Source organism: Rhizobium sp. BK313, assembly GCF_014193655.1.
Classification (GTDB): Bacteria; Pseudomonadota; Alphaproteobacteria; order Rhizobiales; family Rhizobiaceae; genus Rhizobium.
Genome location: NZ_JACHZQ010000009.1, coordinates 226560 through 313352 on the forward strand (window position 1 = coordinate 226560; position 86793 = coordinate 313352).

69 protein-coding genes and 2 pseudogenes (1 of these 71 cut by a window edge) are annotated in these 86793 nt (G+C 58.2%); 35 read left to right on the forward strand and 36 right to left on the reverse strand.

What is annotated here, in order from left to right; all coding sequences use genetic code 11:
• The 13 genes from FHT86_RS33450 to FHT86_RS33510 form a co-directional block, all read left to right on the forward strand.
• Window positions 1-895, forward strand: partial view of a D-ribose ABC transporter substrate-binding protein gene (locus tag FHT86_RS33450; protein ID WP_133711215.1) — the 3' portion only. The gene continues 47 nt to the left of window position 1, outside the view; only the last 895 of its 942 coding nucleotides appear in the window; its start codon lies off the left edge, out of view; it ends in the stop codon at window positions 893-895.
• Window positions 896-970: 75 nt separating this feature from the next.
• Entirely contained in the window at window positions 971-1615 is a 645-nt protein-coding gene (locus FHT86_RS33455) for a DUF2291 family protein (protein WP_133711216.1), read from the forward strand.
• Complete coding sequence (locus FHT86_RS33460) at window positions 1612-3165, forward strand: sugar ABC transporter ATP-binding protein (protein ID WP_133711217.1); 1554 nt, start codon at window positions 1612-1614, stop codon at window positions 3163-3165. Before FHT86_RS33455 ends, FHT86_RS33460 begins: the two co-directional genes overlap by 4 nt.
• On the forward strand, window positions 3162-4226 hold the full coding sequence (locus tag FHT86_RS33465; RefSeq protein WP_133711218.1) for an ABC transporter permease: 1065 nt from the start codon (window positions 3162-3164) through the stop codon (window positions 4224-4226). The genes FHT86_RS33460 and FHT86_RS33465 overlap by 4 nt, the downstream gene beginning before the upstream one ends.
• A gap of 2 nt (window positions 4227-4228) precedes the next feature.
• The gene (locus FHT86_RS33470) at window positions 4229-5263 is read left to right on the forward strand and encodes a Gfo/Idh/MocA family protein (RefSeq protein WP_133711219.1); all 1035 of its coding nucleotides are present in this window, start codon (window positions 4229-4231) and stop codon (window positions 5261-5263) included.
• Window positions 5260-7143, forward strand: coding sequence for a hypothetical protein (locus FHT86_RS33475; RefSeq protein WP_133711220.1), 1884 nt, complete (start codon window positions 5260-5262; stop codon window positions 7141-7143). Before FHT86_RS33470 ends, FHT86_RS33475 begins: the two co-directional genes overlap by 4 nt.
• A 58-nt stretch (window positions 7144-7201) precedes the next feature.
• Window positions 7202-8221, forward strand: a complete 1020-nt coding sequence (locus tag FHT86_RS33480) for a dihydroxyacetone kinase subunit DhaK (RefSeq protein ID WP_133711221.1) — start codon at window positions 7202-7204, stop codon at window positions 8219-8221.
• Window positions 8218-8862: a dihydroxyacetone kinase subunit DhaL gene (gene dhaL / locus FHT86_RS33485; RefSeq protein ID WP_133711222.1), complete on the forward strand. Its 645-nt coding sequence runs from the start codon at window positions 8218-8220 to the stop codon at window positions 8860-8862. The genes FHT86_RS33480 and dhaL overlap by 4 nt, the downstream gene beginning before the upstream one ends.
• A gap of 83 nt (window positions 8863-8945) precedes the next feature.
• Window positions 8946-10199 (forward strand): ABC transporter substrate-binding protein, encoded by a 1254-nt coding sequence (locus tag FHT86_RS33490; protein ID WP_133711223.1) that lies wholly within the window; start codon window positions 8946-8948, stop codon window positions 10197-10199.
• A 102-nt stretch (window positions 10200-10301) separates the two neighbouring features.
• Entirely contained in the window at window positions 10302-11201 is a 900-nt protein-coding gene (locus FHT86_RS33495) for a carbohydrate ABC transporter permease (RefSeq protein ID WP_133711224.1), read from the forward strand.
• On the forward strand, window positions 11198-12085 hold the full coding sequence (locus tag FHT86_RS33500) for a carbohydrate ABC transporter permease (protein WP_133711225.1): 888 nt from the start codon (window positions 11198-11200) through the stop codon (window positions 12083-12085). The genes FHT86_RS33495 and FHT86_RS33500 overlap by 4 nt, the downstream gene beginning before the upstream one ends.
• A gap of 38 nt (window positions 12086-12123) precedes the next feature.
• Window positions 12124-13638, forward strand: coding sequence for a DUF5060 domain-containing protein (locus FHT86_RS33505; protein ID WP_133711226.1), 1515 nt, complete (start codon window positions 12124-12126; stop codon window positions 13636-13638).
• A 23-nt stretch (window positions 13639-13661) separates the two neighbouring features.
• A complete protein-coding gene (locus FHT86_RS33510; RefSeq protein ID WP_133711227.1) occupies window positions 13662-14726 on the forward strand; it encodes an ABC transporter ATP-binding protein in 1065 nt (354 codons plus the stop codon).
• Between the two features lie 316 nt (window positions 14727-15042).
• Here the strand turns inward: FHT86_RS33510 and FHT86_RS33515 are convergent, their stop codons facing one another.
• Complete coding sequence (locus tag FHT86_RS33515) at window positions 15043-15477, reverse strand: MarR family winged helix-turn-helix transcriptional regulator (RefSeq protein WP_133711228.1); 435 nt, start codon at window positions 15475-15477, stop codon at window positions 15043-15045.
• Between the two features lie 91 nt (window positions 15478-15568).
• Between FHT86_RS33515 and FHT86_RS33520 the strand changes: the two genes are divergently transcribed.
• Window positions 15569-16045, forward strand: a complete 477-nt coding sequence (locus FHT86_RS33520; RefSeq protein ID WP_133711229.1) for a cupin domain-containing protein — start codon at window positions 15569-15571, stop codon at window positions 16043-16045.
• Between the two features lie 202 nt (window positions 16046-16247).
• The gene (locus FHT86_RS33525; protein ID WP_133711230.1) at window positions 16248-17228 is read left to right on the forward strand and encodes a mannonate dehydratase; all 981 of its coding nucleotides are present in this window, start codon (window positions 16248-16250) and stop codon (window positions 17226-17228) included.
• Window positions 17229-17297: 69 nt separating this feature from the next.
• On the opposite strand, the gene FHT86_RS33530 is transcribed toward FHT86_RS33525, so the two are convergent.
• Window positions 17298-18023: a 3-keto-5-aminohexanoate cleavage protein gene (locus FHT86_RS33530; protein WP_133711231.1), complete on the reverse strand. Its 726-nt coding sequence runs from the start codon at window positions 18021-18023 to the stop codon at window positions 17298-17300.
• Between the two features lie 142 nt (window positions 18024-18165).
• Between FHT86_RS33530 and FHT86_RS33535 the strand changes: the two genes are divergently transcribed.
• Window positions 18166-18690 (forward strand): GNAT family N-acetyltransferase, encoded by a 525-nt coding sequence (locus FHT86_RS33535; protein ID WP_133711232.1) that lies wholly within the window; start codon window positions 18166-18168, stop codon window positions 18688-18690.
• 212 nt (window positions 18691-18902) lie between these two features.
• Here the strand turns inward: FHT86_RS33535 and FHT86_RS33540 are convergent, their stop codons facing one another.
• Window positions 18903-19814: a LysR family transcriptional regulator gene (locus tag FHT86_RS33540; RefSeq protein WP_133711233.1), complete on the reverse strand. Its 912-nt coding sequence runs from the start codon at window positions 19812-19814 to the stop codon at window positions 18903-18905.
• 96 nt (window positions 19815-19910) lie between these two features.
• On the opposite strand from FHT86_RS33540, the gene FHT86_RS33545 reads away from it, so the two are divergent.
• Window positions 19911-20786 carry an aldo/keto reductase family oxidoreductase gene (locus FHT86_RS33545; protein ID WP_133711234.1) on the forward strand — a complete coding sequence of 292 codons (876 nt, stop codon included), beginning with the start codon at window positions 19911-19913 and terminating at the stop codon, window positions 20784-20786.
• Window positions 20787-21017: 231 nt separating this feature from the next.
• Here FHT86_RS33545 and FHT86_RS33550 read toward each other — a convergent pair whose 3' ends face one another.
• Together FHT86_RS33550 and FHT86_RS33555 are read right to left on the reverse strand one after the other, a co-directional pair.
• Window positions 21018-21518, reverse strand: a complete 501-nt coding sequence (locus FHT86_RS33550) for a hypothetical protein (protein WP_133711235.1) — start codon at window positions 21516-21518, stop codon at window positions 21018-21020.
• A gap of 383 nt (window positions 21519-21901) precedes the next feature.
• Window positions 21902-22924: a LacI family DNA-binding transcriptional regulator gene (locus FHT86_RS33555; protein ID WP_133711236.1), complete on the reverse strand. Its 1023-nt coding sequence runs from the start codon at window positions 22922-22924 to the stop codon at window positions 21902-21904.
• A gap of 94 nt (window positions 22925-23018) precedes the next feature.
• Between FHT86_RS33555 and FHT86_RS33560 the strand changes: the two genes are divergently transcribed.
• Both FHT86_RS33560 and FHT86_RS33565 read left to right on the forward strand, forming a co-directional pair.
• Window positions 23019-24212 (forward strand): phytanoyl-CoA dioxygenase family protein, encoded by a 1194-nt coding sequence (locus FHT86_RS33560; RefSeq protein ID WP_133711237.1) that lies wholly within the window; start codon window positions 23019-23021, stop codon window positions 24210-24212.
• 98 nt (window positions 24213-24310) lie between these two features.
• The gene (locus FHT86_RS33565) at window positions 24311-25132 is read left to right on the forward strand and encodes an SDR family oxidoreductase (protein ID WP_133711238.1); all 822 of its coding nucleotides are present in this window, start codon (window positions 24311-24313) and stop codon (window positions 25130-25132) included.
• Window positions 25133-25195: 63 nt separating this feature from the next.
• On the opposite strand, the gene FHT86_RS33570 is transcribed toward FHT86_RS33565, so the two are convergent.
• The gene (locus FHT86_RS33570; RefSeq protein ID WP_281413750.1) at window positions 25196-25432 is read right to left on the reverse strand and encodes a hypothetical protein; all 237 of its coding nucleotides are present in this window, start codon (window positions 25430-25432) and stop codon (window positions 25196-25198) included.
• Window positions 25433-25611: 179 nt separating this feature from the next.
• Here FHT86_RS33570 and FHT86_RS33575 point away from each other — a divergent pair, with 179 nt between their 5' ends.
• Window positions 25612-26706 carry a lactonase family protein gene (locus tag FHT86_RS33575; protein ID WP_133711239.1) on the forward strand — a complete coding sequence of 365 codons (1095 nt, stop codon included), beginning with the start codon at window positions 25612-25614 and terminating at the stop codon, window positions 26704-26706.
• 195 nt (window positions 26707-26901) lie between these two features.
• Window positions 26902-28113 (forward strand): ROK family transcriptional regulator, encoded by a 1212-nt coding sequence (locus FHT86_RS33580; RefSeq protein WP_133711240.1) that lies wholly within the window; start codon window positions 26902-26904, stop codon window positions 28111-28113.
• Between the two features lie 6 nt (window positions 28114-28119).
• On the opposite strand, the gene FHT86_RS33585 is transcribed toward FHT86_RS33580, so the two are convergent.
• The 5 genes from FHT86_RS33585 to FHT86_RS33605 form a co-directional block, all read right to left on the reverse strand.
• Window positions 28120-29127: an SIS domain-containing protein gene (locus FHT86_RS33585; RefSeq protein ID WP_133711241.1), complete on the reverse strand. Its 1008-nt coding sequence runs from the start codon at window positions 29125-29127 to the stop codon at window positions 28120-28122.
• A 75-nt stretch (window positions 29128-29202) separates the two neighbouring features.
• A complete protein-coding gene (locus tag FHT86_RS33590; protein WP_133711242.1) occupies window positions 29203-30096 on the reverse strand; it encodes an ABC transporter substrate-binding protein in 894 nt (297 codons plus the stop codon).
• A gap of 66 nt (window positions 30097-30162) precedes the next feature.
• Window positions 30163-30948, reverse strand: a complete 786-nt coding sequence (locus tag FHT86_RS33595; RefSeq protein ID WP_133711243.1) for an amino acid ABC transporter ATP-binding protein — start codon at window positions 30946-30948, stop codon at window positions 30163-30165.
• Entirely contained in the window at window positions 30945-31811 is an 867-nt protein-coding gene (locus FHT86_RS33600; protein ID WP_133711244.1) for an amino acid ABC transporter permease, read from the reverse strand. Before FHT86_RS33600 ends, FHT86_RS33595 begins: the two co-directional genes overlap by 4 nt.
• Window positions 31808-32764 (reverse strand): N-acetylglucosamine kinase, encoded by a 957-nt coding sequence (locus tag FHT86_RS33605; protein WP_133711245.1) that lies wholly within the window; start codon window positions 32762-32764, stop codon window positions 31808-31810. The genes FHT86_RS33600 and FHT86_RS33605 overlap by 4 nt, the downstream gene beginning before the upstream one ends.
• Before the next feature lie 162 nt (window positions 32765-32926).
• Between FHT86_RS33605 and FHT86_RS33610 the strand changes: the two genes are divergently transcribed.
• Genes FHT86_RS33610 through glgB form a run of 3 tightly spaced genes read left to right on the forward strand, consistent with a single transcriptional unit; the run spans window position 32927 to window position 41643 of the window.
• Window positions 32927-36157: a maltotransferase domain-containing protein gene (locus tag FHT86_RS33610; protein WP_133711246.1), complete on the forward strand. Its 3231-nt coding sequence runs from the start codon at window positions 32927-32929 to the stop codon at window positions 36155-36157.
• A complete protein-coding gene (gene treS, locus FHT86_RS33615) occupies window positions 36158-39436 on the forward strand; it encodes a maltose alpha-D-glucosyltransferase (protein WP_133711247.1) in 3279 nt (1092 codons plus the stop codon).
• Entirely contained in the window at window positions 39436-41643 is a 2208-nt protein-coding gene (gene glgB / locus FHT86_RS33620) for a 1,4-alpha-glucan branching protein GlgB (protein ID WP_133711248.1), read from the forward strand. The genes treS and glgB overlap by 1 nt, the downstream gene beginning before the upstream one ends.
• A 102-nt stretch (window positions 41644-41745) precedes the next feature.
• Here the strand turns inward: glgB and treZ are convergent, their stop codons facing one another.
• Window positions 41746-43527: a malto-oligosyltrehalose trehalohydrolase gene (treZ, locus tag FHT86_RS33625; protein ID WP_133711291.1), complete on the reverse strand. Its 1782-nt coding sequence runs from the start codon at window positions 43525-43527 to the stop codon at window positions 41746-41748.
• Window positions 43528-43657: 130 nt separating this feature from the next.
• Between treZ and treY the strand changes: the two genes are divergently transcribed.
• Both treY and glgX read left to right on the forward strand, forming a co-directional pair.
• Window positions 43658-46165, forward strand: coding sequence for a malto-oligosyltrehalose synthase (treY, locus tag FHT86_RS33630; protein WP_133711249.1), 2508 nt, complete (start codon window positions 43658-43660; stop codon window positions 46163-46165).
• A gap of 80 nt (window positions 46166-46245) precedes the next feature.
• The gene (glgX, locus tag FHT86_RS33635; protein ID WP_246779782.1) at window positions 46246-48321 is read left to right on the forward strand and encodes a glycogen debranching protein GlgX; all 2076 of its coding nucleotides are present in this window, start codon (window positions 46246-46248) and stop codon (window positions 48319-48321) included.
• 167 nt (window positions 48322-48488) lie between these two features.
• On the opposite strand, the gene FHT86_RS33640 is transcribed toward glgX, so the two are convergent.
• Window positions 48489-49175: a glutathione S-transferase family protein gene (locus FHT86_RS33640; RefSeq protein WP_133711250.1), complete on the reverse strand. Its 687-nt coding sequence runs from the start codon at window positions 49173-49175 to the stop codon at window positions 48489-48491.
• A 107-nt stretch (window positions 49176-49282) separates the two neighbouring features.
• On the opposite strand from FHT86_RS33640, the gene FHT86_RS33645 reads away from it, so the two are divergent.
• Together FHT86_RS33645 and FHT86_RS33650 are read left to right on the forward strand one after the other, a co-directional pair.
• Window positions 49283-49855, forward strand: a complete 573-nt coding sequence (locus FHT86_RS33645; protein ID WP_133711251.1) for a TetR/AcrR family transcriptional regulator — start codon at window positions 49283-49285, stop codon at window positions 49853-49855.
• A gap of 349 nt (window positions 49856-50204) precedes the next feature.
• The gene (locus FHT86_RS33650; RefSeq protein WP_210298134.1) at window positions 50205-52382 is read left to right on the forward strand and encodes a CHASE2 domain-containing protein; all 2178 of its coding nucleotides are present in this window, start codon (window positions 50205-50207) and stop codon (window positions 52380-52382) included.
• A 113-nt stretch (window positions 52383-52495) separates the two neighbouring features.
• Here FHT86_RS33650 and FHT86_RS33655 read toward each other — a convergent pair whose 3' ends face one another.
• The 4 genes from FHT86_RS33655 to queC form a co-directional block, all read right to left on the reverse strand.
• The gene (locus FHT86_RS33655; RefSeq protein WP_133711252.1) at window positions 52496-53584 is read right to left on the reverse strand and encodes a FecR domain-containing protein; all 1089 of its coding nucleotides are present in this window, start codon (window positions 53582-53584) and stop codon (window positions 52496-52498) included.
• Window positions 53585-53840: 256 nt separating this feature from the next.
• Entirely contained in the window at window positions 53841-54578 is a 738-nt protein-coding gene (queE, locus tag FHT86_RS33660; protein ID WP_133711253.1) for a 7-carboxy-7-deazaguanine synthase QueE, read from the reverse strand.
• Entirely contained in the window at window positions 54575-54931 is a 357-nt protein-coding gene (gene queD / locus FHT86_RS33665; RefSeq protein WP_133711254.1) for a 6-carboxytetrahydropterin synthase QueD, read from the reverse strand. The genes queE and queD overlap by 4 nt, the downstream gene beginning before the upstream one ends.
• Window positions 54931-55641, reverse strand: a complete 711-nt coding sequence (queC, locus tag FHT86_RS33670; RefSeq protein WP_133711255.1) for a 7-cyano-7-deazaguanine synthase QueC — start codon at window positions 55639-55641, stop codon at window positions 54931-54933. The genes queD and queC overlap by 1 nt, the downstream gene beginning before the upstream one ends.
• Window positions 55642-55995: 354 nt before the next feature.
• On the opposite strand from queC, the gene FHT86_RS33675 reads away from it, so the two are divergent.
• Window positions 55996-56397: a hypothetical protein gene (locus FHT86_RS33675; RefSeq protein WP_133711256.1), complete on the forward strand. Its 402-nt coding sequence runs from the start codon at window positions 55996-55998 to the stop codon at window positions 56395-56397.
• A 63-nt stretch (window positions 56398-56460) separates the two neighbouring features.
• Here the strand turns inward: FHT86_RS33675 and FHT86_RS33680 are convergent, their stop codons facing one another.
• The 6 genes from FHT86_RS33680 to FHT86_RS33705 all read right to left on the reverse strand — a co-directional run bounded on the left by FHT86_RS33680 (window position 56461) and on the right by FHT86_RS33705 (window position 62477).
• The gene (locus FHT86_RS33680; protein ID WP_133711257.1) at window positions 56461-56754 is read right to left on the reverse strand and encodes a curli assembly protein CsgF; all 294 of its coding nucleotides are present in this window, start codon (window positions 56752-56754) and stop codon (window positions 56461-56463) included.
• Between the two features lie 30 nt (window positions 56755-56784).
• Window positions 56785-57420 (reverse strand): hypothetical protein, encoded by a 636-nt coding sequence (locus FHT86_RS33685; protein WP_133711258.1) that lies wholly within the window; start codon window positions 57418-57420, stop codon window positions 56785-56787.
• A gap of 31 nt (window positions 57421-57451) precedes the next feature.
• The gene (csgH, locus tag FHT86_RS33690) at window positions 57452-57874 is read right to left on the reverse strand and encodes a curli-like amyloid fiber formation chaperone CsgH (protein ID WP_133711259.1); all 423 of its coding nucleotides are present in this window, start codon (window positions 57872-57874) and stop codon (window positions 57452-57454) included.
• 54 nt (window positions 57875-57928) lie between these two features.
• Window positions 57929-60595 carry a beta strand repeat-containing protein gene (locus tag FHT86_RS33695; protein ID WP_133711260.1) on the reverse strand — a complete coding sequence of 889 codons (2667 nt, stop codon included), beginning with the start codon at window positions 60593-60595 and terminating at the stop codon, window positions 57929-57931.
• Window positions 60596-60945: 350 nt separating this feature from the next.
• The gene (locus tag FHT86_RS33700; protein ID WP_133711261.1) at window positions 60946-61794 is read right to left on the reverse strand and encodes a CsgG/HfaB family protein; all 849 of its coding nucleotides are present in this window, start codon (window positions 61792-61794) and stop codon (window positions 60946-60948) included.
• A gap of 344 nt (window positions 61795-62138) precedes the next feature.
• On the reverse strand, window positions 62139-62477 hold the full coding sequence (locus tag FHT86_RS33705) for a hypothetical protein (RefSeq protein ID WP_133711262.1): 339 nt from the start codon (window positions 62475-62477) through the stop codon (window positions 62139-62141).
• A gap of 140 nt (window positions 62478-62617) precedes the next feature.
• Here FHT86_RS33705 and FHT86_RS33710 point away from each other — a divergent pair, with 140 nt between their 5' ends.
• On the forward strand, window positions 62618-63316 hold the full coding sequence (locus FHT86_RS33710; RefSeq protein WP_166657007.1) for an invasion associated locus B family protein: 699 nt from the start codon (window positions 62618-62620) through the stop codon (window positions 63314-63316).
• A gap of 216 nt (window positions 63317-63532) precedes the next feature.
• Window positions 63533-64444 (forward strand): hypothetical protein, encoded by a 912-nt coding sequence (locus FHT86_RS33715; RefSeq protein ID WP_246779783.1) that lies wholly within the window; start codon window positions 63533-63535, stop codon window positions 64442-64444.
• A gap of 139 nt (window positions 64445-64583) precedes the next feature.
• Here the strand turns inward: FHT86_RS33715 and FHT86_RS33720 are convergent, their stop codons facing one another.
• Window positions 64584-64754 (reverse strand): hypothetical protein, encoded by a 171-nt coding sequence (locus FHT86_RS33720; protein ID WP_166657008.1) that lies wholly within the window; start codon window positions 64752-64754, stop codon window positions 64584-64586.
• A gap of 511 nt (window positions 64755-65265) precedes the next feature.
• On the opposite strand from FHT86_RS33720, the gene FHT86_RS33725 reads away from it, so the two are divergent.
• Entirely contained in the window at window positions 65266-66129 is an 864-nt protein-coding gene (locus FHT86_RS33725) for a glycerophosphodiester phosphodiesterase family protein (RefSeq protein ID WP_133711294.1), read from the forward strand.
• 360 nt (window positions 66130-66489) lie between these two features.
• Here FHT86_RS33725 and FHT86_RS33730 read toward each other — a convergent pair whose 3' ends face one another.
• The 6 genes from FHT86_RS33730 to FHT86_RS33755 all read right to left on the reverse strand — a co-directional run bounded on the left by FHT86_RS33730 (window position 66490) and on the right by FHT86_RS33755 (window position 73381).
• The gene (locus FHT86_RS33730) at window positions 66490-67560 is read right to left on the reverse strand and encodes an endonuclease/exonuclease/phosphatase family protein (RefSeq protein WP_133711264.1); all 1071 of its coding nucleotides are present in this window, start codon (window positions 67558-67560) and stop codon (window positions 66490-66492) included.
• Entirely contained in the window at window positions 67557-68666 is a 1110-nt protein-coding gene (locus FHT86_RS33735) for an ABC transporter ATP-binding protein (protein WP_133711265.1), read from the reverse strand. The genes FHT86_RS33730 and FHT86_RS33735 overlap by 4 nt, the downstream gene beginning before the upstream one ends.
• Window positions 68667-68674: 8 nt before the next feature.
• Window positions 68675-69499 carry an ABC transporter permease subunit gene (locus FHT86_RS33740; RefSeq protein WP_166657009.1) on the reverse strand — a complete coding sequence of 275 codons (825 nt, stop codon included), beginning with the start codon at window positions 69497-69499 and terminating at the stop codon, window positions 68675-68677.
• Entirely contained in the window at window positions 69496-70395 is a 900-nt protein-coding gene (locus FHT86_RS33745; protein WP_133711266.1) for an ABC transporter permease, read from the reverse strand. The genes FHT86_RS33740 and FHT86_RS33745 overlap by 4 nt, the downstream gene beginning before the upstream one ends.
• Entirely contained in the window at window positions 70395-71555 is a 1161-nt protein-coding gene (locus tag FHT86_RS33750; RefSeq protein WP_133711267.1) for an extracellular solute-binding protein, read from the reverse strand. The genes FHT86_RS33745 and FHT86_RS33750 overlap by 1 nt, the downstream gene beginning before the upstream one ends.
• 539 nt (window positions 71556-72094) lie before the next feature.
• The gene (locus tag FHT86_RS33755; protein WP_133711268.1) at window positions 72095-73381 is read right to left on the reverse strand and encodes a trypsin-like peptidase domain-containing protein; all 1287 of its coding nucleotides are present in this window, start codon (window positions 73379-73381) and stop codon (window positions 72095-72097) included.
• Window positions 73382-74416: 1035 nt separating this feature from the next.
• Here FHT86_RS33755 and FHT86_RS33760 point away from each other — a divergent pair.
• Window positions 74417-74908, forward strand: coding sequence for a GNAT family N-acetyltransferase (locus FHT86_RS33760; protein WP_133711269.1), 492 nt, complete (start codon window positions 74417-74419; stop codon window positions 74906-74908).
• Window positions 74909-75115: 207 nt separating this feature from the next.
• Here the strand turns inward: FHT86_RS33760 and ilvD are convergent, their stop codons facing one another.
• Window positions 75116-76789 carry a dihydroxy-acid dehydratase gene (ilvD, locus tag FHT86_RS33765; protein ID WP_133711296.1) on the reverse strand — a complete coding sequence of 558 codons (1674 nt, stop codon included), beginning with the start codon at window positions 76787-76789 and terminating at the stop codon, window positions 75116-75118.
• Window positions 76790-77625: 836 nt separating this feature from the next.
• On the opposite strand from ilvD, the gene FHT86_RS33770 reads away from it, so the two are divergent.
• On the forward strand, window positions 77626-79119 hold the full coding sequence (locus tag FHT86_RS33770) for a murein L,D-transpeptidase (protein ID WP_133711270.1): 1494 nt from the start codon (window positions 77626-77628) through the stop codon (window positions 79117-79119).
• A gap of 232 nt (window positions 79120-79351) precedes the next feature.
• Here FHT86_RS33770 and FHT86_RS33775 read toward each other — a convergent pair whose 3' ends face one another.
• The 5 genes and pseudogenes from FHT86_RS33775 to FHT86_RS33795 form a co-directional block, all read right to left on the reverse strand.
• A complete protein-coding gene (locus FHT86_RS33775) occupies window positions 79352-79681 on the reverse strand; it encodes a hypothetical protein (RefSeq protein ID WP_133711271.1) in 330 nt (109 codons plus the stop codon).
• A gap of 16 nt (window positions 79682-79697) precedes the next feature.
• Entirely contained in the window at window positions 79698-82892 is a 3195-nt protein-coding gene (locus FHT86_RS33780) for a CHAT domain-containing protein (protein ID WP_133711272.1), read from the reverse strand.
• 141 nt (window positions 82893-83033) lie between these two features.
• Window positions 83034-83648: pseudogene (locus FHT86_RS33785) on the reverse strand (ATP-dependent DNA ligase); the annotation flags it as partial.
• A gap of 955 nt (window positions 83649-84603) precedes the next feature.
• Window positions 84604-84864 (reverse strand): DUF982 domain-containing protein, encoded by a 261-nt coding sequence (locus tag FHT86_RS33790; RefSeq protein WP_133711273.1) that lies wholly within the window; start codon window positions 84862-84864, stop codon window positions 84604-84606.
• A 317-nt stretch (window positions 84865-85181) separates the two neighbouring features.
• Window positions 85182-85817, reverse strand: a complete 636-nt coding sequence (locus tag FHT86_RS33795) for a glutathione S-transferase family protein (protein ID WP_133711274.1) — start codon at window positions 85815-85817, stop codon at window positions 85182-85184.
• Between the two features lie 611 nt (window positions 85818-86428).
• On the opposite strand from FHT86_RS33795, the pseudogene FHT86_RS33800 reads away from it, so the two are divergent.
• Window positions 86429-86793: pseudogene (locus FHT86_RS33800) on the forward strand (hypothetical protein); the annotation flags it as partial.

Sequence of the window (86793 nt, forward strand, 5' to 3'; positions counted from 1 at the left end):
TGGATTGGGCACCGCAATGCCTGCTTTCTCAGCAGATCTGATCGCCATCATCACGCCCGCGCATGACAATCCGTTCTTCAAGGCCGAAGCCGTCGGCGCCGAAGCCAAGGCGAAGGAATTGGGCTACGAAGCGCTCGTCATGACGCATGACGATGACGCCAACAAGCAGTCGGAAGTGATCGACACGGCGATCGGCCGCGGCGCCAAGGCCATCATCCTCGACAATGCCGGCGCCGACGCGACGGTCGCCGCGGTCAAGAAGGCCAAGGATGCCGGCATCCCCTCCTTCCTCATCGACCGCGAAATCAACGCCACCGGCGTCGCCGTCGCCCAGATCGTTTCCAACAACTATCAGGGCGCGCAGCTCGGCGCGCAGGAATTCGTCAAGCAGATGGGCGAAAAGGGCAATTATGTCGAGCTCGTAGGCAAGGAGTCCGACACCAATGCCGGCATCCGCTCGCAGGGCTATCACGACGTCATCGATGACTACCCGGATCTGAAACTGGTTGCCAAGCAATCGGCGAACTGGAGCCAGACGGAAGCCTATGCGAAGATGGAAACCATCTTGCAGGCGAACCCGGACATCAAGGGCGTGATTTCGGGTAACGACACTATGGCGATGGGCGCGATTGCCGCTCTTCAGGCCGCCGGCCGCAAGGATGTGATCGTCGTCGGCTTCGATGGCTCCAACGATGTGCGGGACTCGATCAAAGCCAGCGGCATCAAGGCGACCGTGCTGCAGCCTGCTTACGCGCAAGCCCAGATGGCGGTTCAGCAAGCCGATGCGTACATCAAGAATAAGACGGCCCCGAAGGAAGAGAAGCAGCTCATGGATTGCGTTCTCATCACGGCGGACAATGCCGACAAGCTTGAGACCTTCGCGCTAAAGAATTGACGGCGAACTGAGCACCGCGGAGGGCGTGGCGAAACCGCGCTCTCCAGACTTTTTCTATAGGATGAGGTGCATTGCATGTTGAGGATCAGAGGCGCTGTTGTGGCCGTCATACTGGCCGCAGCACTGCCCGGCTGCAAGATCATCAAGACGCCGACGGCCGAGGAAAAGGCCGCGCAGGCGGCAAAAAGCGCCTTCGATCCTGCTGCCAAGGTCGATGCGATCTGGCAGTCGCAGGCGGTACCCGACCTTGAAAAGCGCGCTGGCGATCTCAAAACGGTGATGCGGGCTGTGGCATCGAACCCCGACGAGGCGGGCGCAAAATTCGGCAATCCGCGTAAGCAGAGCACGTCGCCCTGGACCTATGCCGTAAAGCTTACCGGCAAGGTCGTCGCCGCCGACACGGCAACCCGCGCCGCAACGCTCGACGTCGATGTAGATGGCGACGGCAAGGCCGATGCGAAGGTTCAGATCGGTCCTGCGATCCGCGGCACGGCGCTACGCGACGCGTTGGATTTCGTGGACTTCAACGAATTCAAGAACCAGATCGAATGGGCGCAATTCGGCAAGGCTTTCAATGAGAAGGCGAACACGTCCTTTCTCGCCGCTTTGCCAAGGGATGGCCTGACCGGGAAGACGGTCGATGTAACCGGCGCGTTTCCGCTGCCCACATCCGGCCAATTGCCGCTGATCACCCCTTCGGCCCTGACGTTGGGACAATGACCATGAACGATACGACCCAGGAAGACATCATCCTTCGTCTCGAGGACGTGTCCAAAGTGTATTCGGGCATCGTCGCTGTCAAACGCGCCAATCTCGAACTGCGGCGCGGTGCAGTCAACGTGCTGGTTGGGGAAAATGGAGCCGGCAAATCGACGCTGATGAAGATCATCGCCGGGGTCGAACGTCCGACAGCCGGCCGTATCCTCCTGGAGGGTGAACCCGTTCATTTCGACAGTCCCGCCGACGCGCAGGCACGCGGCATCGGCATGATCTTCCAGGAGCTTAATCTCTTCGCCAACATGACGGTCGCCGAAAACATTTTTGCGACGCGCGAAATCACGCGCGGCGTTTTCGGCATCGATCACAGGGGGCAGATAGCTCGGGCCAACGGATTTCTGAAGAAGCTGGATGCGGCCATCAATGCCGAGACCATGGTCGAAGATCTGCCGATCGGGCAGCAACAGCTTGTCGAAATCGCCAAGGCAATTTCGCTGAATGCCCGCATCCTGATCATGGACGAGCCGACATCGGCGCTTTCGCCAGCGGAGGTCGACATCCTTTTCAAGGTGATCGCCGAGTTGAAGGCGCAAGGTGTGGCGATTGTCTATATTTCGCACCGGCTGGAGGAGCTGATGCGGATCGGCGATTACATCACCGTGCTGCGCGACGGGCAGATCACCGGTCAGGCGATGGTTCGCGACATCGATACGAAATGGATCGTCCGATCGATGATCGGATCGGATGCCAAGGATTTCGCCAAGGACGGCGGCCATACGATCGGCAAGGAAGCCTTCCGCGCCGAGGACATCAGCCTGCCGAGGCCAACCGGAGGCCTGGCCGTCGATCACGTCTCGCTCTCCGTTCGCGCCGGCGAGATTCTCGGTATCTATGGGTTGATGGGCGCGGGCCGCAGCGAGTTCTTCGAATGCGTGATGGGCAGGCACATGCATTCGACCGGTAAGATCTTCATCGACGGCGTCGAGGTTCGCGAACGCGACACCACCCGGCGGATTCGGCGCGGCCTGGCCCTAATCCCGGAGGATCGGCAGCGCGAGGGACTAGTGCAGGTGCTCTCGATCGCCAGCAACCTAACGCTTGCAAGCCTCGGACGTTTTGCACGCTTCTTTTTTCATATCGATGCCGGTGCCGAAAAGAAGGCCACTCGCGACATGATCCACGATCTTTCGATCAAGGCGCCCAACCCCGATTTCGAGGTGACATCGATGTCAGGCGGCAATCAGCAGAAGGTCGTTATCGGCAAAGCGCTGATGACAGATCCCAAAGTTCTTCTGATGGACGAGCCGAGCCGGGGCATCGACGTCGGAGCCAAGGCCGACGTCTTCCGCACCATGCGCAAGCTTGCCGGCAAGGGCCTCGCAATCCTGTTTTCTACCTCGGACCTCGAAGAGGTCATGGCGCTTTCCGACCGCATCGCCGTCTTGAGCAACGGCCAGTTGGTCGCCGTCTTCGACAGAAATGAGGCGACGGAAGAGGCCATCGTCGCAGCATCGGCCAAGGGACACGGACATACAAGGAAACTCGCGTCATGACCGCGGACACATCTTCTTCTTTTGCCGCCAAGCGATCGAACGGCTCTGTACTCCTGACGTTGATGAAACTCAGGACCTTCATTGCGCTCTTTGCCGTGATCATCTTCTTCGCCATCTTCGCACCGAACTTCACATCGACCGCAAACATGATCCTGATGTCGAAACACGTTGCGCTCAACGCCTTCCTGGCGATGGGCATGACCTTCGTCATCATCACCGGCGGCATCGACCTTTCGGTCGGCTCGATCGTTGGCCTCTGCGGAATGGTCACCGGCGCGCTTATCCTCAACGGCGTCGAATTGCCGATCGGATATACGGTATACTTCAACCTCTATGAGATCGTCGTCATCACCCTTGCCGTCGGTATCGGGATCGGTCTGATCAACGGATTGCTTATCACCAAACTCAACGTCGCGCCCTTCATTGCGACGCTTGGAACGCTTTACATTGCGCGCGGCATGGCATTGCTGTCTTCCGACGGCCAGACCTTTCCGAACCTGGTCGGCAGGCCGGAGTTCGACACGACCGGTTTCGATGTCTTCGGCGCCGGAAGGCTGCTCGGACTCCCCGTTTCCATCTGGATTCTCATCGTTCTTGCGCTGATCGCCGCTTATGTCGCCCGCTCAACGCCGATCGGCCGCCATATCTTCGCCGTCGGCGGCAATGAGCGCGCGGCGCGCATGTCGGGCATTCGTGTCGATCTCGTGAAGATCTTCGTCTACATGTTCTCCGGGCTGTGCGCAGCCATCGTCGGCATCGTCATTTCGTCGGAGTTGATGGCCTCGCATCCGGCGACTGGTGAAAGCTTCGAGCTCAACGCCATCGCCGCAGCCGTCCTCGGCGGTACTTCGATGTCCGGTGGACGCGGTACGATCGGGGGCACGATCATCGGCGCTTTCGTCATCGGCATCCTGTCCGACGGACTGGTGATGATGGGGGTTTCCTCCTTCTGGCAGATGGTCATCAAAGGATTGGTCATCATCATCGCTGTTGTTGTCGATCAGGCGCAGCGCCGTCTCCAGCAGCGCGTTACACTCATGCAAATGGCAAAGGCAGGTTGAGAATGACGGAACTCAAGGGTGCGCTCATCGGCTGCGGTTTCTTCGCGGTCAATCAGATGCATGCGTGGAAGGACGTCGATGGCGCGCAGATTATCGCGATCTGCGATCGCGATCCCGAGCGGTTGAAGATTGTCGGCGATCAGTTCGGCATCGAGCGGCGTTACAGCGACGCGGCGGCACTTTTTGCCGATGGCGGGTTCGATTTCGTCGATATCGCGACAACCGTTCAAAGCCACCGTGCGCTGGTGGAAATGGCAGCGGCTCACAAAATCCCGGCCATCTGCCAAAAGCCTTTTGCAAAGACATTGAGCGACGCCAAGGCGATGGTGAGAGCCTGTGCCGACGCCGGAATCCCTCTGATGGTTCACGAGAATTTCCGTTGGCAGACGCCGATACAGGCGGTGAAGACCGTCCTGCAATCGGGGGCGATCGGCGAACCATTCTGGGGCCGCTTTTCTTTCCGTTCCGGCTACGACGTTTTTTCGGGCCAACCCTACCTTGCCGAAGGCGAGCGCTTCATCATCGAAGATCTCGGTATCCATACGCTCGATATCGCACGCTTCATTCTCGGCGACGTCAAGACGCTCACGGCACGCACCAAACGGGTCAATCCGAAGATCAAGGGCGAGGACGTCGCAACGATCATGCTCGACCATCAAAATGGTGCGACATCGATCGTTGATGTCAGCTACGCGACCAAGCTTGGAACAGAGCCCTTTCCCGAAACGCTGATCGAGATCGATGGAACGCTGGGAACGATCCGGCTCTCGCAGGGCTATCGTCTCGAGGTCAACAGCGCAGAGGGCACGACGGTTTCGAACGCCTCGCCCAAACTTCTCTCCTGGGCTTCGCGTCCATGGCACAATATCCAGGAAAGCGTCCTCGCCATCCAGCAGCACTGGGCAGACCGCCTTACAGCAGGCGGCGAAACGTCCACGTCAGGCGCGGACAATCTGAAGACCTTCGCGCTTGTCGAAGCAGCCTATGACAGCGCCGCTCATGGGAGGACAGTCGATATTGAGGCAATGCTGCGATGACCGCTGAAATCGACCCATTTCAACTCTATGGGACGCGTGAGACCGAAGTACGGCCCAAGCGGCTCACCGCCGGCAGGCTTGCTGTCGACTTCAAGGACGGCAATCTCCGCACGATCACCTACGATGGAACCGAGGTGCTCCGCGCCGTCTCCTATCTGGTCCGCGACCGCGATTGGGGCACATATGCCCCACGGATATCGGACCTTAAGATCGATCAGGGTGACGATGCATTTTCCGTGGGTTACCTTGCGCATTGCACCGGCCCCGACGATACGGACCTTGAAATCCGTGTGCATATCTCCGCCAAGGCCGGAGGCGCCGTGATCTTCGAAGCGGAAGCGATGTCCAAAACCGGCTTCGAGACGAACCGTTGCGGCTTCTGCATCCTCCATCCGATCGTCGGCGTTGCCGGTACACCGGTCTCGGTGGAACATGTTGACGGTCGTAGCGAGGACACGCGCTTTCCCGATCTCATCGAGCCCTGGCAGCCCTTCAAGGATATGCGTGCTATCACGCATACCGTCATGCCGCATGTCACGGCGGAATGCCGCATGGAAGGCGATACCTTCGAGATGGAAGACCAGCGAAACTGGTCGGATGCCTCCTATAAGACCTATGTTCGCCCTCTTGCCCTGCCCTGGCCCTATCGGATAGCAGCCGGCCAATCTGTCAGACAGCGCATCGTTCTCAGCATCGCCGACAAGCGGGAGACGTTGACCACCCCCGCATCTGTCTCGCCCGACGGCCGGGTAGTCACGATCACGAAGGGGACCAAGCGCGGTACGATGCCGTCGATCGGGCTGATTATCACACCGGAAGAGGCGAAGACGACGTTTGAAGCCCGTGCCGTTCTAGCGGAGATCGGGCCGCAGGAGTTGCTCTTTCATTTCGATCCGAATGCCGGTCATGACGCGGCCGCCTTCGAGGCGTTTAGCGCTATCACCCGGCTTCATGCTGGCACGTCGACTCTCGAAATCGCATTGCCGTGCCGGCAGTCGCCGCTGGCCGAAGCACAGGAGATCGCAGCTTGGATGCATGCGGCGGGTTTCAAACCGGACGCGATCATCATATCCCCTTCCGTCGACAGACAATCGACCCCTCCGGGCAGTCAATGGCCAGCATGCCCGCCGCTTGAAGAGGTCTATGCGGCGGCCCGTTCCGCTTTTCCAGGCATCCGGCTCGGTGGCGGCATGCTGAGCTATTTCACCGAACTCAATCGCAAGCGCGTTCCTTCCGGGCCGCTCGATTTTATCACCCATTGCACCAACCCGATCGTGCATGCGGCCGACGATCTCAGCGTTATGCAGACGCTGGAAGCACTGCCGTTTATCACGCGCTCGGTGCGCGCCATCTACGGCGACAAGCCCTATCGCATCGGCCCCTCCACTATTCCGATGCGCCAGAACCCCTATGGCAGCCGGACGATGGACAATCCCGCAGGTCTCCGCATTCCGATGGCAAACGTCGATCCGCGGCACAATGGCCGTTTCGCGGAGGCTTTCGCGCTTGGCTACGCGGCCAACGTAATCGACGCCGGATTGGAATGCCTGACGCTTTCAGCGCTGACGGGGCCGTTCGGCGTGATCGCCGGCAAGAATGAACCGTCCCCAACCGGCGGCAGACGCCCGATCTTCAACACGGTCGCTACGCTAGCCCGCCTCGCCGGCAGCCAATGGCAGGAATGCGCATCATCCGATCCGACCGCAGTCCTTTCTTTCGTTACTGTGCCGGCTAAGGGAGCACCGCAGTTGCTGCTGGCAAACGTGACGCACACAGCACAACAGGTCGAACTTGGATCCTTCCATCCCGCCGAAAAACTCAAGGGCGGGGTCCTCACTCTCGAGCCCTACATGGCCCGCTCGATCGCGCTGATGGATTGACCTAACATCCGAGAAGCGCAACTTAGTCTTCCGAATCGAGACGACCGGGAGGATTGGCGTGAAGACAAAGAAGCTTATCAATGACGGCGCGGCGGCGGTGGACGAAATGCTGGCGGGCATTCTTGCCGCCCATCCCCGCCACCTTCGTGCCGTGGAGGGATCGCCGCGATCGATCATTGCAAATGAGGGACCGAGGCCCGGCAAGGTCGGCCTAATTATCGGCGGCGGCTCAGGGCATGAGCCGACATTCCTCGGCTTTGTCGGCAAGGGGCTTGCCGATGCGGCGGCAATCGGAAATGTCTTTGCCTCTCCGCCACCGGACCCGATCATAGAATGCGCCAAGGCGGTCGACGGCGGCGCCGGCGTCCTGTTCATGTATGGCAATTATGCGGGCGATGTCATGAATTTCGACATGGCAGCCGAGATGCTTGCCATGGACGACATCGAAGCCCGCACCGTGCTGACGACGGACGATGTCGCCTCCGCACCCATCGATCAACGGGAACGCCGGCGCGGTGTTGCCGGCAATGTTTTCATCTTCAAGGCGGCAGGTGCGGCCTGCGATCTAATGTACAGTCTGGATGAGGTGGAACGGGTCGCGCGATGGGCGAATGACCGGACCTACACGATGGGCGTTGCGCTATCGCCCTGCTCCCTGCCCCAGACGCTCAGGCCGAATTTTCAACTTGGCGACGACGAAATGGAAATCGGCATGGGTATTCACGGCGAGCCGGGCATTGCTCGCGGTCCATTGAGATCAGCCGATGAGGTCACTGCCGAACTTCTCGACCGGATACTTGGCGAGATGAAGCCAAAGCGGGGTGACCATGTGGCCGTGCTTGTCAACTCGCTCGGCTCGACACCTCTGATGGAACTCTACATCATGATGCGGAAGGTCAAGATGACGCTCGATGCCTCGGGCATAGAAATCCATTTGTCGCTGGTTGGAAATTACTGCACGTCGCTGGAAATGGCCGGCGCCTCGATCACGCTGATGCATTTGGACGACGAATTGCAGCGATTGATCGACCATCCCTGCGATTGCGCAATGTTCCGTTCGGGTGAAGTGCTCCGATGACAAAGACAATAACCGTCGACGATCTGAAATCCCTTCTAAACGTCATCGCGGAGGCGATGACGCGCGAAAGGGACCGATTGTGTGAGCTCGACGGCGTGATTGGCGATGCCGATCATGGCATCGCCATGGAGCTTGGTTTTTCGGCGGCTGCCAAGGCGGTTGCTGCACTGGATTCGGCGACATCAGACCCAACACTGATCTTCAATACGGCCGCAAAGGCTTTTCTAAACGCCGTCGGTGCCTCCTCCGGTCCGCTCTACGCAACAGCCTTGATGCGCGCAGGCGCCGCGGCAAAAGGTAAGTCATTTCTAACTGAAGATGATATGGTCGACGTGTTCGTTGCGCTTGCCAGAGGGTTTCAGGACCGTGGCAAGGCCGAGATCGGGGAAAAGACGATGGTCGATGCCTGGGCGCCCGCTGCCGCTGCCTGCCGGGCTGCGCGGGAAAAAGGAATGTCGCTCGAGGCTTGTCTTTCGGAAGCTCTGGCGGCTGCGGAAGCCGGGACGGAAGCAACAAAGGATATGGTGGCCACAAAGGGGCGTTCTTCCAGACTTGGCGAACGCGCAATAGGGCACATCGATCCGGGAGCGGCCTCGGCAACCGTCGTCGTCTCGTGCTTCAAAGCGCTCTTCTTGTCTTAATGATGATGACCTCATCATACCAGTTGACATGTGTCCGTTGATTTGCCAAAACCGCCTCAGTATTGTTCAGAGGAGGACGGGAAATGCGTATCAACTCCAAATATGCGAGCCGGTTTGGCGCGATTGCGATTGCCGCAGCGGCGTTTGCGGCGACGGGTGTCCAGGCGCAAGACCTGACACTGTGGACGCTCAATTTCGACAACGACGCCGCAAACACCGCGCTCAAGAAAGTGGCGACGGATTTCGAAGCTGCTAATCCCGGCACCCACATCGAAATCGTGCAGCGCGCGGTCGATGAGCACAAGACCGCTCTTCGCGTGGCGGCCGGCTCCAGCAAGGGACCCGATATCTATTTTAGCTGGGCCGGGCTTGGCCTTGGCGGCGAATATGTCAAGGCCGGTCTGTCGCTGCCGCTGGATAAATACTATACGCAGTATAAGTGGAACGACGAACTGCTCCCCTCGGCCGCCGCATTCGCAGACCTCTATCCGGGCGGCAAACATGGCGTTCCCTTCACCTTCAAGGGCGAGGCGGTCTACTACAACAAGAAGCTGTTCCAGCAGGCAGGCATCACCGAAGAGCCGAAAACCTATGAGGATCTCCTGGCGGATGCCGAAAAGCTGAAAACCGCAGGAATTCCGGCCTTCACCTTCGGTGGCTCCGTCAACTGGCACGTCATGCGCCTGATGGACGTGATCCTTGAGACCAAGTGCGGTGCGGACAAGCACGATGCGCTGATGGCGATGAAGTCCGACTGGACGAAGGAGCCCTGTGCGACGGATGCCTTCACCGAGTTCGCCAAGTGGACGAAGGACTACACGCTGCAGCCGTTCATGGGGATCGATAACAAGCAGTCCTACAGCCTGTTCACAGCCGGTCGCGCCGCGATGATGCTGGAGGGAGATTGGCTTGTCAGCCAGTTGGATGGCAGCGGCGCCAACCTCGACGACTACGGAATTTTCCCGTTTCCGACGAATACCAACCGCCTCTACGGGTTCGCTGAATACAACTACGTGAGCACGAAGAGCAAAGATCCCGATCTGGCTGCGAAATTTCTGGACTATTTCCTGTCGACCAAGGTTCAGCAGGACCTCGTTGGCCAGATCAGTTCGATTTCGGTCAACAAGAATGTCCAGTATACCAATCAGAAACCGCTTGAGGCGGAGTGGCTGGATATCTTCAAGACCTACAGCAAGGTCTACATGAACGGCGACCAGGCGTTTCCGCTTGATGTGACGACCGAATATTTCCGCGTCATCAATGACGTTGCGGCCGGAAATATCGAGCCGGCGGATGCCGCCAAGCAGCTGCAGGCCTTCATCGCAGGTCGTACCTAAGTCCTCCCTGGACGCCGGCCGGTCCCGGTTGCAAATCGGGGCTGGCTGTTGCTCGACCCAAATGCCCACGCGCTTGCCGCCGGCCGCCCGGAGCAGATGAGAATGTCATTGCGAAACCGAACACATGATCCTCGCGTGCAGGCATTCCTGCTGCTCGCCCCGGCTATGGCAATTTACGCGATCTTTGCGCTCTATCCGATGCTGAATGTCGCAATACTGAGCTTTCAGAAGTGGAACGGGCTCGATCCTCAGCGTCCCTTCGTCGGTCTTGCGAATTATCAATATATCTTCACGCACGATCCCGTCTTCTGGGTCGCCTTCAGGAACACGGTCATCTGGACCATCATGTGCCTGGTGTTCCCGCCGATGGTGGGACTTCTCCTGGCGTTGAGCCTCAATCAGAAGATCTTCGGTCGCAATACGTTCCGCGCCATTTTCTATCTGCCAGTCATCATCGCGCCCATCGCCGTCGCGACGATGTGGAAATGGATGTACGACCCGTTCTTCGGCCTCTTCAACGAGATGCTGACGTCCATGGGCCTCCAGCGCTGGATCAAGGACTGGCTGGGCGACCGCAATATTGCGCTTTATTCGGTCTTCGTCGCCTATCTCTGGCAGTCGGTCGGCTTCTCCATGGTTCTCTTCCTGGCTGGGCTGCAGAATGTCTCGCAGTCGCTGGTCGAAGCCGCCCGCATCGATGGCGCCGGGCGCTGGGCCGTCTTCAAGCACGTCACTTTTCCTGCACTGCGCACGACGATCACGATCGTGCTGGTGCTATCCATCATCTCGTCGCTCAAGGCCTTCGATATCGTCTACGGCTTGACCGGCGGCGGGCCGGCTCAATCGACGCAGATGCTTGCGCTCTGGGCCTTCACGCAGGCGATGCAGATCTTCGATTTTGGTCGTGGCGCCGCAATCTCGGTTGTGCTGCTGCTGATCACCATCGCCATCGTCGTTCCCTACCTGCGATGGACCCAGAAGCATGAGGAGGCCGAGCAATGACCGTCACGCCAGCCGAATCCATTGCCGTCACCTTCGATACGGCTGCCGCCGGAAAACCCAAACGAGATCCGATCCTGATTGCCTTGTGGATCTCGCTGATCGTTGTCGCGTTGATCTGGGTCGCGCCCTTCGTGTTCATCGTCTTTACATCGTTGAAGACGAAAGCCGCGGTGACGAGCACCGGCGCCTTCATGCCACCGGTTCATTTTGCCTTTGAGAATTACGGCAACGCCTGGAGCCGAGGAAATTTCGCCAGCGCCTTCTTCAACAGCGTGATCATCACCGTCATCAAGGTTCCGCTGGGACTGGCGCTGTCGGCCATGGCGGCCTACGCGATCGCCAAGATACCGCTGAAGAGCGGCAAGGCATTACTGCTTCTCGTGGTGTTCGGCACGATGATCCCGTTCCAGGTCATGCTGGCGCCGCTGTTCACGCTGGTCAATTCGCTGGGCCTCATCGATACCTATCCTGGCGTCATCCTACCCTATATCGCCTTCGGCGTTCCCTATCAGGTCTTCATCCTGCACGGCTTCTTCAAAGGCATTCCGAAGGAGTTGTCGGAGGCTGCGCTGATCGACGGTGCGAGCCATTTCACTATCTTTCGCCGGATATTCCTGCCGGTTTGCCTGCCGGTGCTTGCCGCCCTGCTGATCCTTGATTTCGTATCGACCTGGAATGAATTCGCGATGGCGCTCGTACTTCTTCAGGACCAGCACATGTGGACGCTACCGCTTGGATTGATGTCCTTCCAAGGGCAATTTTCCAGCGACTACGGGCAGCTCAATGCCGCGATCGTCATGACCGTGCTGCCGGCAACGCTCGTCTACCTCATCTTTCAGCGATACTTCGTCTCCGGCCTCACCTCCGGCGCCGTCAAAGGCTGATCCACCACCTAATCGGCAAGTCTTTCGAGGAGAATATCATGTCCAGTGCAACCGTCGAAAAATGGGGCGTCTTCGAGGCGGCTTTTGATGGCCCTTCAGGCGGCAATCCCTATCTCGACGTGGCATTCGATGCCGTGTTCAGCCAGAACAGCCGCGAAATCCGTGTGCCCGGTTTCTACGACGGCGACGGCGTCTATCGCGTGCGCTTCATGCCTGACAATGAGGGCGAATGGTCCTTCAGGACGCGTTCAAAAACCCCGGAGCTCGACGGCAAGACCGGCTCGCTGACCGCCAGCAAACCCTCGGAAGGCAATCACGGTCCGGTGCGGGTGCGCAACAAGTTTCATTTTGCCTATGCTGATGGTAAGCCGTTCCTCTCATTCGGAACGACCTGCTACGCCTGGACGCACCAGCCGATCGAGATGCAGTCGCAGACGCTCGAGACGCTGAAGAAAGCGCGCTTCAACAAGATCCGCATGGGCGTGTTTCCCAAGGACTATCCTTATAACGTCAACGAACCTCTTTACGCTTGCTTCGAGAAGGGTGCAGACGGCAAAGAGGATTTCGATCGGCCGAACCCGGTCCTGTTCCGGCATTTCGAAAACCAGGTTGCCGCACTTTGCGAGCTCGGCATCGAGGCCGACATCATCATGTTCCATCCCTACGATCGCTGGGGATATGCCGACATGTCGGCCGAACAGGATTTCCGCTATGTCGCCTATCTTGCGGCGCGGCTCGCCGCCTACCGGAATGTCTGGTGGGCGCTGGCCAACGAATATGACTTCCTCCTCGACACCAAGCCGATGACCCAGTGGGATCGCTATTTCCACATTCTCGAGGAGAACGATCCCTATGGCCACCTCAAATCGATCCATAACGGCGAAGCGACGATGAACTTCGACCATCGCAAGCCTTGGGTGACGCATACCTGCATTCAGAACTGGGACGTCAAGCGAACGCAGGAATGGCGGGACGCCTATGGCAAGCCGGTCGTCAACGATGAGCCGGAATATGAAGGTAACATCATCCAGTCCTGGGGTAACCTGACGGCGCAGGAGCTGGTCCATCGCTTCTGGATCACGGTGACGCGTGGCGGTTACGCGGGTCACGGCGAAACATATTCGCACCCCGACGACCTCATCTGGTGGGCGAAAGGCGGAGAACTGCGCGGCGAAGCATGGAAGCGTATCGGCTTCCTGCGCGACCTGCTGGAGCAGGATGTCGTCAACGGCCTTGAGCCGATGGCATCTTTCGGCGAATGGCCTTGGACGCGCGTTTCCGGCGCTCACGATGGCGATCTCCGCTATATCTATCTTGGCGAACATCAGCCCGTCATTTGGTCGACCGGCCTGCCCAAGGACGGCACGGACTATGATCTCGACATCATCGACACTTGGGAGATGACGATCACCCCCGCAAAGAAAGTGGAAGCCCCGATCCCGCACCCCACCCGGCACGGCGCAATCGTGCGCGGCGGCAAGGCGGATGCGGCCTTTGGCGTCGAACTGCCGGGTAAACCATACCAGGCCCTTCGCATCCGCAAGAAGAACTGATCGGCGCTCACAGGAGGAATTTCATGTCCGGATTGACCATCAAGAACGTCAGGAAATCCTACGGAGCGGTGGATATCATCCATGGCGTCGACGTTGATATATCGGACGGCGAATTCGTCATTCTCGTTGGGCCATCCGGCTGCGGCAAGTCGACCCTTCTCCGGATGATCGCAGGATTGGAAGAAATCACCGGCGGCGAAATCTCGATCGGCGGGCGCGTGGTCAACAACCTGCCGCCGAAGGATCGTGACATTGCGATGGTCTTCCAGAACTACGCGCTCTATCCGCAAATGACGGTTGCTCAGAACATGGGCTTTGCGCTGGAGCTTGCCGGCGCGAAGCGTCCCGAGATCGACCGAAAAGTCGGTGAGGCGGCGCAGATCCTCGGACTTCAGCCATTGCTCGGCCGCAAGCCTGCGCAGCTTTCCGGCGGCCAGCGCCAACGCGTCGCCATGGGACGCGCCATCGTGCGCGATCCGAAGGTCTTCCTCTTCGACGAACCGCTGTCCAACCTCGACGCCAAATTGCGCGTCAAGATGCGGGCCGAGATCAAGGCGCTGCATCAGCGGCTGAAGACGACGATCGTCTATGTCACGCACGACCAGATCGAAGCGATGACAATGGCCGACAAGATCGTCGTGTTGCAGGGCGGGAAAGTCGAGCAGATCGGAACGCCGCTCGAGCTTTACGATCGGCCAAGAAACGTCTTTGTCGCGGGCTTCCTCGGATCGCCCGCGATGAATTTCCTGGAAGGCAGGCTCACAGGCGGCTCGAATCCGAGGCTCCGTCTGCCGAGCGGCACTTCAATCGAACTCCTGACGGCCCCGGCTCAGTCGGACGATAGGGACGTCATCATCGGCATTCGCCCCGAAGACATATCCTTTGCGACCGACGACGGAGTGCCTGCAATCGTCACCGTGGTCGAGCCCACCGGATCCGAAACCCACGTAGCACTGGAGCTGGAGGGCCGAGAACTGACGTGGGTGATGAGAGAACGCGCCGAGTTGACGCCGAACCAAACGGTGAAGCTCTCGCTTAAATCGCCGAATGTTCACTTCTTCGACAAGGCTACCCAGCAACGCTTGTAAATGACATTTGGGCACTGACAACAAAAACATCCGCATCGGTTCGCTGTCGGATGCATTGATGAAATGCACATGTCACGAAATAAGTCCCGGCGCCCTTAACATCGGTACAAGTCTGGCACCGATGGATGCCGTACGGGTGTGCATAGGCAAAGATGCGGACGCGCCTGTCTAGTGTGTGTGCTCAAAAATCGCGACAGTTCGGCAATCTACGAGTGATTCCGCTTAGTCCCTCTAAACGTCGGACGAGCGGACATTTCGCTATAGAGGCGTGGGGACATAGACGGACTTTTGTGGCCGGTCTCCCAAATGACTCTGCCTAGCGCACCAACGGACTGTCCCAGACGGCGAACAGCAGTTCCTTGAGTTGGGCGAAGCGCTCCGACCCGAGCTCGGCGCGCCATTCATCCTCGATGTCGCGCAATAGGTCGACCATCTTCCCGAATGCGGCGTGTCCGCGTTCCGTGAACCGGACAATGCGCGCTCTGCCTTCATCCGGAACATCGGAGCGGACAATGTAGCCGAAACCCTCGAGGCTGCGGAGCAACTGGTTGATGGCTTGTTTGCTCATGCCGGCGCGCTCGGCGATCGTGCCCGGCCGAGCCCCGTCCGGCCCTGGAAACTGCAGAACCGCCATATGCGGCAGACGCAGCTCGTCAAAACCGGCGGCGTTGAGCCCCTTGATCAGGCGGCGCTGGATCGCCTGGGCCGGCACGCGCAGCAGCGCGCCGATCAACATGTCCTCGGTTTTCATGGGCAAACTTTCGTGGTTGGTGGCATTGACGGTTCGGTAAATTAAGTTTACTCGTAAGTAGTAAACTTAGTTTACCAAAGGAAATTCCATAATGCCACATGGAACTATCGACCCTCGCGTCAATCCTTCCGACGAAACAATTGGTACCAAGGGGCTCGCGGTTCGCTTTCTGCTGACCGCGGACAACTCGAACGGCAGCATTGCGGCCTTCGAGCTTATGGTCCAGGCCGCGCTGCGACTGCCGGCGCCGGCGCACAGCCACAACCACTACGAGGAAACGATCTACGGCCTCGAGGGGGTGCTGACCTGGACGGTCGACGAAAAGCAGATCGACGTCGGACCGGGGCAGACACTATGCATTCCGCGCGGCGCCGTTCATCGGTTCGACAACAACGGCAGCCAGGACGTGAAGGCGCTCTGCGTGGTCACGCCGGCAGCGATCGGGCCGGAGTATTTCCGCGAGGCTTTCGCGGTGCTCAACGCGGCGGCCGGTGGTCCGCCGGACCGGGCCAAGATGGCGGAAATCATGCGCCGTCACGGTCTTACGCCAGCGGTGCCCCCGACATAGAGGCTGGTGGGCGATATCCGGCAGTCCGGGCGCACGCGCGAGCGTCCGCTTTGGTCAAGATCGGAACCGGAGGCATCGCATCCGATGCGGCTTGAATCATTCGCCTGCTGCAGCCGCGGCGGATTGCCGCGAATGCGTTTTGCGGGGAGGAATCCGCCTGCTCGGTGCTTAACATTCGAGAGATTCGAGGGGAGGATTTCATATGTATATCGGCACCCAGTTCCAGGCTCGGGACGACGATGATTATCGCGTCATGGCACAGTTGGGGATCAAGCACGTCAACGCCGATCCCGCCGGCAATCCGCATGATTGGACGCTGGATATTCTCAAGGCCCACCGCGAACATATCGAGAGTTTCGGCCTCATTCTTGATATGATCCAGCTTCCGCTGAGCTCGCGTGTGATCGAGCAGCAATATAGCCCGGACATCCTGACAGCCGGACCGAGCCGCGATCACCAGATCGACTCTATCTGCCGTCTGATCGAGAACGCCGCTGCCGCTGGCATTCCCTCCGTCAAATACAATCTCAATATTATCGGCATCCCGCGCACCGCGTTGGAAATCGGCCGCGGCGGATCGAGAAACGAGGCATTTCGCTGGGAAAGGGCCGATCACGATGCGCCTCCTTCGATTGCCGGCATCCTCAGCGAGGAGGAGAATTGGGAGCGTATCGATTATTTCCTGTCACGCGTCGTTCCGGTCGCTGAGTCCTGCAAAGTGCGGCTTGCCTGCCATCCGCACGATCCCTACACGCCGCCTGGTTATCGCGGGGTCACGCGCGTTCTCGGCAGCGTCGACGGCCTGAAGAAGTTCGTTCAGATGCATGAGAGCCCCTATCACGGACTGAACTTCTGCCAGGGCACGGTCGGCGAGATGCTCGACAATCCGGCCGAGGAAATTTTCGACGTCATCCGCTGGTTTGGAGAAAGGGGCAAACTCTTCAACGTCCACTTTCGCAATATCCGCGGCCACAAGCTCTCCTTCATGGAGACCTTTCCGGAAGAAGGCGACATGGATATGTGGCGTTCGCTGAAAACCTACGCCGATGTCGGCTACCAATACATGATCATGCCGGATCATGTGCCGCGCGTTTCCGGCCGCGACCCTGAAAACACCGCCTTCGCTTTCACCTATGGCTACATTACCGCCATGTTGCAGGTGCTGGAGAGCGATAAGCGGTAGCGGCCACCAGCCTTGCCGGCGACGATAAAAAGTCCCAAGCGATGGCGCGGATGGTCGCTGGAAAGATGTTCAATAGACTTTCGGCGTGCGGAATATAGCAACAGCGGCAGCCACCATAGCGGCGTTGTCGGATGCTACTGTTCCATCCGGAAGATGCTTGCCGTCCTCCAAGCCAACTCGTGTCGACCATCGCCGCTGACGTGCGAGCTCCGCAAGAGGCCAGACCGTAGCATCAAAACCATGCAGGAGGATGGGGCGCCGCACATTCGCGCGGTTGAGTACCGCGGCAATATCGTCCGCGATCTGACGGGCGACGCCGAGGTTCTGCTCCTCGATCTCAATCAGGATACGGAAAACCCGGCCATGGTCTGGCAGTTTTATAAAGCGCTCCGCATCGGCCACGGAGGCAAGCCCAGCCTCGACACCGATCCCACGCCGATGAAGCAGGGTAATGATTTCCGGGGCGTCCGCTTCCGACAGATTCACCGAGGCATAATCTGGCAATTCGCTCCAGTTGGCGATGGAATGGCAAGTCCGCTCCTCGTCGCTCTCGATCCAAGCTCCTGTCGATACGCCAACGAGCGTGCCAGGGCAGGCGCGGCGAACGGCAAGAATGGTTGCATCGACGGCCGACAGGCTTTCCCGCCCATCCTGCCCGCGGGGGTGAAGGTGCAGTTCGGCTGCTCCGCAATCGACACAGGCCGCGCCATCCAACGCCATCGTTTCCGCCGTCAGCGGAAGTCGTGGATGGAAATCGCGGGGGCGTGCGCCGTTAAGACAGGCTTGAACGATCATATAGTTTCCGGCCCAATTGAAAGACGACCACCTTACATTCGCGGTCTTCTGTAGCAAATGCCACCAGCAATAGAGACATGGACACCTGTTCAGGATATTAGCAAGTGCGTATAAATGTCGGCTTGGCTCAGGAGACATGCGAATGCTGTCGATTTCGAGGGCATGTACTGCCGAGGATTTCACCATTAGTGGCGAATTGTGCAGGTCGTTCGGCGCCTGGGATGCAGAGGCATGCCGCGCCTATGACATCCCGTCGGAGGTGGTAGCGACATTTTTCCATAGTGAGGACAACGAGGCGTTGGCAGCAAAGTACAGTCAGGCGGACGCTCCGCTCCTGTTGGCTCGATGGCATGGCGAACCAGCAGGGTGCATTGCCCTTGCACCGTTCGACGAGGGCGCGGCTGAAATCCACAAATTTTATGTAGACTCAGCCTTTCGAGGGCGCGGAATCGGAAAGGCACTCCTGCAGGCGATCTTGGCCGAAGCCAGCAAGGGGCCGAGATCGATGCTGCTGCTTCATACGACGGTTTATATGAAGAGCGCGGTGTCGCTGTACGAAGCTTTCGGCTTCACACCCTGCCCACCGTTCCGAGACATTCCGGAGGCGATCAAGCACACCGAGGTCTTCATGAAGCGGCCGATCGAACGCCACAGCTTCATCGTGTAGCCTGTTCGCTGCGATTGTTGCTGGTGGCATTCGCTATCGAATTCCGTACATTCGCATCGAAAGACAGTCCAATTGGTTCCGCAGACAAACCTATGACTTCAGCCGGGGACGATCATTGCAGCTTCCGGATCAGATCGAACGTGCCGTAACCGATTCCGTCAACCGGAATTCCACCGTCGATATGATAAGGCATACCGCTCGCCGACAGACAATCAAGCCCGGTGCGCCGATGCCTTGACGAAGTCGATGAATGCCCTCAGCGGCGCAGGCACGAGGCGCCGTCCGGGGTAGTAGAGAAACGGCCCTGAGAAGGGCTGCCACCATGGTTCGAGGATGGGCTCGAGGGCGCCGCTGTCCAGATGCGGGCGCAGCCAGTCCTCAAAGAGGCAGACGATCCCGGTACCGGCGATCGCTGCGTCGACAGCAAGATCAGTCGCTCCGCCCACCCGCACGATCAGTGGCCCGGTGGGATCGACCCGCAACACCTCGCCATCGCGCTCAAACTCCCACGGTGTCGTCATCGTACCACTGGAAAAGCGGCCTAACAGACAGGCATGGCAGAGCAGCTCGCTCGGGTGTTGCGGCCGGCCATGGCGATCGAGGTAGGCCGGGGAGGCTGCGGTGGCAAAGCGCTGGATGCGCGGCCCGATCGGCACCGCGATCATATCCTGCTCCAGCCGCTCGTCATAGCGGATGCCTGCATCGCAGCCGGCAGCGAGCACGTCGACAAAGCTCTCCTCGGTGATCACCTCCAGCCGGATGTCGGGATAGGCAGCGAGGAATGGCGGAACGATGCTGGGCAGCACCAGCCGCGCGGCGCTGACCGGCACATTAAGGCGCAACGTACCTGCCGGGCTGTCGCGAAAACCGTTGACCACGTCGAGGGCAGACTCCACCTCGGTCAGTGCCGGGCCGAGCCGCTCCAGCAAGCCCTTGCCCGCTTCGGTCGGGACGACACTGCGCGTCGTGCGGTTGAACAATCTGACGCCGAGCTGCGTTTCGAGACGGCGGACCGCTTCGCTGAGGAAGGAGGCACTGCTGCCACTTGCTCGGGCGCCCTCGCGAAAGCCGCCTGCACGCGCCACCGCCACGAAGGCGTTGAGATCACCCAGGTCGACTTTCATTGTTCGCTACTCCGCACAGCCTGTACCGGTTGTATCCAATTTTCATACACACCGGCAACGCCTATCTTCGTGTCATCTCTTGAAGGGAGTTAGATCATGTCCATTATCGATCAGTCCGGCACGTTCAACCTCGGCGACCGTAGCGTGAAGCGGCTCGGCTACGGCGCCATGCAGCTCGCGGGACCCGGCGTGTTTGGTCCGCCCAAGGATCATGGCGCGGCGTTGGCTGTGCTGCGGGAGGCAGTCGCGAGTGGCGTAAACCACATCGACACCAGCGACTTCTATGGTCCGCACGTTACCAACCAGATCATCCGTGAAGCGCTCCACCCTTATCGTGACGATCTGGTCATCGTCACCAAGATCGGCGCGCGGCGCGGCACTGATGGCTCATGGAACCCGGCCTTCTCGCGCGAAGAGCTGACAGCGGCAGTGCACGACAATCTCCGCAATATGGGCTTGGATGTGCTGGATGTGGTCAATCTTCGGATCATGTTCGACGTGCATGGCCCTGCCGAAGGGTCGATCGAAGCGCCGCTGACAGTCTTGGCCGATCTCCAGCGGCAGGGCCTCGTGCGTCACGTCGGACTGAGCAACGTCACACCCAAGCAGATCGCCGAAGGCCGCGGGATCACCGAGATCGTCTGCGTGCAAAACCAATACAATGTGGCCTATAGAGCCGACGATGCCCTGATCGACGATCTCGCCCGCGAGGGCATCGCCTATGTGCCATTCTTTCCGCTCGGCGGATTCACCCCGCTGCAGTCATCCACCCTGTCTGATGTCGCCACGCGCCTCGGTGCCACGCCCATGCAGGTGGCGCTCGCCTGGCTGCTGCATCGCGCGCCGAACATCCTGTTGATCCCTGGCACCTCGTCTGTCGGTCACTTGCGGGAGAACCTCGCCGCCGCCGGGCTGGTGCTGCCGGATGACGTTGTTAAAGAGCTGGATCACATGGCGAGTATCGCCTCCTAGCGATATCAAAAAGTTGCGGGAGATCCGATTGCTACGCCAAGTCCTTGCTTGCGGCGTAGCGGAGGCGCCGAATTAAGGGAAAATGGTCGGTAATTGACCGGATGGTCGAGCCATTAAAATTTTGATGCAGTGGACGGAGGCGGGAGGCATTGACCAGCCCCTTTCGCCTCCTTTTTGTTCGGAAAGATTTCCGATTGCCACTGCGTGGAAACGCGGTGGGCATGCAGCCGATTACTTCTTCTGAGCGGCCTGACACTCACGCAATGCCTTGAACGCAGCATCGGTACCAGTGAGGTTCAGTACTATCGGGTCGCGTCCTTTCGCGGTGATCGTCAGCGCTTTCTTCTTGGCAAGACCATAGATGAAATCGAGATTATTGAAGGGAACGACTGCGCCGTCGAACCCCTCCATCTCCTGTCCCGTAGCTACACCCGTAAACTTCTCGCCATCGATGTCGAATACGACCGAGAGCTTTTCACCTGCGGTAACGTTCTTGGGTTTCTTGGAGTAGAGCGCCAGATAGCCGCGCAGGTCGGCAGTCGCATCGATGCCGATCTCCGCCTGTGTACCCGCGGCGGAGTTCTCCTTTGCAATAAGGCAACCCGGACCCATCTTCTCATTGACAAATACGTCCCAACCAGCCGCTGAGCCATATTTCTTGAACATTTCCGCGGCTTCACATGGAACAGTGAGGATTGCAGCTGCTAGGATAGTCTGAACGAATAGTTGCATGATCTTCTCCTGTGCTCTGCTTTGAGTGAAAATGGCGCGACGATATGTCACGCACCAAAACTTTAACATATTTAGGCCAGTACAACCCCTTGTTTGTTGTTGCGGCTCTCTCGAACCGATCCCAGGCCATGCTGACAAGCAGATTGCTGCCATCCCTTTGGACGTTCATCGCGCCCGCCGACTATGTCTTTGTGGCGTGTACGAAGCGATCTGTTTCGGATTCAATGGGCTTTTGGCGTCTTCGGATTAGTGAAGGAGGAGGACGGTTCCAAAGTGGCCTGGAGCGGCCGTTGGGCGATCCGTGTCAATGAAGATCCGGCCGACCTCCTCTGTCACATCGACGAAGTGGAAGGGCCGCGGCAAGTGACGAAAGAGCCGACGAGTCAGTTTCCCGCTGGCATATTATACGGCGTGATAATTTCCACTGCGGACAGCACGGCCGGCGCGACGCGTCCTTTCACCAGACCGCTCATAATTACTCGAAATGCCGAACGCGCGTCTGTTCGCAGGTCGTGATGCAGCACAAAATCGATCTTATTCGCGGCGAGCAGTGCACGATTGTCGGCATCGAGATCATGCGCGACAAAAATGCGGATCTGCCTACCGGCCTCCTCGAAGGCAGCGAGCACGGCTCTGTTTCCGCCGCCAATGGAATAGACCGCGTTGATCGCCGCATCCGCCGCTATGGCGCGAGTGGCAAGGATCCCCGTGGCGGCGTCGGCGCCATGGCCCTCGCTGATCTCGGTCACGCCGATCTGCGGATAGCGCTCGCGAAGGACGCGGCGAAAACCGATCTCCCGTTCCTCCTCGCCGCGGAAGCGGCCGCTCGACAGGGTCACGAGGACCCTGGCCGAGGCACCGTCAAAGCAATTCCCGACAAGATAGGCCGCTGTCTCGCCGGCGGCGCGGTTGTCGGCGCCTGCGTAACCTGCTCGGGAAGAATTCGGAAGGTCCGTCACCAAGGTTACGACAGTGATGCCGGCTTTGGTCGCGCGCTCAACCGCAGCCACGATCTCGGGAATATCAGGAGCCTTCAGCACAATCCCATGCGTGCCTCGCAGCCGGATACGATCGAGCAGCTGCACCAATTCAACGGGCTTCATGACTTCGGCAAAATGAAAACGGCAGCGAAAGACCGTCGGCAGGAAGGTCGCTACTTCTGCTTCGAAGGCGGCACGCACGGCATCGGAAAATCGCTCCGGTGTTTCCATGACGATATCGATTGCAAGCGTACGGCCGCTCACCGCGATACTGGCCTGCTGTTTTTCCAGCTCGGCGATCGCCGCCTTCACCCGCATCTCGGTCTGCCGCCGCACGCCCGCCCGTCCGTTCAGCACCCGGTCGACGGTGGCCGTGCTGAGCCCCGCTTGAAAGGCGATGTCCTTGACGAGAAATGGATGTGACATGCGGTTCGTTCTGATGGTTTTTTGATGGATTTGTGATCTATAGCAGGACAACATCTGCCGTATAGTGCCTTCATCAGAGATGGAGGAGCACCTGATGAAATCAGACAATCTTCAAAAATTGCGGGCTGACCGTGTCTGGTTGACCGAGGATACCTGCGACCTCGGCGATTTCCGGGCGCTGGCCGAGAAGACCACCTCGCTTTCCGACTATCCGACTGCCGATCACATCGAGAAAAATGTCCTGGTCTACGACAGCCGCAAGGTTCTGGCTGATATTGTCGATCCTCAAGGTCGCCGCGCCGTGCTCGCTGAAATCTGTGAAGCCTTCGGGGAAGGCCCAGGCGTCGTCGTCTTCAAACATGCCTACGAGGATCTCTCTGTCATCGACCGCGCCAGCGCGATTTTCGACGACATCATAAACGAGCAGCACCGCACGGCCACCGGCGGCGGAGACCACTTCGCCAAGCCGGGCGCCAATGACCGCATCTGGAATTCGCTGGAAAAACATTGCCTCGCCGATCCCGCAAACTTCGCGGAATATTACGGCAATGGCATTGTCGCGATTGCCAGCGAAGCTTGGCTCGGACCGAACTACCAGATGACGGCGCAGGTGAACCGCGTCAATCCCGGCGGTGCAGCACAATCCGCCCACCGCGACTATCATCTCGGTTTCCAGTCGTCGAAGGTAATCGAGCAGTTTCCGGCCCATGTGCATAGGCTTTCGCCGGTTCTGACCTTGCAGGGCGCGGTTGCCCATTGCGACATGCCGCTCGAAAGCGGCCCGACCCTTTTCCTGCCGCACAGCCAGACTTACGTGCCAGGCTATCTCGCACTGAAGCGCCAGGAATTCCGCGATTACTTTGATCGCAACCATGTTCAGCTTCCGCTCGAAAAAGGCGATGTCGTCTTCTTCAACCCTGCCCTTTTCCATGCGGCCGGCAACAACCGCTCGGCCGATATCAAGCGCGTGGCAAACCTGTTGCAGGTTTCCTCTGCCTTCGGCCGCGCCATGGAAACGGTCAATCGCGAGCGCATTAGCGCCAATCTGTTTCCGGCGCTGAAGGCGTTGAGATCCGCACGCAGGCTCTCCGAGACGGAAGTGTCGAACGCAATCGCCGCCTGCGCCGAAGGCTATTCCTTCCCCACCAACCTCGACCGCGACCCGCCCATCGGCGGCCTTGCCCCGAAGACGCAGGCTCATTTGATGCATGAGGCACTGGAAGGAGGCTGGAGCGACGAAGCTTTCACCAAGGCCCTCGCAGAGCAGGCAGAGAAGAAACTGACCTGACGGCCGCCAGGAGCACCATTCATCTACCAGACCAGAGCCTCTCGCATCGCGAGGGGCTTTCCGCACATCACATAAGACCATTTCCGGGAGGAAACCACATGAGCACAGACCACAGCCGTCTCGACGGCAAGATCGCGATCGTCACCGGCGGTACACAGGGGCTCGGCGCCACCATCGCCCGCCTCTTTGCCGATCGCGGCGCCAAGGGCATCGTCATCTGCGGTCGCAACGAGGCGAAGGGCAAGGCCAAGGCGGAGGAAATCTCGGCCGCCACAGGCACCGAGGTCGTCTACGTCAAAGCCGATCTCGGCAAGGTGGAGGATGCGCGCAATGTCGTGCATGTCTGCGACGAGACCTTCGGTCGCGTCGATGCGCTGGTGAATGCCGCTGCCATCACCGATCGCGGCACCATTCTGGACACCAGCCCCGAGCTTTTCGACGCCATGTTCGCCGTCAATGTCCGGGCGCCGTTCTTCCTAATGCAGGAAACCGTCAAGATCATGCGGCGCGAGAAGATCGAAGGCACCATCGTCAACATCGGCTCGATGTCGGCCAAGGCCGGCCAACCTTTCATCGCTGCCTATTGCGCCTCCAAGGGCGCGCTGGAAACACTGACGAAAAACACCGCCTACGCGTTGCTGCGCAACCGTATCCGCGTCAACGGCCTCAACATCGGCTGGATGGCCTCCGAAGGCGAAGACCGGATCCAGAGGGAATATCACGATGCGCCGGCCGACTGGCTGGAAAAGGCCGCAGCGAGCCAGCCTTTCGGCCGTCTGGTCGACCCGCAAGAGGTGGCCCGCGCCTGCGCCTACCTGTCGTCGGCCGAATCCGGTCTCATGACCGGCTCGGTCATTTGTTTCGACCAGTCGGTCTGGGGCGCTTACGACGGATCGCCGCATCCCATAGCGGCGCTCTGAAAAGTTGCGAAAACGCATCGGTGCGCGAGAATGCGCGCCGATGCGTTTTGAATGTCACGCGCGTCAGATCGTCGTGCGGATATGACGTTCGCGTCCATAGAGTGAGACCAAAACCACAATGATGAAGCCCAGTGCGGCTTGAACGGCAGCGGGCTGCAAGTCGAGCCCGATGAGCAGCGTGTTGATCTCGGTCAGCACCAGCACGCCAGCAATTGTGCCGAGATAGCTGCCGCGGCCGCCAACCAGCGCCGCACCGCCGACGACGACTGCAGCAATCGTCTGGGAACAGATAGGTGCCATCCTCCTCGGCAGACATATCTTCTTAGGTGAATACTCTCTTCACATATGGAATATTTTGGCAAGTAGGATGAAAGACCCTTGGCTTCGCTCTCAGGCCGGCAGTATATCGCTCGGACATCGGTTTGGGCGCTGCTGGAGTGATTGCGCGCAGAGATGTCGGTCGTCATGAGGAGGATGCAGTGGATACCCAATTTCTGGTGTTTGTCGGAACGCTCAATCGCGAAGCACCTTATTTTCAGGGTGCCCGGGGCGAAGGCTTATCAGCCTATCGTTTCGACGAGGAGACTCTTGTGGTCGAGAAGCTCGCGAATGCGCCCGAGATTGAAAATCCGACGTTCCTATCCGTAGCGGCGGGTGGAAACTACATCTATGCGAATTCCGAAGTCTTCGGCTGGAAAGAAGGCCTGGTCACGGCGTTCCGCTTCGACCGCGACGCCGGCACGCTCACCTATATCAATACGCAGCCGACACTCGGCAGCATCACCGCCCACAACGCTGTGACAAGGGACAATCGCAGGCTGCTCCTCGTCAACTATGGCATGGGCTCGGTCGGCCCAGACCAGGCGGTTGTGGTCTACGGGCTTCGCGATGATGGCGGACTGACACCACCGCTCGCGAGCGCCGCTAGAACTGGCACCGGGCCAAACACGGATCGCCAGGAGCGCAGCCACGCCCATAGCGTCACCGAAGTCGCCGACAATATCGTCATCGTCGCCGACCTCGGAACCGACAGCCTCGCCTCCTACCGGCAGATGGGCGAGGGCGCGCTGGAGCCGCTGACAGAGACGAAAACGACGCCGGGCAGCGGCCCGCGCCACGTCGCCCTGCACCCGAACGGACGGTTGCTGTTCGTGATGAACGAGCTCGATTCGACCGTTGCAAGTTATGCCATCAACACCGCGGACGGCGCGCTTACGCCGTGCGATGTTCAGCCGGCCGTTCCCGCGGAAGCTCGGTCGCAGAACCATTGCGCGGATATCCAGATCTCGCCTGATGGGCGCTTCGTTTACGGATCCAATCGCGGCCATGACAGCATCGTCGTTTTTGGAGTCGATCCAGAAAATGGCAAGCTTTCGCTCGTGAACTTTTTCCCCTGTGGTGGCGTCACACCGCGCAATCTCGCACTGACGCCGTCCGGCCGACATCTGTTCTGCGCGAACCAGAATTCCGACCGCATTTCGATCTTTGAGCGTGATATCGTGACCGGCGCGCTTACAGATACCGGTCATGCAATTGAGGTCGGCACGCCAATGTGCGTGCGCATCATCCGCTGAGGCAGATTGGCCGTGCTTCCTTCGGCAGCGCGAGCGAACGAGAAGTATTCATGACGGGGCCGCAAACCCCACGCCCGCCGCCAGTGCCTCTTGAGCGGCAGGTCGATGCCAAGTCTAATTTGGTCGCGGTTTGAGTTTTCGTACGGCCAATGGTAAGGCAGCCTAACGAATAGAATCCGAGCCTCGAGAGTTTTCTTGAATCCTGTCTGGTCCACTGCCGAACCGAGTTCCCCGGCCCTGACGGATAGCGCACGCGCCGTCCTGAAGACCATAGCGGTGAACGGCCCGGCCACCCGTCCCCAGCTCAGCGCCCTGCTGCGCTTTTCCAAACCCACGATGTCGGCCGCCGTCACCGAACTCGAGCGCTACGGGTTGCTGGCGCCGACGGGCGTGAACCGCGGACAGGTGGGCCGAACCTCGGTTTCCTATGGCCTTGGCCCCAATGCCGGCTATGTGATCGGCATCGATTGCGGCACCACACAAGTGCATGCGATCGCCCGTGGGCTGGACGGTTCAAAACTCGCGGAAGTCGCCCATCCCCTGGATGACAGATCCGGAAAAGACCGTTTCCGGACCATCGAAACCGTGATCGCCGAGCTCCTTCCGGATTGTGCGGGAAAGGCAACGCCCCTGCGAGCGATCGCAATTGCCTTGCCGAATATAATTTCGCCTTCGATCGAGCGGCTTCCCGGTCGGGACACGTTCATAGCTGTCCTTGAGCGGCTGAAGGATAACTATGGCGTTCCCGTCCTGCTCGAGAACAACGTCAACTGTGCTGCCCTCGCGGAATATCACGAGGGGGCTGCAAAACAGCACTCCTTCGCCATCTATATGCAGATCGGCGTTAAAGTGGGTGTTGGCATCGTACTTGAAGGCAAACTCTTCCGTGGCTTCAGAGGCGCGGCGGGCGAAGTCGGGCATCTGCCATTTCCCTGGTCCGAACGGGAGCAGCCAAGATGGCAGCATGTCGAAACATATCTCGGCTCGGCAGCATTGCTTGAGCGTGCGGCGCAGGATTGGCCGGCGCACGAAGGAAATCCGCCGGCAAGCGCCAGTGAACTGTTCGCGCTTGTCGAGCGCTCGGCAACGGCGCGCACGATCGTCGAGAAACATGCAGGCGATATCGGAAATCTGGCCGCTGCCTGCGTCAGCATCCTCGATCCGCAACTGATCGTGCTGGGCGGGGGCGTGGGCCAGAATGCCATTCTGCTGCCTGGTGTGGAGAAGGCCATCCGTGATTTATGCTGGCCCGTCGAGGTGGTCGTCAGCCAGTTGTCGAACCAGGCAACCGTGTTGGGCGCGGTACGCCTCGCCATCGACTTTGCAATGGCAAGACTACTCGGCGAGGATAGCAAGGCCGCTTTCCTCTATCCCGGCGCGTTGACTGCCGATCTCATCAACATCTGACAGCGCTCAAACATCCCGCTTGGTGTCGGTTTGCCTGTAGCGGAAATTGCAGACCGGGAGCCCGGCGTCTTCCGAAAGCGTGGCGATCAGAAGCTGTGCGGGGATGGCCTGCAGAATGGCGTCGCCAATCCCTTTCGAGAAGCCCGGCACATGGATGACGACGAGATTGGCCTCGTCGTCGACATCCGTGCGCGAGGTCACCAGAACCGACGGGATACCGAAGGCGGCGAGATCTTTCGCCAGCTTGACTTCACGGCCGTCGCCGAACAACAGGACACCGCTGTCCTTATCGTTGGGCTCCATGGGTCCATGCAGAAAGTTTAAGGTATCCCAATCCTGCGCGGCGATGCGAGCAGCCTCGCGGATGAGCAGCGCGGCATAGCCCGCGGTACCATAGGCGCAGCCGGCGCCGACGCAATCGATGGATTTCTTGCCGGACAGGAGCTTTGCGGCCTTGTCTGCCTGCTTGCGTGTCTGATCGAGCGTCGCCGCCGCGCGCACGGAAAGCTCAGGCCAATGCGCACCGGACGGCGTGCCGACCTTATCGGCAAGCAGGGCTGCCGTCAGCAACGAACCCAGATAGCTCGTCGTGTTCGGACCGCTGTCAGCTCCGCTATCGGTTGCGATCATATGCTTGACGACACGGGAAAGCGGCGTGGCGTCGGCCTTTGCGATGCCGTAGGTGGCGGCCGCAGGCCGCAGTTCCATCGCATGCGCAGGTTCCTCGCTCCGGCCGGAGGCGGAAAAGGCTATGTAGGCGCTGCCGGCATCAACAGACGCATCATAAAGGTCCGTGCCCGGCAGAGCGAAGGCCCGGATGCCCTGACTGCGCATCTGCGCGGCGGCCACGACGGCGGCATAGAGGCTGGCACCGATGCCGGCGAGAACGACCGGCCCGCTCTTCAATGGTGCGACATCCAATGCTTCGAGGCGGCCGGACACGGCTTTGAGGCACGCATCCAGCGCGGCCGGCTGCAGGGTGATCGCTTCACGGTATGGCACTCTGTCTGTCATCGTTACGTCCGTACTTGAACCAAAGAGAAAGAGGCCGGATGAGGAACCTCCGGCCGTCGTTGCAATTCCCGCGCCTTAATCGTCGAGCTTCATGTAATCGGCGAACCGCGCGGCATCGTTGATCGTAACCTTGTCGAGCTTGTTTTCGCCGAGACCCCATTTTTCGAAGATCTTGGCGTAGGTGCCGTCGCCGATCATCGACTGCATGGTTGCGGCAAGCGCGTCGCGCAGTTGCGGGCTTTCCTTGCTGACGAGCATCGCCTGATAACCGACGGCGTATTGGGCGCCACCGACCAGCTCGAGCTTCTTGTTGCCTTCCGGCTGGTGCTGCAGGCTGTAGGCAGCAACGCCGGTCGTGTCCATCGACAGATCGACACGACCGCTCTGAAGCGCGATCTTGATCTGATCGTTCGACGGGAACTGCATGACGTTCAACGGTTTGTCCGCCGGGCAAAGGCCCTTCTGCTTGTCGAGAAGCTCCAGCGGGATCGAGCCCTGCACGGCGCCGGCGTTGAGACCGCAGGCATCCTTCAGCTTGTGGACGCCCTTCGGGTTGCCATCCAGAACGATGATGCTGGTGCCTTCCAGCATATAGTTCACGACATCGACGATCTTCTCGCGGTCGGCGAAATCGCCGAAGGCGGACATACCCATGTCGAAGCGGCCCGCCTGGATACCCGGAATGATGCTGGCGAACTGGGCCGGCATGTCAGTGAACTTCACGCCGAGGCGCGTGCCCATTTCGTCGCGCAGCTCACGCTCCAGGCCAATGATCGTCTTGTTGTCGTCGCCATAGAAATCATAGGGCGGCGTCTGCGGCTCCGTGCCGACTTTAATCTCGCCTGCCGACTTGATCTTCTCGGGCAGCATGTCGTGCAGCTTCTGGTCCAGGCCGGCGGCCGATGCCGCACTGGCAGAAAGGATTGCGACAGCCGAAACCATGACCGTCAGATTGAACTTCGCTTTCATGTCATTCCCCTTTTCTTGATGCACGTGGAGGACGTGCGGCCTTTCGAGCCAATGCCTGCCGACCGGTCAGTGCATCCGCCTGAGAAATGCTTGAGTTCGTTCGTGTTTCGGATGGTCGAGTACGTCGCGCGCCGATCCTTCCTCGACGACGATGCCCTGGTCCATGAAGACGACGCGGTCAGCGACGTCGCGTGCAAAGGAAAGCTCGTGCGTAACCACGATCATGGTCATGCCTTCCGCTGCGAGCTTGCGCATGACGTTGAGCACTTCGCCGACCAACTCTGGATCGAGCGCCGAAGTCGGTTCGTCGAAGAGCATCAGCTTCGGGTCCATCGCAAGCGCCCGGGCGATCGCGACGCGCTGTTGCTGGCCACCGGACAATTGGTAGGGATAGGCATCCTCCCGGCCTTCTAGATCGACCATCTTGAGGAGTTGCCTGGCGCGGGCGAGCGCCTCATCGCGCGGCCGGCCACGGTTGAGAACGGGCGCCTGCGAAATGTTGGTCAGGACGTCCTGATGCGCGAAAAGATTGAAGCGCTGGAAGACCATGCCGATGTCGCGGCGCTGGGCGGCAAGTTCATTTCCGCTCATCTCGTGAAGCACGCCACCCCGCTCGTGGTAGCCGATCAGCTGACCATCGACAAGAATCCGTCCGCTCGTCATCCGCTCCAGGTGGTTGATGCATCTGAGAAAAGTGGATTTTCCGCTGCCGGACGGACCGAGCAGGCAAACGACCTCACCTTTGCGAACCGAGAGATTGATCCCCTTCAGCACCTCAAGTGAGCCGAAGGATTTATGAACGTCGATCGCCTCTACGATCAGCGGCGGCAATGCATTTTCGGGTGCGCTCATCCGTTGCTCCCTTCCGCGCGCATCAGGCGTAGCGCGTTGCGCCAGACGACCGGTGTCTGATTGGTGGATCGGCCAAGCCGTCGCTCGATGACGTACTGGATGCAGGAAGCAATCGTCGTCATCACGAGGTACCAGATGCTGGCGACCATCAGCAGCTCGATGATCAGGAAGTTCTTGGCGTAGATATTCTGCGCGCGGGTCAGCAGATCCTGGGCGGCGACCACGGAAACGAGCGACGTTGTTTTCAGCATCGATATCGTCTGGTTGCCGATCGGCGGGATGATGACCCGCAACGCCTGCGGAAAGATGATGCGAAGCATTGCCTGCGTTGGGGTGTAGCCAAGCGCCTTGGCGGCTTCATGCTGACCACTGTCGACCGCCAGAAGCCCGCCACGGATAATCTCGGCCATATAGGCAGCTTCGTTGAGGCTGAGCGCCAGCAGGGCTGCGATGAAAGCTGTGACGATGGCATTGGTGTCTAGGTGGAACGAGCCTATGTCGATGCTTGGAATGAATAGCTGGATATTGAACCAGAAGATGATCTGGACGAGCAGCGGCGTGCCTCGGAAGAACCAGATATAGAGGCTCGCAAACCCGGAGAGGACAGGATTGGACGATAACCGCATCGTCGCGAGTATTGCGCCGGCGACGATGCTGATGATCATCGACAGCACAGTGAACAGGATCGTCAGCCGGATGCCGTCGAAAATGGTTTCGTCGAAGATGTATTGCGGTATGGCCGACCAGTTGATGTGACGGCTCGTGGCGACCATGAAGACCAGCAGGCCAACCACTATGGTGAGCAGCGTGGCAGCCACTCTCTGGCCCCAGTTGCGAGCGGGAATGATCTTTTGCGCGGTCATGCTGCTCTCCCATCATCGGTGGTTTCAAGCTCGCCTGCGACGTGCGGCAGCGGTAGTGACGCCGGGCGTTCGCCGGTCGCCAGCCGTCGCGCGAGGAGGATCGCCCCTTTGACAGGGGGATCTTTCAGCAGGGTGAGACGCAGCTTCGGGGCCTTTTTTGCGAGTGCTATGCTGAATGCCTCAAAGAGGCGCGCCTGCCGCGTGATCACACCGCCACCGGTGACAACGTCGCTTTCCGTCGCCCCCCGAGCAATCAACCGCGCAGCAAGCAGGGCGAGCGCCTCACCGCCATTTTCGATCACGCCAGAGGCAAGCGAGGAGCCATCGTCGGCCGCCTGGAAGACGATTGGAGCGAGATCGCCGATACCCGCGGCCGAGCCCATGTCGCTGAGCGCCCGCCCCAACTCGACCGGGCTCTTGATGCCGAGTGCCGCCATCAGCGTCCGCCCAAGACCATCGAGCGTGCCGCCAGCATCGAGAGAGGCGCGAACCGCGCGTGCCGCCTCTCGGACGAGACCGCTCGCGCTCCCCTCGTCGCCGAGATACCAACCCCAGCCGCCCGCAGCGATCATCTTCCGGCTTCCATTGCGACCCACCGCGATAGAGCCCGTCCCCGAAATGACGGATATGCCGTCTGGTTTTCCGGCGGCTGGTAGAAGCAATTCGGAATCGTTCAGGACCAGCACTGTGCCGGAAAGTCGGCTGGCAAGTCGCCCTTGCAGGGCCGAGCACTCCTCATCGGTGTCGCAACCATGCGAACCGATGACCACGGCTGCCGCTGCGCTGTCTCCGATGACGCTATCGACGAGAGAGACAAGCATCGATGCGTCGCGCTCGGCCTCCCGCCTTCCACGCCAATCCGAGGTGGCAAGCGTCCGCTCCCGTATGCGGCCATGCTCATCTTCACCCATCAGATGCGTTTTTGTGCCGCCAATGTCTATCCCAACGATCATGCCTGCCTCGCTTTTGTTAGGCAACTTACCTAATTAAATTTTTAGCGCAAGGCAGTTTTTGACACGACGCTCTGCGTGCCTGCCTGACGACGCCCGAGAAGAAAAAAGGAACAAGCAGCGTCGACAAAAGTTCTGATTGCAGACCAACGTGAGCAGCGTGCCATGACATCATCTGCGAACGAGGGCTTTCAGAGCACTCCACCTCAAATCTACTACGTCAATCCGCTACTCCTCAGAGGGATCGATGCGTGGCGGGAGGTTTTCAATCACGCCAAGGACACCGGCTTCGGTACGGTTCTGACGGCTCCTCTTTTCGATCGGTGCGGAAACAGCGTGTTCGCCCCGCGGAACCTCGAAAACCTTGACCCCGAACTCTCGCTTGGAACATCTCTCGTCGATGGCTTAGGGGCCTTGGCGCAGGCAGCCCGAGAGCACGGCGTGGCGCTCATGATGGACCTCGTGTTTGATAGGGAGGCGCGAGATGCATCCGAGGAGTTCCCTCCGCTCGACCCGAGGCTCTCGCCTCTGGAAGCAAGCAGCTCAATCATCGCTTTCACCACAGACGATCAACGGTCGCAGCTACTGGAACAGTGGACGGAACGGCTGCAAACACTCGCCCGGCTTGGGGTATCGGGCTATCGCTGCCTGGGCACCGATCGCGTGCCACCAGAGCTGTGGCGATCGCTGATCTCCACCGTCCGGGAAAAGGCGCCGAACGTGCAATTCCTTGCCTGGACGCCCGGGACTGCCTTCGAAGCGAGAGCTGCATTAGGCGGAACCGGTTTTGATGGCTGCTTTTCATCGATGGCCTGGTGGGACCTCGACGAAAGGTGGTTCATAGACGAATACCGCGTCCAGCAGCCGCTCGGCTGGCAAATCGCCTTTCCGGAGCCGCCGTTTGCCAAGCGGATGGCCCACGGCACCGAAAGTCGGGAAATACTCGAACGACGATCCATAAGAGCGTTGCGCCTTGCCGCCTCGCTTGGCGGCGGACTCATGGTCCCTATGGGATTTGAATACGGCGCAGCCTTGCCGCTGGACCCCACCCACGGAGACGGGTCGGGGTTGCGGGGCCTTCGTTATGATCTGGCTTTTGATATTTCGTCGGAGATTCGTGCCGCCAACACGCAAATCAATTTGAGCAGCGCGAGGTTTCATTCGTCGCTTTCTCTCATTCGCAGCGCAAACGGACCGGTATCCGCTCTCCTTCACTCGGATGAAGAAGACCTTCGGAATGCCGACCGCGTACGGATCATCCTCCTCAACAGAGACCTCCGACGAAGCGCTCCTGCCCCTTTGATGGCGCTGCGCGAAGCAGCGTCGGGTTTTCTCCCGTTCTCGAATGATGTTGACGCGGCCCTTCGCTTGCGGGCGGGAGAAATCGTCGTGTTGGAGGCAACGGCCTCAACGCCAATCACAACGACGCCTACATTTGACATTGCACAGGCGACTGCTTCGCCCCGCCTGGCAATCGAAAACATCATGCCGCGGGTCGACGATGGACGGTTTCCGGTCAAGCGGATCGTGGGCGACATCGTCTTCGTCGAAGCGGATATCTTCGCCGACGGACATGATCCCATCGCGGCGGCCGTGGTCTGGCGCTCCACGGATGCGACCGCATGGAACGAAGCGGACATGCGGCTGGTCGAGAACGACCGCTGGCGCGCCGAATTCCCGCTGGAACGCGTCGGCCGGTACGAGTTCGCAGTCGAGGCCTGGAGGAGCCTGTTTGCGATCTTTCGCTATGAGTTGTTGAAGAAGAGCGAGGCGAGGCTCGATCTCAAGCTCGAGATCCAGGAAGGAATGAACCTCGTTCGCGCAGCGCTTGCCGAGACGAAAGACACCCTTCGAACCGAGCTGCAGACCCTGCTTCAGAGGCTTGAATGCTCCTCCCAAGCAGACCGGACGGCAATTTTGCTCAATTCGCAAACGTCCGAGCTGATGGCCCAAGCAGACCGGCGACCATTTCGTGTTCGCTCGGAGGCAAGCGTAGTGGATGCGGAGCGGAAGGGCGCGGCATATGCAAGCTGGTACGAGATCTTCCCACGGTCGCAAAGCGGAGATCCGGGCAGGCATGGCACCTTCGACGACGTCATCGCCAGGCTGCCGGCCATTCGCGACATGGGCTTCGATGTGCTCTACTTTCCGCCGATCCATCCGATCGGTTCGACCAACCGAAAGGGCCGCAACAACAGCCTGCAGGCCGGGCCTGACGATCCAGGAAGCCCCTATGCCATCGGCTCTGCCATCGGCGGGCACGACGCCATCCATCCGGAACTGGGCACTTTCAACGACTTTCGCCGCCTGATCAAAGCGGCGCGGGACCATGGCCTCGAGATCGCGCTTGATTTCGCCATCCAAACGTCACCCGATCACCCCTGGCTCAAGCAGCATCCGGGTTGGTTTGACTGGCGACCGGATGGAACGCTCCGTTACGCTGAAAACCCGCCCAAAAAATATGAGGACATCGTCAACGTCGACTTTTACACCAAGGACTCGGTGCCCGGACTATGGCTTGAGCTGCGGAATATCGTGCAGCTATGGGCGGATCAGGGCGTAAAGCTGTTTCGTGTAGATAATCCCCACACCAAACCATTTCCTTTCTGGGAATGGTTGATCGACGACATTCGGGCGCGTCAACCGGATGTTGTTTTCCTGGCGGAAGCATTCACCAAGCCGAAAATCATGTACCGGCTCGCAAAGCTCGGCTTTTCGCAATCCTACACCTACTTCACCTGGCGAAATGCCAAGTGGGAGCTCGAGCAATATATGCGGGAGCTCACTCAGACGGCCGCGAAGGATTTTTTCCGCCCGCATTTTTTTGTCAACACGCCCGATATCAATCCCGACTTTCTGCAGGACGCCCCTCGTCCGGCCTTCCTGATCCGCGCCGCGCTCGCAGCCACCCTTTCAGGCCTGTGGGGTGTCTATAACGGCTTCGAACTTTGCGAGGGACGCCCGGACGCCAAGCGCAAGGAATATGCTGACAGTGAGAAGTATCAGATTCGCTCCTGGGATTATGATCGCCCCGGAAACATCATTGCCGAGATCCAGACGCTTAACCGGATCAGGAACGAAAACAGCGCGCTCCATTCGCACCTGGGCTTAACGCTTCTCAACGCGCGCAACGACAATATTCTCTTTTTCGAAAAAGCGAGCCCTGCCCGCGACAACGTCCTGTTTGTCGCCATCACCCTTGATCCTCACCACCCGCAGGAGAGCGAGGTCGAGATACCACTCTGGCATTGGTCACTCGGGGATGGCGGCACATTGGACGCCGAGGATCTCATTGGCGGCTATCGTTTCAGTTGGACCGGGAAACAACAGAGGATCAGGCTTGATCCACAAAGCCTGCCATTCGCGATCTGGCGCATTCGGTCAAGGGAGGCATGAATGGACACGATGCACGGCGACAGAGAACTCGACCCGCTCTGGTACAAGGATGCGATGATCTACCAACTGCATATCAAGTCGTTCTACGATGCCAATAACGACGGCGTCGGCGATTTTGCAGGGCTGCACCAGAAGCTCGACCACATCGCAGCGCTTGGAATCAACGCCATCTGGCTGCTTCCGTTCTTCCCCTCGCCGCGCCGCGACGACGGGTATGACATTGCCGACTATGGCAATGTCAGCCCGGATTACGGGACGATGGAGGATTTTCGGGCCTTCGTGGATGCCGCCCATCAGCGCAATATCCACGTGATCATCGAGCTCGTGATCAACCATACCTCGGATCAGCACCCATGGTTCCAGCGTGCTCGCCAGGCACCGGCAGGATCGCCTGAACGGGAGTTTTATCTTTGGTCGGATACCGATCAGAGGTTTCCGGAAACCCGCATCATTTTCGTCGACACCGAAAAGTCCAACTGGACATGGGATCCCGTCGCCGGCGCCTACTATTGGCATCGGTTCTACTCGCACCAGCCGGATTTGAATTTCGACAATCCGCTGGTGATGGAAGAATTGCTGAAAGTGATGCGCTTTTGGCTGGAAACGGGTATCGACGGTTTTCGTCTGGATGCCATCCCCTACCTCGTCGAACGCGAGGGCACGATCAACGAGAACCTGCCCGAGACCCATGCGATCCTGAAGCGGATACGCGCAGCGCTGGATTCGACCCATCGCGACGTGATGCTGCTGGCGGAGGCGAACCAGTGGCCGGAAGACACGCGCGAATATTTCGGCGACGGCGACGAATGCCACATGGCGTTTCACTTCCCGCTGATGCCGCGCATGTATATGGCGATTGCCAAGGAGGACCGCTTTCCGATTACGGACATCCTGCGCCAGACGCCTGAAATTCCAGACAATTGCCAGTGGGCGATATTTTTGCGCAATCATGATGAGCTTACGCTCGAAATGGTGACCGACGCCGAGCGCGATTATCTTTGGGAAACTTACGCGTCCGATAAGCGCGCGCGCATCAATCTCGGCATCCGCCGGCGTCTTGCCCCGCTGATGGAGCGCGACCGCCGTCGGATCGAGCTTATGAATGCGCTTCTCCTATCCATGCCGGGAACGCCGGTGATCTATTACGGCGACGAAATCGGCATGGGCGACAATATCTATTTGGGCGACAGGGACGGTGTCAGGACGCCGATGCAGTGGTCTCCCGATCGCAATGGCGGCTTTTCGCGTGCGGACCCCGCGCGCCTCGTTTTGCCTGCGGTTGCCGATCCACTCTACGGGTTTGAGGCCGTCAATGTCGAAGCGCAAAGCACGGATGCACATTCGCTCCTGAACTGGATGCGCAGGATGCTGGCGTTGCGCGGCAAACATCCGGCATTCGGACGCGGTTCGCTGCGTTTCCTCTCGCCGGACAATCGGAAAATCCTCGCCTATCTCCGCGAATATCAAGAGGAGACGATTCTTTGCGTCGCCAACCTTTCTCGCCTGCCGCAGGCCGTGGAGCTCGACCTGTCGCAGTTCGAGGCTCGCGTGCCGATAGAGCTGACGGGCATGTCGCCATTTCCCCCAATCGGCCAATTGACCTACCTTTTGACGTTACCGCCCTACGGCTTCTTCTGGTTCCAATTGATCGCCGACGCGGATGGGCCCGCCTGGCGGACGGCTCCTCCCGAGCAGCTCCCTGACCTGCTGACGATGGTCATCCGCCGGGATCTGCTCGAACTGGTGGATGAGCCCAGGCATTCGAACATCCTGAATTCGGAGATCCTGCCAGCGTATCTTTCCAAGCGTCGCTGGTTTGGGGCGAAAGACCAGGTGCTGCAGGCAGCCCGGTTGATTTCTGCGACACCGATTCCGTTTGCCCAAGGTGTCGTGCTCGGCGAATTGGAGGTGGCTCTTACGAACCACACGGAATCCTATCAGCTTCCGCTTGCCGTGGCATGGGATGATACACAGCCTCCGGCACTCGCCCAACAGCTTGCATTGGGAAGGCTCCGCCAGGGCAGGCGCGTCGGCTTCCTGACGGATGGATTTGCCGTGGATGCGATGGCGCGCGGGATCGTGCGCGGCCTTTGCGAACGATCCCATACCACAGGCCGCACAGGTACCATAGAATTCATCGGCACCGATCAGCTCGATCGTCTTGAGATGACTGGCGATATGCCGATCCGTTGGCTCTCGGCAGAGCAGTCGAACAGTTCGCTGATTGTCGGTGATTTGGTCATCATCAAACTGATCAGACATATTTTTCCCGGCATCCATCCGGAGGTCGAGATGACACGTTTTCTGACCCGGGCCGGCTATGATCACACTGCCCCGTTCCTAGGCGAAGTCGCGCATACAGATTCAGGCGGACGCCGATCCACGCTCATTATCGTCCAGGGCGCAATCCGAAATCAGGGGGACGCTTGGAACTGGCTGCTGAACAATCTCCGCCGCGCCGCCGACGAGTTTGTCTTGAGCGATCCGGCCGTCCAACCCCGTGACGATTTCTTCCAATCGCTGACAAATTTCGTCGGTACGATCGGTCAGCGGCTCGGTGAATTGCACGTGGTGCTTGCCCAGCCCACCGAGGACGAGGCTTTCAAGCCGGTTACTGCGGCCGAATTCGAGATTGCATCACTCAGGAAAGCAATCACCGGCGAAGTTTCTTATGCATTATCAAAGCTTTCGGAACTGGATGAGACCGTCGATCCGGATGTTGATGCGCTGTCGGCGCCTCTTCTGAAGCGTCAGGCGACGGTTATCGACCTGGCCGATACGCTGGCAGATAGCGTCCGAGGCACGCTCATGACGCGCGTGCACGGTGACTTCCATCTCGGCCAAATCCTCGTCAGTGAAGGCGATGCCGTGATCATCGATTTCGAGGGCGAGCCTGCGAGGAACCTTGCCGAGCGCCGCGCCAAGACAAGCCCCTTGCGCGATGTCGCAGGGCTGTTGCGGTCACTTAGCTATCTGGTCGCGACAGCAGACCTCGACAACGATGCGGTCATCGAGCACGAGAATGAGCGTCGACGGAAGGCTATCGCCCGTTTCGCAGGGAATGCGGAGCGGGCTTTTCTGGACGCTTATTTCGAAGCAATTTCGACGTCTGCGGCATTGTCCATGCCGCCCCAACAACGACGCAGGATTCTGGACGCCTTTCTTCTCGAGAAGGCCGCATATGAAGTCGCCTACGAGGCGCGGAACCGGCCCAAATGGCTACCGATTCCGTTGTCGGGCCTCTCGCGCATCGTGTCTGATCTTCTGGAGGCCCGCTAGTGGATATCGAGCGTTCCAATCTTCTCGCCGGCGTCGGACAGGACGCGATTGCGGCGCTAACGGAAGGACGCCACGGCGATCCGTTTGCGATCCTTGGGGTCCATAAACACGGGGTGTTCACGACCGTACGGGTCTTCATGCCCGGGGCGGATTCCGTGGATCTCGTCGACCCCGCGAGCGGCAATGTCGTGACGGCCTGCCAACTTGTTCACCCGGCCGGGTTGTTTGCAGCCGCCATCGCATCGAAGTTGGACTACTGCCTTCAGGTCAAATGGCCGGACGCGGTTCAACTGACCGAGGATCCCTATGACTTCGGGCCTCTGCTTGGCGAACTTGATCTCCATCTGATTTCAGAGGGGACCCATTACAATCTGAGCCGGACTCTTGGCGCCGTCGCAATGGAGGTTGATGGAATAGCCGGCGTTCGCTTTGCGGTGTGGGCACCGAACGCACGACGGGTTTCGGTAGTTGGAGACTTTAATTCCTGGGACGGCCGACGCAACCCCATGCGTCTGCGGGCACCCGCAGGTGTTTGGGAAATCTTCGTTCCACGGCTGACACCCGGCGAGCGATACAAGTTTGAGATTATCGATGCAAATGGCACCTGCCTTCCCCAGAAAGCCGATCCGGTCGCGCGGGCCAGCGAAGCTGCCCCATCCACCGCCTCCGTCGTCGCGTCCTCGACACCGTTCCGCTGGAGTGATGATACCTGGCTCAAATCCCAGCAGTCGCGAAATGGCCTGGAGGACGCCATCTCAGTCTACGAGGTCCATGTCGGCTCCTGGCTTCGAAATCTTCAGGACGGCAATCGGCCTTTCGATTGGGTCGAACTCAGCCAGCGGCTTGTTCCTTATGCACGCGACATGGGATTTACGCACATAGAATTGCTTCCCATTATGGAGTACCCGTTCGGCGGTTCCTGGGGCTACCAGCCACTCGGTCTTTTTGCCCCTACCGGACGTTACGGTACACCGGAAGACTTCGCCTATTTTGTCGATCGGTGTCACGGAGCAGGTCTGGGCGTGATCCTGGACTGGGTGCCCGCACACTTTCCGACCGATGTCTGGGGCCTGGCCGACTTCGACGGCAGCGCCCTGTACGAACATGCGGATCCCCGAGAAGGTTTCCATGGGGATTGGGAAACTTTGATTTACAATTTCGGCCGCAACGAGGTGAAAGGCTTCCTGATCGCCAGCGCCTTGGAGTGGCTGGAGCGCTACCACGTGGATGGCCTGAGAGTGGATGCGGTGGCTTCGATGCTCTACCGCGACTACAGCCGCAACGAAGGTGAGTGGATTCCCAACCGGTACGGCGGGCGGGAGAATCTGGAAGCGGTCGAATTCTTCAAGCACCTAAACAGTATCGTTCATAAACGATGTCCGCGCGCAATCATGATCGCCGAAGAATCCACGGCTTGGCCCGGGGTAACAAAGCCGACGGAGGAAGGCGGGCTGGGCTTTGACATCAAATGGAACATGGGCTGGATGCATGACAGCCTCACTTACATGTCGAAGGACCCCGTTTACCGCAGCCATGATCATAACATGATGACCTTCGGCATGATCTACGCCTATTCGGAACGCTTCATGCTGCCGCTCTCCCATGACGAGGTCGTCCACGGAAAGGGCTCCCTTTTGATGAAAATGCCAGGCGACGACTGGCAAAAATTCGCCAACCTTCGAGCTTACCTCGCTTTCATGTGGGGCTATCCCGGCAAGAAGCTTCTTTTCATGGGCGGGGAAATTGCGCAGCCCGGCGAGTGGCAACATGATCAATCTGTAACTTGGGATGTCCTGGACCAGCCGCTGCACGCATGCATGCAGCGGCTGATAAGGGATCTAAACGGCATCTATGGCCGCGAGGAAGCGCTGCAATTTGGTGATCTTCATCCGCAGGGTTTCGAGTGGGCCGTGGTCGATGACGCGGCCAATTCCGTTTTCGGGATGCTGCGCTCTTCGCAAGACCGATCCTATTCAATTCTCATCATGTCGAATTTTACGCCTGTTCCGCGCTGCGACTACCGTGTCGGCGTTCAGACGGAAGGAATATGGGTAGAAGAGTTCAACAGCGACGCGCATGAATACGGTGGTTCCGGCTTGGTGAATGGGGCGGTAACGACGACCTCGTCTTCATTGCATGGGCACCCCGCCTCATTGTCACTGCAACTGCCGCCGCTCTCTACCATCTTCCTCAAAAGCCCTCGGTGATTGCGATCGCAGCCACGATCCCCGCCGGTATCAAAACGATAGCTTTCCTTTCATTGCGCCACCAGGTCGACGAAAGCTCGGCCCCTCGGCTTTTCTTGTCCATCACTCGTCCGTCTTGACCGACGACAGGCTCCAGATCACGGCCCAAGGCCCGAGGTGCTCGCTCCCGCAATCGCCTACACTGAGTAGGGAGCAGGCTTTGTTCGGTATTGTCGCCTCAATGGTCTTGTCAGAGAGGTTCGCTACAAGACGAAGGATTGATGGCCCAAATCGCCACTTCACGGAGACAAAAGGTGCGTTTGCGTCATAGTCCGCCGAGTGGCCCCGCGCATCCGCCAAAAGCGGCACGATCCTTTCATGCCGTAACGACAATAGCTGCCTGTAAAAATCACCGAAGGTCTTGTCTCGTTCCGCATTGTCCCAACGCAGCTTGGCGCTGCGAAACGTACTCTCCGAGGTCGGATCGGGTGCGTCATCCGCCTCGAAGCCCGGTAGGCGCGATAGCTCCTCCCTTCTTCCCTCTTTTACCTTCTTCTTCAACTCATCATCGAGGTCACAGAAAAAAGGAAAAGGCTCGGCCGCACCCCATTCCTCGCCCATGAACAACATCGGGATTTGCGGAGATAGCAGATAAACAGCGGCAATTGCCTTCAGGGCTTCGATGGGATGGGATGCGATCATCCGGTCGCCCATTGCCCGATTGCCGATCTGATCGTGGTTCTGGATGAACGAGACAAACGCAGTGGGCGGCAGTCCGGCGCTGGGCGCCCCCCTCGCTTTGCCGCGATACGCCATGTGCTCCCCTTGGAACACAAAGCCCTCAGCCAGTGCCCGGCCGATTTTCGAGATAACGTCGCCGTAATCCTTGTAGTAGCCGAATGTCTCGCCCGTCGCAGCGACGTGGAGAACGTGATGAATATCGTCGTTCCATTGTGCAGCGAAGTGCTGAGGTTTTCCATGGATATCCCGGGTCAGAAGGCCTGAGTTGTTGTCTTCATTCTCGACGATAAGATGGATGTGCCGTTCGGGGACTGCCCTCCTGGCTTTTTCGGAAAGTTCGTGGAGGATGTGCAGACCGCTGTCATCCTTGATCGCATGAACGGCATCCAACCGCAGACCATCCATTCGAAATTCGGTGAGCCAGTAGATTGCATTCTGAATGAAAAAATCTCGGATGACACGACGGCCTACCCCATCATAATTGACGCCACCGCCCCAGGGTGTCTTGTGTTTGTCGGAAAAGACAGGCGCGTAGACCGGCAGATAATTCCCCTCCGGGCCGAAATGGTTATAGACGATATCCAGGAAGACACAGATTCCACGGTCGTGTGCTGCATCCACAAGCGCCTTCAAATCTTCAGGACGGCCATAGCTGCTATCGGGCGCATAGGGCAGAACTCCGTCATAACCCCAGCCGTATCGACCGGGAAAATCGGCAAGCGGCATGAGCTGGATCGCGGTGGCGCCAAGCTGGCGTAAGTGATCGAGCCTATCGATCGCCGCAAGAAAAGTACCAGCTTCTGTAAAAGCGCCGACGTGTATTTCGTAAATTACCATCTCTTCCCAGGGACGTCCGTTCCAATGCTCAACCCGCCATGCGAACCTCGGATCGATTATTTCACTGGGTCCGTGGACATCCCTTGGCTGGAACCGCGACGCCGGGTCCGGCACTTCGATCCCGTTCGGGAGGATGAACTTGTAAAGGTCACCTGGCTCAGCTCCTGGCACATCGGCGAGATGCCATCCGCTCTCTTGCGGTTGCATCTCCCATTCCCCTCGATCCTCGATCCTTACTCTGACCTGGTCCTGCAGAGGTGCCCATAACCGGAACCTGATCGTACGGTCCTTGATCTCAGGACCGAATTCGATGTTGCTCACCTGCATGCCGTTCCCGCCGTGCCAACAATTCTCAAGTTCTGCTGATCCCGAACGCATTTCAGGTGCGCGTGTTCCGTGGAGGGGAACAGATTTCATCTGGCTCCGTTAGAAGCCGGAGTGATGCAAGAGGGACACCATGAGCATTCCGACGTCCACCTACCGCTTGCAATTTCGTGGCGACGTCACGTTCGACCGTGCGGTCGAACTCGTTCCCCACCTGAAAGGCCTCGGCGTCAGCCACCTTTATGCCTCGCCGATTTTTACCGCGACGAAAGGCTCGACACACGGTTACGACGTCATTGATGCAAATGAGATCGACCCGGCGATAGGCGGCCGTGATGGTTTCGACCGATTGGTCGCAAGCCTGCAGAAAGCCGGGCTCGGTTTGATTATCGATATCGTTCCGAACCATATGGCTGCTTCACTTGAGAATACCTGGTGGCGCGACGTTCTAAGGCGCGGGAGGCATAGCTCCTATGCGGAGCATTTCGATATCGATTGGAGTATGAAGCTGACATTGCCGCAGCTCGGAAAGCCAGTCGACGAGGTTCTGGCCTCCGGCGAACTCCAACTCGTTTACGATCCTGCCGAGGATCTCGTGAAGCTCGCCTACTTCGACAATCGGCTTCCGCTGAGTGACGACAGCAGCCACCATGTATTGACGGAAACTGGCGGAGATACCGAAAAGCTGCGTGCTTTTTCAATGGATTCACAGAGGATGAAACGGTTGCTTTCCAAGCAGCACTGGCAGCTGTTCCACTGGAAAGATGCAGCCCGGCATCTCAACTATCGGCGTTTTTTCGAGGTCACCGGGCTTGTCGGCATCCGAGTGGAAGATAATCGGGTTTTTGAGGATACCCACCGGCTGACTGTGGAACTCGTCCGTTCCGGTCAGGTGCAGGGGCTTCGCATTGACCATATTGACGGCTTGGCGGATCCGAAGACCTATCTCGAGCGGCTGCGTCAGGCCGTCGGTACTGAAACCTATATTGTGGTCGAAAAGATCCTCAGTCGAGGCGAGACCTTGCCGTCGGCCTGGCCTGTATCAGGAACCACCGGCTACGAATTCATCTCGGCCATGGCGGAGCTTTTTGTTGCCGGTGATGGATTGCAGAAAATGGGCGCAGCATATGCGGCGATCGGCGGGGAACACGCCGATTTCGGCGCTGGGATGCGCGCCGCAAAGCTGCTGATGATCCGACGCAATTTTGCTTGCGAGACAGCGCGCCTCGTGGGACTGATTCAGTCCATCTGTCCCGAACTTGCCGATAATGACATCTCATCAGCACTTCACGAACTGTTGGTCGCTTTTCCAGTCTACCGCACCTACGGCTATGCCGGGCCGCTTACGGAACAGGACGAAACGGTCCTTGACGCTGCTCTTGAACAGGCGCGAGCCAAATTGCCGGCAACCACGGTTTTGGGGCTTATAGGGCGTCTTTTACGAGGGGAAATCGAGGGTAAGCCAGCCTTCGAATTTCGAACCAGATTTCAGCAGCTTAGCGGTCCGATCATGGCAAAGGCGGCGGAAGATACCCTCTTTTATCGATACAATCGGCTGATTGCGACGAATGAAGTCGGCGGCGAACCCGACAAGGCGCCCGGCGGCGTTGCCGTCTTTCACCAGATGATGGCGGACCGTCGCAAGCATCAGCCACGTGGCCTCTCAACGACGTCGACGCATGACACGAAACGCGGGGAGGACGCGCGGGCACGTCTCTACACTCTTTGGGAATGCCCTGAAGCATGGACCGAAGGCGTTGAGCGCTGGCGCGAACTGAACAAGGCATTTCGCAGCGACCTTACCGACGGTCCGGCACCGGAGCCCAACGTCGAGTGGATGCTTTACCAGGCGCTTGCTGGACTCTGGCCGGAAGATTTCGAACAAAGCTGCACAGCGGAGTTGCGAACCCGGTTTTTAGCTTATGCCGAAAAGGCGATACGCGAGGCAAAGCTTCGAACGGATTGGGCCAAGGAAGGTCCCGACTATGAAAATGCGGTGCTAGGCTATGCCAAGGCGTTGGTTTCTCTCGACAACCAGGACTTTCTGAGGGACTTCCAACAGACCTTGAGCCCGTTCGTCGAACTTGGTTATTTGAACAGCCTGTCTCAGACGTTGATCAAGCTTACTGCACCCGGCATCCCCGATATCTATCAGGGAGCCGAAGGCCTGGACTTCAGCCTGGTCGACCCCGATAATCGCAGACCAATCGACTATCGAGCATTCAGCCCAACACAAGTGGATGAAACCTTCACCACCGAGCTGCGTGTCGGATCGTTGAAGCGTCACATCATCACAAGCGTCTTGCGGCACCGCAATGAGCATCCGCAACTCTTCCTCGAAGGCCATTACCTTCCGCTTGCGGTTGTCGGGCGCCGACAGGAAAATCTCGTCGCTTTTGCGCGGACTCATGGAGAACAGACTGCAATAACGATCGCTTCACGCTTGATGAAGGAGCGCGGGACAGTCAGTTCGGGCGAAGCAAGATCCGATTTTTGGGAAGACACAGCCGTGACTATACCGTCACGGCTCGGTGGGCGAATGCGCGATCTGCTGACCGGGAAAACGGTGGATGTCGGCAATGTCTTGGCGTCATCGGTTCTCTCAGACCATTCGGTCTCATTTCTCGTTACGGACGCCTAGCAACTCCAATCGCACGCTATTTGCCGGAACAAAGCGTGTCATTGCGGGTTTCTGCCGGGCTTAGGAATGCGAGGACATCGATGACGCAAGAGATGAAATGGCGGGATATACAGCCGGGTGACTTTACGCGCCTGGGGGCGAACTACGACGGCCATGGCATCAACTTTGCGCTCTTCAGCGCTCACGCCGAAAGAGCCGAACTCTGCCTGTTCGACGAAACTGGGAAGACGGAGATCGAACGGATAACCCTTCCGGAATTCACGAACGAGATCTGGCATGGCTACATTCCCGGCCTGAAGCCCGGTGCACTTTACGGTTATCGAATTCATGGACCATATGATCCGGAAAACGGTCACCGCTTCAATTCAAACAAACTGCTTGTCGATCCTTATGCCCGGGAGCTCGCTGGAGACGTTGAATGGTCGCAGGCGCATTTCGCCTACACCTTGAATAGTGAAGACACGGATCTTTCCTTCGACGAGACAGACAGTGCACCGGTCATGCCGAAGTGCCGTGTCATCGATCCAAACGAATACGACTGGAAAGGCGACAAAAAGCCGTCGGTCCCGTGGGCAAACACGATCTTTTATGAGAGCCACGTCAAAGGCTTGACCCAACTCCACCCGGCAATTCCGGAGGAGTTGCGCGGCACCTTCGAAGGGCTCAGCCGGAAAGACATCATCGACTACGTCAAGAGCCTCGGCATTACGTCGATCGAACTGCTGCCGATCCACTTCTTCCCTGACGATAGCCATCTGCTCGACAAGGGGCTTCATAACTACTGGGGATACAATACGCTCGCCTTCTTTGCGCCGGCCTCGCGCTACTACGGCCCCAGAGGAATAGCAGGCTTTCGCGACATGGTGCGCGCCTTCCACGACGCCGGCATCGAGGTGATTTTAGACGTCGTCTACAATCACACTGCGGAAGGTAACGAGCTCGGCCCGACCCTCTCGTTCAAGGGCATTGATAACTTTTCCTACTATCGGACAATGCCCGATCAGGCGCGCTACTACATCAACGATACGGGCACCGGAAACACTGTCAATACGTCGCATCCGCGTGTCCTGCAAATGGTAACGGACTCGCTTCGCTACTGGGCTGAGGAGATGCATGTCGACGGCTTCCGCTTCGATCTCGGCACGATCCTCGGTCGTGAACCGCAAGGGTTCGATCAACGCGGCGGCTTTTTCGACGCTGTGGGCCAGGATCCGGTGCTGTCCAGGGTCAAGCTTATCGGAGAGCCATGGGATATTGGTCCCGGCGGCTACCAGGTCGGTGGTTTTCCGCCCGGCTGGGCAGAGTGGAACGACAAATACCGCGACACAGTCCGTGATTACTGGAAGGACATTGACGGCACGACCCCGGATTTTGCGGCGCGTGTCCTCGGCTCAGGCGATGTTTACGACCTTCGAGGACGCCGGCCCTGGGCTAGCGTCAATTTCATCACCGCGCATGACGGCTTCACCCTGAATGACCTCGTCTCCTACAATGACAAGCATAACGAGGCCAATGGCGAGGACAATAACGACGGCCATAACGACAACCGGAGCTTCGACTACGGTACAGAAGGCCCGACGGAGGACGATGGCATCAACGCGGTGCGCGACCGCCAGAAACGCAATTTCCTGGCCACCTTGTTCCTGTCCCACGGCACGCCGATGCTGCTTGCCGGAGACGAGTTCGGGCGCAGCCAAATGGGAAACAACAACGGCTATTGCCAGGACGGCGAGCTGAGCTGGGTGCACTGGCAGAATTTGCCCGAAAGTGCAGAGATACTTCGCGATTTCACCAGACGTATCATCACGCTTCGACAACAGCATTCGATCCTCAGGCGGGAAAGCTGGCGCGACGGATTGACCGTAACGTGGCTCAACCCGGGCGGCGGCGAGCAGACGGATGAGCAATGGCAGGATGCGGGTGGGACGACGATAGGCCTGCGCCTGTCGCGCAAGCAGTCCATCGAAGAGGGATGGGACGACGTGCTGATCCTGTTTAATCCGCACGAAGCACCTGTCCTCTTCGCCATTCCAGATGCCAAAGGCTGGACGTTGGAAATCACCACCTCGAAACCAATGGATCAAGCCAGAGAGATAGTCGACCTAGGGAGCTTCGAGCTCGAAGGCCGGAGCCTTTCAATACTCCGGTCAGCCTGAAGCCGATCGGTTTTGTGAATGTCCTCCGCGGACTGCGCTGAAATGCACGCAAAGACCCGTAGAAATGTTGTTCCCATGGGCAAAGGCGCCGCCAAAGCGACGCCTTTGGTATGAGACCAGTGAATCCCGGCTGCCAAGCTGGAATTCGGCCCGCAGGATCATGTACATCAAAAGCCGAGCCGGCGGAGATCGTCGGGAACGAAGTTCTGACCGCTTCGGTTCTTGACGCTCGGCAATTCGGCGACTTTTGCGCGCCAGCCATTCAATGCGGAACAGCTTGCCGGCACAGCGACGCCAGCGGCGTCGGCAAACATCAGGCCCGCAAAGACGGTGATATCAGCCATCGAGAAACCTTCGCCAGCAACGAACGGCTGGCTCTCAAGAACCGTATTGAAATATTTCATGCCTTTAAGTGCCTTGTCGCGCTGGCGATTGCCCCACTCCTGGCGGCTGACCCATTCCAGGCTTTTAAACGCCTGCAGGTCGGCCCCCAAGCCGGGCGTGGCGTAGTGGAAATAATTGCCGACAGCATCGAGGAGCTCAGATTCGGCTCGTTTCTGCATCATATGGATGAGGGCCTTCTCCTTCGGCGTTTTTCCGGTCAGCTTCGGGTCGCCATCGAGATTGTCGAGGTATTCGGTAATTGCCGTGCATTCGGCGATGAAGGTGCCGTCATCGAGCTGCAGCACCGGCAGAACACCAGAGGGGTTTTTCTCGAGGAAAGCGGGTTGCTTGTGCTCGGCTGCAATGAGGTCGACGCCAACGAACTCGACCTGCGGTTCGAGCTGCTTTTCTGCCAGAACGATGCGAATGCGAGCCGGATTGGGAAAGCCGGGACGATCGAAGATTTTCATGACATTGCCTTTCTCTGTCTATCGATAGATAGATTACATGCCGCAAGTAGCGCTTCCCTTTTTCTCTGTCAATAACTATCTATCGAGTGATAGACAGAGGACCAACGATGGCGAAGACGAAATCCGATATGCGCGAAGCGGTCATGGCGGCAGCGAAAGCCGCCGTTCAGGCGCACGGTTATAATGCGCTGAGCTTTCGCGAGCTTGCGAAGGATGTCGGAATCAAGAGTGCCAGCGTGCACTATCATTTTCCCACAAAAGGTGCGCTCGGGGCTGCACTGGCACGACGCTACACCGAGGAGGGCGCCGCCTATCTGGGCGAATTGCTGGTCAAATCCCAGGATCCCAAATGGTGCATGGATCGATACGCCGAAGTCTTTCGCGCCGCGCTCGCCAACGACAATCGCATGTGCCTGTGCGGCATCATGAGTGCCGAGTTGGACGATCTGCCCCCAGAGGTGAGAAGCGAGGTCGATGATTTCGCTGCAATGAACGTGGCCTGGCTCGCGCGCGTTCTGAAACTGGCAAACCCTGACGCGGCCGAGCATGTTTTGAATGAGCACGCGATGGCGATCTTTGCCGCCATTGAAGGAGCTCAGCTCATCGCGCGCGGATGTCGGGACGTAGCGATTTACGACCGGACGGTGCGGGCTTATCGGAAGACTGGACTTATTCCGTAAGCATACCCGCCGCAGGGATTCCTGCGCATCACCTGCTTCCCTCCCCTCAGTTTGGAAGCACAGTCTTCGAGGCCATATCCAAGAGTCACCATTTCCACTTCAGAGATCATCCTGATCCGCTAACAGCGGATCGGCAGTTCTGCCAGCGCAATCTCCGAGACTCATGCTAGATATGATCATGCGGGAGCCCTTGCTCTGTAGCTCCTCGGCATGTTGATCATTGCGCCATTCACAGGAACAAGGCAGCATATTCTTCGTTGGCGCAGCGGGCAGACCAATAGACCTTTGTATTTCTTCCGCGATGGTACTGATTGCCAGGAATACCGGCACCAAGGGGACTGACACCGTAATGGTGACACGCGCGCAGCAAATTGGCGTCGTTATCGGCTTGGCGATTGTCGCAGCGCTGACGATCCTGCGCGCAAGCGATCCCCAGTTGCTAAGGCTCGCCCGTGATTTGACATTCGATCAGTATCAGCGCCTGGTGCCCCGCGCCTTCGAGAACCTACCTGTCCGGGTCATCGACATTGACGAAGCGTCGCTGCGCGAATTCGGTCAATGGCCGTGGCCGAGGAACCGGATTGCCGCCCTTGTGGACAAGCTCTCCGATATGGGTGCATCCGCTATCGCTTTCGATGTTCTTTTCGCAGAGCCCGATCGCCTGTCGCCTCGCAATGTCGTTCGCGACGTCACAGGTGTTGACCCCTCACTTCTTGAGCAACTACCGGACAATGACGAGATCTTTTCCCAATCTCTGTCGGGAAGGCCCGTGGTGCTGGGCTTCGGTCTCTCCAATGAGGGAAACTATCTGCCGCCGGTCAAGGCCGGTTTTGCCTATACGGGCGAAAGTCCCTTCGGCGCACCGCCTGCGATCAAGGCCGCGACGCCGCTGCAGCCGCAACTGGAAGCCAACGCCGCCGGCATCGGGCATATTAGCCTCAATCCGGGAGCGTCATCCGCGGTAGTGCGCGCGGTTCCGCTCTTCCTCAGTGACGGCAAGCAGCTTTACCCCAACCTTGCGCTCGAAGCGCTCCGCGTTGCGCAGGGAGCGTCCACTTACGTGTTGGACGGTGCGCCAGACACACCGAATACGATAACCCGGGTCAAGATCGGGGATTTCGTGGTGCCGGTAACGGCAGCGGGCGAACTCTGGCTCTATGTCAGTCCCGACACCAAAGAACGATACATCTCCGCAAGCAAAGTGCTTGCGACTGGAGACGTCGCCGCCGATATCAAGACCGCCATCGAAGGCAGTATTGTGTTCGTCGGAACCTCTGCCGCCGGCCTGCAAGACGTCCGCACGACCGCCCTTGGTGAAAACGTGCCGGGTGTGTCCGTGCACGCGCAAATCGTCGAACAGATTCTTTCAGGCCGCTTTCTTTCCCGGCCGGATTGGGCAAATGGCCTGGAAATCCTGTCCATCGCCGTGCTGGGTAGCTTTCTGGTGATCTTGACCACGTTCGTCACTCCGGCTGTCGCGCTCGCCTGCGGTCTGCTGATCACCTTTCTTGCCCTTGCCGCGTCCTGGATCGCCTTTGTCTACGCGGGGCTTCTCTTCGACCCGCTGGCACCGATCGTCGCCGGATCGATCACGCATTTCGCTGCGACGGCGTTCCGCTTTCTCGTGACCGACCGGGAGCGGCGCGACGTGCGTCGGGCCTTCGGCCATTATCTTTCACCATCGCTGCTCTATCGCATCGAACACACGCGCAATGCCCTGCGTCTCGGGGGAGATGAGCGCGAATTGACCGTCATGTTCGTCGATGTGCGAAACTTCACCCAGATTAGTGAGGAGATGACGCCGAGCGCCGTGGTCGCATTTCTCAACACATTACTCGACGCGCTGAGCCACCATGTCATCGCGAATGAAGGCACACTCGACAAGTTCATCGGCGATTCGATCATGGCCTTCTGGAACGCCCCCGTCGATGTCTCCGATCATGCCGGTAAAGCCGTGCGGGCAGCCCTGGGAATGCGCGAAACGCTTACCCGCCTCAACGAGGGCGACGCATTCGGCTTCGGAGATGAGCGACAGGTCGGTATAGGGATCGGCATACATACGGGGCTTGCCTGTGTGGGCAATATGGGTGCCGAAACACGCTTCAATTACTCCGCAGTTGGCGACGCCGTGAACATCGCCTCACGAATTGAATCCGCCTGCAAGGACATCAGTTTCGACATTCTGGTATCCGAACCCACAGCAAGCCTGTTGTCTGATTGCGCTCTGCTCGAAGCGGGAGCGCTGACGCTGAAGGGAAAGAGCATGCGAACCAAGCTTTTTGCGGTGGTCGGCGACGCGCACATGGCAAGATCTGCCGAATTTGTTGAGCTTCAAGCTGTGCACAAGCGGCTTGTCGACGCATTGCGAACGCGGTCGACGAACAGCCGCAAACTCGTCAGCGTTGCAAAGCTTAAGGCGCAGGTCGCGGCAACCGGATTGCTACAGGAGTTCTATCGCCAGATCTCGCGCAGAGCCGCACACTTCGTCGACGAGCCCGCAGACAGGGCCGACCATGCCGACACCTAGCTGATTTCGCAGCCATTGCTCGCGACTCTTCCTGCCGAATCGATGCTGAAACACACCGCTATCACGTGCAATCATTGAAAGCGGACGGGTGTCCCGGATTCAAAGAGCTCAGTCTACCGATGCTGATGCCCGCCATCGTGGTCGCCATCATGGCCATCGCTGTCTTGGTTGCCCCAACTGTGATCGCCCCATCCCTGCCCGCTCCATCCATGGTCGCCTCTGCCATGATGACCGCGATGATCATGATGACCGTGATGCTTGCCGTCGTCGTTATCATGCTCGTGAGGCTTACCCGGCTTGTCGGGTGTGCTTGGCGGATCTGGAATGTCCGGCGTGCTGGGGACGTTGGGTGTGCTGGGTGTTTCCGGCGTACTGGGCGCAGCAGGCGCCTCGGCGCGTGGCGAGGCGGGCGTGCTCGGTGTGCTGGGCGCACTGGGGACGCTAGGGGTATCGTGCGGTGCTGGGGCTGGATTATTTGCTGGAACGCTACGTGGCGATGTGCCGTTTGGCCGGTCTCTCGTCGCAGTCGACAGGCCGCACCCGTCGCCGCCGACAAAATTCATTCTTCCCGAAAGCTTTTGATCGCCGGAGAGGAACGGCAGGGCGCGCTGGTTGCCAAGCGTCCTGAGAACATCGCGATTGACCCGGCGCGGATCGCTCATCTGACCATTGCGTTTGGCGACCACGCAGTCGCATTGCTGCTTCAATTGCCTGCAGCCGCCCGCGCCGCAGAACTGAGCGGCGCCGTTCAACAGAACGACCGCCGTCGTGCCGTTAGGCCCGACATAAAAATCAAATGCGGTTCCGCGCACGCCGATCGTTCCGGCGGGGGTCACGATTTGATAGGCCGAGGAGTTGGAATTTCCGCTCATCCAGCGAAAAGTCCCCTTCGCGGCCTTAATGGTGAGCTTTTTGACCGAACCGGAGTCGTCGAAGACGAATTTGTCGATGACGACAGACGAGCCGGCTCCGACAGCCAATTTCGTGCCATCTCGAAATGTGAACTGACCAAGGCCGGAAATGGACGTGCGAATTCGCTCGTCCCGGTGGACCGGATCATCGACCGCCAAGGGACCGCCTGCGCCGGAGACTTCGGTTCTAATCAAGACCGCCTCGCCGACCTTCTCGGCGGCTCTCAAAGGTAGCGGAGCGAACAGCGTGACGCTCAGCACAGCGATTGCGGCGTCACGCAGATACACCATCCCCACCCTCCAAGATTATCTATGTTTTACCATAGGATAATCATTGGCGTCCCATCATCCATTCTGAGTATAATTGATATAGCCCGAGCTTTTGTTGGGTAGGTTTTTGGCGAAAACCAAACTCCGATATAGTTTATTCCGAGGCTCTCTAAAAAATCCACTTCGCAACGACCAAAAACGGATGGTTAGAATCTCACTCAGCCATCGTCTGCCCGGTTTATCGGGATCAACGCCCAAGTGTAAACAGACGCAAACACTAAACGCCGCGCTTGTTACCCCAAAGCAGAACGTGCAGTTGCGGCAGAACCCGTGCCTCGAACCATCCGTCTGCTGTCACCTTGTCCACGAGCCAGCGCATCCGGTCCATAATGCCGTCGATATCGATCGTTGCGTCGTCCGTTTCGGGCGGAGGCGGCGTATGGTTGCCGGGCTGCAGATAGATCGGCAGATGCGGATAACGGGCGGCAGCATCGCGCGCATACGCGTAGTCGCGATCATCGAAAACGACGACCTTCAGTGCGATCTGCGGTCTGCCGGCCGCCAGACGGAGACAGTCATCGAATGCATCCCAATCCGTCGCCATGCCGCTCGAAGGCGGCTTCGGACTGAGCACCAGCACATCGAGATCGGCGAACCACTCCTTGGCGATGCTCGCCTGCGTTTCCAGCGCGAAGCTGTAGCCGTAATCATGTCCGTGGGCGATCAGCGGCCCGAGCGGCTGAATCGCCGGGTTGCCGCCCGAAAGCGAAACCGTCACTGGCCTGCCGCCGGAAAGCCGGCTCACCTCCCGCCAGATCTGATCGACCGACATCGGCTGCCATTGATCGCGATAATCGCTGTCGACTGCGTGTAGCGTATCGCACCAGGAACAGCGGTAATCACAGCCCCCGGTCCGGACGAACACGGTCGGAAGACCGATCAATATCCCCTCGCCCTGGATTGTCGGCCCGAATATTTCGCTGATGCGGATCCGGGCTTCTCGCGGCTCGCTCATGGTCGATATTCCGCCCAGGTCTTCGGCGTCTCGCTGATGCGCACCGCCGACGTCTCGGGCAGCCGCTGCTTGCACCAGTCGTAGAAATGTTTGGCCAAATATTCCGACGTCACGCGATCATGACCGAGAACCTCGTTCAGATGTCGGTGGTCGAAACGCTCATCGATATAGCGCTTCAGCGGCGCAAGCTCGTGATAGTCACGGACAAACCCGTCAGCATCGAGCTCGGCAGCCGAAAGCTCCACTTCGACGATATAGTTGTGCCCATGCAGCCGGGCGCACTGATGATCGGCGGGAAGGTGGGTGAGTTGGTGCGAGGCCGAGAAATGGAATTGCTTGGTGATGCGAAACACTACTTCACCTCCTCGGCCGAGAAACCAACCGTCGCCGCCACCCAGAAATCCGGATCGTCGTATTCCGTCGGATCTTCGACGCCGGCGAGATGGAAGGCCTCGCGCCGTTCGACGCAGGTACCGCAGCGGCCGCAGTGGCGATTGCCGCCCTTGTAGCAGGACCAGGTCTCCGCAAACGGCGTGCCGTTCCTTGCGCCATCGGTCACGATGTCTGCCTTGGAGACGGTGACATAGGGTGCATAGAGCGAAACGCTGGCATAGCCATCCAAGGCGTGGTTCTGCATTTGCTGAAAAGCGTCGATGAAGCCCGGCCGGCAATCCGGATAGATGAAATGGTCGCCGCCGTGAACGGCAACGGCGACAGCATCCGCTTTCTGCGCGGCGGCAAGACCGGAGGCAATCGCGAGCATGATTGCGTTGCGATTAGGAACGACGGTCGCCTTCATCGTTTCCTCGGCATAGTGTCCATCCGGCACTTCGACATCGTCCGTCAAAGCCGATCCGGTCAGATGCCTGCCGATGGCGGTAATGTCGATGATATGATGCGGCACGCCGAGGCGTGTGGCACAGGCGGCGGCAAAATCCAGCTCCTTGCGATGCCGCTGACCATAGTCGAACGAGACGAGTGCAACGAGCTGATGTTCCACCGCGACCTTCTGGGCGAGCGAAACGGAGTCCAATCCGCCGGAGCAGATGACGATAGTCTTCATAATTTGGGATCCCTTGTTTTGACCGGGTGGGCTGCGACCGGGTACTTGAGCCTTTCAAAGCTATATTGGGGGGTCACTAGCAGCAGACACCCTGAGAAGCAAGGCGCGTACGATCGCACAAGTGAGATTCGTGCCAATGTCGTCGGGCGCCGCGGGGCTCCTGAGCGGAAAGTCAGCGCATCGAAACAAGGAAGAAGGCCCTCCTGCTTCGGTCCGCCGTCCTCCAACCGTATCAATATAATAGTAACTAAAACTCTTTGAATTGCCAGATATATTTTATTAACCAAATATATCCGTCATTATTTTAATAAACGTCAGCTACAAATTCATGTATAAACAAACAGGGAGATAGAAATGAAAAATATACTTGCAGTCTCGACCATGATTATTGGTATTTTTGCCGCTCAGGCAAGTGTTGCCGCGGAATCCTACATGAGTTCGCCGGCTTTTGTTAAGCAGGCAAGTGGTTCCGGCTTTTCAACACTTGATACTGCCTCGATCATGAAGCCGGTTCTGGATATGGTTGCAGCGATGCCGGCTGCCGATGCGCGGTCTACGGCCGGCAACCTCGCCGATACATTGCAGATCGGCCAGTTTAATGTTGCCAATATCGATCAGACAGGGTTCGGCAATGTCGGCCTGATCCAGCAGGTCGGCTCGATGAACACCGCTTCCATCACCCAGGTCGGAACCGGCCATCAGGCGTTCATTTCTCAGCGCGGCAGCAACAACGTTGCAATCATTCGCCAGCGCTGACCTTCAAACCTGAAAAGGAGCGGCCCTGCAGCCGCTCCCTTCGCCACGACAATCCGGATAGGATCAGTTGGTCGGCGTGGTGTTGGTATTGGTATTGACGTCAGGCAGATTTGTCGTTGTCGAGTTCGTCGGCTGGGTCGTGTTGCCGAAATCAGGAAAATCGATCGAGAATCCGGGGCTGCTGGAGCCTTCCGCAGCCTTGCCTTGTGCGCTTGCCTGCGACAGCAGCCAGCTTCCATTCTGAGGGTCGCCGCCGAAGGCTGGGTTGACCGGCTTGTAGACAAGCTGCGAAGCGGAGGCAGCGCCAGCCATAGCTGCGATCGCGACGGTCAGGACTGCAATATTAATCACGCGCATGAAAGTCTCCTTCAATTTCTCTAAAATATATTATCGCTTAGACTTGGGAAATACGTACATTTTTCCCGGGCCAATAACAACTGTGGCGTTCGAAAGACCGTTTATGCCGACCGGCATCAAGTAACGGCCACTGGCGGGTGTCTGGATTGCGAGAACCGTGTTGTTCGAACCGCCGATCGTGAGCGCGCCGGCGAGGTCGTCGCCGTTCTGCACGTAAGCGATCTGGTTGTTGTTGCCTGATACGCCGACCAGTTGGAAATCCCTGTCGCCGTTGATCGCTTGCACAACTGAATTGTCGGAGCCGCCCTGGACGAGCAGAGCTGCCGAATTGCTGCCATTGATCGCCTGTACCGCACGATTGTTGGTGCCGGACTGCTGTATGACCGCCAAGCTGCCGTTTCCATCAATACCGGACGTGGCGTAGTCGTTCACGCCGATCTGCTGGATGGACGTGGTAGAGCCGCCATTGCCGCTGACGAAGGGCTGGACGGGCGTCATCAGACTGTTAAGGATGGGAGCAGCCTTATCGGCATCCAGCAGGCCCGGCGTTGAGCCATCCGATGACACAAGCAGATTTTCCGCTCTTGCAACAGGGGCGATAGCGAGGATCACCGCGACTGCAGCGCCAGCGGCAAGCTTGGCGATCGCGTTTAATGACCATTCCATTGGGTTTCTCCTGCTTCCTGATGTCCGGTGGTCAAAGCTTTGTTTTGTTGACGGGCAAATCGATCGTTTCCGAAAGGCGGCAAACCATCTTTCCCGCGTCGTCCCTGACGTTCATTTCGATTGCAATGCGAGCCGGCAGATCGAGACGAATGCGCGAGGCGCCGACCGTCCCGGCTTTGATGCGATTGCTCTGCCGCGTTTGGCTGGTTCCGGCATCCGATGTCTTGGCAATGTTGAGATCGAAGCTGCCATTGAAATCCGCTGCGGCTTGGATGAAGGGCGCGAGATCGGCGAAATCGTCACCGCTAATGCGGATGCCGCATTGCTGGATGCGAGGATCTTGCGGAGCTCCCAAAATAGTCTGGCCGTTCATCGAAGCTGCACCTGAATAAGACGAAAAAAGAAACGTGCCGAAGAGGATCGATAGAAACGCAGTCTGTGCGAAACGATGCATTTTCGGTCCTCCGGAATGACGGGACGCTCCGAAGAGCGTCCCGCCTGTTTGAAGTTATTTCTGGGAGACGACGGCGATGTTGCCGCGGCCAACCTGAACAACGGTCGAGTTGTTGCCGCTGCCGGACTGGCTGACGATTGCGGAGTTTGCCGCATTGCCGCTGCCGACACCGTACTGCAGGACCGACGAGCTGTTGTCCGAGCCCGGCTGGCTGATCCAGGCGTTGGAATAGTCACCGGCCTGAGCGACAACCGAGTTATTGAGGGCACCACCGGACTGATCGACGAGCGCCAGCGAATGGTTGCCCGGCTGCAGGATCAACGATTGGCTGCCGAAGCTGCCAGTCTGGTTGGTCAAGGCGATGTCGTGATTGCCGCCCTGTACCGTCAGAGCCTTGTTGCCGACGCTGCCGACCTGCGTGGTGACAGCGGTGTCGTCATGACCGAGCTGGATCGTGGCGGCGGCGGACAGGAACGCATGATCCTGGACGGTGACGGCGGTGTCGTGACCTGCCTGGATCGTCGTGGCGGAGACGCCGAGAGAAGCGGTCTGGCTGGTAAGCGCAGTGTTCTTGTTTCCGATCTGAACGGTCGCAGCCAACGCATCGGCGGTTACCGTCTGGAAATTGAACGCGGCGTTGTCATCACCCTTCTGAACAATGCTGGCAGCGGAAGCCGTCGTCGGCAGGCTGAAGCCCTGCTTCTGAGCCGGCAGCCGATTCTGGATATCGTCGATCGACGCCACAGACGTATCGGTGCTGCTGGAATGACTGGAGGTGACATCAGGCTTTCCATTGCCCGCGGTTTTCACAGTCTTCGTCGTGTCGACATTAGTTGTCGTCACTTTCGATACGGTTCCGGACAATGTCACATTGTCGCTAGGCACGATAACCTTGCCGACCTGCGAGTTGACCGCAGTGTTGTTCTTGCCGGACTGAACGATCGTCGCGACGGAGTTTTCAGCCGGCGCAGAGCCGGTGCCGGTTGCCGTGATCGGGCCCCACTGCAAGTTCGACGACGTGGTTGTGGTCGTCTCCGTCGTTGTGGTCGTCTTATCACGGCCGCGGCCCTGCTCGACGGTATGCGTGTCTTTATCCTTGGACACCGCAGGCTTCGTCTCGCCGCCCTTGCTCAGGACATAGCTGGCCGTCTGGGTTGCGCCCTGGTTGTTCAGAGCATGGTTGCCTGCACCCTTCTGTACGATCGTCGCGGAAACGTTGGAGCTGTCAGCATGCTGAATGTTGGCGGCCTGGTTGCCAAATCCATCCTGAGCGATGGAAGCATTGGCGTCAGAGACGTCGTTCTGCAGGTTGAAGGCCGAATTGAAGCCGCCAAAGCCCTGTGCGATCGTCGCCTTGGAACCATCCTGCGCATCATTCTGAACGTTGCCTGCGCGATTGTTCACGCCGCCCTGAATGATGCTTGCCTTGGCGCCGTCGGAAGCGAACTGGCCGTTGAAGGCCTTGCCGCCATTACCGGTCTGCAGGGTGGATGCGCTTGCGCCTTCGCTGTCGGACTGAACCGTGCTGGCGCTGTTGCGGTTGCCGATCTGTGCCGTGCTGGCGTCAGCATGATCGCTGCCGGACTGAAGCGTTGCTGCGGCGTTGCGGGCACCCTTCTGGATAACGGTGGAAGTCATCTTCCTGCCGTCGAGCTGGGTGGTGACGTTCTGGTTCTTGAAGCCGCTCTGGAGGACGGAAGCCTTTGCGCCGTTGACGTTATCCTGAAGATCGACCGACGTGTTGCCGGTGCCGAACTGTGCGATTGCGCTGCTCGAATCCGTGGTGCTGGTCTGGAAGTTGCCGGCAACGTTGTCGGAACCGCCCTGAATGATCGAGGCAGAGGTCGGGTCGACCTTGCTCTGAACGTTTGTGGCATGGTTGTCGTTGCCGCCCTGGACGATGCTTGCATTAGCATCCCGAGACTTGCTCTGGGTGTTCAAAGCGTTGTTGGACGAGCCGGTCTGGATGATGCCAGCCGTGTTGTTGTTCTTACGACGGCCCGAGTCGTTGGACTGATCGTTCGCAGCAACGTTGAAGAAACCTTCCTGAAGAATGGTTGCCTGCGAACCCTTCTGCTGTTCCTGGGTATTGAAGGCCAGGTTCAAGGCGCCGGCCTGGAGAACACCTGCGAAGGAATCGCCGGAATTGTTGCCGAGCTGCTGGTTCTCGGCGAAGTTGCCCAGGACCTTATCGAAGGGGTTGATCTGGACGATACCTGAATCGTTGCCGCTGTTGCCGGCATCTTGGACCGTGCGCGCCAGGTTGGCGTGGCCGCCCTGGAAGATCGTGCCGCGATTGCCTTGGCCGGTCTGCTGGAACTTGTCGACGACGTTCTGCGTGCCGAACTGGGCAATGCCGGCGGTGTTTTCACCGCTCTGCAGGAAATCCTTGCCGACGAAGTTGTTCTGGCCGAGCTGCATGACGCCGAGAATGTTGCTGCCCTGCTGCGCATCGGACGCCTTGCCGTCATCCAGCGGCAGGAAGACGTTGTTGCGGCCGTACTGATAGACGAAGCCGCTATTGGCGCCAGCCGCTGCGTCATTCGGATTTACGCTCGGCAGACCTGCCTGCGACAGATAGGCAAAGTTGTGGCTATCCAACTGGCCGATAAAGGCGTCGTTGCTTTGATCCTTTTTCAAATCGGTTGCAGCAGCACCGCTCGCCAGGCCGATGACAGCAACTCCCGCTAGAAGCGCTGCCCTTTTCATTGAGAACTTCATGGACTTCTCCCTCAATAGCCGGAGCGATGCAATTAAGTGCCAGCCCCAAGCGTTATAGCGTTAACGATCGGTTACTAGCATTTCGAAATGTATCTTCGCAAGACGCCAAATAAGAATAAATAATAATTGGTTAATCTCAATAGTGAATATACCCAAAAATGAGCTTTTAACTTTCTACTTACTTTTGATAGGTTATTACATCCAGCGATTTAGGTGCAAAGTATACTTATTTGTACAAAATAATACGCAAAAATGCACCGTCGAAACTGAACGTTCGACGGTGCCGACAAAGCTTGGATATCAAAGAAATTACAATTTATAAGTGAATTTTGGCGCTGATCGAAACGTCTTCACGATCCGGATAGCGGCGTGTCCTGGTATTTCTTTTCGAAGGAGGCGATGAAGTCCGGTTCCTTCGAGCGATCCCGGAGATGCCACAGTCCCTGCTTCACGCCCTCGACAGCCAGCGATACCACACCGAGTTCAATGCCCTCACGAACGGCGAGCGCGCCGGGATCGTTGCGGGCTTGACCCAACTCGACCTCGAGCAATTCGTTGGCGGTCGCGAACTTATAAGCGCTGCCTTGAATTTGGACGGAGAATATCTGTTTCGTCGTCGTCGTGGAGGCAAGGATCTCGCCAGTCTGAACGCTCACCGCACGAAGGCTGACCGTGACGACATCGGAGCGATACTGCACATCCCCGCCAATGCCGAGGTAACGCGCGCCGGCGCCGCCGGTCAGTTCGTTCGAATCGTAACCAACGATCCCGCCCTGCAGCAGAATGCCTGCGAAACGAACCGGCGGCAGCCCACTCTTCTGTCCGTAGGATTTCTGGGTGTTTTCGATGAGCGTCCGCTCTTGGACGAGATTTTTCAGACCGGATCGTTCCACGACGCGGAACCAGTTGCCGTTGCCTGTTTTCTTCAGAATGTCGATCAGGATATCGGCGCCACCCTGCGTCACGGCGCGACTATATTCCGCGAAGTTTTCGTTTGGCTTCGCCTGACCCGTAAGATCGGGGAAGTCATAGACAGCAACGTCCACCGGCATTTCCGGCGCTGGCAGGGAAACCACCTTTGCCGTCGTTTTGGTCGGAGAAGTCAGCGCGGCGGCGGGCGTGTCGAGTTTTTGACCGGTCTGGCACCCTGCAAGCAAGAGCATACTAGCCGTGGACATTGCAATAAATTGAAATTTCATAAATCCCCCGATAATGCGCAATACGTAGGGATATGAAAAATCTACTAGGCGTATTCCAGTTGCCAAGACGAAATAAGATCTTCGTTGATTATCGCTCAAGGCAATACAACGTATATTCGAATATCACGAAATATAAATCTCAATTATAATCTTGCTTATAGAATATATGTCGCCCGTATCTATCCCTTCGTATTCGCACCACGCGAATAACCGATAGCGGTGACGTATCACTAATTTTTGGAGAATTCAGAATCTCATTTTTGGGTGAATTTTTATTTTGGGACGGAGTTTGCCAAAATACTGCACCGGTAAGAATGGCCGATCAATTCAAAACTATACTATATTTATTTGTTGACGGCTCCCCGTCCAACTGTCGGCCATTCCGTTGCGTCCGCATCTGCCTGGACAATCGCCGTCGAACCCTGGCCAACAGACGGAAAAGGCTTAAATGCGGCTTTTGCAGTCTTCGAGCGCGATTTTCCTGCGGAGAAAGTGGTCTTTTTCATCGGGCCGGGCAGCACTTCGACCGCGCGGGCCGTCGGCGGGGTCTGCGCGATATATGCCCCTGCTTCCCCGGGTGAAACCTGCTTGATATAAGCTTGAGCTGTGGCATTACTGGCGCATCCGACAACAAATGCGGAGAAAATGCAGGCGTAAATTGAATATTTACCATATATAGTCATGTATATTCCTTTCCAATTCAGATTTAAGCTCGAATTTTACTGGCAGCCTTTATATTATTAGCAGCGTTTTCGCCAGTTTGACTCTCCCAGAGTTCCATGGAACACAAATCGTCAACATGATTAACATTGGAGAAGTATGCATGTCAGTCAAGATGGGGATAGCTGCAAGGGTTGCTCTTGTCACGGCCCTTGCTTTGGCGGATGCCGGCATGACGCGGGCACAGGAGTCGACTGCGCCCTTGTTTTCGACGCCTGCTTCGCGGTCGACGACGGGCGCCCCGATCCTCAATGACCCTTCCAAGCAGAACGGGGAACTCATCGACAATACCGGCGGCGGGCGCCAAGCGCCAAGCGTCTCTCCAACGTCCAAGCAAGCGCCACAGAGTGCGACCGCAGCCGTGCCGCAAGGCGACGGCAAAACGAAGGAGTGGAGCGTGCAATGCGCCGAGGTCACGAAAGTGAAGCGCTGCCAGGTTTTGGGGGCCGTTCTTTCACCTGACAAGAAGCAGGTGATCATGGTCATGAGTCTGGCAGCGGTCGACGATAAGTCGACCGCGACACAGATCGCAGTCCCCTTGGGCATTGCTTTGAAACCGGGTGTCAAGATCGACGTCAGCGGTGCGTATACTGCGACGATGGCCGTAAGCCGCTGCACATCGCAGGGCTGCCTCATCGAAACCAATGTCGATAGCGCCCTGCTTGATGCCATGAAGACGAAACCCGCCGCCACCGTTACCGTGACAACTCCGGATGGGAAAAGCGTACCGATCAAGCTGTTGCTTGACGGCTTTCCAGAAGCGTTTGCAGCGATGAAGGCAGCGGACCACGGCGGCAAGTAGCGGGGCCTTCACCAAAGCAGCCACGATCCTGCCTGCATCGCAATCGCGACAGGCGGTGCTCCGCGACATATCGGACCCGGCGTCTTAAGCTTGATTCTTAAGCTTAACAACGCGTCTGAGAAGACAAACAAATCTTTAGTATTTATAGAATATAATTATCGAATATAGGGACAAAGACTCGGCCCGTCCTAAAGTAATGAAAGAATGTTGGCGCTAATGGCCTTCACAACGAAAGAACTCAGCCAAAACGAACACTTCCTGTCCGCCATATTGCACAGCGCGCATGAACTCATGGCGATCTACGAGGAGAACCCTCGCATTGCCTCGATTTTTGCCGCGCAGCAAAGATGGCTTCTGGCGCATGCCGGCTATGCCTTGTTTCTCGGCTATCCGGATGATCCCGTGCCGGCACTCTATACCGGTCGGTTTGTCGATTTCGCGGTCAAGCACAAAATCGCGAGCCGCAATACGGCGGCTGCATTCCTGAAAGAAATGGCTGCCTATCGCTTCGTTCGACCGATCGCCGCCAGTTCCGACCGCCGCATCACCTTGCTTGAGCCCACCGAAACGACCCATGAATACATGGCCCGATGGATCTATACGCATCTGCTGGTTCTCGATGCATTGGACAACGGCGACAGGATGGCCAGGACGACCGCCAACGCCGGGTCGGTGCTGCGAATGCAGCCTGTAATCGCCAAGATGATCCTGGACAGCGAAAGCCTGAAGAATCCCGGCGTGACCTTCGCTCTGTTCAATTGGGCGACCTCCGGTGGCGTGGTGATGGACTATCTCATCTCCCGAATCACCGAGATTGATCCCACCTCGGACAAGGTCTTGATCGGCCCGATCTCTCCGAAGATCATCCAGAGTCAGTTCATGATTTCGAGCGCTCATCTGAAGCGGCTTTTGAAGCAGGCGACAGAACTCGGAAGCGTTGGCTGGGTCGGCGCTCCGGGCAAAAGCAGCTTCTGGCTTTCTCGAAACTTCGTCTTGGAATACTGGAACTACCAAGCCGAGAAATACGCAATCGTTGACGCCGTCAGCCAGGCAGTTCTCGACCAGCCGGACAATCAAGCCAAATCCAGCGAAGAGTTTCTTTCGCGCGCGCTCGCGATTTCTGCATAAACGGCACGAAAGTCTAGGCTAAGACCGGTTCCGCAAATCTGATGAATTCGGATACCGAGAGCAATGCATCCAAATAGATGGATGCATTGCTCCCAAATCAAGACGGTTCGCGTGATGGCGAGACTATGATCGATGATGCTCAGCGTATGTTGAGGTCGTCCGCCGGCGCAGAGATGATGTTATCGGTTACGTCTAACTCCGGAGCGGGCTTTAACGGCGAAGGCTCGACCAGAACCAACCGCCACTCGTTCTCCAGACGATCGACTACATGTGCGGGTATCTCGTTCCGCACCATTTCATTCTCCTGCATCGAGGCCTCCCTGATAACGATGTTAGTTGAATGCCATGGGAGAAATGCTTTGTAAATCACAGCATTAAAACGTTTAAACGATTGAATTTATTTTAATCGATTAAAGAGCTGTTCTCACATGCGAACGCTCTTAGTGAATGCGGGTTTGAATCTTCCGGATTGAAACGCAGCGTTGGCTCTCACCGAGTGAAACTCAGCCAAGACCACCTCTTAGAGGGAATATTGCGATCAATTGGACCCTTGCTGTGTGGTATGTGAATTTGCCGCCGAGTGTTCTCTTCGAACTCGCGGTTCAGGTTAAGCCGCTCTCGCCATCCGCATGCACTCCCGCACCATGCCGGCGCTCAACCCGCTCCTCTCCTTCACCCACGGCCCGAAGTGCCCGGTCGGTAGCTCTGTGCTGGTCTCCCCTGGTTGCCAGCGAGATGTCCTTCAAGCCGGCCGCCACTTGCCCTTGAAATATACCTCGGATCAGGGCACGAAGGCGCAATCAGAAGCGACTGCGGGATGGCTGCGCGTGGATACACAGGGTTTGGAAATCGTCCGCGGTGGAAATGCCACTCGGCTGAAATGGCATTGCTTGCGACGGCAGACGCGGGATCCGCTTTTTTCGGCGGAGGTCATGCAAGCGGGTCTTGCGCTTGGCGCGTCGATGGAACTCGATCTGCGGGTGCGTGCGGATGGCGGCTTCGTTGTTTTACACGATCCGGATCTGGAAGGCGAAACGACCGGATCTGGATTGATCGCGGAAAAATCCGCTGATGATCTGCGGGCCGTCCGAATGAAGGGCGACAGCCGTCGGCTCATCTTTAGTGAGAATTTAGCCGCCATGTTGCAATCGGCACATCCGGAAGCCTTGCTGCAGTTCGATATGAAGGACGATTACGATTGCATCGGCGAAAAAGGCATCGCCCATCTCGCCGTCCATTTTCAGAATATTGCAGCGTCGGTTATCGTCAGCGGAGCTAGCCTTGACCTGATTGTGGCGGTCAAGGAAAAGCTGCCGCAGCTGAAACGCGGCATCGATCCAACAAACAAGCTGGTGGAAATCTACCGGAACCAGGGCCTGAAAGCGGTCGAAACCGATCTTCTCGCGGATATGCGGGGTCCGACAGAGCCTGACACAATCTATCTCCACTGGCCGTTGATCTTGCAGGCGGCAAAAGAGGGACTCGATCTGATCGCACTTTGCAGGAGCGAGGACAAACTGGTTGATGCCTGGACCTTTACGCTGAAAGATCCACAAAACGGTTTCAGCGATGGCGAGTGGCGTGATTTTTCGGCACTGCTGGCCATGAAGCCATCGCAGATCACCACCGACGAGGCTCCTGCAACAGAGCGGGCCTGGCTAAAGCGGACGGCCGGTCGAGCCTAGAGCGCCGCCCCTTCGAAGGCGGCACGCTCCAGGCCGCCATCGGCGCAAGTCGTTCTATGTCCAATATGAAGTCAAACTCGGATGCGAGGCAGGCGAATAGACCACGACTGGTCCGCCGTTAGTGCATGGCGACCTTCGCCTCCGCCTCGAACGCAATCGGCGCGCTGGCCTTTGCCTCCCGACGGAAACGTGCGGCGTCCCGCCCGCGATCTCGATCGCCGTTTTCGGGCGGGCGCCGGAGGGCATGACCAGCTCTACCCATGATCCGCTTTATCGCCGCCAAGGCGTCACTCCCAGATCTCGTTTTCGGTCCGGGGCTGGGATCTTAGCTGGCGCCACGTCGTACCGCGACCACTGATCCTATCGAGGGATAATCGTGACGAGTAACGCCTCATGGTCTGACGACGGCTGTCCGTCCGGCCTTACAGCCTCGACGATCCGCGGGTCGGAAGGCTCGAGACCGCGTGTAAAGAACCAGTCGAGTTTTGCACGCGGTCGGAGACTGCCTTCAGCGAACCGCTGCGTCGGTACCTCGGGAATATTGCAGCTCTGCCATTCATAGCCGAACCGGTGTGCCGATCCGAAAAGAGGTTCGTATCGGTCTGGAAATGTTAGTCTGTCCGGCTCGTTTGTCAGCTGTGCCAGCCATGCTGCCGGATTATCCCGCCGTTTCGTAAATGGCGCCGTCGACGTGTTGAAGTCGCCGCCGAGAATGACGGGCTCACCAGGAGCGATGGTCTCGATCATTCGAAGCATGCGCTCCATCTCGTCACCGCGAATATCAGGATCGCAGTGGCTCTCAAGGTGCACACTGACCATCGTCACCTGCTGACCAGATACGGCAATTTTAGCGCCCAGCGCAATCGTTCCGCCGACCCGTCGCTCGCCATGTGTCCCATCGAACCAGTCGCCGCGCGCGTCGAGTCTTATCAGAAACGGGTTTGCCATTTCCGCGGGCGACAGCACCGCCGCACCGTGAAAACCTTCGGCATTGTCTTCGCCGGCATGGATGACCTGCTCGTTGCGGTCGCCCAAACCGAGTTCGACGAATTCCACTGCGTAGAGATATGCCGCGCCAAGGCGACCAGCAAGCTCGGCGATCCCGTCACGATTCTGCGTTCTGGCCATACCACGATCGACTTCGCAGAGAAGGGTTACATCGGCATTGAGCCCCTGAAGCGTCGCGGTTATGGCATCGATATGGCGCAATCGTTCGACATTCCAGAATGCTATGCGGGCAGGCCCTTCGATATGGCGCGACCGTTGCGTCCCGCCAACTTCGATTTCACGCAGCACCGCCAGCCGATCGAAGTGGCCACGATGATTTTCCGCCTCCGACGGGCCAGCAAGGATCGTCTGGCGTTCTGCCAGCGCAACAGGGGTCAAACGCGACACCGCCTGAAGAAGTACGTCATCATTCCACTGTCTCATGCTGTTACGTCTCGCTGTATAATTTTATCAGGAGTTTGTGTTTCCACCTGCGCCGCGAATGTCGTCTCAACGGGGGATCGCCCATCGCGATAAACGAGCAAGCGATTGACCCTGAGGCCGACACGGTCGTCCTTCGCGATCGTCTGCCGGCGGCTGATCTGGGTTTTAATGGCCACGCCGTCCTCCATCATCACCGTAGCTATCCGTGTGGAGCCGAGATCGGCGACATGATCGACGACGCCGGGGCTTGTTCCGTATTCAGACGGAGCCGTCAGCTCGCAATCCTCCGGTCGCAGCGCGAAGGTCCATTCGTTGGCGGAATACTGCCGCGAAAATGGGATCTTGAACGCCCCGGCAGTCATTTGACCGTCTTCGAGACGTGCCGGAAGAATGGTCATTGTGCCGATGAAGCCTGCGGCAAAAACCGTGGCCGGCCGCTCGTAGATCATTCCAGGCGCAGCGACCTGCTCAACCGCGCCGCGATTCATCACGACAATGCGGTCGGCGAGCGACATGGCCTCTTCCTGATCGTGGGTCACGAATATGGTCGTCAGGCCGAGCCGCCGTTGAATGGCCTTGAGTTCATCGCGCAAGCGAATGCGCAAATGAGCGTCCAGGCTCGAAAACGGTTCATCGAGAAGCAATATTTTGGGCTCGAGAACCAAAGACCGCGCCAAAGCTACCCGCTGTTGCTGACCGCCCGACAGCTGAGCCGGATAACGCTTTTCGAGGCCGCTCAATCCGACAAGCATAAGCGCCGAGGTTACCCTCTCCGCGACGACGCTACGCGGTAAACGCCGCAGTTTGAGGCCGAAGGCGATATTGCCGCCGACGGTCATATGGCTCCACAGTGCATGGCTCTGAAATACCATGCTAGTTGCGCGGCGATTGGGTGGCACATCCAGCATCGAAGCGCCTGCAATTAGGATGTCCCCCTCATCCGGCGTTTCAAAACCCGCGATCATCCGCAACGCCGTCGATTTGCCGCAACCCGATGGACCAAGCAGACAGATGAATTCGCCGTCGGCGACATCGAGATCAAGTCGATTGACGGCATACGCCTCTCCGAACTTTCGCGTCACATTTTGAAGCGTCAAAGTGGTCATCGTTACAATCAGGCTCCGAACCCGGCCGCGAAGCTGCGGCTTTCAAACAGACGGCGCGCAAAGAGCAGCAGCACCAATGACGGCACCCACAACATCACCGAAAGAACCGCACCATATTGGACGATGATCTGGCCGGTGATGAGGGAAAGCATGATAATCGGCAGGGTCCGTACGTCAGGCACACCCACCAGCAACGCTCCGTCGACATCATAGAAAGTATTGACGAATGTAAGCAGCAATGCAGCGCCTATTGCCGGCGCCGCCTGCGGTAGAGTGATGCGCAAAAGCACGGTGAGATGCGAGGCACCGACATCCCTGGCCGCCTCTTCCATTCGAGGATCGACGCCGCGAAACGCGGCAGCGGGAATCCAGATCATGAAGAGAAGCGTAAAGACCAGCTGAACCAAAACGACGGCCGTATATGTTCCGATCAATCCGGACGACAGAAAGAACACCGCTATCGATACGTAGAGCGGAAATCGCGGAAAGGCATTGACCGCGATGAAAGACAATAGCAGCCAACGCTTTCCCGGAAATTCAAGTCGAGCGAAGGCATAGGCCGCCGGCAGACAGACGACGGCCGAAAGCAGTGTGACGATGGCCGAGATGGTCAGTGAGACCGGGAGCGCTTGTCGGACGTCCGCCCGCGCGAGAACGAGACCCCAATATTTGAAGCCCCATTCCGCGGGCAAGAATGCGGGCGGCCGCCACACGTCAGCGAAGGCCCAGACCATCACGCAGACAAGCGGCCCAAGCACGAAGATAATCAAGGCGGCGAGCAGAAGCGCGCCCGCGGCTTGATCGGAAATACCTCCTCGGCGACGGGTCATCATCCGGCCTTTCCATTGCGCGCGGTATCGCGAAAGACGCACGCCGTGTAGATGACGCCGACCAGCAGGCATACCAGAAAAGTAACGGCTGCCTGCGTCTCCGCGACGCCGCTATCATGCCGCTCGGAGAATGTGTTCTGCATAAAAATTGACATCATTTGCGGCGCGGCCGGGCCCAAAATGTAGGGCACGGTGAAAGATCCGAAAATTCCGAGGAAGTTCAACGATGCCGCGACGACGATGGAACGCGTCAGCTGCGGGAGTATGATCTGCGACAGGATACGAAACCATCCGGCCCCGACGTCGCGCGCTGCTTCGATCGAACTGTTCGAGATCTGCGCCAGGCCGGCAGTCAGCAGCATGATCGTCAGCGGGATATTTTCCCATACCAGTCCGATGATGGCGCCGCTCGGATGCAGGTAAGGCGTCTGATATCCGCTAATGCCGAGAACATGCAGTGTCGTTGCAACCAGACCAGTCGGGCCGATGAAGCGGATCAGGGCAAAGGAAATGACGATCCCGGGCACAAAAAGGGGAAAGAGCGCTATGATCTGGATTGCCCCGACGAAGCGGCTTTGCGAGAAGCGCAGATAAAGCGCGAGCGTCAGACCGATCGTGAGCAATATGGCCAGGGTTACCACCGTCACCTGGATCGTGAACAGCAGGTTGGACACGCTTCGGGTGTCTGCAAAGAACGTCTGGTAACTCTTGAGCGATGGCAGCGCAGCCCCGTCGGGAAAAATCGTTCCCAAGAGCGATCGACAAGCCGGAAGTAGGATCAGAAGGATCATCAGCCCGAAAGCCGGCGCCACGAGCGCCAGGCCCAAGGCACCGCCATTCTGTCGCGCAGCTCGCCTGCGCCCTGCGGGGGCGCTGATCTCGCCTATGCTCGCAACCATCAGCCGCGAACAGTATGCGTGGCGACGTTGGAGTACCAGCCGTCGTTCAACGCCGCGCTCCACTGGCCACCGGGGAAGGAGGGCATCTTGGTGGAGACGACATCCTTGTATTTGGCTGCCAGGTCGGGCGAAAGGTTGGACCACTCAATGCTCGGGAAGGCGCCAAAGTCCTTGAGCATCTGCTCCTGGACGGGTGGCGTCAGCATGAAGTTGGCGAGCTTGAAGGCGGCATCCTTATGCGCTGCCTGAGAGGGGATCGACGAGAAGGCATATCCGCCGCAGAAGGGAAGGTCCTGAAGCTGGGCGAGCTTGGTCGTGTCGGGAAGCGCGCCCTGCGAGATCCCCTGCAACGACTGATCGGACCAGGCGGTGATCATCGATACCGCGCCACCGGCAAATAGCTGAAGCGTGGGGTTGTTACCCGCCGGATAGGAGCCCTTGTCGTAGAGGTAGGGCTCGATATCTTTTAGAATGTCCCAGGCGCCGGCAAAACGTTTCTTGGCGACATCGGCGTCAAAATTATCCGCCTTGAACAGCGAGAAATCGCGGTTGTTCACTTCATGAATGGCGCGCGTCACCATATAGGCGCCCGATCCACCCTTATCGGGCCGGCAATAGATGAATTGGCCCGGATGCCCCTTGATCCAGGCGATCAGATCAGCCCACGTCTTCGGCACGTCCTGCGGCGAGACCACGGCGCTGTTATAGGCAAGCAAGACTTGGCTGGCGCGATAGGGAATATCCTGCGGAATTTCGATGCTTCCCGGATTGACCAGCGCAAGGTTCGGAATTTTCTTGGTGTCGACCGGTTCGAATGCGCCGGACTCTGCCGCGCCCGGCACGCGGCGAGGATCGAATTCTTCGAAGTAATCAACCTTAGGATCGGTCTTTGCCTGCATCGCGGCAACAACACGCTGGCCGACCACATCATTCGAACCGTTTGCGCGGGTGATAACGACGTTCAGCGATAGTTCGGGATTGGCTTTTTCGAACATTGGCGCAAGCGTGTTTGTCCACCAGTCGGTCACATTGGTATCGCCATCGGTCATCACGTCGATGACAGTTCTGTCCGCAGCGTGGACCCCCGAGACGAAAAACGGAAGTGTTGCCGACGCAGCGGCGGATTGCAGAAAGATTCGACGTGAGATTTCGGTCGTCATGTCCTGGCTCCAGAATTGGCGCCACTGGGCAAGCGGCGCGTGTAGCCGAGCGCTATTGGCCTTCCTTGACGGTCCTGTGACATACGGATGATGCTTTTATGATAGAAAGCTTTATCACGATTTGTTGATACAAAACCTGCAATCCAGCCCGGACCAATTACAAATTTGTCAGTAATTGCCAAACGATGTCGACTATCGACTTTTTCGGGCGGGAAAGCCGAAACGACTAGTAGATGTCGGCTTTAGTTGGCAGGCCGTTCTTGACCGGAACGAGACATAGCGGAGGCGAGTTTCCGGATAAGCTACTGGCGGGTATTGCCTGCGTTGGCAGCAGAGGCGATGATGGCGGCAATGAAGAAGGCTTCTCGACCGCGTATCATTCTGAGCACCTCGGGGCCGCAGGCGGCATCCAGACTTGCTCGCATATCGTACGGCGAAAAACACGGCGGTCCTTCTTCGACGGAGAGGCGTCCGGGGTCGAGGCCATCATAGTGGAGTCTCGCACCGCAGCGCTTCGATGATCTGTGCTTTCGTCCCGGCTAGTCACAGCAGACCTTCCGGACATAAGTATTTCCGAGCGTGACCATCGCATCCTTGGCGATCAGGCCATGGGCCTTCAGGGCGTTGGAGAGGTCTTTCGCTTCCCGCTGACCGTAGATGTCATGCAGGGTCACCGCGATCCAGCCGTTTGCCGCTAGGTGCGCAGCCAACGGAATCGACGATTGCGTAACAAAGGCCTGTGCTTCAGCCAGCGTTCCGAAGCTCCTGACCTGGACAAACCGTCCATCGCCAGGCGGTTCCTCGAACTGGTTCACCCGGACCCACGAATAATGCATGAATCCGATCGATGCGCCGGTTGAAACGCGATACCAGTTGCCGTCGGTTTCGAGCACCTGCACCGGGCTGCCGTTTAGCGCTTGTCCTGTCGTTTTCGAATCGGCGTAGGGGCCGGCCTTAATCGGGGCAGCCCCTTTCGGATGTCGCGCGATCCCGCTTCTTGCTTGTGGCACGTCGAGTGACGGTTCTTGCTTCGCCTCGACGCTAGCAGGCTGCTGCACGGAAGGTGACGGCGGAACCATTATTGCGTTGGCTCCCTGGATTGACGTGGTCGACGGCTGCATCTCCGGTTTAACGTAGCAACGAATCTGGAACACGGACGGCGTTATCTTGTCCGCAAGATCTGCGGTCGAAATCGGTTGCTGATCGGCAGCCTTGTCGCCAGACTGGTCGGCGATACTTTGGGATTGCATGAAGAGTTCGGCGACGGACGCCCGGATCGCGAAGTTCACATTCTGCGTCGTGATATCGTTCGCGTCGGCAAACTCCTTTGAAAGGGTCGCGCTCGTGATACCGAGAAGGAACCCGTCTCGATCGACAACGGGGCCGCCGGAGTTCCCCGGCTGGATCGGTGTCGAAATCTGAATGTAGCGGGTGTCGTTTCGAATGCCCGCGAGCGCGTTTACGTTTCCGGTCGTAACCTTCACCGTATTGGCGAGCAGCGTCGGCAACGGGAACCCGATCGCGACAATGTCCTCGCCCAGTCTTGTCGGTGCCTTGCGAAATGACAGAGTCTTCAGTGGCTCCGGTGCCGCGATCTTCACCAGGGCGAGATCGTTGATGGCGTCGATCCGGGGATCGGATGCGTCGCCCTTCCCTTTGATCTCGATACGCTGGCAGTCCTTGACGACGTGTGCGTTAGTCAGAAGCCACCCATCCGCCGTCACGGCGAATCCAGTCCCGGACGAAGTCGGTTCGTCGGCCAGACAGTTGGATGCAATAGCGGTCGACAGGCCGACGGCGAGAAGTACGCGAAACAGAGCAGACATTTGAAGTTCCCCAGGCAACCGGACACTAGAGCCTTTGCGGAGCTGCTTGCAACTTTATCTTGCAGAAAAGATTAACTTCCGACCTATGTTGTAGGCGGCTGCAGGCCCCTCGACGTCACGGGATAGCCGGAACATATCAAGACTTACAAAGCTGCACCCACCGACCGTTTGCTCAACTTTAACTGTACCCTCTTTTGATTGCCTGATGGCAACCAATCTGATCTGGGTATCCTTCATCGCATTTGTCGTTCTGCGCTAGTCAGCCCGTTCCTGCCGCTATTCCTTATGTGGAGATCGGCCCTTCTTTCGGCTCTTGCCTTCACATCATTCTGGTTGCTTCAAGGGCCTATTCATTGGTCCGATTAGGACGTCGGCTACGCCATTGGCGCGGCCTTTCTGATGGTGTTCATTTCAACCGTATTCGTTGCTTGGCGATCCGGCTTTGTGTCGCTGCTTATCACGATCGGTTGAGAGCAGAGATCCTAATCTGCGAGAACACGCGCTGGATCGACATGGTCTTGCTTGCACTCATAGGTGCTGTGGGAGGTTTCGCGTTGACGATCATCATAGCCTCGCTCCTCGGCGGCAGCTCAGGCGGGCGCATGTCAGAGGCAATGGCAGCAGCACGAAGCTTGGAAATATCGTAACAAGCCCGCCGCTGGTTGGACCCGCTACGAGATGTCGTTCTTCAACGACTCTATCCCGGGTCACATACGCCTAACAAGGCGCAGGGGGCCGCCTTCACCTCCTTTCACGTCATAAGCTGCCAGTCTGTTCACGGTCCGAAGGCGGACGTCCTCACGTCGGATTGCTAACGGTAGCTATGCGCCCCCGTATCGGTCATAGGGCGCTCGGTGGCGTCTTCCCGAAAGCAGACGCCGATCAAGCCAAACTCCGACGGCATCAGTGCGCCGACAGCGGACGAACCACGAAGTGACTAGGCGCGCCGAAACGATACATTCGGGGAAATTGGGTGACTTGGTTTGCCTGCCGATATTATGGTGCGTTAGCGAACCGATGGATAAAGGGGTCTTCATGTCTCCGCTGATCAAGACCAACGTACGCGACGACGCCTTTTCGGTGCGGCGCGCTGTCTTTATGGACGAGCAGGGCTATGAGAGTGAGTTCGACGTCATCGACGACAACCCCTCCTGCTTGCACGTGACGCTTTATATCGATGGCGAGCTGGCGGGGTGCTCACGCTTGTTCCCCGAATCGCTGGAGCGCGCACTTTCGCCACAGAGCCCGCAGTCGCCCACATGCGCGCTCGACGAGGGCGTGGCGGCAGGAGAGACGTACCTGCTGGGCCGTGTCGCCGTAATGCCGGCGTTTCGCCGCCGAGGTTTGGCGGGTGTGATCATCGCCGCGAGCGACGAAGCCGCGCGCGAGGCCGGCGCTAAGCTGGTGAAGCTGCATGCCCAGGAATACGCGCACGATCTGTATGCCAAGCAGGGCTATACACAGATCAGCGATGTCGATTGCGAGGACGAGGGCCAGCCGCACCTTTGGATGGCCAAGCGACTCTGATCGCGGGACAGTTCCCCCAGCAGCAGAGCAGACATTACGTGTCCCCCACCCCTCCGTGGTCGCCGGAGGGCAACTTCAACAGAGGCAAGCCGGCGCGCAGGTGCCGCTTTGGGGCCTGAAGCTGCCAGGCAACGTCTGCTACTTGGGTCACGAGCGCCAAGACCGCATCTCTGAAGCACTAACAGCCGCAGCGTGCGACCCCTGATGTTACCCTGTCACAGCTCCTTCATTGGCCGGTCTGGCAAGAGCGGCAAATTTAGCCAGCACGCCTGCGGTATATCGGGGTTTCGGTTGTTTCCATTCAGCACGGCGCCTCAAAATTTCTGCTTCTTGCAGATCGAGCTGCAGCAGCTTGCGATGCGCATCGATGGTAATCGGGTCACCTTCGCGAACCAGCGCAATTGTGCCTCCGACAAAAGCTTCCGGGGTGACGTGGCCGACGACCATGCCCCAGGTCCCGCCCGAGAATCGTCCATCCGTGATCAGCCCCACGCTATCGCCAAGGCCACGGCCGATGATCGCCGCTGTCGGGGCGAGCATTTCCGGCATGCCAGGTCCCCCCTTTGGTCCGAGGTAGCGGAGGACGAGTATGTCACCCGGCTTGATCTTGTCGGACAGAATGGCGTCCATTGCTGATTGCTCATCTTCGAATACACGTGCCGGGCCGGTAATCACCAGCTTCTTCAGGCCGGTGATCTTGGCGACCGCCCCGTCTTCCGCCAGATTGCCTTTGAGGATCGCGAGATGGCCTTCGCTATAGAGCGGCGCATCCAGGGTCCTTATGACATTCTGTTCAACCCTCGGTCGGTCCGGCAGAGTCTCCAGTTCTTCTGCGATCGTGCGACCAGTGATGGTCAGGCAGTCCCCATGCAGGAGCTTGGCATTGAGCAAGAGTTTCAGCACCTGGGGAATGCCGCCCGCCTGATGCAGGTCTACCGCCATGTATTTTCCGGACGGCTTAAGATCGCAGATGACCGGAACCTTGCGGCGAACTCGCTCGAAGTCGTCCAGTGACCATTCGACCTCGGCGGAGTGGGCGATCGCGAGGTAGTGCAGAACGGCATTGGTGGAGCCGCCGGTTGCCATGATCAGAGACACCGCATTTTCGATAGCGTTGCGCGTGACGATATCGCGAGGCGTGATGCCTTTCTTCACGGCTTCGACCAGCACTTTGGCGGACGAAGCCGCACTCTCGATTTTCTCCTGGTCAGTGTTGGCCATGTTCGAGGAATAAAGCAGAGACATGCCCAGCGCCTCGAATGACGAGCTCATGGTGTTGGCCGTAAACATGCCCCCGCATGAACCCGTCGAAGGACAGGCATTCCGCTCGATCCCGTCAAAATCTTCCTGGCTGATTTTTCCGGCCATGAACGCACCGACCGCCTCGAAGGAAGAAACCACGGAAAGCTCTTCGTTTTTCCATCTACCCGGCTTGATCGTGCCGCCGTAAACATAGATTGCCGGAACATTTGCCCGGAGTATCCCGATCATTCCGCCTGGCATGTTCTTGTCGCAGCCACCGATGACGAGTACCCCATCCATCCATTGTCCCTGAACGGCAGTCTCGACACAATCGGCAATAACCTCACGGGACACCAGCGAGTACTTCATGCCCTCAGTGCCCATGGACATGCCATCTGAAATCGTCGGCGTACCGAAAACCTGGGGATTGGCTCCTGCCGCCCTGATCGCCGCGATCGCCGCATCCGCTAAAGGTTGTAGTCCTGCATTGCACGGCGTGATCGTGGAGTGGCCGTTGGCAATGCCGATCATTGGCTTTTCGAAATCGGCTTTCTTATAGCCCAGCGCATAATACATGGCACGATTGGGTGAGCGAGCCACCCCTTCGGTAATATGCTTTGATCGATCATTGAAGGGCATCGAATGCCTCCGGCCTCTGTCCACGCGAACTGACAACGCAATCATACCACAAGATCGTATTGTAAGATCAGTGTTCCTCTCGCCGAGCCTGCAGGACTGTTTGGGCCACGAGCGGCCAAGGATTCGCAGCCACATGTGCTCACGCGCTCCGGTTTGCGCCAAGAGCAAACGGTGTCGCTCTCGCCCACGACATCAGCTAAGCGAACAGAGGGTAGATACTGAGGTTGTGAATCGGCACCGAAGGCTGACCCCTCGCAAAAAGAGCGTAAGGCTTTGATTTACATACCAGAAAATGAAAATTGAGTGGGGTCAAGACTGGCGCCGATGATGGCCGTACCCATATTATTAATTTACCAACAAACTCATGTATTTAATGGCAGTCGGTTCAGGGGTCAGCGGTCGACGCTGATTCACATCGCCATAGCGCTACAGAGGGCGAATGAGGCTGCTGCTGTTCTTGTAAGCACGCCGACCGAAAGTTTGGATTGATAGCGGAACTTTAGCGTCGCCCCACACCCGGAGCGAAATCCCTCTCGCATTGGGAGGGCAGACCATCAACGCCACAAGCGGCGGTCACCCGTTCTAAGCCGTCGTTGCTGCCGACATAAGGCCCTTCCTCGAAGCAACGTCACGCGCTTGTCCCACTTCACGGCGACAAGGATCGCCAAGCGCCCCGCCCTTTTTCCGCCCAACTGATCAGGCTTGGTTGCATAAGCCTTTAAAAGAGAAGAGCAGTTAGCCGAACCACTCGGTGTGTTCGAGCACCAATGGCATTTCCTTCAACAAATGTCATGCGCTGTACGCGAAGGTTTCGTGTTTCACTGGGGTTCTATCATATGGCACAACGACTAGCCCTTACTCTCCTTCTCTTCGTTGGAGCCTTGGCGGCAACTCCCTACGCCGCACACGCTGCACCTCCGGCGGCACCCCTAGCTCCTCAGCTGGAGCACACTAGCGATTACCGCACTCCTGTCGCTCGGCAGGTGCACATTGTTCCGTCCATCAGCGGGCCAAGCTTGCTGATGCTCTTCGGCGGCGGTGGATCACAAGCGAAAATACTGCGGGAGATGGGAAGCGTATCGATCTTCGCCACGGATGACATCGCGCGAGCTATCGAGGGCTTCTACGGACAGCCAAAGGCTAAAACAATTTGGGTTGATGCAGGCGGGCCAACATCTAAGGCAATCCAGGCACTGAGCTTTCTCAAACAAGCTGATGACTGGGGTCTCAATGCTGGCGATTACACAGTTAGGCAGGCCTACACTCAATTTCCGAGGGGTTCGACTGAAAGAACTCAGGCACTTGCGCAGTTCGAGGCGAGTCTGAGCGCGAAGTTCCTGATGTTCCTACAAGACAATTATCGCGGACGTATCGATCCGAACGCGCTCTCGCACTATTACGATTTCAAGCGCAAAAGTCTGGATCTTGTGGCCACCCTGAATGAGCTTGGCTTGGCTCCAAACCTGTCACTTGTTGTCAAGCGTGTGGTGCCAGACAACGAAAAATTTGCGCAGCTCGCGATCGAGCTTCAATTTCTTCGCAGCTCGTCCGCTTCGAGCAAGACGTTCGCCGACATCAATAAGGTTGTTGTCGCGATGGAAGAACTACGGTGGCTTCCTCGGGAGTTTCCGGATCGATACGTCTTCATCAATCAGCCTGCGTACATGGCCTATTACCATGAGAACGGGCAACTGGCTCTTTCGATGAAGGCGGTGATTGGGCAGCAGGATCATCAAACAAACTTTTTCAATGCAACGATCAAAACGGTCGAGTTCAACCCTGACTGGGGCGTTCCGCAATCGATCATTCAGAACGAAATGCTACCGAAACTGCGACGCGATCCCAACTACCTTGACCGGGAAGGCTACAAGGTTTCCGTTAAGGGCAAAATGATGCCATCGGCAAAAGTCGACTGGTCGCAGCCCCTGGACAACATCTCAGTGGTGCAACCACCAGGGCCGGAGAACGCGCTTGGTCGTTTGAAGATACTGTTCCCCAATCCGCATGCCATCTACATGCACGACACCCCGGCTCGGGGAAAATTTGCGTCACAGGATCGCATGTTTAGCCACGGATGCATCCGCCTTCAAAATCCTCAGGCGATGGCGGCGGCCGTGTTGAAAACCTCGGTTGATTTCGTTGATGGTCAGATCGCCGACGGAGCAAAAAAGGAGATGCCTGTCCCCGAGGAGCTGCCGGTCTATGTCGCCTACTTTACCGCCTGGCCGACAGCTGATGGAATCGTACACTACTACGATGACATCTACGGCCGTGATGCCGAAACACTAAACGCAATTGCGGCGATCACAGCGAGCCGTTCGAACACCTAGCTGCATCCCGTCGAGAGAGCGCTCAAACTATTGAAATAGATTTGGCTTTCCGGATCAACAGGGGTCACGGTCGGCGCCGGTCGTGACCCATAGATATCCCCATTTTGCTATTTATTTCAAATCGCTGTCGGGAATCTCACCGGGGCGGCGTTCCCTGCGGATTTACAGTCAGACCCAACATTCGGCGCTCATTGACCTCTAGACACCGAAGACGAAGCGGTTCAGAAGTCGGTCAAGCTTTTCGCTTGAAAACGATCTTCATACTGGAGGTAGCTTGCGCCGCTATGCCGACCCCCATAAAGCCAACCTTGCCGTCGGCGCCCACCTGCGCCGCCACTTCGACGGTGTCCATGGCGTAGTCGCCGGAGCCCTGGTCCACCTTCTCGAGCATCGCTCTGACGGTTTCGATGAAGCTCGTGAGCGCCGTTTCAAGGGCCCCCGTACTTAGTTCCACGGCCTGCACCATTCGGGAGGCGTCCCGGTCGCCACGAGCGTGCGTCGGTCGGCCGATTGACGCTGCCGGGGTAGTTTGCTCGAACACTACGACGGTCTCTGTTTTCATCGCCAAGGTTCCTTTCCTACGATCCCGCGGGCGCACCCAAATACTGGAATCCCGCCCAGAACAGTGGGGCATCAAAGGGCCGCTCCGGGCCCATGAAGGCCGCCTTCAGCCATTCCCGCTGCCGGTTGAGCGCGGCAATGGCGTCGTCAAATGATATGTCCGCGTCCGCTTCGCGCATCCGCCCTCGAAGTTCATCCAGGCGCCCCAGCGTGTCCCGCGCGCTGAGCGTCCTCAGCCAGTGACTTGCCCGCCCGAGTGCTCGCGCCGGAACGACACCGTCGGCGAGATCGTCCTGCATGCGGGTGATCAGGAGGAACGTCGCGAGGTCGTCAACTCGCCAGAGTGGCGCGATCACTCCGACAACCCCGGCCTGATGGAGAATTGTCGGAAAACCGAATGGCTCGTCTGAATTGCTTTGCTGGGACTGGCCGCTCTCACAGGAAGACAGGATCAGAAGAGAGCGGCGGATGCCGCGCTGCTGGATCATTTCAAACAAGGAAAGGCGCCCGTCGTGAAACGCGATCCACGATTCCCAAGGATTTGTCGGCACGAACGCACTGTGCGCAGACACGAAAATCGCACCAGAGGTCTGGAGCGCGCGAAGGAATTCGCGCTTTGTCGCCTGCCAGCCAGTTCGCACCTGGGCCGGCGCGGCGATGGCCCCCTCTAGCCGAGCAAAAGGCAGGTTATCCTCCGGGTCGAGAAATAGCTCTCTCGATCCCCCATCGCTCGGCGCGGCGTCGAGCATTCTGGCAAACAACTCCATCGTCGCCGCAACAGTTACTTCGCCAAAGATCTCGGAGAGATGCCGCCCATCCGGAAGCTGCGAGTGGGCAAGCGGCAGCGACCGCAAGGCGCGGTGCGGAATGAGCACCAAAGCAGTTCCGCCGTCGGCGAGCGCCGGAACCGCCTGATAAAGGATCGCTCCGAGTTGTTCGAGAAGAAGGTGGCTCAGCGCCTCGGCGCCGTTTAATAGCAGCTCGGGCGGCGCACCAATGCCAGCCAAGGCACTTTGCACGCCCTGGTCCAGCGCCCAATCGGTCATTTGTCCCCATACCGCTATGCTGCGGTCCCGGAACAGGTCGTAGACCGGACCGCCGATCCAGTGCACCGCAACCACGCCCTTTGGCCCAGCGATTGAAAATACGGCGATCCCCCGCGTACTGCAAAACAGCGCGACGAGGCAGCGTTTGCCGCTACCGGCTGCGACCCAATCACGGGCGCGTTGAACGGCCGGCGCCAGAGCCTGGGGGCTCAACCGGTCCTTTGCATCTTCGCCGCCCCTATCACCAAGTAGCCACAGCAGTCGCCCTTTCATGGCTTCGGCGAAGGCGAGGCATGCCGCGGGACGCTTGCCGCTCTTTATTTTTGCTTCCAATCCCATACCGTCGAACCGGCTCCACTCATGCAGCATCGACTGCCAGACCGCCGGATCGGAGCCGCCTTTCGTGATCCTGTCGTTTAGTCGAGCAGTCGCCTTGTCGCACTCTGTGCAGGCCGTGACATAGTCACCCTTGCGTAGAGCCAGTTGGACCCGAAGCTCGCCGATCCGGATCGAGTCTTCGCCGATCGGGAAGCGTACTGCGATTCTAGCTGCAAGTTCAGCATCCGTTTCTGCTTCGTCCACCCGATCCAACGCCAGAAGGATAGTGCCGCGGTTCGAATGAAGCATGCAGCCGAGCTGGTCGAACTCGTTTTCGCCAACCTCGGGGCGCGCCGCGAAGGCATTTTGGATCGCGTCAAGCGCGGCACCAAACATTTGTAGTTCACGAAGGACATTCGAATAGGAATTCCAGAAAATGCACCGCTCACTGTTCGAACGTCTCTCAACGCGGTCCTTCAACCGCTCGTGCAGAGCCAGTGCCTCGGATTGACGCCGCGCCTCGGACAGGCGCATCGCCTTCTCGAACAGAATGTCGAAATGCTCTCCGCCTGCCTCCTGCGCCTCGAGCAACTCGTCCAGAATGTCGATGGCTAGGCTAGGCTGTGCCAATCCGCTCAGCAAATGCACATATGCCATCCCCGTCCTGAGCATCATGCCGCGGTCGTCGATCGCCTTGCTGGCCGCATAGGCGGCCTCCGCGCCCATCCGTGCCTGACCGAGAACAGCAAAGCCGAGGCTCGCGCCGACGCTCTGCTGGATCGCGTAGTCGAGCATCTTCTTGAGAAGCGCCGTTAAGCGTGCAACATCCGCACTGTTTCCGGCCGCACGCTTGCATTGTAGCCCATGCGTGTATGCGTCGAGCGCCTGTGCGAGCTGGAGATCGGCAGGCCTTGCCGAGCTCTGCCCAAGGGCAAGCCAAAGATCGCCATGGAGATCCGCGTCGATTTCGAGGTCCGCGCCCGCCACAATGTCGAGAGCCCTACGCGCGATGCGGCGGGCCTTGCGGAGGTCGGAGCCCGATGGGTTTCCCCCCGACGCCTGGAACGACAGGTCGCGCAGGAGGACGGCAAGATCGCCAAGGGCAGAACGCGTCACGACGTCATCCGAACCAGCCGCGGCGGCGCGGAAGACGAGTTCAGTCCCGTAGTCGAGCGCGTCGGCCGTCACCAGCCCGGCCTCTCGCATCGGCCTCCACAACGCTGCCAACCGATCGGTTTCGGGGTCGAGCTCCGCACCGCGCACTTCCCTTTCGACGCGCAGCACATAGTCTGCGAAAGACTGGGGCGGATCGGTGTCATTCGGAGGGAAGCCAAGTTCAGGAATTGTTGCGTCGGCAGTGATATCCACCAGCCGGAAGAAGAGCTCGCGTACCCGGTAAGCTGGGTCGTCTCCCGGCACCTCCGGTGCGGCGTTGCGAGCGAATAGATCCCGAAGCGCAGGAATCATCGGGTGCTTCATCCCACGGTCGAGCGCGCGGTCGAGCGCTGCCCGGGCTGCACTTAGATCACCTGTGAAGCGAGCATGAAGAACGGCAATGTCCCAATGCAGGTCGGGAATTGTCTGGTCCAGGCGAGCAGCGTGGTCCAGTTCGGTCAGAAGGCGCTTGAGAATGTCTTCGGGAATCACGATCTGCAACGCCTGCGCCAGCTGCAGGCGGTATTCGACGCCCCCGCCGATTGTGTAGGCGAGCGCCCCACGCAGAAAAGGAGTGTCGGCATGTTTCCGAGCAGACTCGAGGATCTCCGCGGCCCGACGATATCGCTTGGCGAGTTTCGCAGTGGCAGCTTGCTCAATCGCTAACTGATCTTCTGGACTCGGGGCGCTCATACCACCATCCCCCGACAATTGACTATTGTAACACAACTAGCGAGGTCATGGCCACACGACATCGTAACGTTAGCTAGGTGTTCCGCGCCAAAAGAGCAGACAGAATTAAAATCGCATGGTGGGATGGTTCCGGCGTCTGTCTCAATTACAACGATCGGGATCCATACTACACCTCTTTCCCTGCCAGACAGGTGGCTTCGACGTCTGCAGGGTATCAAGATGCTTGCGCAGCTTTATCGTTTCGCGCAGCTTAAACCCGGTCCCTACCCCGCCAACATAGACGAGGTTATTGCCCTTGCGCGCAGCCGGTATTAGCCGGCCTATACCACCCCGAGCAGCCGTCGACGGCTCATATCCGACGATGAAAAAGCTGTCGCTCTGGATGCATTTGATCTTCACCCAGTCGCCGCGCCGATCGGAATGATAGGGCGCGTCCAACTTCTTGCCGATGATGCCTTCAAGGCCGTGTTCGCATGCCGCTGCGAGAAGAACGTCGCCGTCGCCCTCAATCTCTTCCGACAGCCGTATAACGCCGGCATCCGCCTTGACCAGCCCAGTTAGCATCTGCCGGCGCTCAGAGAGCGCCATCTCGCACAGGTCGTGGCCGTCGAAGTAAAGCAGATCGAAGGCATAGAAGATTGCTTCACTGGCGCTCCGCTTTCCGCCACGCCCGCCTAGAGCCTGTTACAGGGCGGTGAAGTCCGATCGACCCATCTCGTCAAGCAAGACCGCCTCGCCATCGAGGATCACGGTTCCGCCGATCTCGCGCGCTTGCACGGGCGTGACCGTAGCGGCTGTTCTGTCTCACGCAGAAGCGGGCGAGATGACTTCCGAGGAACCCTTCTCATGCCCACCAGTCCAGCAGACAATGCTTAAGGAGTCGAGTCGGAACAACATATCGGATCGCTTGCTTAGATCGCCGGTGGTTGGATGAGCAGCCACCGTGGCGTTCGCCTTGCAATGCGAGGCTACGTCATGCCCGCCGCCTACACTCATGGGCGGGCGGCGGGCGCGTCTGTCAGCAAGACCATCCGACCGGCATCTCTCGTGCCATTTTGAGGTGCGCTCCGCTTTTTGGGACGTTGTCCGTGCACGAAAACGTGTTCGAGCGCCGGTTTCTTGCAGTGGCTCGCGATGTTAAATTAGCGGTTTGGCATATTTAATATGCGACTAAATATCAGGCCCGTCATTCCAGTTGACCATGCGTCCATTAACGGAAGGAGACGACGATGCCCGGTGTACCGACAAATCGCGAATTGAGAAGTTGCCCATGGACTGCAGGCTGCATGATAGCAGCGCTCGCGTTTCCAGCAGGCGACGCACTTGCCATCAGTCGATACAACTCTGCTTCAATGACATGCTCAGCCATCCACGATACCCTCAATAGGGAGCGAGCGGTCATCCTTCGCTACTCCACCCCGTCTTCTGGGGGAGCGCCTCTTTACGATCGATATGTCGTTGACGGCGCGCAATGCTGGAGTGGGACGGAAGCCGCGCGTTCCTTAATACCAGCCGGTGATGGCGGTTGCTCTGTCCTTTACTGCAAGGGGTCCTTGGGCAGCAACTGGAATCAGGATCAGGATCAGGATCAGAATCAGTAAGTTGCGTTCCACGCAAAAGGAATCGAACCGCTCGTCAGTTGTTCCGACTATCAAAGGATTGTTCGGCAAACATCGCTGTGCGCGCTGTGGCTGCTGAATGAGCCCTGGTTTTATGCCAGCATTTTCGCATAGGCCGCGGCATCAACGAACGCTTGCCGTGCAAGATCGACACTCGTTTCGTCGCGCAATGCGAGAAGGCAGCACCGTTTGGCCGCCCAATACCAAGAGCTCTCACATTCGGGCCACCGGTGATTAAGGTTCTCGAGCGCAGCATCTGGACCGGCTACTTTCTCACGAAAGCCGTCCCCAAGTCGGACGTAAACCGGCACTTTCCAGGCAAGCTTGAAATTGATTTTGATCACTTCAGCCATTTGCGTCCCGTCTTTGAGCGACAGAACAGCCGGAAAGGGCAAATGTTCCCAAAATTGCCAGCGACAGGGCGCAACAATTGGGAACAAACCAATGACTTGCTCGTTGCTATCGCGGGCCTTTTGCCGAGGCTCGAATCCGCACTCACGTTAGCCCCGCCCCAAAGCCCAGCCACTAACTAAAATGTGGAATACTTCTTATCGCAAATATCTCACGAAGTTCTGACTTTTGCGGACAGATCTTCCCCTTATAAATCGGCGATCACGATTCTATCGCGAAAGTCAGGCGATGGGCGACAAACGAGCTGCAGGAAAGTGCCTCATTCCCATAGTGAGATACTTTCTTGAGAAAGCGCCGCTTGAACGGCCGGTCTGTCTTCAAGACGGCGGGCATGTTTGGTCCACGCTGGATAGCTGCTTTGCATGTCTATGTGCATCCGGTTTCCCCATCGATAGAACACCAACAGATATGGATCGACCACGGAATATTGGTCTCCGACTACCCAGAGACGCTCCTTCATTCTGTTTTCGATAAGCGCGAAGGCTGAAGAAAGATGCTGCTTACCCTTGGTGATCAACGAATCATATTCGCCATCGTCGGTGAAATAGTCCGGTCGCCAAACCATTCGAACAGCGACGGCATGCACCGTGCCTGACAGCCAGTTAAACCATTCGATCGATCGAACAATTGCGTCTGGGGCACTACTCAAGAGCTTGGCACTAGGGTTGGTTAGCCCGAGATGGAAGAGGATTGCCGGCGCTTCTGTCAGGATAAAATTGTCAGCGGTGAGGACGGGAATGCGACCCTTCGGGTTTAGCCGGCGGAATTGGTCAGATTTAGTTTCTGGATGCCCCGGAGACATCAAAGCAAGTGCGTAAGATTCGCCGATTTCCTCTAGTACGATGTGAGGAGCGAAAGAGCATGAGCCCGGTGCGGCATGCAGGGTGTATACCATCTAATCCTCGAATAAATGTGGTGAAAGCCCCGATGAAAGCGACTCTTTTACAACTGATTCCGCGACGTCGCAAAAATCAGTGTCGCGACGAATGAGTGCGCAGAGTGCTTCACGAAGATACTTCCATCAAGATAAACGGCCCAAAATACCCAAACCGCAAGCGATTCAGCACCAGCATCCAGTCGGATTCCACATTTCAGTTAGGGGCTGGGCCCCAAAGCGGGGCCTTTTTGCGATGCTGTGCGCAGGTATCGTTCCTATTGGTCGATAATGACAACGTCAGCCTCACGAGCAACCACAAAGAAAGCTTCTCGCGCCTTTTCCACTGACTTGCCGCCTCTGGTGCGAGGAGCGTGGCTGCAACAAGCGGGGCGGTTGCGGCTACGATGTCGGCTGAGCCGCAACCCGCTGGTATTGCCAATGAGCATCGATGGCTGGAATATCCGAGCCCAAGGGGCGGCGCGTTGACCACGCGGAGACTGACCCGATAAATGAACTCGCCATACCATTCACCAAGCCTACAAGCGCTGCTATTCAGATTCAAAATGCCAATACACTCAGATCCAGCCTCATTGCGAAACGAATGCCGCTATTTCAGCGTCGACGATCTCATGGCTGACGCCTCCTTCGCCGCTGCTCTTCGCGAAGCCGCGCTGGAGTTGCTGGCAATCCACCGCAGAGCACCTAGAGTGGTGCGCTATGTCGCCGATCTGCAGAAGTGGTTGCTCAGCCAGGCGACATTGGCAATGCATTTCGAGCGGAAACTCAACCCAGCCTGCCCGCCGGTAACAGCTTCCAATCTCGCAAAATTCTTGGTCGAGAACCGTATCGCCAGCCACAACACCGCAGTCTCGCATCTGAAGGAGATGGCGCACTATAAATTATTCGAGCCGGTGGAGACTTCGGACCGGCGCACCAACGCCATGCAGGCAACCGCCTATACCGAACAGTTGATCCGGCAATGGTTCGACGGGCA

Excerpts from the sequence above, each read along its gene's own strand:
- FHT86_RS33715 (WP_246779783.1), top strand. The coding sequence starts at position 63,533 with ATGGCCTTCACAACGAAAGAACTCAGCCAAAACGAACACTTCCTGTCC.
- FHT86_RS33780 (WP_133711272.1), bottom strand. The coding sequence starts at position 82,892 with ATGAGCGCCCCGAGTCCAGAAGATCAGTTAGCGATTGAGCAAGCTGCC.
- ilvD (WP_133711296.1), bottom strand. The coding sequence starts at position 76,789 with ATGCCCTTCAATGATCGATCAAAGCATATTACCGAAGGGGTGGCTCGC.
- FHT86_RS33560 (WP_133711237.1), top strand. The coding sequence starts at position 23,019 with ATGAAATCAGACAATCTTCAAAAATTGCGGGCTGACCGTGTCTGGTTG.
- FHT86_RS33675 (WP_133711256.1), top strand. The coding sequence starts at position 55,996 with ATGAAAAATATACTTGCAGTCTCGACCATGATTATTGGTATTTTTGCC.
- FHT86_RS33510 (WP_133711227.1), top strand. The coding sequence starts at position 13,662 with ATGTCCGGATTGACCATCAAGAACGTCAGGAAATCCTACGGAGCGGTG.
- FHT86_RS33530 (WP_133711231.1), bottom strand. The coding sequence starts at position 18,023 with ATGATCGTTCAAGCCTGTCTTAACGGCGCACGCCCCCGCGATTTCCAT.
- FHT86_RS33610 (WP_133711246.1), top strand. The coding sequence starts at position 32,927 with ATGACATCATCTGCGAACGAGGGCTTTCAGAGCACTCCACCTCAAATC.
- FHT86_RS33550 (WP_133711235.1), bottom strand. The coding sequence starts at position 21,518 with ATGCAACTATTCGTTCAGACTATCCTAGCAGCTGCAATCCTCACTGTT.
- FHT86_RS33695 (WP_133711260.1), bottom strand. The coding sequence starts at position 60,595 with ATGAAGTTCTCAATGAAAAGGGCAGCGCTTCTAGCGGGAGTTGCTGTC.
- FHT86_RS33455 (WP_133711216.1), top strand. The coding sequence starts at position 971 with ATGTTGAGGATCAGAGGCGCTGTTGTGGCCGTCATACTGGCCGCAGCA.
- queE (WP_133711253.1), bottom strand. The coding sequence starts at position 54,578 with ATGAGCGAGCCGCGAGAAGCCCGGATCCGCATCAGCGAAATATTCGGG.
- dhaL (WP_133711222.1), top strand. The coding sequence starts at position 8,218 with ATGACAAAGACAATAACCGTCGACGATCTGAAATCCCTTCTAAACGTC.
- FHT86_RS33680 (WP_133711257.1), bottom strand. The coding sequence starts at position 56,754 with ATGCGCGTGATTAATATTGCAGTCCTGACCGTCGCGATCGCAGCTATG.
- FHT86_RS33705 (WP_133711262.1), bottom strand. The coding sequence starts at position 62,477 with ATGACTATATATGGTAAATATTCAATTTACGCCTGCATTTTCTCCGCA.
- FHT86_RS33770 (WP_133711270.1), top strand. The coding sequence starts at position 77,626 with ATGGCACAACGACTAGCCCTTACTCTCCTTCTCTTCGTTGGAGCCTTG.
- FHT86_RS33795 (WP_133711274.1), bottom strand. The coding sequence starts at position 85,817 with ATGGTATACACCCTGCATGCCGCACCGGGCTCATGCTCTTTCGCTCCT.
- FHT86_RS33500 (WP_133711225.1), top strand. The coding sequence starts at position 11,198 with ATGACCGTCACGCCAGCCGAATCCATTGCCGTCACCTTCGATACGGCT.
- glgX (WP_246779782.1), top strand. The coding sequence starts at position 46,246 with ATGACGCAAGAGATGAAATGGCGGGATATACAGCCGGGTGACTTTACG.
- treZ (WP_133711291.1), bottom strand. The coding sequence starts at position 43,527 with ATGCAGGTGAGCAACATCGAATTCGGTCCTGAGATCAAGGACCGTACG.
- treY (WP_133711249.1), top strand. The coding sequence starts at position 43,658 with ATGAGCATTCCGACGTCCACCTACCGCTTGCAATTTCGTGGCGACGTC.
- FHT86_RS33465 (WP_133711218.1), top strand. The coding sequence starts at position 3,162 with ATGACCGCGGACACATCTTCTTCTTTTGCCGCCAAGCGATCGAACGGC.
- FHT86_RS33790 (WP_133711273.1), bottom strand. The coding sequence starts at position 84,864 with ATGGCTGAAGTGATCAAAATCAATTTCAAGCTTGCCTGGAAAGTGCCG.
- treS (WP_133711247.1), top strand. The coding sequence starts at position 36,158 with ATGGACACGATGCACGGCGACAGAGAACTCGACCCGCTCTGGTACAAG.
- FHT86_RS33755 (WP_133711268.1), bottom strand. The coding sequence starts at position 73,381 with ATGTCTGCTCTGTTTCGCGTACTTCTCGCCGTCGGCCTGTCGACCGCT.
- FHT86_RS33505 (WP_133711226.1), top strand. The coding sequence starts at position 12,124 with ATGTCCAGTGCAACCGTCGAAAAATGGGGCGTCTTCGAGGCGGCTTTT.
- FHT86_RS33490 (WP_133711223.1), top strand. The coding sequence starts at position 8,946 with ATGCGTATCAACTCCAAATATGCGAGCCGGTTTGGCGCGATTGCGATT.
- FHT86_RS33750 (WP_133711267.1), bottom strand. The coding sequence starts at position 71,555 with ATGACGACCGAAATCTCACGTCGAATCTTTCTGCAATCCGCCGCTGCG.
- FHT86_RS33645 (WP_133711251.1), top strand. The coding sequence starts at position 49,283 with ATGGCGAAGACGAAATCCGATATGCGCGAAGCGGTCATGGCGGCAGCG.
- FHT86_RS33640 (WP_133711250.1), bottom strand. The coding sequence starts at position 49,175 with ATGAAAATCTTCGATCGTCCCGGCTTTCCCAATCCGGCTCGCATTCGC.
- FHT86_RS33460 (WP_133711217.1), top strand. The coding sequence starts at position 1,612 with ATGACCATGAACGATACGACCCAGGAAGACATCATCCTTCGTCTCGAG.
- FHT86_RS33585 (WP_133711241.1), bottom strand. The coding sequence starts at position 29,127 with ATGACAGACAGAGTGCCATACCGTGAAGCGATCACCCTGCAGCCGGCC.
- FHT86_RS33495 (WP_133711224.1), top strand. The coding sequence starts at position 10,302 with ATGTCATTGCGAAACCGAACACATGATCCTCGCGTGCAGGCATTCCTG.
- FHT86_RS33555 (WP_133711236.1), bottom strand. The coding sequence starts at position 22,924 with ATGTCACATCCATTTCTCGTCAAGGACATCGCCTTTCAAGCGGGGCTC.
- FHT86_RS33720 (WP_166657008.1), bottom strand. The coding sequence starts at position 64,754 with ATGCAGGAGAATGAAATGGTGCGGAACGAGATACCCGCACATGTAGTC.
- FHT86_RS33745 (WP_133711266.1), bottom strand. The coding sequence starts at position 70,395 with ATGGTTGCGAGCATAGGCGAGATCAGCGCCCCCGCAGGGCGCAGGCGA.
- FHT86_RS33775 (WP_133711271.1), bottom strand. The coding sequence starts at position 79,681 with ATGAAAACAGAGACCGTCGTAGTGTTCGAGCAAACTACCCCGGCAGCG.
- FHT86_RS33650 (WP_210298134.1), top strand. The coding sequence starts at position 50,205 with ATGGTGACACGCGCGCAGCAAATTGGCGTCGTTATCGGCTTGGCGATT.
- queC (WP_133711255.1), bottom strand. The coding sequence starts at position 55,641 with ATGAAGACTATCGTCATCTGCTCCGGCGGATTGGACTCCGTTTCGCTC.
- FHT86_RS33540 (WP_133711233.1), bottom strand. The coding sequence starts at position 19,814 with ATGAAAGTCGACCTGGGTGATCTCAACGCCTTCGTGGCGGTGGCGCGT.
- FHT86_RS33600 (WP_133711244.1), bottom strand. The coding sequence starts at position 31,811 with ATGACCGCGCAAAAGATCATTCCCGCTCGCAACTGGGGCCAGAGAGTG.
- FHT86_RS33470 (WP_133711219.1), top strand. The coding sequence starts at position 4,229 with ATGACGGAACTCAAGGGTGCGCTCATCGGCTGCGGTTTCTTCGCGGTC.
- csgH (WP_133711259.1), bottom strand. The coding sequence starts at position 57,874 with ATGCATCGTTTCGCACAGACTGCGTTTCTATCGATCCTCTTCGGCACG.
- FHT86_RS33570 (WP_281413750.1), bottom strand. The coding sequence starts at position 25,432 with ATGGCACCTATCTGTTCCCAGACGATTGCTGCAGTCGTCGTCGGCGGT.
- FHT86_RS33710 (WP_166657007.1), top strand. The coding sequence starts at position 62,618 with ATGTCAGTCAAGATGGGGATAGCTGCAAGGGTTGCTCTTGTCACGGCC.
- FHT86_RS33760 (WP_133711269.1), top strand. The coding sequence starts at position 74,417 with ATGTCTCCGCTGATCAAGACCAACGTACGCGACGACGCCTTTTCGGTG.
- FHT86_RS33565 (WP_133711238.1), top strand. The coding sequence starts at position 24,311 with ATGAGCACAGACCACAGCCGTCTCGACGGCAAGATCGCGATCGTCACC.
- FHT86_RS33595 (WP_133711243.1), bottom strand. The coding sequence starts at position 30,948 with ATGAGCGCACCCGAAAATGCATTGCCGCCGCTGATCGTAGAGGCGATC.
- FHT86_RS33590 (WP_133711242.1), bottom strand. The coding sequence starts at position 30,096 with ATGAAAGCGAAGTTCAATCTGACGGTCATGGTTTCGGCTGTCGCAATC.
- FHT86_RS33605 (WP_133711245.1), bottom strand. The coding sequence starts at position 32,764 with ATGATCGTTGGGATAGACATTGGCGGCACAAAAACGCATCTGATGGGT.
- FHT86_RS33525 (WP_133711230.1), top strand. The coding sequence starts at position 16,248 with ATGTATATCGGCACCCAGTTCCAGGCTCGGGACGACGATGATTATCGC.
- FHT86_RS33515 (WP_133711228.1), bottom strand. The coding sequence starts at position 15,477 with ATGAAAACCGAGGACATGTTGATCGGCGCGCTGCTGCGCGTGCCGGCC.
- FHT86_RS33520 (WP_133711229.1), top strand. The coding sequence starts at position 15,569 with ATGCCACATGGAACTATCGACCCTCGCGTCAATCCTTCCGACGAAACA.
- FHT86_RS33545 (WP_133711234.1), top strand. The coding sequence starts at position 19,911 with ATGTCCATTATCGATCAGTCCGGCACGTTCAACCTCGGCGACCGTAGC.
- FHT86_RS33685 (WP_133711258.1), bottom strand. The coding sequence starts at position 57,420 with ATGGAATGGTCATTAAACGCGATCGCCAAGCTTGCCGCTGGCGCTGCA.
- FHT86_RS33730 (WP_133711264.1), bottom strand. The coding sequence starts at position 67,560 with ATGAGACAGTGGAATGATGACGTACTTCTTCAGGCGGTGTCGCGTTTG.
- FHT86_RS33655 (WP_133711252.1), bottom strand. The coding sequence starts at position 53,584 with ATGGTGTATCTGCGTGACGCCGCAATCGCTGTGCTGAGCGTCACGCTG.
- FHT86_RS33735 (WP_133711265.1), bottom strand. The coding sequence starts at position 68,666 with ATGACCACTTTGACGCTTCAAAATGTGACGCGAAAGTTCGGAGAGGCG.
- FHT86_RS33740 (WP_166657009.1), bottom strand. The coding sequence starts at position 69,499 with ATGATGACCCGTCGCCGAGGAGGTATTTCCGATCAAGCCGCGGGCGCG.
- FHT86_RS33535 (WP_133711232.1), top strand. The coding sequence starts at position 18,166 with ATGCTGTCGATTTCGAGGGCATGTACTGCCGAGGATTTCACCATTAGT.
- FHT86_RS33475 (WP_133711220.1), top strand. The coding sequence starts at position 5,260 with ATGACCGCTGAAATCGACCCATTTCAACTCTATGGGACGCGTGAGACC.
- FHT86_RS33700 (WP_133711261.1), bottom strand. The coding sequence starts at position 61,794 with ATGAAATTTCAATTTATTGCAATGTCCACGGCTAGTATGCTCTTGCTT.